This is a genomic window from Escherichia sp. KTE52, assembly GCF_000408325.1.
Taxonomy (GTDB): Bacteria; Pseudomonadota; Gammaproteobacteria; order Enterobacterales; family Enterobacteriaceae; genus Escherichia; species Escherichia marmotae.
In genome coordinates, this window is the sequence record NZ_KE138680.1 from 965,384 (window position 1) to 1,080,726 (window position 115,343).

Genomic DNA, 115,343 nt, shown 5'->3' on the forward strand with positions numbered 1-115,343 from the left:
GATACCAGCCAGAGTATCCATCTTGTCAGCGATCGCCAGCGCACAGGCTACCGGGTTAGACGGCAGAGAATCACCAGCAAAGCGCGGCTGATACTGCTCGTTCAGCGCGACAGCCACATCTTCCGCTTCGCCATCGTGGCGCGCGTAGTGCATACCCATCACGCCCTGAGTGTCAGTGAACTCGAAGACCATATTGGTCATCAGGTCACACTTGGACAGCAGCCCCGCACGGGTCGCGTGGTTGACGTCAGCACCAATCTGTTCAGCAATCCAGCCAGCCAGCGCCTGAATGCGGTCAGTCTTGTCGCGCAGCGTACCTAATTGTTGCTGGAACAGCACGGTTTGCAGACGCGGCAGGTTATCTTCCAGACGTTTTTTACGGTCGGTATTAAAGAAGAACTCCGCATCCGCCAGACGCGGGCGAACGACTTTTTCATTACCGGAGATAATTTGCTGCGGATCTTTTGATTCGATGTTGGCAACGAAGATAAAGTTCGGCAGCAATTTGCCGTCGTTCGCATACACCGGGAAGTATTTCTGGTCACCTTTCATGGTGTAAACCAGTGCTTCAGACGGCACCGCGAGGAATTTCTCTTCAAATTTCGCAGTCAGAACGACAGGCCATTCCACCAGCGAAGCCACTTCTTCCAGCAGGCTTTCGCTTAAGTCAGCGTTACCGCCAATCTTACGCGCGGCTTCTTCGGCATCGGCTTTAATCTTCGCCTTACGTTCTTCGTAATCAGCGATGACTTTACCGCGCTCACGCAGAATTTCCGGATATTGATCGGCATTATCGATAGTAATTTCCGGCTCGCCCATAAAGCGGTGGCCGCGAATCACGCGATCGGACTGAATACCCAGAATGGTTGCCGGAATGACTTTATCGCCCAGCAGCAAAGTCACAGTATGAACTGGACGCACGAAGTGTACGTCGCTTGCGCCCCAGCGCATCAGTTTCGGAATCGGCAATTTCGCAAGCGAAGTAGCTACCATGTTCGGTATCAGCGCTTCGGTGCTTTCGCCCTTCACGTGAGCGCGATACAGCAACCATTCACCTTTGTCAGTAGTCAGACGCTCAGCCTGGTCAACGGAGATCCCGCAACCACGCGCCCAACCTTCTGCAGCTTTGCTCGGTTTGCCTTCGGCGTCAAATGCCTGGGCAATTGCCGGGCCACGTTTTTCGATTTCACGATCAGGTTGTGCTTCCGCAAGGTTAGCCACTTTCAGCGCCAGACGACGCGGAGCAGCAAACCATTCAACAGTACCGTGTGCGAGACCGGCGTTATCCAGCTCCGCAGTAAAGTTCGCAGCAAAGGACTCTGCCAGGCTGCGCAGTGCTTTTGGTGGCAGCTCTTCAGTGCCAATTTCCACCAGAAAAGTTTTCTCAGACATGGCCGCCTCTTACTTGTCTTTGTTGCACATCGGGAAGCCGAGGGCTTCACGGGAAGCATAGTATGCTTCTGCCACTGCTTTGGTCAGGGTGCGAATGCGCAGAATGTAACGCTGACGCTCGGTGACAGAGATGGCTTTACGCGCATCCAGCAGGTTGAAGCTGTGGGCGGCTTTCAGAATACGTTCGTAGGCTGGCAACGGCAGCGGATTTTCCAGCGCCAGCAATTGCTGTGCTTCTTTCTCGTACTGCTCGAAGCAGGTGAACAGGAAGTCCACATCCGCGTATTCGAAGTTGTAGGTGGATTGCTCCACTTCGTTCTGATGGAAGACGTCACCGTAGGTGGTTTTACCCAGCGGGCCGTCGCACCAGACCAGGTCATAAACGCTATCTACGCCCTGAATATACATCGCCAGACGTTCCAGACCGTAGGTGATCTCACCGGTAACCGGTTTACACTCCAGACCACCAACCTGCTGGAAGTAAGTGAACTGCGTTACTTCCATGCCGTTCAGCCACACTTCCCAGCCCAGTCCCCAGGCACCCAGCGTCGGGTTTTCCCAGTTGTCTTCCACGAAACGGATATCGTGGATAGTCGGATCCATGCCCAGCTCTTTCAGAGAACCGAGGTACAGCTCCTGGATATTGTCCGGTGATGGCTTAATCACCACCTGGAACTGATAGTAGTGCTGTAAACGGTTGGGGTTTTCGCCGTAACGACCATCGGTCGGGCGACGAGAAGGCTGAACATAAGCAGCCGCCATCGGTTCTGGCCCCAGCGCGCGCAGACAGGTCATTGGGTGAGAGGTTCCCGCGCCGACTTCCATGTCCAATGGTTGAACAATGGTGCAGCCCTGGCGAGCCCAGTAATCCTGTAAGGTCAGGATCAAGCCCTGGAAGGTCCTGGTATCAAACTTTTGCATATTATTTCGTGCTGGATACGTGTGGATTTAAAGGAAGGGATCAGTATACCCGCTGGATGGAAGATATACAGTACGAAACGGGAAAAAGGCTGCGCTTAACGCATGGAAAGATGCAAAAAATGGCCATCCGCGTCAAAAGAACAGACAAACTGTTCTTTCCTGAAGGTATAACCACGCATTTCATAGCTCCCCTGGAACTGTTCAAACGCGATGATGTCGTTTTTTTGCTCGCCAGTGTTATAACGTTTTGCCACCTGATCCTTGCACAAGATTTCCATATTCAACGAACGCAGCGGTTCAACCTTTACCCGTTGCGCTTTCTGTTCGGGTGGTGGTGCCGAACATCCCACTAACACAATGAGCGTCATTGCCGGAAAGAAATAGTTCATCATCGTTAAATTACCGTCTGGTTTGCAGGTGAGTCTTATTATTAATATCGGTATAGTGGCTGGATCTTATAAATTTTCTCAAGCATCTCTAAGATGTAGTGATCAAACTCAGATTATTCCAGTGCATCAGCCGAATGATTTATCGGTCAGACTTTTTTTAACCAGATACAGAGACACAGATGCAGCCCAAAATTTATTGGATTGATAACCTGCGAGGGATAGCTTGTTTAATGGTGGTGATGATTCATACCACTACCTGGTATGTGACCAATGCCCATAATGTTAGCCCTGTAACCTGGGATATCGCGAATGTTCTAAATTCGGCCTCTCGTGTCAGCGTGCCGCTATTTTTCATGATTTCCGGCTATCTCTTTTTTGGCGAACGTAGCGCCCAACCGCGTCATTTCTTGCGTATCGGCTTGTGTCTGCTGTTTTATAGCGTCGTCGCACTGCTCTACATTGCGCTGTTTACCTCCATCAATGTGGAGTTATCGCTAAAAAAACTGCTGCAAAAACCGGTGTTTTATCACTTATGGTTTTTCTTCGCGATTGCGGTGATTTATCTGGTTTCGCCACTGGTTCAGGTAAAAAACATCAGCGGTAAAATGTTGCTGGTGCTAATGGTGGTGATTGGCATCATCGCCAACCCAAACACAGTGCCCCAGAAGATCGACGGTTTTGAATGGTTACCAATTAACTTATATATCAATGGCGATACTTTTTACTACATCCTGTATGGCATGCTGGGCCGCGCCATTGGGATGATGAACACACAACATAAATCTCTATCGTGGATGAGCGCCGCACTGTTTATAGCGGGAGTATTTATTATCTCTCGTGGGACATTATATGAATTACAGTGGCGCGGAAACTTTGCCGATACCTGGTATCTTTACTGTGGACCGATGGTTTTTATCTGCGCAATCGCGTTACTGACTCTGGTAAAAAATACTCTGGATACGCACACTATTCGCGGGCTTGGGCTGATATCCCGTCATTCTTTAGGTATATACGGATTCCACGCGTTGATTATCCATGCGCTGCGTACCGGTGGTATTGAGCTTAAAAACTGGCCAATACTGGATATTATTTGGATCTTTTGCGCGACGCTGGCAGCAAGTTTGTTACTTTCTGTGCTGGTGCAACGAATCGACAAAAACAGATTAGTGAGTTAAGTAAAAACCCGGTCAGTGTGACCGGGCTTACGTGGGTTATTCGCTATATTCTTCCTGCACAGTCATCGTTTCTTTTGATGCGTTGATTCCGGCATCACGGATATTCTTCTGCACCGCTACCGTACCAAACAAGCTTAAAAAGAAGGCCAATCCATAAAAACCTTTTTCACTAAGTAATAACGTTGCATTCCACAGACCTACCATCAGTAAAGCGACAGAGATGATAAAGACCACCAGGCAGGTCATATAATAAATAGACGTAGTAGGAATGCCTTCATATTTATCCCGAACGGTCTTTTGATAGGAAGCTGCCGAAAACAGCCCTAACACCAACACGGCAAAATAATACCCTTTTTCATTTAACTGCATCTCTGCATTCCATAGCCCTAACAGATAGGTAACGATACCGCCTGCGAGAGCTATCCATGACACAATACCGAATGCTGGAGAATAGGTTGATATTTTGTTTTCCATCACAGATTTCCTTTCATTCCTGAATCATTAAGAGCTTTATGCCGATCATACCGTGCGGAACAAGCGCATTTGACCAAACAAGCAGACGAAAAAGGCGAGCGGATAGATCACCATCTCATACGCGTTAATGGGCGCATTTAAAACACCGATAAACAAAAGACCGATAGTGATTAACGCAACTAACTGGCAGACACGAATAAAGAATTCATCCAGTTGCCCAAGTTTTTCTGCGCGCAGATAGGCATAGTTGCCAAAAGTCCCCGTCATTAACACGCCAAGAAAATAGCCTTTGCCGCTTAACAATGGGCATGAGATCCATAGTCCTATCAGATAAACCAGCGCCCCGATAACAAATAATAGTTTTGCCACAGTCTTTGAGGTTTTCATAACGATCTCCATATCTACCTGCGATACATTACGAGTAACCAACAAAAGACAAAACTGAAAAACACCATTAACAAATGATTTTCAGAATAAATTCATATAAAAAATTAATAAATTATAAATATACATAGTTGTGAATTATCCCCCGTCACATAAGACAGGGGAAAATATTATGTCATCAGCGGCAGAAGTTGCTGATAGAGACGACGGAAAGTTTCTCGTCGTGGCTGATAAGCAGCATAATGTTGTGCATCCGGCTGATGCGACTGTTCCAACGGCAGTTGTGGTAACAGTTCAGCGAGTGATTTATCTGGATTCATCGCAATCTGAGCCAGCCTCGCTGCGCCCAATGCAGGCCCCACATCGCCGCCTGTGCGGTAATCTAGTTGCTGACCACTGATATCCGCCAGCATCTGGCGCCAGTACTCGCTACGTGCGCCACCACCAATCAATGTAATACTTTGCGGTTGAATGCCGCAGGCATGTACGACATCCATACCATCGGCTAACGCATACCCCACGCCTTCCAGTACGGCACGCGCCAGTTCCGCGGGGCCGTGCTGATGGGTCAGACCGAAGAAAACGCCCTTTGCCTGTGGGTTATTGTGCGGCGTACGCTCGCCGGAAAGATAAGGTAAAAACCAGACAGGATCGACACTCTCATTAGCCTGCTGCGCTGCAGTAATTAAAGCGGGAACATCACCCATGCCGGTTAATTTCACCGCCCAGTCCAGACACGATGCCGCACTCAACATTACAGACATTAAATGCCAACGCTCCGGTAAAGCATGACAAAAGCTGTGTACGGCACTTTCCGGCTTGCTTAAGAACCCTTCGCTTACTGCAAAATAAACCCCCGAAGTTCCCAACGACAGCATTGCCTGGTTGGCATCCACCATACCCACACCAATCGCACCTGCCGCATTATCACCGCCGCCCGCGACAACTGGCACCGCCGCCATTCCCCACGCTTTTGCAACCTCGGGTAGCAAAGTGCCAGTAATATCGCTGCCTTCGTATAATGCTGGCATCTGATCACGAGATAGCTGGCAAGCCTCCAGCATGACATCACTCCAATCTCGCTTTGCGACATCCAACCACATGGTGCCAGCCGCATCAGACATATCACTAACAAACTCCCCCGTCATACGCAGACGCAAATAATCTTTCGGTAATAATACTTTGTCGATTTGATGGAATATCTCCGGCTCATGCCGCTGAACCCACAGCAATTTAGGCGCAGTAAATCCGGGCATCATAAGGTTGCCGGTAATCGTCCGCGATTGCGGAACTCGCGATTCCAGCAAAACGCACTCCTCTGCACAGCGCCCGTCGTTCCACAAAATGGCAGGACGTAGCACCCGCTGTTGAGCATCAAGTAAAGTTGCACCGTGCATTTGCCCGGCAATACCCAATGCTTTAACGTCTCGCAGAGAATGCTGCTCACCCAGGGTTCTCATCGCGCGATCAGTCACCTGCCACCACTGTTCCGGATCTTGCTCCGACCAGAGTGGATGCGGACGCGAAACGGTCAGTTTTTCCGTTTGCGAAGCGACCACCTCACCTTGCTCGTTGAGCAAAATAACTTTTACGCCCGATGTGCCAAGATCTATCCCGATATACATAGCGATCGTTCCTTAAAAAAATGCCCGGTATCGCTACCGATAACCGGGCTTGAGACTGCGCAATTAGCCGTTATCTGTCGAACAGATAATGATTTACCAGGTTTTCCAACTGCTCCTGGCGTCCACTCTGATGCACCGGAGCCAGATTATGTTCCTGAGCATATTTTGCTAAATCCACCAGTGACATTTGGCCTTGCAGGATTTGCTGACCCAGTTCGCTATTCCAACCGGAATAACGTTGCGCTACGCGTTTATCCAATTCGCCGTCTTCAATCATGCGTGCTGCAATTTTCAATGCCAACGCCATCGTATCCATCGCCCCAATATGACCGTAGAACAGATCATACTTATCAGTACTCTGACGACGTACTTTGGCATCAAAGTTCAGACCGCCGGTCGTGAAACCGCCTGCTTTAAGGATTTCATACATTACCAGCGCGTTCTCTTCCACACTGTTCGGGAACTGGTCAGTATCCCAGCCAAGCTGCGCGTCGCCGCGGTTAGCATCGACTGAGCCGAACAGACCAAGCGCAATGGCGGTGGCAATTTCATGGTGGAAAGAGTGACCCGCCAGCGTCGCGTGGTTAGCTTCAATATTCAGTTTAATTTCTTTTTCGAGACCAAACTGTTTCAGGAAGCCATAGACCGTCGCGGCATCGTAGTCATATTGATGTTTAGTCGGCTCTTGCGGTTTCGGTTCGATAAGTAATGTGCCCTGGAAGCCTATTTTATGTTTATGTTCAACAACCATCTGCATAAAGCGACCAAGCTGTTCACGTTCCTGACGCAGGTCAGTATTCAGTAAAGTTTCATAACCTTCACGACCGCCCCACAATACATAGTTTTCACCGCCCAACTTATGCGTCGCTTCCATCGCGGTAACAACCTGAGTTGCCGCCCAGCTAAAGACTTCGGGATCTGGATTCGTCGCCGCGCCCGCGCCATAGCGAGGATGAGTAAAGCAGTTAGCGGTTCCCCACAACAATTTCACACCGCTCTCTTCTTGTTTGCCAGCCAGCACATCAACCATTTGCGCAAAGTTATTGATGTACTCTTTTAACGACGCGCCTTCCGGAGAAACATCCACGTCATGGAAGCAATAAAATGGCACATGTAATTTGTGGAAGAACTCGAATGCGACATCAGCTTTACGCTTCGCCAGTGCCAATGCCTCGCCAGGTTGCTGCCACGGACGGTTAAACGCGCCTACACCAAACATATCCGCTCCGTTCCAGCAGAAGGTATGCCAGTAGCAGGCGGCAAAACGCAAGTGGTCTTCCATACGCTTGCCCAGCACCAGTTCGTCGGGGTTGTAATGACGGAATGCTAACGGGTTAGAGGATTTTGGACCTTCGTAACGAACGCGATCGAGCTGGTCAAAATAGGCTTGCATAATGAACTCCATAATCAGGTAATGCCGCGTGTGATGGTTGATGTCGTAATATTGGGCACTCCCTTTCAGTTGCTCAATTATGTTATTTCACACTGCTATTGAGATAATTCACAAGTGTGCGCTAGCTCGCAAAATAATATGGAATTATGAAACTGGGTAATTCCTCGAAGAGAAAAATGCAACAAGTACAATTAAGCAACAAAAGTAAGATCTCTGTCATAAATCAAGAAATAAACCAAAAATCGTAATCGAAAGATAAAAATCTGTAATTGTTTTCCCCTGTTTAGTTGCTAAAAATTGATTACGTTTATCGCGGTGATTGTTACTTATTAAAGCTGTCCTCTAACAAAAGAAGGCCTCTACACCATGAAAATAAAGAATATTTTACTCACCCTTTGCACCTCACTCCTGCTTACAAACGTCGCGGCGCACGCCAAAGAAGTCAAAATAGGAATGGCAATTGATGATCTCCGTCTTGAGCGCTGGCAAAAAGATCGTGATATCTTTGTGAAAAAAGCGGAATCTCTCGGTGCGAAAGTATTCGTGCAATCTGCAAATGGCAATGAAGAAACCCAAATGTCGCAGATTGAAAACATGATTAACCGGGGCGTCGATGTTCTCGTCATTATTCCATATAACGGTCAGGTATTAAGTAACGTTGTAAAAGAAGCCAAACAAGAAGGTATTAAAGTATTAGCTTACGATCGCATGATTAACGACGCGGATATCGATTTTTATATTTCTTTCGATAACGAAAAAGTCGGTGAACTGCAAGCAAAAGCCCTGGTCGATATCGTCCCGCAAGGAAATTATTTCCTGATGGGCGGCTCCCCGGTCGATAACAACGCCAAACTGTTCCGCGCCGGGCAAATGAAAGTATTAAAACCTTATGTTGATTCAGGAAAAATTAAAGTCGTTGGCGACCAATGGGTTGATGGCTGGTTACCAGAAAATGCGCTAAAAATTATGGAAAACGCGCTGACAGCTAACAATAACAAAATTGATGCAGTTGTCGCTTCAAACGATGCTACCGCCGGTGGGGCAATTCAGGCATTAAGCGCGCAAGGTTTATCAGGGAAAGTGGCTATTTCCGGCCAGGATGCGGATCTCGCGGGAGTTAAACGTATTGCCGCGGGAACGCAAACCATGACGGTGTATAAACCTATTACTTTGTTGGCAAATACCGCGGCAGAAATTGCCGTTGAGTTGGGCAATGGTCAGGAACCGAAAGCAGATACTACGTTAAATAATGGCTTGAAAGATGTTCCATCCCGCCTGCTGACACCTATCGATGTGAATAAAAACAACATCAAGGATACGGTAATTAAAGACGGATTCCACAAAGAGAGCGAGCTTTAAGCGTTACCTCCCCGGCGCTGGCCGGGGGTGTGATTTCTCTCCATGCCGCGTGAATTGATTGGCTTAGGTGGAGTCGTTATGTCTTATCTACTTGAAATGAAGAACATTACCAAAACCTTTGGCACGGTGAAGGCAATTGATAACGTCAGTTTGCGGTTGAGCGTTGGCGAAATCGTCTCACTCTGTGGTGAGAACGGTTCGGGTAAATCAACATTAATGAAAGTGCTGTGCGGAATTTATCCTTTTGGTAGTTATGAAGGTGAAATTATTTTTGCAGGTGAAGTAATCCAGGCGAGCCATATTCGCGATACCGAACAAAAAGGTATCGCCATCATTCACCAGGAATTAGCGCTGGTGAAAGAATTGACCGTGCTGGAAAATATCTTTCTGGGCAATGAAATAACCCATAATGGTATTATGGATTATGACCTGATGACGCTACGCTGCCAGAAGCTATTAGCACAAGTCAGTTTATCCATTTCACCAGATACCCGCGTTGGCGACTTAGGGCTTGGGCAACAACAACTGGTTGAAATTGCCAAGGCGCTAAATAAACAGGTACGTTTGTTAATTCTCGATGAACCGACAGCCTCATTAACCGAGCTGGAAACTACGGTTTTACTGGATATTATTCGCGATCTGCAACAACACGGCATAGCCTGCATCTATATCTCGCACAAACTCAACGAAGTCAAAGCAATTTCCGACACGATTTGCGTTATTCGCGATGGTCAGCATATAGGAACCCGCGATGCAACCGGAATGAGCGAAGACGATATTATCACTATGATGGTAGGGCGAGAATTAACAGCACTTTACCCTAACGAACCACATACCACTGGTGATGAAATATTACGCATTGAGCACTTGACGGCATGGCATCCGGTTAATCGTCATATTAAACGGGTTAACGATGTTTCTTTTTCTCTGAAACGCGGTGAAATACTGGGTATTGCAGGGTTAGTCGGCGCCGGGCGCACCGAGACCATCCAATGTCTGTTTGGCGTCTGGCCCGGACAGTGGGAAGGGAAAATATTTATCGATGGTGAACAGGTAGATATTCGTAATTGCCAACAAGCCATCGCTCAGGGTATTGCGATGGTGCCAGAAGACAGAAAGCGCGATGGCATCGTTCCGGTAATGGCAGTTGGCAAAAATATTACCCTCGCCGCGCTCAACAAATTTACCAGTGGTATTAGCCAACTTGATGATGCTGCAGAACAAAAATGCATTCTGGAATCAATCCAGCAACTCAAAGTGAAAACGTCGTCACCGGAACTTGCTATTGGACGTTTGAGCGGCGGCAATCAACAAAAAGCGATCCTCGCACGCTGTCTGTTGCTCAACCCGCGTATTCTCATTCTTGATGAACCCACCAGGGGTATCGATATTGGCGCGAAATACGAGATCTACAAATTAATTAACCAACTCGTCCAGCAAGGCATCGCCGTTATTGTCATCTCTTCTGAATTACCTGAAGTGCTTGGTCTTAGCGATCGTGTACTGGTGATGCATGAAGGAAAACTAAAAGCCAACCTGATAAATCATAACCTGACTCAGGAACAGGTGATGGAAGCCGCATTGAGGAGCGAACATCATGTCGAAAAGCAATCCGTCTGAAGTGAAATTAGCCGTACCGACATCCGGTGGCTTCTCTGTGCTGAAATCACTGAATTTACAAGTCTTCGTGATGATTGCTGCAATCATCGCCATCATGCTGTTCTTTACCTGGACTACTGACGGTGCCTATTTAAGCGCCCGTAACGTATCCAACTTGCTCCGTCAGACCGCGATTACTGGCATCCTCGCAGTAGGGATGGTGTTCGTCATTATTTCCGCTGAAATCGACCTCTCGGTCGGTTCCATGATGGGGTTGCTAGGTGGCGTCGCCGCTATCTGTGACGTCTGGTTAGGCTGGCCGCTGCCACTCACCATCATTGTTACGTTAGTACTGGGGCTGCTTCTCGGTGCCTGGAATGGTTGGTGGGTAGCTTATCGCAAAGTACCTTCTTTTATTGTCACCCTGGCGGGCATGTTGGCATTTCGCGGCATCCTTATTGGCATCACCAATGGTACGACCGTTTCACCCACCAGCGCCGCGATGTCACAAATTGGGCAAAGCTATCTACCAGCCAGCACCGGTTTCATCATCGGCGCGCTTGGCTTAATGGCTTTTGTCGGCTGGCAGTGGCGCGGAAGAATGCGCCGTCAGGCTTTGGGTTTGCAGTCCCCGGCATCTACAGCAGTAGTCGGTCGCCAGGCATTAACCGCCATTATCGTTTTAGGTGCAATCTGGCTGCTGAATGATTACCGTGGCGTTCCCACACCTGTTCTGCTGCTGACGTTGCTGTTGCTCGGAGGAATGTTTATGGCAACACGAACAGCTTTTGGGAGACGCATTTACGCTATCGGTGGCAATCTGGAAGCCGCGCGACTCTCTGGAATTAACGTTGAACGCACCAAACTTGCCGTATTTGCTATCAACGGTTTGATGGTGGCCATCGCCGGGTTAATTCTTAGTTCGCGGCTTGGCGCTGGTTCACCTTCTGCGGGTAATATCGCTGAGCTGGACGCGATTGCAGCCTGCGTGATTGGCGGTACTAGTCTGGCAGGTGGTGTGGGGAGTGTTGCCGGAGCAGTAATGGGGGCATTCATCATGGCTTCACTGGATAACGGCATGAGTATGATGGATGTACCAACCTTCTGGCAGTATATCGTCAAAGGTGCGATTCTGTTGCTGGCAGTATGGATGGACTCCGCAACCAAACGCCGTTCCTGATTTTGATAAAAATTTTCTCAAAGCCGGTAACTTATTGCCGGTTTTGAGTTTTTTGCATGATTCAGCAGGAAAAGAACCATGTTTACTAAACGTCACCGCATCACATTACTGTTCAATGCTAATAAAGCCTATGATCGTCAGGTAGTAGAAGGCGTAGGGGAATATTTACAGGCGTCACAATCGGAATGGGATATTTTCATTGAAGAAGATTTCCGCGCCCGCATTGACAAAATCAAGGACTGGTTAGGAGATGGCGTCATAGCCGACTTCGATGATACACAAATCGAGCAGGCGCTGGCTGATGTCGACGTCCCTATTGTCGGAGTTGGTGGTTCGTATCACCTGGCAGAAAGTTACCCACCCGTACATTACATTGCCACCGATAACTATGCGCTGGTTGAAAGCGCATTTTTGCATTTAAAAGAGAAAGGCGTTAACCGCTTTGCTTTTTACGGTTTGCCGGAATCTAGCGGCAAACGTTGGGCAGCCGAACGCGAATATGCGTTTCGCCAGCTTGTTGCTGAGGAAAAGTACCGCGGAGTCGTTTATCAGGGGCTGGAAACCGCGCCAGAGAACTGGCAGCACGCGCAAAACCGACTGGCCGACTGGCTACAAACGCTACCACCGCAAACAGGGATTATTGCCGTCACTGACGCCAGAGCGCGGCATATTCTGCAAGTATGCGAGCATTTGCATATTCCCGTACCGGAAAAATTATGCGTGATTGGCATCGATAACGAAGAACTGACCCGTTATCTTTCGCGTGTCGCCCTCTCTTCTGTCGCCCAGGGCGCGCGGCAAATGGGCTATCAGGCGGCAAAACTTCTGCATCGGTTATTAGATAAAGAAAAGATGCCGTTGCAGCGGATTCTGGTTCCGCCTGTACGCGTTATTGAACGGCGCTCTACGGATTACCGTTCGCTGACCGACCCCGCTGTTATTCAGGCCATGCATTACATCCGCAATCACGCCTGCAAAGGCATAAAAGTGGATCAGGTACTCGATGCAGTTGGCATATCGCGCTCCAATCTTGAGAAGCGTTTTAAAGAAGAGGTGGGTGAAACCATTCACGCCATGATTCATGCCGAGAAGCTGGAGAAAGCGCGCAGCCTGCTGATTTCTACTACCTTGTCGATCAACGAGATATCGCAAATGTGCGGTTATCCATCGCTGCAATATTTCTACTCTGTATTTAAAAAAGCGTATGACACGACGCCTAAAGAGTATCGCGATGTAAATAGCGAGGTAATGCTGTAGCGAGAGTGAAAAAGCGGTCAGGCATCATGAGAAGCGTTAACGTCGCATCAGGCAATGTTGCACAGCCACCTGACGCAGAGCAAAAGCCTTATCCGACCAACAAGTCGGATAAGGCTGAAAGGAATGCAATTACATATGTGCGGCGATTAACCGCTGGTTATCCTGGTACATCGCGAACAGGTAGTTGTTATAACTCTGCCCTTTCGTTGAATAACCTTTCAGCTTATGAATCATCGCTGTAGCGGTAACTTCCTGATCCGCTTTACGCAACTGCGCGCGCGATTTACGGAACGAAGCGTAAGCCGGGTGCGTATTCAGGTTAGTGACATAGGCGCTCACCGATTCTTTGACAGAACTAAATTGTGAGTATCCCTTCACTTTACCCGGTGCATTGGTGCAACGCCCTTTCATGCATTTCATGCCGAACAGGTTGTTGTTGCTACGCGCCAGTTTTGACGTACCCCAACCGCTTTCTGCCGCAGCCATCGTCGCCACCATGCTGGTAGGAATAATATCTACACGTTCAAGCAGCGTATTCCACGGGATTTTTCGCGTATTACCAGACCACTTCACCTTGTAGCGTTTGGCGATATCTTGCAAACGCGCACGCTCTGCAGGTGACCATTGTCCCTGGTATTGTTTTGAAATCAGCCAGTTACGTTCCGCCGTAATGGCAGCATTTTGGCTGGTAATATAGGGCATCACGGTCCGGAGAAACGCTTTTTTTCTTGGTGTTCCGGAAGGGTATTTTCGCAAATCAGGAAGTGAACTGCTCTTTGCACTATTGCGAGAATACTCTTGTTTACTGCTTACCTGTTTATTACTAGCTTTAGTTAAATGGGACTTCTGACTCGCTGTTGTTGTATGCGTCTTCGCTAACACCTCACTCGAAAACACCAGAGTGAGTAACATAAGAATCATCGCCCCATATCGTCGTATGGGAGTCAAAATCATCAGGTCTCCTGATCGGATTTAATCATTCAAACACCTTATACTCGTCATAGTTCAAGTTGCATGTACTGCGCAAACGCTGTTCAAAACACCATCGGTGTTTTGTCCTGCAACTCGAATTATTTAGAGCAATATTTTTCCCAAATTTGAGAGTTGAATCTCAAATCATATCAAAAATAGCGGCCAAGAGCACCCCAAGGAATAGTCCAAATCTGAAACTATGTCACGCGGTAATGGTTCAGATTGGTGCTAAATCGCAGAAAATGTGGGGGTTATCGCAAAAAATAAGCTTAAATCTCAGGTGAAATACTCCCCCTTTCGTCTCATCCTGGCGCAATCCTCATCAGGGAGGAGTTTTACCAGTATTATCACTGGCAAACTGGTGAAATTCGCAGCAACAAGGACTCATCCGTTATGAAACTTGCCGTCTGTTTTCTGACACTCATTCCCGGCTTTGCCGTTGCCGCTGGCTGGACTTCTCAGGGATTTCCCACCTTTACTGAAGAGAGCACAGGAACATTCGTCAGCCACGCACCGCTGACCAAAGGTACGCGTTCGTTGACGCTGAATTTTAATCAACAATGCTGGCAGCCTGCGAATACAATAAAACTCAATCAGATGCTTTCTCTGCAACCTTGTAACAACACACCGCCACAATGGCGATTGTTCAGAGATGGTGAATATAAGCTGCAAATAGACACCCGCTCCGGCACGCCAACATTGATGATTTCGATCCAAAACACTGCCGAACCAATAGCAAACCAGATCCATGAATGCCCAAAATGGGATGGACAGCCATTGACGCTTAATGTCAGCGCTACCTTCCCGGAAGGTACGGTAATCCGTGATTATTACAGCCAACAAATCGCGACGGTGAAGAACGGTCAAATAACGTTACAACCTGCCGCCACCAGTAATGGCTTGCTGCTGCTGGAACGGGCAGAAACCGACACGTCCGCCCCCTTCAACTGGCATAACGCCACGGTTTACTTTGTGCTGACAGACCGTTTCGAAAACGGTGATCCCAGCAACGACCAGAGCTATGGTCGTCATAAAGATGGCATGGAGGAAATTGGTACTTTTCACGGCGGAGATTTACGTGGCCTGACCAACAGACTGGATTATCTCCAGCAACTGGGCGTCAATGCCCTGTGGATCAGCGCCCCCTTTGAGCAAATTCATGGCTGGGTTGGCGGCGGTACAAAAGGCGATTTCCCGCATTATGCCTACCACGGTTACTACACCCAGGACTGGACGAATCTTGATGCCAATATGGGCAACGAAGCCGATCTGCAAGCATTGGTTGATGGCGCGCACCAGCGAGGTATCCGTATTCTCTTTGATGTGGTGATGAACCATACCGGCTATGCCACGCTGGCGGATATGCAGGAGTATCAGTTTGGCGCATTGTATCTTTCCGGCGACGAGTTACAAAAAACGCTGGGCAACCGCTGGAGCGACTGGAAACCCGCAGCCGGGCAAACCTGGCATAGCTTCAACGATTACATTAATTTCAGCGACAAAGCTGGCTGGGATAAATGGTGGGGAAAAAACTGGATCAGAACGGATATCGGTGATTACGACAATCCAGGATTCGACGATCTCACCATGTCGTTGGCCTTTTTGCCGGATATCAAAACAGAATCTACCACTGCTTCTGGTCTGCCGGTGTTCTATAAAAACAAACCGGATACTCACGCAAAATCTGTCGACGGCTTTACCCCTCGCGATTATTTAACCCACTGGTTAAGCCAATGGGTTCACGACTACGGTATTGATGGTTTTCGGGTCGATACCGCCAAACATGTTGAGTTGCCAGCCTGGCAGCAACTGAAAACCCAGGCCAGCGCCGCCCTGAAAGAGTGGAAGAGCGCTAACCCTGGAAAAGCGTTAGATGACAATCCTTTCTGGATGACTGGCGAAGCCTGGGGTCACGGCGTGATGAAAAGTGACTACTATCACCACGGCTTCGACGCGATGATCAATTTCGATTATCAGGAGCAGGCAGCGAAAGCGGTCGGTTGCCTGGCGCAGATGGATACGACCTGGCAGCAAATGGCAGAGAAACTACAGGATTTCAACGTGCTGAGCTACCTCTCCTCACACGATACCCGCTTGTTCCGCGAAGGGGGCGATAAAGCCGCAGAGTTATTGTTACTGGCGCCAGGTGCGGTACAAATCTTTTATGGCGATGAGTCCTCGCGTCCATTCGGTGCCACTGGTTCTGATCCGCTGCAAGGCACACGTTCGGATATGAACTGGCAGGATGTTAGCGGTAAATCTGCCGCCAGCGTTGCGCACTGGCAACGCATCGGCCAGTTCCGCGCACGGCATCCAGCCATTGGTGCGGGTAAACACACCGCATTGTCACTGAAACAAGGTTATGGATTCGTCCGTCAATACGGCGACGATAAAGTGATGGTCGTCTGGGCGGGGCAACCGTAACTTTTCCGGCTTCCCGCTTGCAGTATGCCGGGAAGCCACATTTTAGTATAAAATGCCAGCATAAATAAAAAACTCAGCATAACACGCCAACCTCTTGCAGAAGCCCGATTTGCACCCTGGCAAATGTAGCGTTATTGTTACTTTCCTTGCTTCAGAGTTCGAATGATATCCCGCTATGACATTCTCCCTTTTTGGTGACAAATTTACCCGCCACTCCGGCATTACACTGCTGATGGAAGATCTAAACGACGGTTTACGCACACCCGGCGCAATTATGCTCGGCGGCGGAAACCCGGCGCAGATCCCGGAAATGCAGGACTACTTCCAGACACTGCTGTCCGACATGCTGGAAAGCGGTAAAGCAACGGATGCGCTATGCAATTACGACGGCCCACAAGGAAAGACGGAGCTACTGTCGCTACTTGCCGGGATGCTACGTGAGAAACTAAGTTGGGATATCGAACCACAGAATATTGCACTAACAAATGGCAGCCAGAGCGCGTTTTTCTACTTATTTAATCTGTTTGCCGGACGCCGTGCCGATGGACGGATCAAAAAAGTGCTGTTCCCGCTGGCTCCGGAATACATTGGCTACGCGGACGCCGGACTGGAAGAAGATCTGTTCGTTTCTGCGCGCCCAAATATTGAACTGCTGCCAGAAGGTCAGTTTAAATATCACGTCGATTTTGAGCATCTGCACATTGGCGAAGAAACGGGGATGATTTGCGTCTCCCGACCGACGAACCCAACAGGTAATGTAATAACCGATGAAGAGTTGCTGAAACTAGATGCGCTGGCAAATCAGCACGGCATTCCGCTGGTGATTGATAACGCTTATGGCGTCCCGTTCCCTGGCATCATCTTCAGCGAAGCGCGCCCGCTGTGGAATCCGAATATCGTGCTGTGCATGAGCCTTTCCAAGCTGGGTCTGCCGGGTTCGCGCTGCGGCATTATCATCGCCAATGAAAAAATCATTACCGCCATCACCAATATGAACGGCATTATCAGCCTCGCACCTGGCGGTATTGGCCCGGCAATGATGTGTGAAATGATTAAGCGTAACGACCTGCTGCGCCTGTCAGAAACGGTGATTAAACCGTTTTACTACCAGCGTGTTCAGGAAACTATCGCCATCATTCGCCGCTATTTACCGGAAGATCGCTGCCTGATTCATAAACCTGAAGGGGCAATCTTCCTCTGGCTATGGTTTAAGGATTTGCCGATTACCACCGAGCAGCTTTATCAGCGCCTGAAAGCGCGCGGTGTACTGATGGTGCCGGGGCATAATTTCTTCCCCGGACTGGATAAACCGTGGCCACACACGCATCAATGTATGCGCATGAATTACGTGCCGGAACCGGAAAAAATTGAGGCGGGTGTGAAGATTCTGGCGGAAGAGATTGAACGCGCCTGGGTTGAAAGCCATTAATGAGACTGATGGCAAACGCAAAATAGCCTGATTCGCTACGCTTATCAGACCCACACGAATTATACAACATATTGAATTTGTGTGATTTTGTAGGCCGAATAAGGTGTTCAGGCTGTATCCGGCATAAACAAAGCGCGCTTTGCCAACCCTCTGATTAATACGTTATTCCGGCGTTGAGAAGCGCCGGAATAACGTCTCAAACAGGTTGCTGCTGTAGTCGTTGACGCTGGATTTTCTCGACATCCATACATTGCAACGCCTGTGTCGGGCAGGCTTCAACACAAGCCGGTCCCGTCGCCCGATGCCAGCAGAGATCGCACTTAATCGCCCTCGCCTTTGCGCGCGATGAAACGACTTCCATCGCACCAAACGGACATGCCAGCATACAGCTTTTACAGCCAATACAACGTGATTGTTCCACGAAGATATGTCCATGTTCGCGGCGAATCGCGTCCACAGGGCAGACATTCGCGCACGGCGCATCTTCACACTGATGACAGGCTACTGCCGTGGTACAGGTATGGTCTTTGATGACACGAATACGCGAAATAAACTCGCCTGGTGACAACGCAGCGCAATCCTGATTCTCCTGATGCGACACTGCGCAGGCCACTTCACAGGTACGGCAACCGATACATTTCGTCGCATCCGCAATAATAAACCGGTTCATGATCACTCCTTTGCACTAAAACCGCAGCGTGCCAGAAAGCGCGCCATTATTGCTTTGATCCAACAAAGGGATTGTTACAGTTTTGTCACTTATCCCGGATATTATGTGATCACGCCCTGCTCCCGGACGGTAAATCCCAGCTCATTGGAGATAGCTTGGGCAGTTTCACGCAGTGGTTTCAGGAGATTCTTCTCCCCCACCTGTTTCAGACGCGACGTAGAAAGAGAGATAGATACGGCATACGGCACCCGTCCGTGAATATCAAATACTGGTGCAGCAACACAGGAAACACCGAGTTCATTCTCTTCTCTGTCCATCGCCACTCCACTTTCACGAATCTGCGCCAGTTCGTCAAACATCGCGGGCAAATCGGTAATGGTATTGCGGGTTAGCGGCTGGATCTCATTCAGATGGCTTTCCCAATACGATTTCACGTAATCCTGGTGACCAAATGCCATATAGATCTTACCCATCGCAGAGCAGTAGAGCGGCATATGCTGACCGATATAGGCGCGGGTTCGCAGCATACCGGTGGTAGGTTCGAGTTTATAAATCAAGATCGCGTGATCATCTTCGCGGCTGGAGAAGTTAATCGTTTCACCGGTGGCGATGTTCAGCGTCTCAAGATGCGGCGCAGCAATATGAATGATATTTAGCGATGACAGCGCCTTTTGCCCGACAGCAATAAATTTGGTCGTCAGGCGATAGCTGCCTGCTGCGGGCGCGGTGGTCACATAGCCACAGGACTGTAACCCCTGCAATAAGCGATGGACGGTGCTTTTATTCAGTCCAGCCAATTCCGAGAGATGCGCCAGCGGACAACCGTTTGGGTAGTTGCTCAGGATCTCAATCAACATCAACCCCCGAAACAAGCTCTGACTTCCGGCAGGCCGCTCTTTATCCTGCGCTATCTCGTGCTCTTTTTTTCCCATCGCTTACCTCCCCTTTTTGGCGCGCCCTGATGGTAGCGCAAAGTGTGTCGCAGTTCACGATCTCAACAGATAAATTATAACTTTTTGATTTTTATGATTTTTGAAAATCATCAATCAGATTGCTTTGTTAAAAAGTGATCGATATATTTGAAATCAAATTTCGCATAGTGGAATTTTAAGCTAAAAAAGCGTTCAAAAAAACAAGGAAACCAGGGATGAAAGTGACATTTGAGCAGTTAAAAGCAGCCTTTAACCGGGTATTAGTTTCACGCGGCGTTGACAGCGAAACCGCCGATGCCTGTGCAGAAATGTTTGCCCGCACCACCGAATCCGGCGTTTATTCTCACGGCGTTAACCGTTTCCCGCGTTTTATCCAACAACTGGATAATGGCGATATCATCCCTGACGCCGGGGCCAAACGTATCACCAGCCTTGGGGCAATTGAGCAGTGGGATGCCCAGCGCTCAATCGGTAACCTGACGGCGAAAAAGATGATGGATCGCGCCATTGAACTGGCTGCACATCATGGGATTGGTCTGGTAGCGTTACGCAATGCCAACCACTGGATGCGCGGAGGCAGCTACGGCTGGCAGGCAGCGGAAAAAGGCTATATCGGCATCTGCTGGACCAACTCTATCGCGGTGATGCCACCGTGGGGTGCGAAAGAGTGTCGTATTGGCACCAACCCATTAATCGTCGCCATTCCTTCCACGCCGATCACCATGGTCGATATGTCGATGTCGATGTTCTCCTACGGCATGTTAGAGGTTAACCGTCTGGCGGGTCGTCAGTTACCGGTTGATGGTGGCTTTGACGATGAAGGCAATCTGACTAAAGAACCTGGCATAATCGAGAAAAATCGCCGCATTTTACCGATGGGTTACTGGAAAGGGTCCGGTATGTCGATTGTGCTGGATATGATCGCCACTCTGCTTTCCGACGGTGCCTCCGTTGCCGAAGTAACCGAAGATAACAGCGACGAATACGGTATCTCACAAATCTTCATCGCCATCGAAGTGGACAAACTGATCGACGGCACCACCCGCGACGCCAAATTGCAACGCATCATGGATTACGTTACCACCGCCGAGCGTGCTGACGAAAACCAGGCAATTCGTTTACCAGGCCACGAATTTACCACCCTGCTGGCAGAAAACCGCCGTAACGGCATCACGGTTGATGACAGCGTGTGGGCAAAAATCCAGGCGTTATAAGGAGACAGACCATGATATTTGGACATATCACGCAGCCTAATCCGTGCCTTTTACCCGCTGCCATCGAAAAGGCACTCGGTTTTCTGCGCACCACCAATTTCAATGCTCTGGAACCGGGCGTTGTTGAAATCGACGGTAAAAATATTTATGCGCAGATTATCGATTTAACCACTCGCGAAGCAGTAGAAAACCGCCCTGAAGTTCATCGTCGCTATTTGGACATTCAGTTCCTGGCGCGGGGCGAAGAGAAAATAGGTGTAGCCATTGATACCGGAAATAATAAAGTCAGCGAATATCTATTAGAACAGCGCGATATTATTTTTTATCACGACAGTGAGCATGAGTCATTTATCGAAATGATACCGGGTAGTTACGCTATTTTCTTCCCGCAGGATGTTCACCGCCCGGCATGTAATAAAAATGCCCCAGCGGCAATACGGAAAATCGTGGTTAAAGTAGCCCTCTCTGCTTTATAAAAAAGTTATTACTGGAGCACAAAATGAAAGCGAATAATGCCGGTTATATTATCGGCGCGTATCCCTGTGCACCTTCTTTTCACCAAAGAAGTGAAGAGGAAGAGAAGGAATTCTGGCGACAATTATCAGAGACCCCTGATATTCGCGGTCTGGAACAACCCTGCCTGGAAAATTTCCATCCTCTTGGCGATCAATGGTTACTCCGTCATACGCCAGAGAGTTGGCAATTTGTCGTCACCGCAGTAATGGAAACCATGCGTCGCCGCAGCGAAAACAACGGTTTTGGTCTCGCCTCCAGCGACGAAGAACAACGCAAGGCGTGCGTGGCGTACTACCGCCACCTGTTCAATAAAATCAACTCATTACCGGCTAATAAAGTGCTCGCACTTGAGATCCAGGCTGCACCATTAGCAACCAATCCCAATGTTATGCAAGCGACAGACGCTTTTGCCCGCTCGTTGAAAGAAATCGCCAACTGGGACTGGCCGTGCAAACTGGTGCTGGAACACTGCGACGCCATGACCTCCCCCGCTCCGCGTAAAGGTTTTTTGCCGTTAGAAAATGTTCTGGATGTCATTGCTGATTATGACATCAGCGTCTGTATCAACTGGGCACGTTCGGCCATTGAAGGACGCAATACCACATTACCGCTTACCCATGCCCTGATGGCAAAACAGGCCGGGAAACTCGGTGCGCTGATGTTCTCAGGAACCACACTCAACGGAGAATATGGTGAATGGCAAGACTTACACGCGCCATTCGCTCCTTTCTGCCCGCAAAGCCTGATGACCACAAAACATGTTAGCGAGTTATTTAATGTGGCAGAACCATCAACATTGCAATTTTCTGGCATCAAGTTATTAGAAATCCATGCTACTGCTGATGTTCATCACCGTATCGAAATATTACGTAACGGCATTCACTCTATGAATGAATGTCGTTAAATCGTTTCACTCATATATCGCATTAAATCTCTAATTAGTCGTTTCCAATAATTATTACGAATACCTACAACATTAATTAATGAAAACATATGACATAACAAGAAGGACTCGTTATGAAACGGATACTCGAAGGCATTCTTGCGGTCATCATCGCAATACTGTCTTGTATTATTTTTATTAATATAATTCTTCGATATGGATTTCACACAAGCATATTATCGATTGATGAATTATCCCGACTTTTATTTGTCTGGTTAACATTTATTGGCGCTATCGTGGCGTTTATGGACAACAGCCATGTACAGGTTACTTTCTTAGTCGAAAAACTCTCACCCACTAATCAACAACGTGTTTCGCTGCTAACCCATACGCTTATTTTATTGCTTTGCCTGGGCCTGGCCTGGGGGGCAATAGAAAAAACAGCGCAAGACTGGAGTAACTTATCGCCCATTCTCGGCGTACCTGTTGGCTTAATGTATGCCGCCGCAATCCCCACTAGCCTGATTATCGCATTGCTGGAATTGCGCCATTTATACCGGCAGTTAACAAGTGCCCCCAGCCGAAACCAACAAGGAGCCTGACGATGACAATCCTTATATTTATTGTCAGTTTGTTAGGGGCTATCGCCATTGGTATTCCCATCGCCTGGGCATTATTACTGTGTGGCATTTCATTGATGTTCTGGATGGATATCTTTGATGTGCAAATTCTGGCGCAAACACTGGTCAATGGTGCAGACAGCTTCTCCCTGTTAGCCATCCCCTTCTTTGTACTGGCGGGTGAGATCATGAACGCGGGCGGCCTGTCGCAACGTATTGTCGACTTGCCGATGAAACTGGTAGGCCACAGACCGGGAGGTCTGGGTTACGTCGGCGTTCTTGCTGCGATGATCATGGCAAGCCTTTCTGGTTCTGCGGTTGCCGATACCGCTGCCGTCGCGGCACTGTTGGTGCCGATGATGCGTCAGGCCAACTATCCGGTAAACCGCGCCGCCGGGCTTATCGGATCGGGCGGTATTATCGCGGCCATTATTCCGCCATCTATTCCACTCATTATCTTCGGTGTCTCCAGTGGGTTATCCATCAGCAAACTGTTTATGGCTGGCATTGCGCCGGGCATCATGATAGGCATCACGCTGATGATTACCTGGTGGTGGCAGGCAAAACGGCTAAACCTGCCTTGCCAGCCGAAAGCCTCGCTGCGGGAAGTCTGGCAATCTTTAGTTTCCGGTATTTGGGCGCTCTTTTTGCCAATAATTATTATTGGCGGTTTCCGTTCGGGATTATTCACACCAACAGAAGCTGGCGCGGTTGCGGCATTCTACGCCTTGTTTGTCTCGGTGGTGGTCTATCGCGAAATGACGTTCGCCACGCTTTACCATGTTTTGGTTAACGCGGCGAAAACCACTTCCGTGGTGATGTTCCTGGTGGCTTCCGCTGCGGTATCCGCATGGCTAATCACCATTGCTGAACTGCCGATGATGGTATCGGAGTTATTACAACCGTTGGTTGACTCGCCTCGCTTATTATTCATCGTAATTATGCTCGCCATTATGGTGATCAGTACAGTCATGGATTTAACTCCTACCGTATTAATTCTTACGCCGGTATTAATGCCATTAGTAAAAGAAGCGGGAATAGATCCTGTCTATTTTGGCATTATGTTTATTATTAACTGCTCAATTTCGCTAATTACGCCCCCGGTTGGTAACGTACTTAACGTCATATGCGGTGTTGCGAAGCTTAAATTTGACGATGCTGTAAAAGGCGTTGCGCCTTACGTCATGGTTTTATTCATGTTGTTAGCATTATTTATTTTTATCCCAGAATTAATTACCGCCCCACTAAAATGGATGAGCTAAAAGGAAAATATTATGAAATTACGTTCTGTAACCTACGCTTTATTAATTGCTGGAGTGGCTACATTCAGTACATCTTCTCTGGCGGCACAATCATTACGTTTCGGTTATGAAACATCACAAACCGATTCGCAACATATTGCGGCAAAAAAATTCAATGAATTATTGCAAGAGAAAACCAAAGGTGAGCTGAAATTAAAACTGTTCCCGGACAGTACCCTCGGCAATGCACAGGCGATGATCAGTGGTGTGCGCGGTGGCACCATTGATATGGAGATGTCCGGCTCGAATAACTTTGCGGGACTCTCACCCGTGATAAACCTGCTGGATGTACCTTTCCTGTTCCGCGATACCGCCCACGCGCATAAAACCCTCGATGGCAAAGTGGGCGACGAGTTGAAAGCCTCCCTCGAAGGCAAAGGACTGAAAGTACTGGCGTACTGGGAAAACGGCTGGCGTGATGTGACTAACTCTCGCGCGCCGGTAAAAACCCCTGCAGACCTGAAAGGACTGAAGATTCGCACCAACAACAGCCCGATGAATATCGCCGCATTTAAAGTGTTCGGTGCCAACCCAATCCCGATGCCATTTGCTGAAGTCTATACCGGCCTGGAAACTCGCACCATCGATGCGCAAGAGCATCCGATCAACGTCGTCTGGTCAGCAAAATTTTACGAAGTACAAAAGCACCTTTCCCTGACACATCACGCTTATTCACCGCTTCTGGTGGTGATCAACAAAGCGAAGTTTGATGGCTTAAGCCCGCAGATGCAGGAAGCTCTGGTCTCCTCCGCGCAAGAAGCGGGTAGCTACCAGCGCAAACTGGTTGCTGAAGATCAGCAAAAAATCATCGACGGTATGAAAGACGCCGGTGTAGAAGTCATCACCGATCTTGACCGCAAAGCCTTTAGCGACGCCCTGGGTACTCAGATCCGCGACATGTTTGTTAAAGATGTTCCGCAGGGTGCTGATCTGCTGAAAGCCGTGGATGAGGTGCAATAAACCATGACGCAATACTGGCTGGGGTTAGATTGTGGCGGTAGCTGGCTAAAAGCCGGACTGTATGACCGCGAAGGCCGGGAGGCGGGCGTGCAGCGCCTGCCGCTGTGCGCATTAAGCCCGCAGCCAGGTTGGGTAGAGCGCGATATGGCAGAACTGTGGCAATGCTGCACTTCCGTCATTCGCGATCTGCTTGCAAATACCGGTGTCAGTGGTGCTCAAATTGTCGGCATCGGCATTTCGGCACAAGGTAAGGGATTGTTTCTACTAGATAAAAATAACAACCCGCTCGGTAACGCCATTTTATCCTCTGACCGCCGGGCGATGGCAATCGTTCGTCGCTGGCAGGAAGAAGACGTACCGGAAAAGCTCTACCCACTGACCCGACAAACGCTGTGGACCGGGCATCCTGTGTCGCTGCTACGTTGGCTGAAAGAGCACGAACCAGAACGCTATGCACAAATTGGCTGCGTGATGATGACACATGACTACCTGCGCTGGTGTTTAACCGGCGTAAAAGGCTGCGAAGAGAGCAATATTTCGGAGTCCAATCTCTACAACATGAGCAGCGGGCAATATGACCCACGCCTCACCGACTGGCTGGGGATCAGTGAAATCAATCACGCCCTGCCGCCTGTTGTCGGTTCAGCCGAAATTTGCGGGGAAATCACCGCTCAGACAGCCGAATTGACCGGTCTGGAAGCGGGTACGCCCGTTGTCGGCGGTCTGTTTGATGTGGTTTCCACCGCACTCTGCGCCGGAATCGAAGACGAATTCACCCTCAATACGGTGATGGGGACCTGGGCGGTGACCAGCGGTATTACATCAGGTCTGCGTGACGGCGAAGCGCATCCGTATGTCTATGGCCGCTACGTCAACGACGGTGAGTTCATCGTTCACGAAGCCAGCCCGACCTCCTCCGGCAATCTCGAATGGTTTACCGCGCAGTGGGGAGGAATCTCATTTGATGAAATCAACCAGGCCGTTGCCAGCTTGCCAAAAGCCGATGGCACTCTCTTTTTTCTGCCATTCCTGTACGGCAGCAACGCCGGACTCGAGATGACCAGCGGTTTCTACGGTATGCAGGCGATACACACCCGCGCACATCTGTTACAGGCCATTTATGAAGGTGTGGTGTTCAGTCACATGACGCATCTCAACCGGATGCGTGAACGTTTTACCGATGTGCATACCCTTCGCGTCACTGGTGGCCCTGCGCATTCTGATGTCTGGATGCAAATGCTGGCAGATGTCAGCGGCTTACGCATTGAACTGCCGCAGGTAGAAGAAACCGGATGTTTTGGCGCGGCGCTTGCCGCCCGCGTCGGTACGGGGGTTTATCGCAATTTCAATGAAGCCCAGCGCAGCTTGCAGCATCCGGTACGCACACTGCTACCGGACATGACCGCACATCAGCATTACCAACAAAAATATCAACGCTATCAACATTTAATTGCCGCAATTCAGGGCTATCACGTCCGTATCAAGGAGCATCATTTATGAGCCAACCTTTTCTACAACTGGCCCTCGACCACTCATCGCTTGAAGCCGCACAGCGCGACGTGACGCTGTTAAAAGACAGCGTCGATATCGTCGAAGCGGGCACCATTCTCTGCTTAAACGAAGGGCTTGGCGCGGTGAGAGCCTTGCGTGAACAGTGCCCGAACAAAATCATCGTCGCTGACTGGAAAGTTGCCGACGCCGGTGAAACGCTCGCTCAACAGGCGTTTAGCGCGGGAGCCAACTGGATGACCATTATCTGCGCCGCACCGCTCGCCACGGTAGAAAAAGGCCACGCCATGGCGCAGAACTACGGCGGTGAAATTCAGATAGAGCTGTTTGGTAACTGGACGCTGGACGACGCCCGCGACTGGCATCGTATTGGCGTGCGACAGGCGATTTATCATCGTGGTCGTGACGCGCAGGCCAGCGGGCAACAGTGGGGCGAGGCCGATCTGGCACGCATGAAAGCGCTTTCTGATATCGGCCTCGAACTTTCTATTACCGGCGGAATTACCCCTGCCGACCTGCCGCTATTTAAAGATATCCGCGTGAAGGCGTTTATTGCCGGGCGAGCGCTGACGGGCGCAGCAAATCCGACACAGGTTGCTGCCGATTTCCATGCGCAAATCGATGCCATCTGGGGAGGCGCGCGTGCGTAATCATCCGTTAGGGATTTATGAAAAAGCGCTGGCGAAAGATCTCTCCTGGCCGGAGCGGCTGGTGCTGGCAAAAAGCTGCGGTTTTGATTTTGTCGAAATGTCGGTGGATGAAACCGACGAACGGCTGTCACGCCTTGACTGGAGCACCGCGCAAAGGGCTTCGCTGGTCACCGCGATGATCGAAACGGGCGTTGCCATTCCATCAATGTGCCTTTCTGCCCATCGCCGTTTTCCTTTTGGCAGCCGTGACGAGGCGGTACGCCAGCGAGCACGGGAGATCATGAGCAAAGCGATTCGTCTGGCACGCGATCTCGGTATTCGTACCATTCAACTGGCGGGCTACGACGTCTATTACGAAGACCATGACGAAGGCACACAGCAACGGTTTGCTGAAGGGCTGGCGTGGGCGGTTGAACAGGCGGCAGCATCGCAAGTGATGCTGGCGGTGGAGATTATGGACACCGCGTTTATGAACTCCATCAGCAAGTGGAAAAAATGGGATGAAATGCTCGCCTCGCCGTGGTTCACCGTCTACCCGGACGTCGGCAACCTTAGCGCCTGGGGCAATGATGTTCCCGCTGAACTGAAATTGGGGATTGACCGTATCGCGGCTATTCACCTGAAAGACACTCAACCAGTCACAGAGCAAAGCCCTGGTCAGTTTCGTGATGTGCCGTTTGGCGAAGGCTGCGTTGATTTCGTTGGCATCTTTAAAACGCTGCATGAACTGAATTATCGCGGTTCATTCCTGATTGAGATGTGGACAGAAAAAGCCAATGAGCCGGTGCTGGAAATTATTCAGGCGCGGCGCTGGATTGAAGCGCGGATGCAGGAGGCCGGATTTATATGTTAGAGCAACTAAAAGCCGAAGTGTTGGCGGCGAACCTGGCGCTTCCCGCTCATCATCTGGTGACGTTCACCTGGGGCAATGTCAGCGCGGTAGACGAAACGCGACAATGGATGGTGATCAAGCCTTCCGGTGTCGAGTACGACGTGATGACCGCCGATGATATGGTGGTGATTGAAATAGCCAGCGGTAAGGTGGTGGAAGGCAGCAAAAAGCCCTCTTCCGACACGCCAACGCATCTGGCACTCTACCGTCGCTATGCAGAAATCAGCGGTATTGTGCATACCCACTCGCGCCACGCCACTATCTGGTCGCAGGCCGGGCTGGATCTCCCCGCCTGGGGCACCACGCACGCCGATTACTTCTATGGTGCCATCCCCTGCACGCGCCTGATGACCGCAGAGGAGATCAACGGCGAGTATGAATACCAGACCGGCGAAGTGATCATTGAAACTTTCGAAGAACGCGGCAGGAGTCCAGCGCAAATTCCGGCGGTGCTGGTGCATTCTCACGGCCCGTTCGCCTGGGGAAAAAATGCCGCCGATGCGGTGCATAATGCCGTAGTACTGGAAGAATGCGCCTATATGGGCCTGTTCTCACGCCAACTCGCGCCGCAGCTTCCTGCCATGCAAAACGAACTGCTGGATAAACATTACCTGCGTAAACACGGGGCCAATGCCTATTACGGACAATAATCTCTCACGCCGGGGCTTCATCGCCCCGGTACTATGAATTGATATGCTCCCGATTACATTGCGCACAAAAATCAGAAACGTTTAACGCAGGCGATTATAGTTACCGACCAGTTCATTATAAGCTTGTAATGATTTCGGATATGAGTCCTCGACCATCCAGCTTGTGTTTGCGTCCTGAAGTTTCTTTTTATCCCAGTCAGAATACGGGACTTTATCTCTGATACGACGAACATATTTTTTAGATGCAATTTGATATCGGTCTGCTGCCCCTGTGAAGAGAGAATTCATACTGTCTTTACTCACTTCTTTGGCTTGCGCCACCAGCGTTTCAAGTTCAGCCACTTTCTTCATTGCCGCTTCTGCATCAAACTTCTCTTGCGATATCAGGTTATTAATTTGTTTCGCTGAAATCATGGCAGCCAGAGAGTAGTAGTGGAATGTTTTCCCTTCTCTTTGTTCAATATTTTTCAGTTCTACAAGCTGACGCTTATCATTAATTTCCTGAATTGCCGCATGATAAGATTCTGCTACAGGTTCAAAGGCTTCAAGATTTTTTAAGAATGTCTGGTGCAGCGTTTTCCCTTTGGCAAACGCATCGTCTTTATAATTTTCCTGGGTGTAATATTTATCCATTTCATTAATAGTATTCCCCAGCGCGACTGCGGTATTAATATAATTCAACGCTACGCCATCAATAGGTTGCAGCGCAGGCGTTAACGCCACAACACTTTTCACGCCTTTTTCGCACTCAGAAAGACTGGATTCACTAATGCCGTAGATGCCATAAACATGACTCTCTTTGCCCGTTGGTCCCTGTTTAAAATCTTTCAGCCAGTCGGCATAACGCGCCAGACTGCGCTGTACCGGGATCTGTAACTTGTTGTAGCACTTGATATAGATATCCATTTTTTCGTCGAAAACCGCTTGTTCATCGACCACCGGTTGCGCAGGTGTTTCAGGTTTAGCTTCTGCTTTTGCAACGGGGGCTTCTGTAGGTTTCGCTTCAGGAGCAGGTGCGGCAGGTTGACTATTGGCGGGCGGGGGAGTTTCTGTTTCGGCTTTTTTATCATCACAGCCAGTGATACCGAGGGCCATTATGGCGGCTATAATAGCGGAAGATAATAAATTCCTTTTCATTTAATTGCCTTATAAATAGATAAATAAGAGAGTAAATATAATAAATGAAAAAATAAAATGTCACTACACGCGTTTTGTTTATAAATAAATAGATACAATTCACTGAATGAATAAGTCCTGTAATTTCATATATAAATTACAGGACTTAATTCAATTAACAGTTTAACCGCTGCGGGAGAGAAGTTTCTGCCCCCCGTTATTTAAATCTGCATTACATCCCATAACGTTCAGAAATAGCAGCATGTTTCTCTTCATTTGCTCCGGCTTCTTTGGCAAGACGCCACCAGCACAACGGATGTTCCCAGTCAGCGGTCAATTCACTCAGGCTCTTATCGATATCACCTTTAGAAACTGAACGCGGTGCACTGATGACAAAGTAGAACGCAGACAGCGGCTGTGCATCTTCTCCCTGATGACTGTCCGTTAACGTATAGTCATCATTACTGTTGCTCCAGTAGTACCAGTTTCGTTCACGGAGCGCCTCACGGAAGGTATTAAACTGTTCTTCACCAGGCATAACACCTTCGCAGAACCAGGACTCGCCGTACCCGGTCGGGATAATGGTTTGCAGGCACCCATAGAGCGGAGTGAAATTCTTCTGCTCTTCTTCGTCTTCTGGTCGGGTATTCAACATTTCCGCATCGAAAACGACAATTTCATCAACATGTTGCGGGAAATCGGTCCGGTAAGTCGGCTCTATAATCCTTGCCGTTACCGGCCCAATCCGCTGGGCATAGTAATAGCGGTATTCGAAGTTTTCCCGGAAACGGATGTTCAATAACCCCCATTTTTCGTCGATAAAACCTTCGCCTTCCGTAAGTTCTATTTCCAGCTCGGCTGCAATAGCACGCACCAGATCCCATTGTTGTAAGATGCTGGCGGTCGCCATGATATCCCACTGGAGATTGCGAATATCTTCTTCACGGCTGATCAAAAGCTGCTGTAATTGCTGTAAATAATCCAGTTGCCGATCCCAGGCATCCTGTTTTTGCGCCGCCCAGGAGCACATACGATAAACGCCTGGCCACTCGCGCCCTTTTGCGTTTTCCAGCAATTGTTGACCAATTGTCTCCAGTTCACTCCAGTCTTCCTGTTGGTTGATCACTCGCGCGCGGAACCACAGCGCCATATGTAGCAGCCCCGCCTGTTCATACAGCTTCGCCAGGTGCTCAATGGTTTGCTGATCGCCACGGTTAAGCAACAAATCCAGCAGGTCGAAACAGAGACCGTTATCTTCCTCAATATGACTTTCAACGTAACATTGCAAAAGTTCGATCGACTCATTGATCGCATTACAGGCGTTTAATGCATTGACCAGTTTGCCCAGCAATTCCGCATCATCTGGCGTGTTCAGGTAAGCACGACGGAATACCTCTACGTCTTTTTCTGGATCTGGCTGCGTTTCTTCATCGCTATTTTCAGATGCTTCCACTATCGGGCGAGCAAGCAACTCCGCCTCTTTGGCGGCGATTTTTTCGCTGAGTTCGAGAAATTCACGATCGACACCCAATAACGCGCGTAATTTCGGCATGTGCCGCTGGGCCAGTTTCATCGCCATTTTAGCAACCCAGACAGATTCACGTTCCAGCGCGAGGGTGATTTGCAGTTTTGCCAGATCAACCACTTTGCGGTGCGCCCCAGCCTGCGAACGATGCTCCAGCATTTGTTGGATAATGCGCGCCAGTTGCCAGTGGTTTCTCTGCGGATGGCGAGGAAGCAGTACGGTAATAATCTTTACCCACATGCCCCATGAATAGGGAGTCAGATCTGACCAACGCGGCAATTCCTTCCAGACTTCTTCGTCCTGTCCGCATAACGCCATGATGTACAGTTTTTTCAACTGATAACTGATACGGTCGCGTCCCCAGTAATCATTTTCTTCTGCCAGTTCATCAATCAATTTGCGTGCTTCATCGTAACGCTGAAGGGCAACCAAAATATCGGCACGGGTCGCCAGCAGCGCTTCTAAATATTCACTCCCCACTGCGTTTACCGCGTCGATTTGCCTGTCGATATAAACCAACGCCTCTTCTGTTTTGTTGGAGTCCACCAGTGCGCTGGCATATTCGCAGGATAAACACATAAAACAGCTCCAGGTCGGATCAATGCGCGCGATGGTCTCTTCACATACCGCCATGCGTTCATTAGCCCAGCCTGGGGCATCTATATTCTCGTAGCAGGCGGATAAATCCTGCGTAACGCAGATAGATTGCGGGCAATCTTTCGCCTCTTCCCGATGTGCTTTTTCAAACAGCGCCACCACATCAGGCAGCACTTTTTCGCCTTCTTCGTGGTTAGTCAGACGATGGCGCATTTCCCAGTGTCCGATAAATATTTCCAGCCACGGATTTTTTGCCACCTGATTAAGTGCTTTCATTTCCGGTAATAATGAATCGCACTTTTCCATTTGCAGATGCAAAACACCTTCTGAAAAATCATCAATAAGTTGCGGAATATATTCTTGCCCGGCATCGCGCAACTCCTGACTATATTTATTGTACCACTCCCATGTATCCATTTTATTTTCCTTGATTAATTAAAACAGGAATAACCTGAGTGAAATCTTCCAGTGCCTGGTGTAAATTCCACTGCTGCTCTTTATTACCGCTGGAACACAAAATCACTTTTAGCGATTTTAATAACCGTAATGCCGCCGCTGGTTGCTGTTGATGTTGTAATGCTGTCACCAGTTGCATGACGCAGGGATTATTAAGGTTGATATACAGACTTGATGTTTTGGTCTTTTGGATTTGCGAAGTAAATTGCCGCGCCAGCATTAACGCCGCGGTGCTGATGCGCTTATCGGCATCATCCTGCTCAAGAATTTGTTTTAATTCCGCTTCCCGGTCTGGCGTGACGACTAACGGTAAAACGGCCGGTTCGAAGCGGGAAATAATTAATTGCTCACCATCGCAGAGCTGCTCTTCCAGATACGCAACCTGCTCTTCGGGCAACTCCGCCAGGCTGAACAACTGCTCATTACCCGTTTGCGTACCGACTTCGATAATCCGGCAGTGATATAACAGCGCCCAACGGCGTAAAAATGGCACCACGGCATAGCGATCGCCACGCGCAACGGGTCGTTGCAGAATGTGGAACAACATCTCTTCAAAACCACCATCGCGGCTTAACAGAATATGAATGCTGTTATTGATGCGTAAATCTTTCGCCAGCAACGCTCCTTTTGAGGTTGGCACCTGCAAACGGTCTTTCAGCAAATCAAACAGACGATCATCACACAATGCCGCACCCAGTAACGCCTCGTTATGGCGCATTAATACCCGTCGCCATATTTCTGGCTGGTTTTGTGCGAGATCGGACAAACCAGAGATCAGCGACTCTTTTAACGCCTCCTGCACCGCAACCCAGGTTTCATCTCGCTGAAGATCTTCCCGGCTCGCCGTCGGCGTCAGTTTCGATGATTCAATCACACCGCCAATAAAACCGGCCCAGGGCGGTAACAGCTCACGCGCTTCGTCATCGAGTAACATGCCGCGCAAAAACAACGACAGGTTGCGGTTATCGCTGGTGCCGTAAGTTGCACCATCCTGAATCCATAAAATCCCGACGGCATCGCTCATCCCCGCCGGTACTACCGGAATGGTACAAATCGGTTCGAAGGAGGATTCAAACTGGGCGGCAAAGGCGAGATTTTTACGCTGCACCAACGCGCGGTGCATGGTTACGCCTTCGGGGGCGACTTCACGCCACGGCGGCTGGAGTTTATTCACCGGCTCGCTGGCATCGCCCACATAGACCGGCTCGTGCAGCAATATGCAGTAGCGGGAAAGAACGCGGTTCAGCAAATTGTTACTCGCCAGATGGCTGTACTCTTCTTTGAGCGTCAGAATGACCTGCGTACCCGGAGCCGAGTTTTGATGCGGGGTAACGGTGTATTTTTGCCCGTCGGTAGAGTGGTATTTCCAGCTCTGATCCGGCGTTTGCCAGGATGTGGTCAACACCGTGACCTCTTTTGCCAGCACAAAGGCCGACAAAAAGCCGAGGCCGAACATGCCAATGAGTCCCGTATCGTCATCCTGCTGGCGTAACATTCGGGTATAACCCACACCAACCGTTGCCAGAAAGCCATGAATTTCACTTTCCGTCAGGCCTGCGCCGGTATCGCTAATGGTGATGGTGGACTTCGCCACGTCAGCTACCACACGGATTAGATTGTCCTTTGGTGCATCAGGTTGCTCAATCCTGCGACGCACAATTGCATCATGCCCGTTCTGCACCAGTTCGCGCACGGCAACCACAGGTGTGGAGTAAAGATGCTTGCTGAGCACCTCAATTAAGCCGTTTAAATTAACTTCTGTTGAATATGAACTGCCTGGTAACTGTAATGTACTCATTTTTCAATACTCATAATCCATCACCCACTATTGAAAATACATTGAGGTTGACAACAAACACGAAATTGCCTGATGCGCTGCGCTTATCCGGCCTACGGAATTCATTAAGTCTGTACGATTTACAGGTCGGATGAGGCGTTTTCGCCGCATCCGACAAAAATATTTTGCATTTTGTCAGTAATACTTATTGCTGTTTTTAATGCTGGAATAAAATTGTTGTTTCCCTTTACTCATTAGTTACACGTTTTTATTTATTGATACGATGATTAGTTCAAAACGTCCATATAAATAAAATCATTAATTCATCACGTAACGTGAGAGAAGTATATCTTTAACCGCCGGAGTTAACGAGTATATTTACTACAAATAAACAGTAATTATATTTAAATGCTGAATAATATGTTGAGGATTATTTAATAAAAAAATAAAACCGCAACCCGTAATCAGAATTGCGGTATTTTTTAATGATGAATTAAACGCTGAGGATGGGTATAAACCGTTGCCCTGCCTGGCTTACAAAAGCCCACTAATGTCAGGTTACAACGCTCAGCAACTTCCACCGCCAACGTTGTCGCGGCAGACACCGCAAACAAAATCTCTACGCCGCACATCGCTGACTTTTGTACCATTTCATAACTGGCACGACTGGAAACCAGCACCGCACCTTGCAGCCAGCTTTCGCCTTCCCGCGCCCGGCGACCCAGCAGTTTATCCAACGCTACATGGCGACCCACGTCTTCATGTCCGCCCACCAGTTCACCAGAAGGCAGCATCCAGGCGGCGGCGTGCGTACAACCGGTCAATTGCCCCACGGGCTGGAAGTCATTGAGATGACGTAATGCGTCATCCAGTTTGTTGAGATCAAAGGTCTGGGTGAACGGCAGTGGCTGCACCGGTTTACCAATGTCATTAAGTTGCTCTACGCCACAGACACCACAGCCCGTGCGCCCGGCCAGCGCCCGGCGGCGCTCTTTCAGCCCCATAAAGCGGCGGCTGGAAAGCTCGATTTGCACTTCAAGACCGTTACAGGAAGGAACAACGTCCATACCGAAGATATCACGCGGGTTTTCGATAATTCCTTCTGAAAGCGAAAAACCGAGCGCAAAGAGCTCAAGGTCTTTTGGCGAGGCCATCATCACCACATGCGAAATACCGTTGTAGACCAACGCAACGGGAACTTCTTCCGCGACTTCATCAAGCCGGGAATGTTGTAAATCATCACGCCGCCATAACTCAATTTGACGCATCCCTGTGATATTTGTCACATTTTCGATTTCTTTTTGCTGTGTTTTTTTCACTTTCTCTTAACCAGATAAGAACACACACACCAAGATTATGGTATTCTGTTACAAACCCTTCCTGGATGGAGGGAAATTGAGCCAATTCTGGACCTTTGCGGCCTCTTCCGCAAAGAAAAATAACTCCCACTCCCTGCACGCGCAGCAAGCGAATGTAAATGGGACGTGACAATGTCGAAACAAGGAGCAATCCATGCAGGTCAGCAGAAGGCAGTTCTTTAAGATCTGCGCTGGCGGTATGGCAGGCACCACGGCAGCGGCACTGGGTTTTGCACCCAGCGTAGCACTCGCGGAGACAAGGCAGTATAAACTGCTGCGCACCCGCGAAACCCGTAATACCTGCACCTATTGTTCTGTTGGTTGTGGGCTGCTGATGTACAGCCTCGGTGACGGAGCAAAAAACGCCAAAGCATCTATCTTCCATATCGAAGGTGACCCGGATCACCCGGTCAACCGCGGTGCGCTTTGTCCGAAAGGCGCTGGCCTGGTGGATTTCATCCACTCCGAAAGCCGTCTGAAGTTCCCGGAATACCGTGCACCTGGTTCTGATAAATGGCAGCAAATCAGTTGGGAAGAGGCGTTTGATCGCATCGCCAAACTGATGAAAGAAGACCGCGATGCTAACTACATTGCGCAAAACGCCGAAGGCGTGACTGTTAACCGCTGGCTCTCCACCGGGATGCTGTGTGCTTCCGCGTCGAGTAACGAAACCGGCTATTTAACGCAAAAATTCTCGCGCGCGCTGGGTATGCTCGCGGTCGACAACCAGGCGCGTGTCTGACACGGACCAACGGTAGCAAGTCTTGCTCCAACATTTGGTCGCGGTGCGATGACCAACCACTGGGTCGACATCAAGAACGCCAACCTTGTTGTGGTGATGGGCGGTAATGCCGCTGAAGCTCACCCGGTCGGATTCCGCTGGGCGATGGAAGCCAAAATTCACAACGGCGCGAAGCTGATTGTGATCGATCCTCGCTTTACGCGTACGGCAGCGGTGGCTGACTACTATGCCCCTATTCGTTCCGGTACTGACATTGCTTTCCTGTCAGGCGTATTGCTGTACCTGCTGAACAATGAAAAATTCAACCGCGAATACACCGAAGCCTATACCAACGCCAGCCTGATCGTGCGTGAGGATTACGGCTTTGAAGATGGCCTGTTCACCGGCTACGACGCGGAAAAACGCAAGTACGATAAGTCTAGCTGGACTTATGAACTGGACGAAAACGGCTTTGCCAAACGCGATACCACGTTGCAACACCCACGTTGCGTATGGAACCTGCTGAAACAGCACGTTTCCCGTTATACGCCAGATGTGGTTGAAAACATTTGTGGTACGCCAAAAGACGCGTTCCTGAAAGTCTGCGAATACATCGCAGAAACCAGTGCTCACGATAAAACCGCCTCGTTCCTCTACGCGCTCGGCTGGACGCAACACTCCGTTGGTGCACAGAACATCCGCACGATGGCGATGATCCAGTTGCTGCTCGGCAATATGGGGATGGCAGGCGGTGGCGTTAACGCCCTGCGCGGTCACTCCAACATTCAGGGGCTGACGGATCTGGGGCTGCTGTCGCAGAGCCTGCCGGGTTACATGACGCTACCGAGCGAGAAGCAAACCGATTTGCAAACCTACCTCGCCGCCAGCACGCCGAAACCGCTGCTGGAAGGTCAGGTCAACTACTGGAGCAACTACCCGAAATTCTTCGTCTCGATGATGAAAGCATTCTTTGGCGATAAAGCAACGGCGGAAAATAGCTGGGGCTTTGACTGGTTGCCGAAGTGGGATAAAGGCTACGACGTCCTGCAATACTTCGAGATGATGAAAGAGGGCAAGGTCAATGGCTATATCTGCCAGGGCTTTAACCCGGTTGCCTCATTCCCGAACAAAAACAAAGTGATCGGTTGTCTGTCGAAACTGAAGTTCCTCGTGACCATCGACCCGCTGAACACTGAAACCTCTAACTTCTGGCAGAACCACGGTGAGCTGAACGAAGTCGATTCTTCGAAGATCCAGACCGAAGTGTTCCGTCTGCCATCGACCTGCTTCGCGGAAGAAAACGGTTCTATCGTTAACTCCGGTCGCTGGTTGCAGTGGCACTGGAAAGGCGCGGACGCCCCGGGGATTGCGCTGACTGATGGCGAAATCCTTTCCGGTATCTTCCTGCGCTTGCGCAAGATGTATGCCGAACAGGGCGGCGCTAATCCGGATCAGGTGCTGAACATGACCTGGAACTACGCCATTCCGCATGAGCCATCTTCAGAAGAAGTGGCGATGGAGAGCAACGGTAAGGCGCTGGCCGATATTACCGACCCGGCAACCGGAGCGGTCATTGTTAAAAAAGGCCAACAACTTAGCTCGTTTGCCCAACTGCGTGATGACGGAACAACCTCCTGTGGCTGCTGGATTTTCGCCGGTAGCTGGACGCCGGAAGGCAACCAGATGGCGCGTCGTGATAACGCCGATCCGTCTGGCCTCGGTAACACGTTGGGCTGGGCATGGGCATGGCCGCTTAACCGCCGCATTCTGTATAACCGCGCCTCCGCAGACCCGCAGGGTAACCCGTGGGATCCGAAGCGTCAGTTGCTGAAATGGGACGGCACCAAGTGGACCGGCTGGGATATTCCAGACTACAGCGCAGCGCCTCCGGGCAGCGGCGTCGGGCCGTTTATCATGCAGCAGGAAGGCATGGGCCGTCTGTTTGCCCTCGATAAAATGGCGGAGGGTCCGTTCCCGGAACACTACGAGCCGTTTGAAACGCCGCTGGGGACTAACCCGCTGCATCCAAACGTTATCTCAAACCCGGCTGCGCGTATCTTTAAAGATGACGCTGAAGCATTAGGTAAAGCCGATAAGTTCCCGTATGTCGGAACCACCTATCGTCTGACCGAGCATTTCCACTACTGGACTAAACACGCGCTGTTGAACGCGATTTTGCAGCCAGAGCAGTTTGTGGAAATCGGTGAGTCGCTGGCGAACAAACTTGGCATTGCCCAGGGCGATACCGTGAAAGTCTCCTCCAACCGCGGCTATATCAAAGCCAAAGCAGTGGTGACCAAACGTATTCGCACGCTGAAAGCGAACGGCAAAGATATCGATACCATCGGTATTCCGATTCACTGGGGCTATGAAGGCGTAGCGAAAAAAGGCTTTATTGCCAATACGTTGACGCCATTCGTCGGTGATGCGAACACGCAGACGCCGGAGTTTAAATCCTTCCTCGTGAATGTGGAAAAGGTGGATACCTAATAGATTTCAGATTGCAGGGAGCTGGCAACGCCATGAAGACCGGGAGCAGAAACACTATGTGACCGGGATGAATAAGGAAGCCAGCGAACCTGCAAGCTGAAAGATGAAGGGTACGGAGACGAAATATGGCTTACCAATCTCAAGATATCATTCGTCGTTCCGCGACTAACGGTCTGACCCCCGCCCCTCAGGCGCGGGATTTCCAGGAAGAAGTGGCGAAACTCATCGACGTCACCACCTGTATCGGCTGTAAAGCCTGTCAGGTGGCGTGTTCAGAGTGGAACGACATTCGCGATACCGTCGGCAATAACATTGGGGTGTATGACAACCCTAATGATTTAAGCGCCAAATCGTGGACGGTGATGCGCTTCTCGGAAGTGGAGCAAAACGACAAACTGGAATGGCTGATCCGCAAAGACGGCTGTATGCACTGTTCCGATCCAGGCTGCCTGAAAGCGTGCCCGGCGGAAGGGGCAATTATTCAGTATGCCAACGGTATCGTCGACTTCCAGTCCGAGCAGTGCATTGGCTGCGGTTATTGTATCGCGGGCTGTCCGTTCGATATTCCTCGCCTCAATCCGGAAGACAACCGCGTCTACAAATGTACGCTGTGCGTAGACCGTGTAGTGGTTGGGCAAGAACCGGCCTGCGTGAAGACCTGCCCGACAGGCGCGATTCACTTCGGTACGAAAGAGTCGATGAAAACGCTGGCGAGCGAGCGCGTGGCTGAGCTGAAAACCCGCGGTTACGACAATGCAGGTCTGTACGATCCGGCTGGCGTCGGTGGTACACACGTGATGTATGTGTTGCACCATGCTGACAAGCCGAATCTGTATCATGGCTTGCCGGAAAATCCGGAAATCAGCCAAACCGTAAAATTCTGGAAAGGCATCTGGAAACCGCTCGCGGCTGTTGGCTTTGCGGCTACCTTTGCGGCCAGTATCTTCCACTACGTGGGTGTCGGTCCGAACCGTGCGGATGAGGAAGAGAATAATCTGCACGAAGAGAAAGACGAGGAGCGCAAATGAAACGACGTGACACCATCGTGCGCTACACCGCACCGGAACGTATCAACCACTGGATCACCGCCTTCTGCTTCATCCTGGCGGCGGTAAGCGGGATGGGATTTTTGTTCCCCTCTTTCAACTGGTTGATGCAAATCATGGGCACGCCGCAACTGGCGCGAATTCTGCACCCGTTTGTTGGCGTGGTTATGTTTGCCTCGTTCATCATCATGTTTTTCCGTTACTGGCATCACAACCTAATCAATCGGGATGATATCTTTTGGGCGAAGAATATTCGTAAGATCGTCGTCAACGAGGAAGTAGGTGACACCGGGCGTTATAACTTCGGTCAGAAATGCGTTTTCTGGGCGGCAATTATTTTCTTGGTCCTGCTGCTGGTGAGCGGTGTGATTATCTGGCGTCCTTATTTTGCGCCTGCTTTCTCAATCCCGGTGATCCGATTCGCGTTAATGCTGCATTCATTTGCCGCAGTGGCGTTAATTGTGGTTATCATGGTGCATATCTACGCCGCCCTTTGGGTGAAAGGCACGATTACCGCCATGGTGGAAGGATGGGTTACCAGCGCATGGGCGAAGAAACACCATCCACGCTGGTATCGTGAAGTCCGCAAGACAACGGAAAAGAAAGCTGAATGAGTATTCGCATAATCCCGCAAGATGAGCTGGGTTCGAGCGAGAAACGTACGGCGGATATGATTCCGCCGTTATTGTTCCCTCGGCTCAAAAATTTATACAACCGCCGCGCCGAGCGTCTGCGCGAGCTGGCAGAAAATAATCCGCTGGGTGATTACCTGCGCTTTGCTGCGCTTATCGCCCACGCCCAGGAAGTGGTGCTGTACGACCATCCGCTGGAGATGGATCTGACCACACGCATTAAAGAAGCAAGCGCACAGGGCAAGCCACCGCTGGATATTCACGTACTGCCGCGTGATAAGCACTGGCAAAAACTGCTGATGGCGCTGATTGCTGAACTGAAACCTGAAATGAGCGGTCCGGCGCTGGCTGTGATTGAGAATCTGGAGAAGGCATCGACCCAGGAACTGGAAGATATGGCCAACGCGCTGTTTACCTCTGATTTCTCGTCAGTCAGCAGTGATAAAGCGCCGTTTATCTGGGCCGCGTTGTCGCTCTATTGGGCACAGATGGCTAATCTGATCCCTGGCAAAGCCCGTGCAGAATATGGCGAACAACGTCAGTACTGCCCGGTTTGTGGTTCGATGCCGGTTTCCAGCATGGTGCAAATCGGCACGACTCAGGGCCTGCGTTATCTGCACTGCAACCTGTGCGAAACCGAATGGCACGTGGTGCGCGTAAAATGCAGCAACTGCGAACAGAGCGGCAAACTGCACTACTGGTCGCTGGATGACGAACAGGCTGCAATTAAAGCCGAAAGCTGTGATGACTGCGGCACTTACCTGAAGATTCTTTATCAGGAAAAAGATCCAAAAGTTGAAGCTGTGGCGGATGACCTCGCCTCTCTGGTACTGGACGCGCGAATGGAGCAAGAAGGCTACGCCCGCAGCTCCATCAACCCGTTCCTGTTCCCGGGTGAAGGGGAGTAATCTCTGACGTTTTCCGGGGGGCACAGGTCGCCCGGATTACAGTTCATAGGGTGTGACAACACCTGCTATTCCCGCAAAATCTCTCGTATTTCGCGTTACCAGTTCGCAGCCATAAATCTGTGCCGTTGCCAGAATAATGGCATCTGGCTTTTTGATTTTATATTCAAGAATGAAAAAGTCTTTTTGTCATTCCTCATGCACCTTACACGGATTCTTCAACACCTGGCGCCTCCCCCTTTTGCCTGCCTCCCTTTGCCTTACGTACCGGAAATTGCTGCCGCTCCAGATATTGCTCCACCGCTTCGCGTAAAATTGCAGATCGTGAAACTTTACGCCAGCCCCTGAGTTTGTTCAGTCTTTTAATTGCCTCTTCTGACAAATGAAGAAAAACCGTATTCATCGCCATCGTTACCACCTAACATATACTGTTAATTAATGTATGAAACTTACACTGGAAAATTAATTAACGAAAGCTGGTTTCCGCATGTGGTTTTGTTTTTGCGAGACACTTTCCAGAAACAATGCAACAGTTACAGTTATTTTAATTATTATTAAAAAATCGTTTAGCATCGCCCATGATTGTTTATTACTCTTAATTAGGTCGGATCGCATCCACAGAAAAGCGACAACAAATAATAAGGCCGAGTTATGGTGCTATGAATATATTATATTCAAGGATATTTGTTTTTTGACTGGGTCTTCATTTACATCATCAGGATAGTGTACCCGAAAAAGTCAGCGTATTTACCGCATCAGGCTTAAGATAAAATTTATCGCCCATCGCAGACCGGTCAGTGCCGCCACCAACCGGTATTTAATTAAAACGGCCGCCCTACTCTTCTTCGTTCCCGCCCTCTTCATACGGGCCAAATGGCTTCGCGGGCAGAACGATATATGTGCCTTCAAACACCGCGCCTGGCGTATCGTCGCCAAAGATTTCGACCTGCATTTGCACCCGCGCTTTACGCCCGCGCGCCAGACGGTCGAGATCGCCGCTTAACGCACCGAGGTCGGCCACCGCATGAGGTTTGCCGCTAATCGGCTTGCTGTAGCGGATATGCGCATCGGCAAGAATAATCGTTCCGCCGAGGTGGCGTTCGCGCAGCATCAGCCAGATAAGCCCCCAACCGGTGAGCGTTGCCAGAGAGAATAAACTCCCGGCAAACAACGTGTGGTGCGGATTCTGATTGCCGGTTTCCGGCATGGTGGTGATAAATTTTTGCCCGGTATATTGCTGAATGCGCACGCCCATTTTTTCGCTTAACGGGATGTGTTCATACCACGCCTGCTGGAGCTGGGCGCACCAGTCGCCGCGATGCAAAATGTCATCCAGAGTAGCGACGGGTTTAATCATCAGAAAATGGCGAATCGGCGTGGTGGTTGGGGTGGTGATCTCCCCCTGATTCACAAACCCCAGCTTAGCGAAAAACTCCACCGCGTCTTCACGGGCGCTACAGGTCACGCGCTTAACGCCTTCCTGACGCGCTACCGACTCCAGGGTCATCGCCATCAGCGTGCCCAGGCCTTTGTCCTGCACGTCGGGATGAACGGCCATAAAGCGAATGGAGGCTTCGTTATCGGCATTGATATACAGCCGCCCTACTGCCACCAGATTACCCTGCTCGTCGACGACCATCTGGTGATGCGCCATCGCATCCCAGGCGTCGCGTTCAGAACCTTTCGGTTGATGCAGGGGTTTACGCAACATCTCCCAGCGGAATTGATAGTAGCGCTCTAATTCTTCTTCTGTTTGTGGAACCCGAAGGTGATACATAGCGATACTCTCTCTTGTTTCCCGTGACACACCTGGAAGCTGGCTCATACCTGCAACCAGAATGTCACGGGACCATCATTGACCAGCGATACCTGCATATCGGCAGCGAAGCGTCCTGTTTGCGTGTTCATTTCCTGCTGACGGCAGCGTTCGACGAAATAGTCATATAACGCCTCTGCGCGATCCGGTGAAGCGCCTTTGGAGAAGCTGGGGCGCATCCCCCGTTCGGTATCTGCGGCAAGGGTAAACTGGGAAACAACCAGCACACTGCCGCCCGCCTGTTGCACGTTGAGATTCATCTTGCCTTCAGCATCGCTAAAAATGCGATAGCCGAGCACACGCTCACACAGACGGTTTGCTTTCTGTTCGTCATCATCCTTTTCGACACCCAATAACACCAAAAGTCCCGCGCCAATTTCGCCCGTCACTTCTCCCTCCACGGTGACGCTGGCTCGGGTTACGCGTTGAATTAATGCAATCATGGTTCGTCGTCTTCTTCTTGTTCAGCAGCTTGTTTAAGTTTGCGGTATTCCCCGAGAGTGACAGTAATTTCTGCACCAAGCAAGACGATACACCATGTCCAGTAGACCCAGACAAAGAGGATGGGGATCACCGCCAGCACACCGTAAATGAGCTGATATGACGGGAACATGGTGATATAAAGCGCGAAACCTTTCTTTCCTGCTTCGAACAGGAGTGCGGCGACAAACGCGCCGACAATCGCGTCGCGGTTAGGTACGCGAATGGTAGGAACAATGCTGTACAGCAGCCAGAAGGAGATCCACGACAACAACAGCGGAAAAATACGCAGCACATTGTCGATGACAGTATTGAGATCGCTCGCCCAGCGCAGGGAGAGTAGATAGGAGCTGATCGCCAGACTGGCCCCCGCCAGCAGCGGCCCCAGCGTCAGGATCATCCAGTACACAGCAAACGAATAAATTTTGGGGCGAACCCGTTTACTGCGCCAGATGGCATTCAGCGCGCTATCGATGGAGTACATCAACAATAATGCCGTGACGATCAGACCACACGCCCCGACGGCGGTCATCTTGTTGGAGTTGGCAACAAACTGTTCGATATATTGCTGGATAACATCGCCTGTGGCAGGAAGAAAGTTGGCGAAGATAAAATGACGCAACTGAATGCTGACGTCAGAAAACATGGGAAACGCGGCGAAAAGTGCAAAAACAACGGCAACCAGCGGCACTAATGAGAGCAATGACACGTAGGCAAGGTTACCTGCCAGGGTTGTCATGTTGTCCTCATTAATGCGTTGCCAGAGTAGTTTCAGCCAGGCCCATAGCGGACGGGTACGATGCCTGGCTTTTTCATGGATGGTTTTTAGCATAACACCTTCGCGAAATAGTCCGGGATGGTGGTTTTATCTTTCACCAGAATGCTGGTAATACCTAGCTGATTAGCTCCTTCTATATTATCGGCGTTATCGTCGAAAAAGACCGTCTCGTCTGGTGAAAAACCTTCTGCCCGCAAAACATGCTGGTAAATTCGCGCTTCCGGTTTGCGCATACCTAAATCTTGCGACAAGTAGATATGGTCGGCAGCGCTACGGATTTCCGGGTATTCCTTTGGCCAAAAGGTAGTATGCAGGCGGTTAGTATTGGAAAGCACCACCACGCGATGCCCCTGCTCACGCAGTTTATGCATAATGGCGATCACTTCCGGGCGTAGCGCGACAAACACCGCCTGCCAGCCGTGGGAGAACTGTTCGTAACTTAACGGTAAGGCCATCTCATGACACAGCGCCTCAGCGAACTCTTCATCACTAATTTCCCCACGCTCATGCTGATGAAACGCCTCACCCATATGAAAACTCTTCTTAAGCGACGCCAGCGGAATACGCGTTAAATCGCTCCAGGTTCCCAGCACACGGTTAAAGTCGATATCGACAATCACATTACCTAAATCAAAGATATAGAGCATTTTTGCCTCCTTTCACACCACAGGAAATTAACTGTAGCGGGAAAGGATGGGTTTGGCTATGTGGCAATAAGGGTAATCTTGTGACGCTGATTGCGAAAAAGCAGAGTAATTTCACTGACTTTTTCGCATTAGATGAATGGTTAAGATTCAGGCGTAAATTGCCAACGGGTTTCGATGACCAGCGGCTTATCTGGTGTCACAAATTCCGGCGTTAGATTTATTGCGTTAGGTGCCTGAGTAAGCGGGTTAACACAGGTGGCATCAGGCTGTTTATCAAATACAACCAGACTGTTTGCTGAAGAAGTCATGGTCATCGCGAGTTTACCTGGCCACAGTAACTTAACCTTTAACCCGTCATAAAAACCAAAACAGTCATCCCAGGGGCCGACTTGAGGAGAGATGCGATTTCCTGTTGGCAGTTCATCACTACCCGCTTCTTCTTGCCAGTCCGCATCAAAAAGCACCTGCAACGACGCTGTACTTTGCGGAGCCAGCTTTTTCGCAAACCACGGATGCCAGCCCGCAGAGGCCGGGAATGTATCGGCATGTGAATGGATTTCCAGTTGTAAAACCAGCGCATCGTTCTCCAGCAAAAAAGTCTGAATCACTTCCCCTTGCCATGGCCACGGTGAAGCCAGAGGCATACGTAAAGTCAGGGAATCTGTTGTTTTGGCGATAATTTCCCATGTTGAATAGCACGCCATACCATGTAACGCATGTGGTGGTTTATTGGCGGGTAAAGAATAACATTGCCCACCAGCATTCAGCGTCGCGTTCCCCAATCGCCCTGCCCACGGCACCATTGGGAAACAGCCGTACTGAAAAGCTCTGCGTTGCGGCTGCCATTGGCGTAATACTTCACAACCAAATGCCTGTAATGAGGTGATCCTGGCACCATCATGCGGATAAATCTGCAGGCGAATACTGCCTTTTTCCAGCGTCACAGACTCTCCCACAGGCCCAGGCCAGGGCGCGTCAAACGCCTGTTGTAGCGCCAGATAATGCTCGTTATTCCGTTCAGTTTTCATGAGATTGTTCCCTGATGTAGCGGTAAGAAGCGGTTTCTTGTTCATCGGTCGGCTCAATCAGCCAGACGCAAACAAAGGAAAGAACTGAGACAGCAAATAAAAACAGAGCGACATACCACGGTTTTCCCCCTCCCAGCGCCAGCAAACTTGAGGCGATAAGGGGGCTTAGTCCGCCAAGTATTGCGGAAAATTGATAGGCAAAAGAAAGACCGGTATATCGTACTTTGGTGCCGAACATGCGGGTGAAAAGTGTCGGCTGCACGGCAAACATCATCGTCGGGCCTAAGTTATAGCCGAGGATCATACTGCACCAGATGATGAGCGTACTTTTACTATCCAGTAATAAGAAGAAAGGAAACGCGAACAGGACACAAAATCCCGCACCTGACAAATACAGACATTTTTGACCTATACGGTCTGATAACCACCCGACCAACGGACAACTGAAAATACCGATCGCCGAGGCAATCAACATGCCCGTCAGAGGAATATCTCGCGATAATGCTAATTGGCTGGAAATATAAACGATACCAAAGGCGTTAATAATATTGGAGGAGACACTCTCTGCCAGCCTCGCGCCCAGCGCTAATAAAATATTTCGCGGATGTTTTTTGAATAATTCAATCAACGGAGGAACGGACTTTTCTTTATTATTCGTCGTTTTTTGCTTTTGAAAATCCAGTGTTTCCTCAGTATGCAGGCGGATAAATAACCCAACGATCAACATCACCGCAGAAAGCCAGAACGGAATACGCCATCCCCAGGAGAGAAACTGTTCCTGAGTCAGTAAATGGTTACAGAGCGCAAAAATACCGGTTGCCAGCATAATCCCCACTGATGCAGCCGTTTGTGGGAGCGAACCTAAAAAACCGCGCCGGGATTCGGGCGCAGATTCAATGGTCATCAATGCCGCTCCGCCATACTCGCCACCAAGACCAAAGCCCTGAATTAAGCGCAGCGCCATTAATATGAGCGGTGCCCAGATCCCAATTTCCTGATACGTCGGAATAAAACCAATCAAAAATGTGGAACAACCGACAATAGCCAGTGTCCAGATAAGCGTTATTTTTCGCCCAATTTTATCGCCAAAATGGCCAAAGACGATGCCACCTAAGGGACGAGTCAAAAAACCGACACCAAAGGTAGCAAAGGCGGCTATAAGACCTATAAAAGGATCGCTGTTCGGGAAAAAAAGCGGAGCAAATACCAGCCCTGCTGCCGTGCCAAAAATAAAGAAGTCATACCATTCCATCAACGCGCCCGCGAAACTGCCCATTACGACACGTCTCATGGCTTTACCGGAAAGTCCTTCTTGCGGTGTAGGTAACGTTTCAGACATCATTTTCCTCTCCTGGTCGGCGAGAAATTGGGAAATAACCCACTACAAAGTGGGCAGTCTGATAAATACGCGCATCGACCTGATGCCGATACGCGTTATGTTTATTTGTTCAATTCCGCCAGAACTTCCGCGTCTTCGGCATCCACATTCGCCCCCAACGGTTCCCAATTAATCAATACGCAGGTCAGGAATCCCAGGAATGGCACAATTGCCAACCAGTAAAACGCTTCAGTTTTCAACGCACCCCACAGCATCGGCCAGAAAATAAGCCCGGCAATCGCACCGGTGCGCATAATCGCACGGGCAAATCCCACCCCAGTAGGGCGAATAGCAGGAGGATATGAGAGTGTGGCAATGGTCATGCCCAACCCACCAGGCCCCGCTGAATGGAAGAAAATAATTGATCCCAACAACCCTAAAGACAGCCAGGGATTAGTCGTCGCCAGTGCGCCTAACGACAGCAATGCTAAGGTCACAACGGCAAATCCATACATGGACTGTCGGCGGGTGCCTAATCGTTGGAGAATAAACGAGCCGATCATCCCGCCGGTTACCCCACAAAGGGCATTCACGACGGCAGAACCCGTCAACGCGCCAGTAAGCCCGCCACTTATTATTCCCGCCAGGGTAAGAGGAAGATAAACACCTACAGCGTTATATTGCCACGCCTGCATGGTTGCCACGACACAGCCGAGGATGGTGCGTTTGCGGTAACGATCATTAAATAAGATGCCATATCCACCTCTGTATTTATTCTCTACCTTTTCCGCGGATCTGGCTTCTGCTGTACCCGGTGTCGCAACGCGAGCCTGAACACCGTAACGTTTTCCCAGGATGTCGCATGCTTCCTGGTAACGCCCGACGCGTGCGGCCCACATTGCGGATTCACCGATAAAGACGTAACGCAAAATCATGAAGATGACTGCGAAAATAGCCCCGATGAATATTCCGTAACGCCACAACTGTTCTTCAGCAATACCAGACAGAAGCAGAGGCAAAAGCACCAGATAGACAACGGTAGTTGAAACATACCAGGCCATTTGCCAGAGATTGACCGACGTTCCGGTTTTCTTCGACGTTGAACCACGAAGCTCTGCCACGGCATTGGTTGCCAAAGGGAAGTCGATGCCTAAGCCAAAGCCCATAATGACGCGACACACCAGCACCCACCAGATACTGGGCGCAATAGCCACCGCAGCAGCACCGATGGTGCATAACCCCATGCCAATAATAAATGCTCGCTTTTGCCCAAAGCGGTTGATGACCCGATTCGCTAATAAACCACCTATTAATGCGGCGATTAATACTGAAGCATTAACGGTTGCGGCAAGCCCAGGAGAAATACCAAATTGAGCGGCAATATATTTATTACCAAACCCCACCATCGCCGCCTGATAGGCATCAATCAATATGCCGCCCAAAGCAATAAAAATAACGCCGATACTGGTGTTGATCGCAGAGTTCTTATTAACAATATCAATTACATCCTGTGGACGACTAATTGAATAAATTGCAGGACTGGTGATTTGACTCATCGCAGTGTCCTTTTTAATTGTTGTAGGGTGGCGCTGACGTAGCGCAGCGCCAGACAGAGATTTAGAAAATCATTCCGGCGCAAATTGCAGCATGACTTTTATGGAGTCATTTTGCTGCGCGCGTTCGAATGCTGCCGCTGCGTCATCAATGGCAAATAAATCGGTAACCAGCTCACTGGTATCAAACCGCCCATCCGCCAGCCATTCGATAACGGCATCGAAATCTTCAGGGATGTACATGCCAGAGTTGAGCAAGTCACGCTCGAAACGTTGCATCATCGGTAGTGGTATTTCACGCGGCCCACCCGGTACGCCCATACACACAACGGTGCCTCCGGCATACACACGGGTACAGGCATCATTAAGCGTGGCCTGCGCTGCAACGACATCAATCGCTCCCGTAAATCGCACATCTGCGGCCAGTTCTCCCGGTGCCCAAACCTCTGCAGCACCCAATTTTAACGCCAGTGCACGTTTGGCCGCGTCAGGTTCAATCACGGTAATCTTTCCTGCCCCCATAATGCGCAGTGCCTGCACAATGGATAAGCCAATTGTTCCAGCACCAATCACCAGTACGCTCTCCAGAGAAGCCTTCGGCATTCGGTTAACACAGTGACGAGCACACGCTGCCGGTTCGGCAAAGGCCAACACTTTTAGCGGTAAAGAGGCTGGTGCGACATGGCAATTACGCGCAGGAACAATGTGCTGTGAGCGAGCAAATCCCGGCGCGCGAAAACCGGCAACCTGCGGTGGTTCACAAAGATTAAAACGCCCTGCTTTGCAGGCCCGGCATTCCATGCAAGCCATGATGGGATCGACAACCACATGATCGCCCGGCTGTACATGTTTGACGTCGCTACCCACTTCCGTAACACGCGCTGCAATTTCATGACCGGGAACGACTGGCGGTTTGGCAAACGGATGACCGCCTTTCAAAACATGCAGATCCGATCCGCATATCCCGTAGAACACAGGCGCAATCCGTACTTCGTGCGGTTTAAGTTGCTGGTGTGGTACTTCAACATATTGAGTGGTGACTTTCCCAATATCTGAAAATAAAACCTGGGTAATTTTATCCATCATTATTCTCCAGAATCGTTATCCATAGGGAATTAGCGTTGCGCGATACCTTCATCGACAATTTCAGCCAATCGTTGTAAGCGTGGAACGGAGACATCGCGCAGCATAGTTTGTGGATCTTGTGCACCAACAACCGACGCCCAAACCGCTCGTCCTGCCAGGAAGCCAGACGCGCCGCTTTTCATCGCAATACTTACCGCGCGTCCAAAAATATCGGCATCGACGCCAGAAGAAAGAATTACCCACGGCATCTTCATCTGATCGTTAAGTTTCTGGCAGGCGGAAAGTAAGGTTTTTTCATCGCCTTTGCCTCCTAATGGCATCTCGGCTTTGTAAAGATCAGCCTCTGTTCCACCAAGCTCTGCGGCGGCGGCAACAATGGCGCTTTCACGATCAAAGTCCCAACCACGACGAGGTGGACGCACCACAGGCTCAATAATGCTGACCAGCCCGGCACTACGGCAGCGACGAACAAACTTATCGACCATTGCCAGACGTTCCTCTGCAGGTTCATCTTCACGCCAGAGCACAAGTAATTTCATCGCCTTCGCCCCCATTTCACGGGCTTTATGCGGGTCGACGGACATATCTATTTCAACGCTATCAACCGGGATGCCATTACCTGGGATAAAAAGATCGGCAGCGACAATCAGACCGCAAGAATTAGCAACAGCGCCCTGCTCGACAATTTGATCAAGACAAAATTGTTTATCCGCCAGAACGGCAGAAGCATAAGGAGAAAGGATGCGGGTCGCGGCGACTTTAAAATCGGTGAGTACACTGTCGGAGACGGGTTTTGGCTGTCCTGCTGCCGCAAACATCAGACGCATAGCTTCACGCTGATCGACAGCTAACATGGCAAATCCACCACCTGGGCGGGAGATATCTTTCAGCGTAAATGGGGTGAAGTGGGATGACATAGAAACTCCTGTTAATAGATAAAATTAAAGACCAGCCTGCTGACGAACCTGATTTAGCAGGGCGCTCCAGTCCTGCCGCCCTTTACCGTCTTGACTTGCTGCGGCGTAATAACTTTCTGCTGCAATCCCCATATTGAGCGGCGCCCCCGTCTCCTGAGCGACATCAACAGCAATACGCAGATCTTTCAACGCCAGATCCACCATGAAGGCGGGAGAAAGATCGCCTTTCAGCACTTTGCCAGGCCAGGTGGTCGTAAAATGCCCTTTCCCTGCTGCCGTACCACTCATCACCTTAATTGCGATATCAAGATTTAATCCCAGTGACTCACATAACACAGCGGCTTCGGAGGACAGCGCATTAAGCGCAATGCTCATATAGTTGTTAATTAGCTTCACGCGGATCCCCATTCCCGGGCCGCCAGCTTCGACCAGCTCATTACCCATGCACATGAGAATCGGGCGTGCGCGCACAATCTGCTCATCAGTGCCACCCGCTAAAATCAGCAATGTGCCATCAATCGCATTCACAGACGTTCTGCCCACGGGGGCGTCCATCATACTGATGCCTTTTTCTTGTAATTCCCGTATTAATGCATCGGTCTGTAAGGGATGAATAGTCGACATATCAATCACTAACGCGTCAGATGAAACAGTTTCACAGACACCTTTTTCCCCCAACAACACCTGCCGAACAATGTCACCATTGGGAAGCATAGTGATGATAAATTCAGCACCTACTGCCGCTTCCGCTGGGGTTTGTGCCGCAGTAGCCCCCTGCGTGACTAGCGCATCGACAGCCTGTGTATTGACATCAAATACCTGCAATAAATGCCCTTTTTGCAATAGATTGTTAGCCATTGGGCTACCCATCTGCCCCAGCCCGAGAAATGCAATGGTTGCCATGAACGCTCTCCTGTCTGACATTGACAAAATAATGACAATTGAAAATTCGTTTTCGTCTGTTTTTGAGCATATTTGTAATTTATGTTCAAAAACACGACACGCATCACTAATTTGATCATTTGTGTCATTTAAATTGACCAAAGACGACAAAATTAAACAGGACAAGACAAATATGACCAGAATTGCATGTGTGGGTATCACTGTTCAGGACAGGATTTATTCTTTGCCCTGTCTGCCAGAGGGCGGCGGGAAATATCAGGCAAATCATTATCTTGAGATTGGTGGTGGCCCGGCGGCAACAGCCGCTGTTGCAATAGCAAAACTCGGCGTGGAGGTTGATTTCATCGGTCGCGTCGGCGATGACAGTTGTGGAAATACCTTACTTGCAGAACTTGAGAGTTGGGGCGTCAATACGGCATTTTGCCGCCGATATCTTAATGCCCGTTCGTCGCAATCAGCGATCCTCGTTGATCAGCATGGCGAACGGATTATCGTTAATTATCCAAGCCCCGATCTCGATACTGATGCCGAATGGTTAGAAGCGATCGATTTCTCTCGTTATGATCTGGTTCTGGCCGATGTTCGCTGGCATAGCGGCACTGAAAAAGCATTCTCGCAAGCGCGCCTTGCGGGCGTGACAACGCTTTTAGACGCCGATATGACACCGCAGGATATTTCTCCACTTGTCGCGCTTGCCGACCATGCTGTGTTCTCAACGCCAGGGCTGAAACGTATGACCGGCCTTCAGTCACCTGAAGAAGGCTTGTACCAGGCAGCCACACAAACAGCAGGTAAAGTGTATGTCACGCTGGGTTCTGAAGGATCGTTGTGGATTGAAGATGATCATTTGTGTCAACAGGAGGCATTTTCTGTCAATGTGGTTGATACCACTGGAGCAGGCGATGTTTTTCACGGCGCACTCGCGGTAGCGTTAGCAGAAAAAATGCCCACAAAAGAGGCTATTCGTTTTGCCAGTGCGGTTGCCGCGATGAAATGTACCCAGGCTGGCGGTCGGGCTGGCATTCCTAATCGTGAGCAAACCGAATCATTTTTGTCACTTTATGCGTAAAATGGTAAACATCTACCGAGGAGGGGCAAGGGAGTATTCATGAGTATCATCGAAGTGACAGGTAATCCACGCCATGACCAACTCGTTCATCTAATCGCAGAACGCGGTTATATGAATATTGAAGAACTGGCACAACTGCTGGATGTTTCAACGCAAACCGTGCGCCGGGATATCCGAAAACTAAGCGAGCAGGGGTTGATCACCCGTCATCATGGAGGGGCTGGGCGCGTCTCCAGCGTCATGAATACCGCTTTTGAGCAACGGGAACTTTCGCTCACCGCCGAGAAACGGGCGATCGCTGAGGCGGTCGCTGATTACCTTCCCGAACGCTGTACCGTCTTTATCACCATCGGTACTACGGTCGAAGCCGTTGCCAGGGCATTACTCAACCGCCGTGATTTACGCATTATCACTAACAGCCTACGTGTAGCACAGATTCTTTATAAGAATCAGGATATTGAAGTGATGGTGCCGGGAGGCACTTTACGCGCCCATAACGGCGGGATCATCGGCCCCGGAGCTGTGGATTTTATTGAAGGTTTCCGCGCAGACTATTTAATCACCAGTATTGGTGCCATTGAGCATGATGGCACCCTGCTGGAATTTGATGTCAATGAAGCGTTAGTCGCGAGAACGATGATTAAACATGCGCGGAATACATTGCTAGTGGCAGATCATACTAAGTTTGCCGCGTCTGCTGCCGTTTCAATTGGCAATGCACGAAATGTCAGAGCATTTTTTACTGATGCTCCACCGCCCAATTCTTTCTGCCAGTTATTAAGCGAAGAGAATGTCGAACTGGTGGTTGCCGAGCAAGAAGTATTCTGAAATTGAAATTTCGAAAAATCCGCTGGAGATTTCAGCGGATTTTGTTTTGCCGGATGCGATGGTTGATACGGTTTTCATTGGCCGGATTAAACACATCCGGCCATTAATTAAGCTTCAGCCGCCAGCATCTCTTTCTTACGTTGGCTAATACGCTTAACCAGCATTACGGAAACCACCGCACCGCAGAATGCGAAGCAGGCCATAATGCCAAACACGATTTTGTAGCCAATAATCCCCGGATTTAAATCCAGAATGTAGCCATACAGACTGAAGCAGAACATCGCCGGGGCGTAACCAATAAAGCTACCCAACGCCATCGCCGCGCCTGTTTTATTTTCAGCAATTTTTGCTTCGCCGATAGGTGCAAAAAATACGGCTCGCTGTGTAAAGACTATCGCACCAAAGCCCAGCGTACATGCCATCCCTAAATATACCGACATACTTTCGTGCGGCAGCATAATCAACATTATGAGTGCCGCGGTGCTGATGATAAAGGTGTAGCACAGATATTTACTCGGTGATTTCAGGATCTTATCTGAAATCATGCCGCCAATAGGCCCACCGATCATCTTCAGACAATATTGATTTATGATGCCGTAAGCCCCCACCAGCGCAACGGGCAGCAGATAGATGTTTTTCAGGAATGGGATGAAGAACGTCAGGCCACAGTAAACCGCGTAAACGAAGAAGACGTTGAAAGCGATAAGCCAGATTGTTTTGTCTTTCAGCACCGAGCTCATACTGGTATTTTGCGATGCTTCGTCTTCTTTTTTCACCTCAACGGAAGGTGCCTCTTCTTTGTCATTCAGTACAAAGAAAATGATAATGCCCACGGCAATCACAATAAGGGAATAAAACCAGATACCCGCTTTAAAGCCCAATAAGCCACTACCAAACCAGGTAAATACTGCCAGCGCAGAAAATGCCACCACGGTATCGACAATGCCACGTCCTGTTTCGAAGAAACCAAACAACCGGCCTTGTTGTTCGCTATTGCCCAGCCGACTTACCGACTTGAGCAAAACAGGCCAGTTCATCATGTCGCAAGTAACGCCAAATAGCGCCCAGACAAAGAGGATGCCCCAATACCCCGGCATTGTCGTCAAATAAACTCCCAGTAATCCCGTAGCAATGAGTGAGAATGACATGGTGTATCTGCGCGGTAGTTTATCGGCAAAATAAATAGACAGAAAAAAACCCACTGTCGTGACAAATGAGTTTACTGACATGGCATTACCAATTTGGCCATTGGTCAAATTGAAATACTCCTGCATCGGGATATAAAACGCATCTTTTAACGACGGTAATTTATAAATTGTACCGCCACACAGTGTTAATAGACTAAATAACGCCCATTTCTTTTTTGTGAGCATAACATCCCCTAAGCGATTTTTAAAATCACTGTTTTAAAGGCAATAAGATACCGACCATTCTTATAGAATGGTTTTTATTAACTGCGGATGAGTTAAAACTTATTAGTGGTTCAGAAGATGGCTTGCCTCTTGCTTGATTTGTTGTAGTACGTTACGCACATGATATATCTGATTAATTGCATCTTCTTTTTCTTTACGTAACCGCGCATCCAGCAAATGCTTTTCTGGCAATGGTGTTTCACTCATCTGGCGATATGGGATCCACGGATTATCATCTTCGTCTTCAAAGCGGAACGCCGGAGCATAATAATCAACCTCTTCTTCCAGGCCATATGCCGTCACCTGCGGTTCATCATCACCCAGGCAGATAAGGTGCGTTAATAACTCTTTGAACGGCATATCTCCCTGACCTGAAATACAGGCTTTATGCCCCAGACCACTCTGTTCTTTAACGATCAATGCATCTTTGATATGCACCTGAGTAATATGCGGTGCCATCGTTTTTAAGGCGTCCATGGGATGCTCATTTGCATTGATCATGTTCGCAAAATCAAACAGTAAGGAAAGAGACTCCATCTCACTTTCTTTGACCAACGATACCAGCTCATGGCTTTTCAAATCTTCATGCTGTTCGATCGTAAAGGTCAGGCCGCTGTCCTGATACGCTTCCCGCACATAAGCAATATCGTTAGCGATGATCGATAATACATCGCGCAAATTACCTTCATAACGCGGATAAAAACGCACGGACGATGCCCCGGTTTTCAGTGCGATGGCGACGGCTTCGTCAATAGATGCTTTATCTGAGGCACTGGTTTCAATATGAATATCAAGGTTCAGACGGCGAGCTTTATCGCCAAAGGCAGAGAGTTCTTTATCTGCCATATTACCCAGAGAAAAACGTTCTCCATCCAGAACATGAATTTTGACGCCTCGCAGATTATTTTCACTCGCTATATCAAGTAAATCAGTCGGCAATACTCTTTCCAGCCGCATATTTAAATGAAAAGCATAGGCATGTAAATAAAGAGGAAGAGTATCGACACGTTGTAGAATCTTTCTTGCGTTATTTATTGTCACCATAAAACACCTACAGATTAATGATGAGGTCTACAGCCTCAAATCGCCAATATTCAATATCTATCTGGACAATATTCCCTTGCTGGTCGGCACGATGTTTTTCAATTAAGATCGCTGGCATACCCGCAGAACCGCCAAGATATTTGCTGATATCGCCAGGCATTCTGATGGGTTTGAAAATCAATTTTTTTACTACCGTCTCTTTTTGGTAGCATTTTTCCCAGACTGAAGAAAATGAATGGTTTTCAAGTTGCTCAATAAAACCAGGGGCAACTTCAGGATTAATATACGTCTCGTGATAGAAAACTTTATGCCCTTCCAGCGCCCCCCAACCGGTAATGCGATAGAGTTCGGTTGACGGCGTTACTGTAATCAGTGGCATGAGCGTCTCGGGAATATCGCTGATACGACTTTTCTCGGTAAATCCCCAGGAAGGTTCCCGCCCTTGTTCAATTGCAGCCCGTTGAAAGCTAGCCGACAGTTCCGGGCTGTAATTAAAACGCGGCTGAGTAACGAACCAACCTTTACGATCCTTACGGAAGATTTTGGATTCTGCCTCGAGGTTCAGCAACGCCTGGCGCAGCGTCATACGTTTAATACCCAGCAACTCTCCCAACTCTCTTTCTGAAGGGAGTTTTCCACCCGGCGTGGTGATGCCATCTTTTAACCACCGATCCAGTTTCTCTTTTGCATTTTCTACGGTGGATTGGTTTCCGGCCATTGTTTAATCCTTTTGGTTTAAACCAGATGAAGCATCTTACGCTTACGCCAAAAAAGAAAGCAATTAACGGCGTGTGACTTTGCAGATAATTGTGACAAAGCTCTCTATTGCTGTAGTCACAGACTTACAAGGGAGATACTCGCACTGGTGAGAACTTACAACAGGCAAAAAAAAAACCTGCCATCGCTGGCAGGTTTTTCACGACTAAAAAGAGAAATTAATCTTCTTTCGGACCACGGTTAGCGCGGCGACGATCGTTTTCCGTCAGGTGACGTTTACGAATACGGATAGAGGTCGGAGTGACTTCTACCAGTTCGTCATCATCGATGAACTCCAGTGCTTGTTCCAGAGTCATGCGGATAGGCGGAACCAGAACAACGGCTTCATCAGTACCGGAAGCACGCATGTTGGTCAGTTTCTTACCGGTCAGGCAGTTTACAGTCAGGTCGTTAGAGCGGCTGTGAATACCGATAATCTGACCTTCATAAACTTCTGCACCGTGACCGAGGAACAGCTTACCGCGATCCTGCAGACCGAACAGCGCGAACGCTACCGCTTTACCCTGACCGTTAGAGATCAGTACGCCGTTCTGACGCTGACCCACTTCACCCGGACGCACATCGTCGTAGTGGCTGAAGGTGGAGTACAGCAGACCAGTACCGGAAGTCATGGTCATGAACTCTGAACGGAAGCCAATCAGACCACGGCTTGGGATCACGTAGTCGAGACGTACGCGGCCTTTACCGTCTGGATTCATGTTTTTCAGCTCGCCTTTACGTTCGCCCAGCGCCTGCATTACAGAACCCTGATGCTGTTCTTCAACGTCCAGAGTCACGTTTTCGAACGGCTCTTGTTTACGACCGTCGATTTCACGGAAGATGACTTTCGGACGGGATACCGCCAGTTCGAAACCTTCACGACGCATGTTTTCGATAAGAACAGACAGGTGCAGTTCGCCACGACCAGAAACGCGGAACGCATCGGCGTCTTCGGTTTCTTCTACGCGCAGCGCAACGTTGTGTACCAGTTCTTTGTTCAGACGATCCAGAATCTGACGAGACGTTACGAACTTACCTTCTTTACCGCAGAACGGAGAGGTGTTAACGCAGAAGAACATAGAAACGGTCGGCTCATCAACGGAGAGTGCCGGCAGCGCTTCAACGTTTTGCGTGTCGCAAACGGTGTCAGAAATGTTCAGTTCACCAAGGCCAGTGATTGCCACGATATCGCCAGCTTCCGCCAGATCGGTTTCGATACGTTCCAGACCAAGGTGGCCCAGCACTTTACCAACTTTCGCGTTACGGGTTTTGCCTTCACTATCGATGATAGTAACCTGCTGGTTCGGCTTCACTTTACCGCGCTTGATGCGACCAATGCCGATAACACCAACATAGCTGTTGTAATCGAGCTGAGAAATCTGCATCTGGAACGGACCGTCAAGGTCTACGTCCGGTGCAGGAACGTGGTCGATAATCGCCTGATACAGCGGGGTCATATCTTCCGCCATATTTTCGTGGTCCAGACCCGCGATACCGTTCAGCGCAGAAGCATAAACGATCGGGAAGTCCAGTTGCTCGTCGGTCGCATCGAGGTTAACGAACAGGTCGAATACCTGATCAACAACCCAGTCAGGACGCGCGCCAGGGCGGTCAACTTTGTTGATTACCACAATCGGCTTCAGGCCGTAAGCAAACGCTTTTTTGGTTACGAAGCGCGTTTGCGGCATCGGGCCGTCAAATGCGTCAACCACCAGCAGCACTGAATCTACCATGGACATTACACGTTCAACTTCACCACCGAAGTCGGCGTGCCCCGGGGTATCAACGATGTTGATACGGTAATCATTCCATTTGATAGCGGTGTTTTTCGCGAGGATGGTAATCCCACGCTCTTTCTCCAAATCGTTGGAGTCCATCACGCGCTCTTGGGTTTCGGCACGAGAGTCGAACGTACCGGATTGTTGGAGCAGCTTATCTACCAGGGTGGTTTTACCATGGTCGACGTGCGCGATGATGGCGATGTTACGCAATTTTTCGATCACAACTTTGCCTCAGGCATTAGAAATAGCGCGTTATTGTACACGGATTAATCGCACTACAAAACAGGATCACAAACATCCTCCGCAAACAAGTATTGCAGAGTCCCTTTGTGATCGCTTTCACGGAGCATAAAAAGGGTTATCCAAAGGTCATTGCACCAACATGGTGCTTAATGTTTCCATTGAAGCACTATATTGGTGCAACATTCGCATCATGGTGCAGCCCTTTTGCACGATGGTAAGCATGATAACGCCTTTTAGGGGCAATTTAAAAGTTGGCACAGATTTCGCTTTATCTTTTTTACGGCGACACGGCCCAATTAATTGCAGATTTCGTTACCACGACGACAATGACCAATCCAGGAGAGTTAAAGTATGTCCGCTGAACACGTACTGACGATGCTGAACGAGCACGAAGTGAAGTTTGTTGATTTGCGCTTCACCGACACCAAAGGTAAAGAACAGCACGTCACTATCCCTGCTCATCAGGTGAATGCTGAATTCTTCGAAGAAGGCAAAATGTTTGACGGCTCCTCGATTGGCGGCTGGAAAGGCATTAACGAATCCGACATGGTGCTGATGCCAGACGCATCCACCGCAGTGATTGACCCGTTCTTCGCGGACTCTACCCTGATTATCCGTTGCGATATCCTCGAACCAGGCACTCTGCAAGGCTATGACCGTGACCCACGCTCTATTGCTAAGCGCGCTGAAGATTACCTGCGTTCCACTGGCATTGCCGACACTGTACTGTTCGGGCCAGAGCCAGAATTCTTCCTGTTCGATGATATTCGTTTCGGCTCTTCTATCTCCGGTTCTCACGTCGCTATCGACGATATCGAAGGCGCATGGAACTCTTCCACCCAATATGAAGGTGGTAACAAAGGTCACCGTCCTGCAGTGAAAGGCGGTTACTTCCCGGTTCCGCCGGTAGACTCTGCTCAGGACATCCGTTCTGAAATGTGTCTGGTAATGGAACAGATGGGCCTGGTGGTTGAAGCACATCACCACGAAGTGGCAACCGCAGGTCAGAACGAAGTGGCAACCCGCTTCAATACCATGACCAAAAAAGCCGACGAAATTCAGATCTACAAATATGTCGTCCACAACGTGGCGCATCGTTTCGGTAAAACGGCGACCTTTATGCCGAAACCGATGTTCGGTGATAACGGCTCCGGTATGCACTGCCACATGTCACTGTCTAAAAACGGCGTCAACCTGTTCGCAGGCGACAAATACGCTGGTCTGTCTGAGCAGGCGTTGTACTACATTGGCGGTGTAATCAAACACGCGAAAGCGATTAACGCGCTGGCAAACCCGACCACCAACTCTTACAAGCGACTGGTTCCGGGCTACGAAGCACCGGTAATGCTGGCTTACTCTGCGCGTAACCGGTCTGCATCTATCCGTATTCCGGTGGTATCTTCTCCGAAAGCGCGTCGTATCGAAGTGCGTTTCCCGGACCCGGCAGCTAACCCGTACCTGTGCTTTGCTGCCCTGCTGATGGCGGGTCTGGATGGCATCAAGAACAAGATCCACCCGGGCGAAGCAATGGACAAAAACCTGTATGACCTGCCGCCAGAAGAAGCGAAAGAGATCCCGCAGGTTGCAGGCTCTCTGGAAGAAGCACTGAACGAGCTGGATCTGGACCGCGAATTCCTGAAAGCCGGTGGCGTGTTCACTGATGAAGCGATCGATGCGTACATCGCTCTGCGTCGCGAAGAAGATGACCGCGTACGTATGACTCCGCACCCGGTAGAGTTTGAGCTGTACTACAGCGTCTAATAGTTGAAGTAGTCATACCCGGCGCACAAACGCCGGGGTTTTAGTTGCCGTGGAAATTTCAGCCCATCTCTGCATGGGCTTTTTTCTCCGAAACTTCTCTGATGCTTCGCGCTTTTTATCCGTAAAAAGCTATAATGCACTAAAATGGTGCAACCTGTTCAGGAGACTGCTTTATGGCAACAGGCACGCAGCCCGATGCTGGGCAGATCCTCAACTCTCTGATTAACAGTATTTTGTTAATTGACGACAACCTGGCGATCCATTACGCCAACCCCGCCGCGCAACAACTGCTCGCCCAAAGTTCCCGTAAATTGTTTGGTACGCCGTTACCGGAACTGTTGAGCTACTTCTCGCTAAATATCGGTCTGATGCAAGAAAGTCTGGAGGCGGGGCAAGGTTTTACCGATAACGAAGTGACGCTGGTGATTGACGGGCGCTCGCATATTCTTTCTGTGACGGCCCAGCGTATGCCGGACGGCATGATCCTGCTGGAGATGACACCGATGGATAACCAGCGTCGCTTAAGCCAGGAGCAGCTACAGCACGCCCAGCAAGTTGCTGCCCGCGATTTGGTCCGCGGCCTGGCACATGAGATCAAAAATCCACTTGGCGGCTTACGAGGTGCGGCGCAGTTACTCAGCAAAGCGTTGCCCGATCCGTCTCTGCTGGAATATACCAAAGTGATTATCGAGCAGGCGGACAGACTGCGAAATCTGGTCGACCGTCTGTTGGGGCCGCAACTACCAGGCACACACGTCACCGAAAGCATTCACAAAGTGGCAGAGCGCGTGGTGACGCTGGTGTCGATGGAATTACCGAACAATGTACGGTTGATTCGTGATTACGACCCCAGCCTGCCAGAACTGGCGCACGATCCGGATCAGATTGAGCAAGTACTGCTGAATATTGTGCGCAATGCGTTACAAGCGCTGGGGCCGGAGGGCGGTGAAATTATTCTGCGTACCCGCACCGCGTTTCAACTGACCTTGCATGGCGAACGCTATCGGCTGGCAGCACGAATTGATGTGGAAGATAACGGGCCTGGTATTCCGCCCCATTTGCAGGATACGCTGTTTTATCCGATGGTCAGCGGTCGCGAAGGCGGCACCGGGCTTGGTTTATCCATTGCCCGTAACTTGATTGATCAGCATTCAGGCAAAATTGAATTTACCAGTTGGCCGGGTCATACCGAGTTCTCGGTTTACCTGCCTATCAGGAAATAAAGGTGACGTTTATGCAACGAGGGATAGTCTGGGTAGTCGATGACGATAGTTCCATCCGTTGGGTGCTTGAACGTGCGCTCGCTGGAGCGGGTTTAACCTGCACGGCATTTGAGAACGGTGCCGAGGTGCTGGAGGCGCTGGCAAGCAAAACGCCGGATGTACTGCTTTCAGATATCCGTATGCCCGGAATGGACGGGCTGGCGTTGCTCAAGCAAATTAAACAGCGTCATCCGATGCTTCCGGTCATCATTATGACCGCACATTCCGATCTGGATGCCGCCGTTAGCGCCTATCAACAAGGGGCGTTTGATTATCTGCCCAAACCGTTTGATATCGACGAAGCCGTGGCGCTGGTTGAGCGAGCCATCAGCCATTACCAGGAACAGCAGCAACCGCGCAATATTCAGCTTAACGGACCAACAACCGATATTATTGGCGAAGCGCCTGCCATGCAGGATGTGTTCCGTATTATTGGCCGTCTCTCACGTTCTTCTATTAGCGTGTTGATCAATGGCGAATCCGGCACAGGTAAAGAGCTGGTCGCTCATGCCCTGCATCGCCATAGCCCGCGCGCCAAAGCGCCGTTTATCGCGCTGAATATGGCGGCTATCCCGAAAGATTTGATCGAATCAGAACTGTTTGGTCACGAGAAAGGCGCGTTTACCGGTGCCAATACCGTTCGTCAGGGCCGTTTTGAACAGGCCGATGGGGGCACGTTATTCCTTGATGAAATTGGCGATATGCCGCTGGATGTGCAGACACGGTTACTGCGCGTGCTGGCAGACGGTCAGTTTTACCGCGTTGGCGGCTATGCGCCGGTGAAAGTGGATGTGCGTATTATCGCTGCGACTCACCAGAACCTGGAACTGCGTGTGCAGGAAGGCAAGTTCCGTGAGGATCTGTTCCACCGCCTGAACGTTATCCGTGTTCATCTGCCGCCACTGCGCGAGCGTCGGGAGGATATTCCCCGTCTGGCACGTCATTTTCTGCAAGTTGCCGCGCGTGAGCTGGGTGTAGAAGCGAAGTTACTGCACCCGGAGACAGAAGCCGCCCTGACGCGTCTTGCATGGCCGGGGAACGTGCGTCAGCTAGAAAATACCTGCCGCTGGCTAACGGTGATGGCCGCCGGACAGGAAGTGTTGATTCAGGATTTGCCTGGCGAACTGTTTGAATCAACCGTAGCGGAAAGCCCTTCCACAATGCAGCCGGACAGTTGGGCAACGCTGTTAGCGCAATGGGCCGATCGGGCGCTGCGTTCCGGTCATCAAAACTTACTTTCTGAAGCGCAACCTGAGCTGGAGCGGACATTGCTGACCACCGCATTGCGACATACGCAGGGGCATAAACAAGAAGCGGCGAGACTGCTTGGTTGGGGACGTAACACACTGACACGTAAGTTAAAAGAGTTGGGAATGGAGTGACTCAGGCTTGCTGTGTAAAGATTGATTATTGAGCGCAAATTGCTGTTATTTTGCGCTTTACTGTTCCGATAAGTTCAGTATGATCTTGCCCGGAAAACGGGGAGAGTCATTATGTTAGAATCAATAATTAATCTGCTATCGAGTGGCGCAGTTAGCAGCCACGCGCCGCAAACTGCCGTTGCTGCCGTGCTGTGTGCCGCGATGATTGGGCTGTTTAGCTGAAACTCGTTGTTCATGCCGGATGCGGCGTGAACGCTTTATCCGGCATACAAAAACAGGTTTTGTTGGCCTGATAAGCGTAGCGCATCAGGCAGTTTTGTTCTCAGTCAATTGATGGCGCTTTCGTTTATCACCGTTGTAAACGAAGCGCCATTCAACTAAATCACCCGCGAGAACTGCTGCATTCGCGCTTTCTGGCGCAAATAAGTATCAAAGCACATGCAAATGTTGCGGATCAGCAAACGACCTTTCGCTGTCACCTGAATTCCCTTCTCATCGACATCCACCAGCCCGTCTTTTGCTAATGGGGCGAGCAGCTTGAGGTCTTCCGCAAAATAATCAGCGAAGTTTAAATCCCACTGCTGTTCAACGGGGGCGTAATCCAGACGGAAGTTGCAGATCAGCGACTTAATTACATCACGGCGAATACAGTCATCGCGCGTTAACGCAATACCGCGCCACAGCACATTGCCTTGCTCATCTACCTGCTGATAGTAACGCTTCAGCTCTTTCTGGTTCTGCGCATAGCAATCGCCAATCATACTGATGGCAGAGACGCCCATTCCCAGCAGATCGGTATCGCCCTGGGTGGTGTAACCCTGGAAGTTGCGATGCAGCACGCCTTCACGCTGGGCCTCCGCCAGCTCATCATCCGGGCGGGCAAAGTGATCCATACCAATGAACTGATAACCCGATTGCGTCAGGAAGGCGATGGTTTCCTGCAGGATATCCAGTTTTTGCTGCGGACTCGGCAGGTCAGCATCTTTGATTTTACGTTGAGCAGCAAAAATGGTCGGCAGATGCGCGTAGTTAAAGACGCTCAGACGATCAGGGTTCAGTTCCGCCACGCGTTTCAGGGTAAAAGCGAAACTCTCCGGCGTCTGTTTCGGCAGGCCGTAAATGAGGTCAATGTTGGTGGAGGTAAAGCCGATCTCACGCGCATGGTTAAGCAGGGCAAAGATGAACTCTTCATCCTGCTCACGGTTGACCAGACGTTGCACTTCTTTGTTGAAGTCCTGCACACCCATGCTCAGGCGGTTAAAGCCTTCGGCACGTAAATGATCGAGGACATCCAGTTCAATTTCACGCGGATCAACTTCGATCGAGATTTCCGCATCAGTATTAAACTGGAAGTTTTCCCGCAACAGATTCATCAGACGGCTAATTTGCTCTTTGTTCAGGTACGTCGGCGTACCGCCACCCCAGTGCAACTGGCTGACTTTACGTCCGGCAAACAGTGGCGCACGATGAACGATTTCTTGCTCCAGCGCGTCCAGGTATTGGTCGGCTTTATGCTGCTGGCGAGTCACAATTTTATTGCAGCCACAGAAATAGCAAAGCTTGTGGCAGAACGGGATATGCACGTAGAGAGATAAGGGACGCTCAGGGTAGCGCGCCACGGCTTGTAAAAACGCCTGTTCACCGAAGTCTTCTGAAAACTCCAGCGCGGTCGGGTACGAGGTGTATCGTGGCCCGGAATAGTTATATTTCTGGATCAGGGCCAGGTCCCAGTCGATTTGCTGTACAGACATGCTCACTCCTTCCGATGGCGTCTCTGGCGGCTACGGCGTACCGGCTGATGTCCGTTTTGGGTCATCAACCGGTTGCGCAGCCACTTTTGTCGCCGCGACAACCGCTGTAGTTTAACGAATAACCACACCAGATAACATATAACCGGAAGGGTTATCAGCAGAACGGGAAGGCCCACAGTGGCAACCCGTTAGTTGCCTCGCAACAGACGCATCATGTCTTCTTGCTTCTCGTCTTCTTCCTCTTCTTCATCGTCGTCATAAGAGAGTCCGAGTTTCTGCATCAGCTCATCAATTCGATCCAGTTTAGCATCAACCCAGGATTGCTCTTCGGCACTCAGGGTTTCGCCCGCTTCCAGACGTTCCAGCAGCGCATCCAGACGCTCATCCGTTTCCAGTAACTCCAACTCCGCCTGCGGTGAAAGCATAGGTTTCTCACTCTTCGGTTTGTGCTGTTTGGTGACTTTTTCAGTCACACCCAATGGAATAGGGGTTTTACTGCCAATGCGTGGATCTTTCGGTGCGTTCTGGCCTTTACTGCCCGATGTAGCGCTACCGCCCGCTGCACGACTGCCTGGCGCATGACCACGACGTTTTTTCTGACGCTTGCGGTCACGAGCTTCCTGATCCAGCTCTTCGCGTGTTTTTCGACGCGCTTTTGCGTGACCTTTGCTGCGTGAGTTTGAAGATGATGGTTTCATAATAGTTCGTCTTTTAGCCGTTTTATTCAGTATAGATTTGCGGCGGAATCTAACAGAAAGCAAGCAAAGAAAAAAGGCGACAGATTACTCTGTCGCCTTTTTTCCTGACTCATAACCCTTAACGGGTCTTACAATCCTTGCAGGCCGCCAACACACCCTGTTTTTCCATTAGCCAGAACATTCCGTGTTGATTCCATTTCCGTTTAATTACGTCTCCGGACGTTTGTCTTCCTGACAATCCTCTGTCTTCGCCTCCTGGCGCTCCTGACCCTCATCCTGAGTCATCTTCCTGTTAGCGTCCTCGCTCTATGGGTGCTACTTTACGCTTCTGCACCAAACAAACAATAAACTATCATCAGTATTTACTCATTTTCAGATTATTGTATAAAACTAATCACCTGATTTCTTTGACCTATTTGACATGCATCGCAGAATTTTCTCTACGATTTCGCATAAAAATGATCGGCAATATCTCACAAAGCATATGGTTTTTACTTACACCACTCCCCCGAAAAATCCGTCTTTTATTGTGGTTCAGGTATAATCGCCGCAACGCTTTGACTGATGGAGACGACCGCTTTGACTAATTTGAATTACCAACAGACGCATTTTGTGATGAGTGCGCCTGATATTCGCCACTTACCTTCCGATACCGGAATCGAAGTGGCTTTTGCAGGCCGTTCCAACGCAGGGAAATCCAGCGCGCTGAACACGCTGACTAACCAGAAAAGCCTGGCGCGTACCTCGAAAACGCCAGGACGCACCCAGCTTATCAACCTGTTTGAAGTGGCTGACGGCAAACGTCTGGTCGATTTGCCGGGCTATGGCTACGCAGAAGTTCCGGAAGAGATGAAGCGTAAATGGCAGCGCGCATTAGGGGAATACCTGGAAAAACGTCAGAGCCTGCAAGGCCTGGTGGTACTGATGGATATTCGCCATCCGCTGAAAGATCTGGATCAGCAGATGATTGAGTGGGCGGTAGACAGCAATATCGCCGTGTTGGTGCTACTGACCAAAGCGGACAAACTGGCAAGCGGTGCACGTAAAGCGCAATTGAATATGGTGCGTGAAGCGGTGCTGGCGTTTAACGGTGATGTGCAGGTAGAGACATTCTCTTCTCTGAAGAAGCAAGGTGTGGATAAGCTGCGTCAGAAGCTGGATACCTGGTTTAGCGAGATGCAGCCTGTCGAAGAGGCGCAGAGCGGCGAATAATTTTCTTGCCCTTGTGCTGGTGCCGGATGCGGTATAAACGCCTTATCCGGCCTTTAAAGTGAAGAAAATTCAATAAGTTGTTATTCACAATAAACCTGATAAGCGTAGCGAATCAGACAATACAGATATTTTCTTTCGTGCAATAAAAAACGCCCCAGTCATTACTGACTGGGGCGGCTAAAAAATTCAGCCAAATCCGATTACGTGAAGTAAAAGGTCTGAAAGATAGAACATCTTACCTCTGTACCCTACGCGAGTAACTTTACTCTTTTTTGTTCAGTTCAGAAAGCACTTTTTGTAATTTTTTTTCAGTTGTTGCATAGGAATTTCTAATAGTCATCACAAAATGTGGCGAGTTATGTTGCTTACTTACGAAAAAAAGGCTTGCTCAGGCGAATCTTAGTGCGCCTGATCCCAGTTTTCGCCACTTCCCACTTCCACCAGCAACGGCACATCCAGACGGGTACAGTTTTCCATCAACTGATGTATTTTCTTCGCTACCACATCGAGATCATCTTTATGAACTTCAAACACCAGTTCATCGTGTACCTGCATAATCATACGCACACGCGGTTGCTCGGCCTGGAGCCACGCATCAACGGCAATCATCGCCCGCTTGATGATATCGGCCGCGGTGCCCTGCATTGGCGCGTTAATTGCTGCACGTTCTGCCGCGGCACGGCGCGCACCATTGCTGGACTTAATATCCGGCAAATAGAGGCGGCGTCCGTCCAGCGTTTCAACGTAACCCTGTTCTTTCGCCTGGGCGCGGGTGCGTTCCATATACTCCAACACGCCTGGATAGCGTTCAAAGTAGAGATCCATGTACTTCTGCGCTTCTTTACGCGGAATGTTCAATTGCCGCGCCAGACCGAAAGCACTCATGCCATAAATCAGACCAAAGTTGATCGCTTTCGCGCTACGACGTTGCTCGCTGGTGACGGTTTCCAGTGGCAAACCAAACACTTCTGCCGCCGTTGCACGGTGGATATCTTTTCCTTCCGCGAATGCGGTCAGCAAGCCTTTGTCACGCGAGAGATGCGCCATAATGCGCAGTTCAATCTGCGAGTAGTCCGCTGAGACAATCACATAATCCTCTGGCGCAATAAACGCCTGGCGGATACGGCGACCTTCTTCGTTACGCACCGGAATGTTTTGCAGGTTAGGATCGGTTGACGATAAACGTCCCGTTGCGGTTACTGCCTGGTGATAAGAGGTATGTACACGCCCGGTTTTCGGGTTGATCATCAACGGCAGCTTGTCGGTGTAGGTCGATTTCAGCTTCGCCAGACCACGATACTCCAGAATCACTTTTGGCAACGGATAGTCCAGTGCCAGTTCTTCCAGTACCTCTTCCGACGTTGACGGCGCGCCACCCGGCGTTTTCTTCAGCGGTTTAATCCCCTGTTTTTCAAACAGAATGGTTTGTAACTGCTTGGTGGAAGAAAGGTTAAATTCTTCACCTGCAATTTCATGCGCTTTCTTTTCCAGCTCAGCCAGACGCAAGGTGAGCTCTTCAGAGTGATTGTGCAGCACTTTCGGATCGATCTTCACACCGTTACGTTCAATGCGTGAAAGCACCGGCACCAGCGGCATTTCGATATTCTCGAAGACGTTCAACGGCCCTTTGTGTTTTTGCAGATCCGGCCACATTTTCAGATGCAACTGCAAGGTGACATCTGCATCTTCGGCGGCGTAACGTCCGGCTTCTTCGAGGGCAATCTGGTTAAAGGTCAGTTGATTTTTGCCTTTACCCGCAATCTCTTCAAAAGTGATGGTTTTGTGCTTCAACCAACGTTCCGCGAGGCTGTCCATATCGTGACGCCCGGCAACGCTATTGAGAATGTAGGACTCCAGCATGGTATCAAACGCAATCCCACGTAGTTCAATGCCGTAGTTCGCCAGAATACCGCGATCGTATTTCAGGTTTTGCCCGACCTTCAGCGCCTTCTCATCTTCCAGCAGTGGTTTCAGCAGTTCGAGGGCGCGCTCGCGAGAGATCTGGTCGGGAGCATCGAGATAATCATGAGCAACCGGTACATACGCCGCCACACCTGGCTCGATGGCGAAAGATAGCCCCACCAGGTTGGCAGAGACGTTATCGAGGCTGTCGGTTTCGGTGTCAAAAGCAAATACCGGCGCTTTTTCCAGCTTCGTAATCCATTCTTTCAGCGTATTTTCATCAAGGATGGTGACGTAATTGTCGTAAGAAATCACCGTCGCAGTCACTTCCGGCATTTCGTCGACAACAATGGTTTCCTGCGACTTTGTGGCCGGTTTCGCCCCTTTGGCCTGTAACCACTTGCCTGCTTCAACATCGGCAACCCAGCGTTTGAATTCATACTTTTTAAACAGCCCTAACAACTCTTCAGCCGCCGGTTGCTGCACTTCCAGTTGTTCACAGGTCAGCTCCAGCTCAACATCAGTTTTAATCGTCGCTAACTGGTAAGAAAGATATGCTACCTCTTTATTTTGCTCGAGCTTCGCCGCCATTGTTTTCGCACCGCGGAAGCTTAGGCCAGCAATTTTTTCCGGCTCAGCATACAGCGTATCCAGCCCACCAAGACCTTGCAGCAGTGCCTGCGCGGTTTTTTCACCCACGCCCGGTACGCCAGGGATGTTATCTGAAGAGTCGCCCATCAGCGCGAGGAAGTCGATAATCAGTTCCGGCGGTACACCGTACTTATTCACGACCTCTTCCGGGCCAAGGATCGTATTCGTCATGGTATTGATGAGAGTGATATTTGGCGTTACCAGTTGCGCCATATCTTTATCACCGGTGCTGATCAGTACCGGGCGACCGGCTTTTTCTGCTTCGCGTGCCAGAGTGCCGATAACATCGTCTGCTTCTACGCCAGAAACGGCCAGCAGCGGCAAGCCCATCGCTTTAACCATTGCATGCAGAGGCTCGATTTGCACTCGTAGATCATCCGGCATTGGCGGGCGATGTGATTTGTAATGTTCAAACAGTTCATCACGAAAGGTTTTTCCCTTGGCGTCAAAGACCACCGCTGCATGCGTCGGTTTATATTGCAAGATCAGACTGCGCAGCATGTTGAGGACACCATACATCGCACCAGTCGGCTCGCCTGCGCTGTTGGTCAGCGGCGGAAACGCGTGATATGCGCGATAAAGATAAGATGAACCATCTACAAGGATAAGTGGGTTTTGGGGGATCTGAACCATAATGTCCGTGCCTGTTTATCAGATTATGGGTAAAGGATGCCACAGACGGGATAAAAACATGAGTTTTTCACCGCTTTTCGTGAAAATCTTTTGTAGATCTTCTGGATCGCTCGCTAATCCCCATGTGGATAACTTTGTGCATAAATTATTTACATCGCTTTTAATTTATTCTCATGCTTTTTACAGCATAATATTTATCGTTTACTTTCATGAAGTTAAAAATATCCCCTCAACGAACAATTGAGAAAAAGGGATTTTTTATAATGTGGATAGATATGATTTATTTTTCTATTTAAGGATCATCCGTTATTTGGATCGTTTTCTGCTAAAATCTGCGCCTTGCGCTTCTTTCGCGCACTGTCTATGGCTAACTTTTTGAATAAATTAATTATGACGAGAATACTCGCTACGATAACCCTTTTGCTGAGTATCGTATTGACCATTTTGGTCACCATTTTTTGTTCTATCCCGATCATCATTGCCGGGATCGTAAAACTGTTGTTACCTGTACCAGTAATTTGGCGAAAGGTTTCACGCTTTTGTGATTTTATGATGTATTGCTGGTGTGAAGGATTGGCGTGTTTGCTGCACCTTAACCCACACCTGCAATGGGAAGTTCACGGGCTGGAGGGGTTAAGTAAAAAGAACTGGTATCTACTTATTTGTAATCATCGTAGCTGGGCAGATATTGTCGTACTGTGCGTGCTGTTTCGTAAGCACATTCCGATGAATAAATATTTCCTCAAACAGCAACTTGCCTGGGTGCCTTTTCTTGGCCTGGCGTGTTGGGCACTGGATATGCCGTTTATGAAGCGTTATTCCCGCGCTTATTTATTACGTCATCCGGAGCGGCGTGGTAAAGATGTTGAAACCACTCGGCGCTCATGCGAGAAGTTTCGTCGGCATCCCACCACTATTGTGAATTTTGTTGAAGGCTCCCGTTTCACGCAAGAGAAACATCAAAAAACCCATTCGGCATTTCAAAATCTTCTGCCGCCAAAAGCTGCCGGTATTGCGATGGCACTGAATGTGCTGGGTAAACAATTCGATAAATTACTCAACGTTACGCTGTGTTATCCGGACAATAATCGCCAACCATTCTTCGATATGTTAAGTGGCAAACTGACACGAATTGTCGTGCATGTGGATTTACAGCCCATTGCTGAAGAGTTGCATGGCGACTATATCAATGACAAAGGTTTTAAACGCCATTTTCAGCAGTGGCTGAACTCACTGTGGCAGGAAAAAGACCGGCTTCTGACATCTCTGATGTCATCACAGCATCAGAATAAGTAAGTTTTACTCGCCTCTGTATTAGCAGAGGCGAGGCATCATTTTAATGAATAAAACGCCCTGCACGAGACATAAATTCTTCTTCACTCATCTCCTGCCCATTGAAAACAACTTTACCTGGCATATAACGCAGTTGCAGTGAGGCGATATTGTTATCAATGGTGATTAACTGAAACATCTTACCTAACGCCATCATTCCGCTAATTTGTTTATCAGCCCGCCTCTGGGCTTTTTCAGCATCCATTCCTTCAGATAAATTAATTTGCTTTGATATTTCAGTGACGACATTAAGCGGTAAAGTCACGTCAAAATTGAGTGATTTAATATCTTTATTTGTGGCCGATGATGATTTAGCAGGATCAGCAATACTGATATCCAGATTAGCGTTAAGTTCTCCGACTGTATTTTTCCAACTAATCGGTAATTTAATAACCGGTTCACTTTTTTGTAATAGCGGTAAAGACTCTTTGAACAACGCAGCATTCACTTCTTCTTGCGCATTTTTATCGTTAGCTAACTCAGGGTGTGCTGCATACTGCTTCTTCATCGCAATATTGTACTGAATGATAAATTGACGAACTGCCGTTGGGTCGATAGATTCAGCAATCAGCGACCATTGACCACTACCTAGCGCCTGATTTCCTTTGGTTAATTTCTCAATACCATAAGTCAGATTAGCATTGATAAAGTCTTTATCTTTAACACGCTCAAGCGTTGTCCTGGCTATGAATGCATCAATTTTGGCAACCTCTTCACCACGATTGATAATGCTGACCTGATTAAATTTTGACTCATTTTCACCAATCGGAAATTTATTTCCTTCCAGTCTTGTCAGGGAGTTCACAGTAAAGGTTTTTGCTATTACTTTATTCATCGGCGATAAGTTCAGAGTGATATCTTCGACTTTTCCTTCAATATTCAGGTTAGACAATGAACTATTATCGCCGCTAAAAGTAAACTGGCCTTCACCAAAGGATACCTGACCATACTCTGCAGGAGCAACATCTAATATCGTAGAGAATGAGCCACCAAATGCGAATCGCAATGATGCTTCGACGGGCGATTTATCTTTCGCAGCGATAAATAGCGACTGTGTCAGTTCATTATTCACTAATTTCACTTTTGCAGCCGCCAGAGCAGGGATGACATTACCATGCATTAACATCGTGATGGGAAACGGGCCGTGCTCAACATCCACATCAAATGCAACTTTCTGGCCTGGTTTGATATTGAGATCTGGAGCTCCGTTATCAAATGTAATTAGCATTTGAAAATGGGAATTAAAAAAACCTTTTTCAAAGTTTTCATAGCTTGCCGTCATCTCGTAGGCATGTTCACCTTTCTTTTTCCCATCGTTAAAATCTTTAATAAATTTTTCGACACCCGGCTGAATTTGCGTGCCAGTGTACCATGTACCACCACTCCAGATAACGGCTAACGCAATAATTACACCCGTAGCTGACTTACGTATCATATAGATATTCCCTGATAAAACAGCAAAAGTTTGAATATCCACTTATGATGAAATAATGTCCAGCAACTGGACGCATTATCAGAAAGTATTTATATTTATTTAAAAATAAAAAAGCCCGCGAGTATTCACGGGCCTTATGTAATTCACAATGAATTATTTTTTCTCAGACAGATATTTCACTGTGTCAGCATATTGCTGAACGAAAACATCCATATTGCTGGTATCCATACCCTGCGGGTTCAACTGATATTTACCGTTAACAAACATCGCCGGAACGCCACGCAATTGCACATCTGCGGCCGCTTTTTCTTGCTGTGCGACCAGAGATTTAACGACAAAACTGTTCCACGCCGCGTCGTACTCTTCACCTTTAATACCTGCGTTGATAAATACATCGCGGATATCAGATGCAGAGCGAATGGTCTGAGTTTTCTGTACGCCTTCAAACAGCGGAACAGTAACTTTGTCTTCTACACCCAGCGCCATCGCCACTGCCCAGGCCTGAGTCAGATCTTTGCCCAGGTCTCCACCCATGAAGTTGACGTGGTATTTGGTCATCTTCACGCCTTCCGGCAGTTTTTTCTTCACGTTATCAGAAATATGCAGAACTTCTTCAAACTGATAGCAGTGCGGGCAGAAGAAAGAGAAAAACTCCAGCACTTGCGGCGCGCCAGCAACCGGTTTTTCCAAGGTGGTGTACTGTTTACCATCTTCATACTGCGCCGCCGATGCGCTAAACGCTAAAACCAAACCAGCCAGCGCCAGCCAAATCTTTTTCATTGTCTACTCTCTCCGATTAATACATAGGTGTTAATTGTAAAGGGGGTTCTTGTAGAACTTTTACCTGTTCTATAAAAGTCGCCGTCTGTCGCAGCCAGTAATCTTCCCCGGTTAACCACGGGAAATTTTTCGGGAACGCGGGATCAGCCCAACGCCGCATCAGCCAGGCAAGATAATAAACCAAACGCATGGCGCGTAAAGGTTCAATCAGTCCGATTTCAGCGGTGTCGAACTCGCTAAATTCTTCATAAGCTTCAATAATAGTTTCCAATTGCATCCGCTGCTCGGCTTTATCGCCATTGAGTAACATCCACAGATCCTGTACCGCTGGGCCATTGCGCGCATCATCCAGATCGACAAACATCGGACCATCGCGCCAAAGAATATTTCCAGCGTGGCAGTCTCCATGTAGCCGCAGAACGGTGAAATCTTCCCGCCAATGCGCTGTAACAGCGGCAATCAGTTGATCTGTCGCTTTCAGGAATGCGGTCTTCAACCCGGAAGGTATTAGTGTGGCGTCCTCAAACAGCTTACGTGGCTCAGTAAGATATTCATTCAGGCCAATAGTCGGACGATGGATAAAAAGCTGTTTATGCCCCGTCTGGTGCATCCGCCCCAGATAGCGCCCCACCGCTTCCATCTGATCAATATTGTCGGCTTCGAATTGACGACCACCGACGCTTGGAAAAACAGCGTAATAAAATCCCTGATGATTCAATAAAGTTTGACCGTTATAGGCTAACGGCGCGGCGACTGGAGCTTCGTCGTTTACCAGTTGTAACGCAAATTGATGTTCTTCGAGGATTTGGTCGGCTGTCCAACGTTCAGGACGATAAAATTTAACGACGAAGCGTCGACGCTCTTCGTCCTGAAATTGATAGACTCGGTTTTCATAGCTGTTAAGTGGGGTAAGACCGGAATCCACCCGGATCCCTTGCTCAAACAGAGCGTCCATGATGGTGTCCGGGTGTAGTGTCTGGAAAGTAAAAGCGCTGTTGTTCATCCCATCATCCGGAAAACATTACGAATGATGAAGGATATCATTTCACGATGATTTTGTTGGTGCTGCTTACAAGCTTTTACTCTTTAATTACGCCACGTGCGCGTAACAGCGCCGTTTTGAAATCTTCTTCATAATCTTTCTGCAAACCCGGGATCACCGCATCTTTTGCGGAATCGCGCATTTTCAGGTGGTAGATTAGAATGTCATCCGTCAAATCCGCCAGTTCGCCGTCAAAACCTGACTCTTTCGCCAATTTCTGCAAAAATTGCAGCAGGTTAAGGTCTGGCTCTTTTTGCCAGGCTGGCTGGAGGAGTTCAATAACTTCATTCAGACGTTTACATTTCATAGTGATGCTCCTTACTCTTGAGACAGACACGTTAGCAGGGTCAATCCCACAATAAAAGAGGCGATATCGGTGAATCTGATGACGACGATAACAGGCGTGGTGCTGGCAGGCGGTAAAGCCCGACGCATGGGCGGCGTAGATAAAGGATTACTTGAATTAAACGGCAAACCGCTGTGGCGGCATGTCGCTGACGCGCTAATGACGCAGTTATCTCACGTTGTGGTTAATGCCAATCGCCATCAGGAAATCTACCGATTAAGCGGTCTGAAAGTAATTGAGGATTCACTGGCAGATTACCCAGGCCCTCTGGCGGGAATGCTTTCAGTAATGCAGCAAGAAGCTGATGAGTGGTTTCTGTTTTGTCCGTGTGATACGCCTTATATCCCCCAGGATTTAGCCTCCCGACTTTATCATCAGCGAAAAGATGCATCTGTAGTGTGGGTCCATGACGGCGAGCGGGATCATCCAACTATTGCCCTGGTAAATCGCACTATTGAGCCATTATTGCAGGAATATCTGCATTCCGGAGAGCGCCGGGTGATGGCCTTTATGAATCTTGCTGGCGGTCATGCTGTTGATTTCAGCGATCGTAAAGAGGCATTTGTTAACGTGAATACGCCAGAGGAGCTTGCCCGATGGCAGGAAAGACAATAATCCCTTTACTCGCCTTTGCCGCATGGAGTGGCACCGGCAAAACCACACTGTTAAAAAAACTTATTCCGGTATTGTGCGCACGAGGGATCCGTCCGGGTCTTATTAAGCATACGCATCATGATATGGATGTTGATAAGCCGGGCAAAGATAGCTATGAGCTACGCAAGGCCGGAGCGGCACAAACCATCGTTGCCAGCCAGCAGCGTTGGGCTTTGATGACAGAAACCCCAAACGCAGAAGAACTGGATTTGCATTTTCTCGCAAGCCGGATGGATGACTCAAAGCTGGATTTGATTCTGGTTGAAGGGTTCAAACATGAAGAGATCGCGAAGATTGTGCTGTTTCGCGATGGGGCCGGACATCGACCGGAAGAGTTGGTGATAGACAGGCATGTCATTGCTGTGGCCAGCGATATACCGCTTAATGTTGATGTCGCGTTACTGGACATTAATGATATTGAGGGGCTGGCTGATTTTGTTGTTGGGTGGATGAGTCAGCAGGCTGAATAAGCAGGAGTAGGTCGGATAAGACGTGGCAAACGTTGCATCCGGCATTTTTTCCGCACCAGCGCAAAAAGGCCATCCTTACGGATGGCCTTTCGCTTTATTTGATGCCTGGCAGTTCCCTACTCTCGCATGGGGAGACCCCACACTACCATCGGCGCTACGGCGTTTCACTTCTGAGTTCGGCATGGGGTCAGGTGGGACCACCGCGCTATCTCCGCCAGGCAAATTCTGTTATCAACCCGCTTATCGCCGGTTAATCTAATCTGTATCAGGCTGAAAATCTTCTCTCATCCGCCAAAACATCTTCGGCGTTGTAAGGTTAAGCCTCACGGTTCATTAGTACCGGTTAGCTCAACGCATCGCTGCGCTTACACACCCGGCCTATCAACGTCGTCGTCTTCAACGTTCCTTCAGGAGACTTAAAGTCTCAGGGAGAACTCATCTCGGGGCAAGTTTCGTGCTTAGATGCTTTCAGCACTTATCTCTTCCGCATTTAGCTACCGGGCAGTGCCATTGGCATGACAACCCGAACACCAGTGATGCGTCCACTCCGGTCCTCTCGTACTAGGAGCAGCCCCCCTCAGTTCTCCAGCGCCCACGGCAGATAGGGACCGAACTGTCTCACGACGTTCTAAACCCAGCTCGCGTACCACTTTAAATGGCGAACAGCCATACCCTTGGGACCTACTTCAGCCCCAGGATGTGATGAGCCGACATCGAGGTGCCAAACACCGCCGTCGATATGAACTCTTGGGCGGTATCAGCCTGTTATCCCCGGAGTACCTTTTATCCGTTGAGCGATGGCCCTTCCATTCAGAACCACCGGATCACTATGACCTGCTTTCGCACCTGCTCGCGCCGTCACGCTCGCAGTCAAGCTGGCTTATGCCATTGCACTAACCTCCTGATGTCCGACCAGGATTAGCCAACCTTCGTGCTCCTCCGTTACTCTTTAGGAGGAGACCGCCCCAGTCAAACTACCCACCAGACACTGTCCGCAACCCGGATCACGGGTCCACGTTAGAACATCAAACATTAAAGGGTGGTATTTCAAGGTCGGCTCCATGCAGACTGGCGTCCACACTTCAAAGCCTCCCACCTATCCTACACATCAAGGCTCAATGTTCAGTGTCAAGCTATAGTAAAGGTTCACGGGGTCTTTCCGTCTTGCCGCGGGTACACTGCATCTTCACAGCGAGTTCAATTTCACTGAGTCTCGGGTGGAGACAGCCTGGCCATCATTACGCCATTCGTGCAGGTCGGAACTTACCCGACAAGGAATTTCGCTACCTTAGGACCGTTATAGTTACGGCCGCCGTTTACCGGGGCTTCGATCAAGAGCTTCGCCTTGCGGCTGACCCCATCAATTAACCTTCCGGCACCGGGCAGGCGTCACACCGTATACGTCCACTTTCGTGTTTGCACAGTGCTGTGTTTTTAATAAACAGTTGCAGCCAGCTGGTATCTTCGACTGATTTCAGCTCCACGAGCAAGTCGCTTCACCTACATATCAGCGTGCCTTCTCCCGAAGTTACGGCACCATTTTGCCTAGTTCCTTCACCCGAGTTCTCTCAAGCGCCTTGGTATTCTCTACCTGACCACCTGTGTCGGTTTGGGGTACGATTTGATGTTACCTGATGCTTAGAGGCTTTTCCTGGAAGCAGGGCATTTGTTGCTTCAGCACCGTAGTGCCTCGTCATCACGCCTCAGCCTTGATTCTCCGGATTTGCCTGGAAAATCAGCCTACACGCTTAAACCGGGACAACCGTCGCCCGGCCAACATAGCCTTCTCCGTCCCCCCTTCGCAGTAACACCAAGTACAGGAATATTAACCTGTTTCCCATCGACTACGCCTTTCGGCCTCGCCTTAGGGGTCGACTCACCCTGCCCCGATTAACGTTGGACAGGAACCCTTGGTCTTCCGGCGAGCGGGCTTTTCACCCGCTTTATCGTTACTTATGTCAGCATTCGCACTTCTGATACCTCCAGCATGCCTCACAGCACACCTTCAACGGCTTACAGAACGCTCCCCTACCCAACAACACATAGTGTCGCTGCCGCAGCTTCGGTGCATGGTTTAGCCCCGTTACATCTTCCGCGCAGGCCGACTCGACCAGTGAGCTATTACGCTTTCTTTAAATGATGGCTGCTTCTAAGCCAACATCCTGGCTGTCTGGGCCTTCCCACATCGTTTCCCACTTAACCATGACTTTGGGACCTTAGCTGGCGGTCTGGGTTGTTTCCCTCTTCACGACGGACGTTAGCACCCGCCGTGTGTCTCCCGTGATAACATTCTCCGGTATTCGCAGTTTGCATCGGGTTGGTAAGTCGGGATGACCCCCTTGCCGAAACAGTGCTCTACCCCCGGAGATGAATTCACGAGGCGCTACCTAAATAGCTTTCGGGGAGAACCAGCTATCTCCCGGTTTGATTGGCCTTTCACCCCCAGCCACAAGTCATCCGCTAATTTTTCAACATTAGTCGGTTCGGTCCTCCAGTTAGTGTTACCCAACCTTCAACCTGCCCATGGCTAGATCACCGGGTTTCGGGTCTATACCCTGCAACTTAACGCCCAGTTAAGACTCGGTTTCCCTTCGGCTCCCCTATTCGGTTAACCTTGCTACAGAATATAAGTCGCTGACCCATTATACAAAAGGTACGCAGTCACCCCATTAAAGAGGCTCCCACTGCTTGTACGTACACGGTTTCAGGTTCTTTTTCACTCCCCTCGCCGGGGTTCTTTTCGCCTTTCCCTCACGGTACTGGTTCACTATCGGTCAGTCAGGAGTATTTAGCCTTGGAGGATGGTCCCCCCATATTCAGACAGGATACCACGTGTCCCGCCCTACTCATCGAGCTCACAGCATGTGCATTTTTGTGTACGGGGCTGTCACCCTGTATCGCACGCCTTTCCAGACGCTTCCACTAACACACATACTGATTCAGGCTCTGGGCTCCTCCCCGTTCGCTCGCCGCTACTGGGGGAATCTCGGTTGATTTCTTTTCCTCGGGGTACTTAGATGTTTCAGTTCCCCCGGTTCGCCTCATTAACCTATGGATTCAGTTAATGATAGTGTGACGGATCACACTGGGTTTCCCCATTCGGAAATCGCCGGTTATAACGGTTCATATCACCTTACCGACGCTTATCGCAGATTAGCACGTCCTTCATCGCCTCTGACTGCCAGGGCATCCACCGTGTACGCTTAGTCGCTTAACCTCACAACCCGAAGATGTTTCTTACGAACCATCATCGTGTTGCGAAAATTTGAGAGACTCACGAACAACTTTCGTTGTTCAGTGTTTCAATTTTCAGCTTGATCCAGATTTTTAAAGAGCAAATATCTCAAACATCACTCGTAAGTGAGTTTTGAGATACAGTGGCCGGCGACTTTCACTCACAAACCAGCAAGTGGCGTCCCCTAGGGGATTCGAACCCCTGTTACCGCCGTGAAAGGGCGGTGTCCTGGGCCTCTAGACGAAGGGGACGTATCAGTCTGCTTCGCAAGACGCCTTGCTTTTCACTTTCTATCAGACAATCTGTGTGAGCACTACAAAGAACGCTTCTTTAAGGTAAGGAGGTGATCCAACCGCAGGTTCCCCTACGGTTACCTTGTTACGACTTCACCCCAGTCATGAATCACAAAGTGGTAAGCGCCCTCCCGAAGGTTAAGCTACCTACTTCTTTTGCAACCCACTCCCATGGTGTGACGGGCGGTGTGTACAAGGCCCGGGAACGTATTCACCGTGGCATTCTGATCCACGATTACTAGCGATTCCGACTTCATGGAGTCGAGTTGCAGACTCCAATCCGGACTACGACGCACTTTATGAGGTCCGCTTGCTCTCGCGAGGTCGCTTCTCTTTGTATGCGCCATTGTAGCACGTGTGTAGCCCTGGTCGTAAGGGCCATGATGACTTGACGTCATCCCCACCTTCCTCCAGTTTATCACTGGCAGTCTCCTTTGAGTTCCCGGCCGGACCGCTGGCAACAAAGGATAAGGGTTGCGCTCGTTGCGGGACTTAACCCAACATTTCACAACACGAGCTGACGACAGCCATGCAGCACCTGTCTCACAGTTCCCGAAGGCACCATCCCATCTCTGGAATGTTCTGTGGATGTCAAGACCAGGTAAGGTTCTTCGCGTTGCATCGAATTAAACCACATGCTCCACCGCTTGTGCGGGCCCCCGTCAATTCATTTGAGTTTTAACCTTGCGGCCGTACTCCCCAGGCGGTCGACTTAACGCGTTAGCTCCGGAAGCCACGCCTCAAGGGCACAACCTCCAAGTCGACATCGTTTACGGCGTGGACTACCAGGGTATCTAATCCTGTTTGCTCCCCACGCTTTCGCACCTGAGCGTCAGTCTTCGTCCAGGGGGCCGCCTTCGCCACCGGTATTCCTCCAGATCTCTACGCATTTCACCGCTACACCTGGAATTCTACCCCCCTCTACGAGACTCAAGCTTGCCAGTATCAGATGCAGTTCCCAGGTTGAGCCCGGGGATTTCACATCTGACTTAACAAACCGCCTGCGTGCGCTTTACGCCCAGTAATTCCGATTAACGCTTGCACCCTCCGTATTACCGCGGCTGCTGGCACGGAGTTAGCCGGTGCTTCTTCTGCGGGTAACGTCAATGAGCAAAGGTATTAACTTTACTCCCTTCCTCCCCGCTGAAAGTACTTTACAACCCGAAGGCCTTCTTCATACACGCGGCATGGCTGCATCAGGCTTGCGCCCATTGTGCAATATTCCCCACTGCTGCCTCCCGTAGGAGTCTGGACCGTGTCTCAGTTCCAGTGTGGCTGGTCATCCTCTCAGACCAGCTAGAGATCGTCGCCTAGGTGGGCCGTTACCCCGCCTACTAGCTAATCCCATCTGGGCACATCCGATGGCAAGAGGCCCGAAGGTCCCCCTCTTTGGTCTTGCGACATTATGCGGTATTAGCTACCGTTTCCAGTAGTTATCCCCCTCCATCGGGCAGTTTCCCAGACATTACTCACCCGTCCGCCACTCGTCAGCAAAGAAGCAAGCTTCTTTCTGTTACCGTTCGACTTGCATGTGTTAGGCCTGCCGCCAGCGTTCAATCTGAGCCATGATCAAACTCTTCAATTTAAAAGTTTGATGCTCAAAGAATTAAACTTCGTAATGAATTACGTGTTCACTCTTGAGACTTGGTATTCATTTAGCGTCTTGCGACGTTAAGAATCCGTATCTTCGAGTGCCCACACAGATTGTCTGATAAATTGTTAAAGAGCAGTGCCGCTTCGCTTTTTCTCAGCGGCGCGGGGTGTGCATAATACGCTTTCCCGCTACAGAGTCAAGCATTTTTTCGCTTTTCTCTGTCGAAGTTCTCAGGAGAACCCCGCTGACCCGGCGGCTTATTTGCCGTTGTTCCGTGTCAGTGGTGGCGCATTATAGGGAGTTATTCCGGCCTGACAAGAGGAAATTTAAAATAATTTTCCGAATGCGTGTTTTTTATTCTTTATGCTTATTTCATCATCGGTTTGTTGGTTAAATGGGCGATTTCTCGGGCAAAATTCGCTACCTGTTCCCAATCGGTATAGACAACTTCTTTGCGCGTATCCGTTTCTCCGCCAGACATCTTCATAATCAGCTTGATCATAAAGCGGTCGTACCAACGGTAGCGTGGATAACGCAGCGCCCCAGCGATAACCGCGCAGCGATCGGGACGCCATTGTGAGTTCATCAAAAACTTCCGCGCGTAGCTGTTGGTCTGCACAGTACGCTTCTCCGGTTTGCGCGCCACCAGGTTCACCGAGTAAAAGGCGCTCGGCATGGAGTTCAGGCGTGTGGCATGCGTTTTGACAAACTCCTGGAACGCAGAATGGTAATGACCGTAGCGAATAGATGCACCAATTACCACGCAGTCGTAGTTTTCCCATTCTGGTTCTTCGGTGCGATGCAAGTTGACAACATCCGCCTGGCTCCCCAGTTCTTTCAATTCCGAAGCCAGATACGAGGCAATCTCGCGCGTTTGTCCATCCCTTGTTGAGAAAAGAATTAATGTTTTCACGTATTACTCCATCATTCACGCCAGAAAGTCGGGGTAAAGAGCACCAGCAATGTAAAGACCTCGAGACGACCAAATAGCATATTGGCAATCAGGATCCATTTAGCCACCGGATTCATGCTGGTAAAGTTATCAGCAACCACACCAAGCCCTGGCCCCAGGTTATTCAATGTCGCAACAACCGACGCAAAGGCAGAAAAGTCATCCACGCCAGTGGCGATAATCGCCAGCATACTGACAATAAAAACTAACGCATAAGCAGAGAAGAATCCCCACACGGCTTCAAGGATGCGTTCCGGCAATGCGCGGTTCCCTAGCTTAATGCTATAAACAGCATTCGGATGCACCAGACGTTTCAGCTCACGGTTCCCCTGTTTGAACAACAGCAGAATGCGGATCACTTTCAGGCCACCGCCCGTTGACCCGGCGCAACCACCGATAAATGCAGAGCACAACAGTAGTACCGGCAAAAAGAGCGGCCAGCGGGCAATGCTGTCGGTCGTAAACCCGGCGGTCGTCGCCATCGACACTACCTGGAAAAATGCCTGGTTAATCGTCATCAGCGCCGAACTGTAGACATTATGAAACCACAGTACGAGTGTACAAATAACCACCAGCGTAAACTGTACGCCGATAAACATGCGAAATTCCGGATCGCGCCAGTAAACCTTCAGACTACGCCCACTTAACAGCGAGAAGTGCAGACCGTAGTTACAGCCGGAGATCAGCAAGAAAATAGCAATAATAGTGTTAATGGTCGGGCTATCGAAATAGCCAACACTAGCATCATGTGTCGAGAAACCACCAATAGCGATTGTCGCAAAGCTATGACCGATGGCATCAAAGGCATCCATTCCAGCAAACCACAGCGCCAGCGCACAGGCGACGGTCAACAGAACATAAATCAACCACAAAGTTTTTGCCGTTTCCGCAATACGCGGGCGCATTTTGTTATCTTTCAGCGGGCCGGGCATTTCCGCGCGATAGAGCTGCATTCCACCTACACCGAGAATAGGCAGTATCGCGACTGCTAACACGATGATCCCCATCCCGCCAAACCATTGCAGCATCTGGCGATAAAAGAGGATGGCATGAGGGAGTGAGTCCAACCCCACCAGCGTCGTTGCGCCTGTGGTGGTCAGACCGGAGAAGGATTCAAAAAACGCATCTGTAATGGTGAGGTTCGGGCTTTCCGAGAAGATAAAAGGGAGCGCACCGACACTACCCAGCACGGTCCAGAACAGCACCACAATCAGAAACCCTTCGCGGGATTTCAGCTCGCCCTTCTCTTTACGGTTCGGCCACCACAGCATGGAGCCAATCGCGAGGGCGACAAAAAAGGTCTGGGTAAATGCGCGGCCCGCCCCATCCCGGTAGATGAGCGCTACCAGCCCAGGGATAATCATGGTCCCTGAAAATAAGATGACCAGTAGTCCAACGATTCGGGTTATGGCGCGAAAATGCATCTCTGCCGCTTCCTTAGTTCTGCAAAATGAAGTGGGGATTATTCTTCAATCGCTAACAATTGCAATGAACCACGGCTAAAATCCGCCAGCTTTGCGGAAAATTCAGCCACTTTCGCCGCCGGAAGCGCCACCCGCAGCAGAACGAATGCCTGATAATCGCTGGTAATAACTTTGCCGTCACACTGCCCCAGCAACGCTTCAATACCGGTTAACTGACTATATTCACATTGCAAAGTATATTCGGTTAATGGCGTCTTGCGTTGGGTCGTTAGCTGGCGCAGTGCCTGATTCACTCCGCCGCCATAAGCTTTCACTAACCCACCGGTGCCCAGCAATATGCCGCCGTAGTAGCGCACCACCACGGCGGTAATTTCCCCGACGCCGCTGCCCATCAGTTGGGCGAGCATCGGTTTACCTGCCGTTCCCGCCGGTTCACCGTCATCGGAGAAGCCCAGTTGTTGTGAATCGTCAGGCGCCCCCGCCACCCACGCCACGCAATGGTGGCGAGCATCGGGGTGTTCTGCCCGTACTGATTCAACAAACGCTTTCGCCGCCTCGACGCCATCGGTATGTGCCAACAGCGTAATGAAGCGGCTTTTTTTGATCTCTTCAACGACCGTGACCGGTGCCGCAGGAATTAACCAGCTTTCCATCACGCCAGCTTCAAATCCCGGGTCATGTTTTCCACGTTATTTTCGTGGATCACCACGTTGTCTTCGATACGAATGCCGCCGAACGGTTTCAGTGCTTCAATTTTCTGCCAGTTGAAGTGTTTGCTGAACTGCCCTTCACGCCACGGAGCCAGCAACGATTCGATGAAGTAGATACCCGGTTCGATGGTTAACACCATCCCCGGCTGGAGAATACGAGTGCAGCGCAGGTACGGATATTTTGCCGGTGCCGCGAGATGCGTACCACTATCATCCTGCATAAAACCGGCTACGTCATGCACCTGCAGGCCAAGCGGATGCCCGATACCGTGCGGCATAAACGGCCCGGTAAGATCGTTTTCGACCATCGCTTCTTCACTCATATCAGTGATGATTTGGTGTTTACGCAACAGTTTAGCGATGCGCTGATGGAACTGGATGTGGTAATCCACATAGCTGACACCCGCCTTCATGGTGGCGATCAGCGCCAGTTGTTCATCATTAACGTCTTTCACCAGTTGCGCATAGTCATTGTCGCTTTTTGCCGACCAGGTACGAGTCAGGTCAGCCGCATAGCCGTTATATTCGGCCCCGGCGTCCAGCAGGAAGCTGCGCATCTCTTCCGGCGCCTGATGATCCAGTTTGGTGTAATGCAACACCGCAGCATGTTCGTTAAGCGCCACAATGTTGCTGTAAGGTACGTCGGTATCACGATGGCCGGTCGCGGTCAGGTAGGCGATGTTGATATCGAACTCGCTCATACCGGAACGGAAGGCTTCTTCTGCCGCGCGATGACCATTGACCGCCATTTTCTGCGCTTCACGCATACAGGTCAGTTCGTACTCGGTTTTGAAAGAACGGTAGTAATGCAGGTAGTCAATGACCCCTTTCGGGTTGATGTTGCTGGCCTCAATGCCCAGTTGCAGCGCACGTTCCGGCACCGGACCAATATAACCGATATTGCCGCGCGCGGCAGGCAGTTGGCTACCAATACCATCAGCTTTCGGCAGCGCGATCACTTCCACATCTTCAGTCCAGAAGGAGGTCGGCAGCGGTTCGACGTTGTGCCAGTAATCAACCGGCAGATAAAACCACAGTTTCGGTTTGTTCACGCCATCCACCAGCAACCAGCAGTTTGGCACCTGAGTTACCGGCACCCATGCTTTGAATTGCGGGTTCACTTTAAACGGATAGGGATGATCGTCGAGAAAAACGTTGAACAGCTCGCCAGAGTGAATAAGTAATGCATCCAGCTTGAAGCGCGCCAGCGCATCGCGAGTCCGTTCTTGCAAGGTAGCTATATGATTTTTATAAAGCGAGGCCAGTGATTCCATTTTTTACCCTTCTGTTTTTTGACCTTAAGTCTCCGCATCTTAGCACAACGTTCATACAGAGCGTGATTTCTGCCGAGCGTGATCAGAACGGCATTTCTTTAATCTTTTATTTGCATATTTTTAACATAAAACACACACTTCAAGCCATCTGGTACGACCAGATCACCTTGCGGATTCAGGAGACTGACATGCTTTACAAAGGCGACACCCTGTACCTTGACTGGCTGGAAGATGGCATTGCCGAACTGGTGTTCGATGCCCCAGGCTCAGTTAATAAACTCGACACTGCAACCGTCGCCAGCCTCGGTGAGGCCATCGGCGTGCTGGAACAACAATCAGATTTAAAAGGGCTGCTGCTGCGTTCGAACAAAGCAGCCTTTATCGTCGGTGCTGATATCACCGAATTTTTATCGCTGTTTCTCGTTCCGGAAGAACAATTAAGCCAGTGGCTGCATTTTGCCAATAGCGTGTTTAATCGACTGGAAGACCTGCCGGTGCCGACCATTGCCGCGGTCAACGGCTACGCGCTGGGCGGTGGCTGCGAATGCGTGCTGGCGACCGATTATCGTCTGGCGACGCCGGATCTGCGTATCGGGTTGCCGGAAACCAAACTTGGCATCATGCCGGGCTTTGGCGGCTCCGTGCGTATGCCACGAATGCTGGGCGCTGACAGTGCGCTGGAAATCATTGCCGCCGGTAAAGATGTCGGGGCCGAACAGGCGCTGAAAATCGGTCTGGTTGATGGCGTAGTCAAAGCAGAAAAACTACTTGAAGGCGCGATGGCAATTTTACGCCAGGCCATTAACGGCGACCTCGACTGGAAAGCGAAACGTCAGCCGAAGCTGGAACCGCTGAAACTTAGCAAGATTGAAGCCACCATGAGCTTCACCATCGCTAAAGGGATGGTCGCACAAACAGCGGGGAAACATTACCCGGCCCCCATCACCGCAGTAAAAACCATTGAAGCCGCCGCCCGTTTTGGTCGTGAAGAAGCCTTAAACCTGGAAAACAAAAGCTTTGTTCCGCTGGCGCACACCAAAGAAGCCCGCGCACTGGTCGGCATTTTCCTTAACGATCAATATGTAAAAGGCAAAGCGAAAAAACTTACCCAAGACGTTGAAACACCGAAACAGGCCGCTGTACTGGGTGCGGGCATTATGGGGGGCGGCATTGCTTACCAGTCCGCGTGGAAAGGCGTGCCGGTTGTCATGAAAGATATCAACGACAAGTCGTTAACCCTCGGCATGACCGAAGCCGCGAAACTGCTGAACAAGCAGCTTGAGCGCGGCAAGATCGATGGTCTGAAACTGGCTGGCGTGATCTCCACGATTCACCCAACGCTCGACTACGCCGGGTTTGACCGCGTGGATATTGTGGTAGAAGCGGTTGTTGAAAACCCGAAAGTGAAAAAAGCCGTGCTGGCAGAAACTGAGCAGAAAGTACGTCCGGATACCGTGCTGGCTTCTAACACTTCAACCATTCCTATCAGCGAACTGGCCAACGCGCTGGAACGCCCGGAAAATTTCTGCGGGATGCACTTCTTTAACCCGGTGCACCGGATGCCGTTGGTAGAAATTATTCGCGGTGAGAAAAGCTCCGACGAAACCATCGCAAAAGTTGTCGCCTGGGCAAGCAAGATGGGCAAGACGCCGATCGTAGTTAACGACTGCCCGGGCTTCTTCGTTAACCGCGTGCTGTTCCCGTACTTCGCTGGTTTCAGCCAGTTACTACGTGACGGTGCGGATTTCCGCAAGATCGACAAGGTGATGGAAAAACAGTTTGGCTGGCCGATGGGTCCGGCATACCTGCTGGATGTCGTGGGGATTGATACCGCGCATCACGCCCAGGCAGTGATGGCAGCGGGCTTCCCGCAGCGGATGCAAAAAGATTATCGCGACGCCATCGATTCATTGTTTGATGCCAACCGCTTTGGTCAGAAGAATTGCCTCGGTTTCTGGCGCTATAAAGAAGACAGCAAAGGCAAGCCGAAGAAAGAAGAAGATTCCGCCGTTGACGGCCTGCTGGCAGAAGTCAGCCAGCCAAAGCGTGATTTCAGCGAGGAAGAGATTATCGCCCGCATGATGATCCCGATGGTCAACGAAGTGGTGCGCTGCCTGGAAGAAGGCATTATCGCCACTCCGGCAGAAGCGGATATGGCGCTGGTCTACGGCCTGGGCTTCCCTCCGTTCCACGGCGGCGCGTTCCGCTGGCTGGACACCCTCGGCAGCGCGAAATATCTCGATATGGCGCAGCAATATCAGCACCTCGGCCCACTGTATGAAGTGCCGGAAGGTCTGCGTAATAAAGCGCGCCATAACGAACCATACTATCCCCCGGTTGAGCCAGCCCGTCCGGTTGGCGACCTGAAAACGGCTTAAGGAGTCACAATGGAACAGGTTGTCATTGTCGATGCAATTCGCACCCCGATGGGCCGTTCGAAGGGCGGTGCTTTTCGTCACGTGCGCGCGGAAGACCTCTCCGCTCATTTAATGCGTAGTCTACTGGCGCGTAATCCGGCGCTGGAAGCAGCGGCTCTCGACGATATTTACTGGGGTTGTGTGCAGCAAACGCTGGAGCAGGGTTTCAACATCGCCCGTAACGCGGCGCTGTTGGCAGAAGTGCCGCATTCCGTCCCGGCGGTTACCGTCAATCGCTTGTGTGGTTCATCCATGCAGGCATTGCACGACGCGGCACGAATGATCATGACTGGCGATGCGCAGGCATGTCTGGTCGGCGGTGTGGAACATATGGGTCATGTACCAATGAGCCACGGTGTCGATTTTCACCCAGGTCTTAGCCGCAATGTTGCCAAAGCGGCGGGCCTGATGGGCTTAACGGCAGAAATGCTGGCGCGTATGCACGGTATCAGCCGTGAAATGCAGGATGCCTTTGCCGCACGGTCACACGCTCGTGCCTGGGCCGCCACGCAGTCGGGCGCATTTAAAAATGAAATCATCCCGACAGGTGGTCACGATGCCGACGGTGTACTGAAGCAGTTTAATTACGACGAAGTGATTCGCCCGGAAACCACCGTGGAAGCCCTCGCCACGCTACGTCCGGCGTTCGATCCGGTCAGCGGTACGGTAACGGCGGGCACGTCTTCTGCGCTTTCCGATGGTGCTGCAGCCATGCTGGTGATGAGTGAAAGCCGCGCCCGTGAATTAGGTCTTAAGCCACGCGCCCGCGTGCGTTCGATGGCGGTTGTCGGTTGTGACCCGTCGATTATGGGTTACGGCCCGGTTCCGGCCTCGAAGCTGGCGCTGAAAAAAGCGGGGCTTTCTGCCAGCGATATCGGCGTGTTTGAAATGAATGAAGCCTTTGCCGCGCAGATCCTGCCGTGTATTAAAGATCTGGGGCTGATGGAGCAGATTGACGAGAAGATCAACCTCAACGGTGGCGCGATCGCACTGGGTCATCCGCTGGGCTGTTCCGGTGCGCGTATCAGCACCACGCTGCTGAATCTGATGGAACGCAAAGATGCCCAGTTTGGTCTGGCGACGATGTGTATCGGTCTGGGTCAGGGCATTGCGACGGTGTTTGAGCGGGTTTAAACACTTGCCGGATGCGGCGTGAACGCCTTATCCGGCCTACGGTTCAGGACTCTTTGTAGGCCGGATAAGACGCGACATAGAGTAATGCCACTGAATAAAGCTTTAGTTGCCGTTTTTCCCGCCTGTCAGGGGCGGGTTTTTTAACCCTTAGATAAACGCAAACGCATCGCCAAACAGGCGATCTTCCCGCGCATTACGCTCATTGCAGAACAGGTCTCGGGCGATTTTCGCCATCTCAAAACGTCCAGCGATATAGATATCATGCTCTGCTAACGTACCGTGATCCTGCAACACCGCCGTTAATACCGTACCGGTACGCCCTCGCCAACCCGCTTCCGGCTGTTCAACCACCGGCACCACTTGTAAACCAGGATGCTTAAGCGAAAGCGCCTCAAGCTCAGAAAGATCGTACAGATGTTGCTGCTCACGCCCGCCCCAGTAAATAGTGATATTACGATTGGGATTACGCGCCAGCGCCGTCAGCAAAATAGAACGGGCATAAGAGAAGCCCGTGCCGCCGGCAATAAGAATCATTGGACGCTCTTCATCATCGCGCAGCCAGGCTTCACCGTGGGGGATATCGACTACGATTTGATGATCTTTAAGGATGCGGTCCATGACAGCTTTCGCGTAAAGATTGATTTCAGAAGCACCGATATGCAACTCGATAAATCCTTTTTCATCAGGCGTTGAGGCCATTGAAAATGGGCGTTTATCGCGCTCGTCCATCACTACCATCAAATACTGACCTGCACGGAATGAAAAGGCCGCATCTGGCACGATTCGAACACGGTATACGGTATCCGTGATAGCTTCTACCGAGGTCACTTTACAGCTTAAGGTTGTCATGCGCTTTCTCTGTCGGATCAATAAATAGGGCAAAACAAACGCGCATCAGGCGCTTTTACCGTTGTTAAAGATGGCCAGTTCATCCCAGATTGCGTCAATATGCGCAACAACATCCGGATCTTTTTTGATAGGACGCCCCCACTCACGCTGGGTTTCCCCTGGCCATTTATTCGTGGCATCCAGCCCCATTTTTGAACCCAGCCCGGAAACAGGCGAGGCAAAGTCCAGATAATCAATAGGCGTATTTTCAACCAGCACCGTATCCCGCGCCGGGTCCATGCGGGTAGTAATCGCCCAAATCACATCGTTCCAGTCGCGTGCGTTGACATCATCATCGCAGACGATCACAAATTTAGTGTACATAAACTGACGTAAGAACGACCAGACGCCCATCATGACGCGCTTTGCGTGTCCAGCGTACTGTTTTTTGATCGTCACTACCGCCAGTCGATAAGAGCAGCCCTCCGGCGGCAGATAAAAATCAACAATTTCCGGGAACTGTTTTTGCAGAATCGGCACGAACACTTCGTTCAGCGCCACGCCCAACACCGCAGGTTCATCTGGCGGACGACCGGTATAGGTGGAGTGGTAAATCGCATCTTCACGCTGGGTAATGTGCGTTACGGTAAAGACAGGGAAGCTATCAACTTCATTATAGTAACCCGTGTGGTCACCATATGGGCCTTCTGCAGCCATCTCACCCGGGTCGATATACCCTTCCAGCACGATTTCTGCACTGGCAGGTACTTCGAGGTCATTAGAAATGCACTTCACCACTTCGGTTTTGGTGCCACGTAACAATCCGGCAAAGGCGTATTCCGACAACGTATCCGGCACTGGCGTCACCGCGCCGAGAATCGTCGCAGGATCAGCCCCCAGAGCAACAGAGATCGGAAAACGTTCACCCGGATGCGCCGCGCACCACTCCTGATAATCCAGCGCACCGCCGCGGTGCGACAGCCAGCGCATAATCAGCTTGTTTTTACCAATCAACTGCTGGCGATAAATGCCAAGATTTTGCCGCTCTTTGTGCGGCCCCCGCGTCACCGTCAACCCCCAGGTAATCAACGGAGCAGCATCTTCCGGCCAGCAGGTCATAATGGGAATGCGGTTGAGATCGACATCATCACCAGAAACAATTTTTTGCTGACAGGGCGCACCACGTAACCGTTTCGTCGGCATGTTCAACACCTGCTTAAACTGCGGCAGCTTATCAAACAGATCGCGAAAGCCTTTTGGCGGCTCCGGTTCTTTCAGAAACGCTAATAATTTACCGACTTCTCGCAACGCCGAAACATCCTCTTGCCCCATACCCATAGCGACACGTTTCGGCGTACCAAACAGGTTGCACAGCACCGGCATTGAATAACCTTTAGGATTTTCAAACAACAGCGCAGGTCCACCGGCACGCAATGTGCGGTCGGCTATTTCAGTCATTTCCAGATGCGGATCCACCGGGAGCGTGATACGTTTTAGCTCACCCTGCTGTTCAAGCAAGGTCAGGAAGTCGCGTAAATCGTTATATTTCATGGCGTCCATTGTAGCCTCTTAATCTGCGCACATTATACGGCGTTCATCTTTACGATGCTGTAAATTTGTTAAATTAGCGTGAACTCAGGCGGTATAACGCAAACCCGGGAATATAATTAACTTAACGCATCGCTTTTGCTATTCTTGCGCCCCGATTAAACGGATAAGAGTCATTATGCAATCCTGGTATTTACTGTACTGCAAGCGCGGGCAACTCCAACGTGCCCAGGAACACCTCGAAAGACAGGCGGTTAATTGCCTGGCGCCGATGATCACCCTGGAAAAAATCGTACGAGGCAAACGTACTGCAGTCAGTGAGCCATTGTTCCCCAACTACCTGTTTGTGGAATTTGATCCAGAAGTGATTCATACCACCACCATCAACGCCACTCGGGGTGTCAGCCACTTTGTCCGTTTTGGCGCATCGCCAGCGATAGTCCCATCGGCGGTGATTCATCAGTTATCGGTGTATAAACCGAAAGACATTGTCGATCCGGCAACGCCATATCCAGGTGATAAGGTGATTATTACCGAAGGTGCTTTCGAAGGTTTTCAGGCCATTTTCACCGAACCCGACGGTGAGGCACGCTCTATGCTCTTGCTTAATCTTATCAATAAAGAGATTAAGCACAGTGTGAAGAACACCGAGTTCCGCAAACTCTAGAACGCAATCCCAAATAACTTTTTGACATTGGCATCCGTGGTGGCAGCCAGCCATGCGGCATCTTCCCCACGCCAGTGCGCAATACGTTGCAAAATATGGGGCAAACAGGCTGGCTCGTTGCGCCGGGAGGATGGCTTCGGCGTGAGATCGCGCGGGAGCAAATACGGTGCATCAGTTTCAATCAGTAGTTTATCTGCCGGAATCAACGGCAACAGTTCTCGCAGTTCCAGTCCGCGTCGTTCATCGCAAACCCAACCAGTAATGCCAATATAAATGCCTCGCGCCACACATGCCTGCATCTCTTCGCGTGTGCCAGTAAAACAGTGCAACACCGCGCCAGGTAGTTTATCCAGCCACGGCTCCAGCAATGTAATAAACCGCTCATGGGCATCGCGACAGTGCATAAACACCGGCATGTTTAATTCTGCGGCAATACGCAACTGGGCAACAAAGGCACGTTCCTGTTCTTCTGGCGTAGAAAAGTTGCGGTTAAAGTCGAGGCCACACTCACCCATCGCCACCACTTCTGGCTGCGAGGCCAGCCCCACAAGCACTTCTTCTGTTGCATCTTGCCACTGGCTGCTGTCGTGAGGATGCACGCCTGCCGTTGACCAACAGTGCAGATACTGACGCGCCAGTTTTTGCGCCTGTTGGCTTTCGTGCAGGTTAGTGCCGGTGATGAGTAGCCCATCAACACCCGCAGCAAAAGCGCGTGCCACAACATCATCGCGGTCTTTCGCAAATTGCGAACTGGTCAAATTAACGCCGATATCAAACATCCTGCTCTCCATATGACAACCGCCCTGACGGGCGGTTGAATTTATTCTTCAGTTTTTTCGCTTTCTGCTTCAGCGTCGTTTTCTTCTTCCCGGTTTCGGCCTTTACCAACGTAAAAGCGTGAGAAGAAGACACCGATTTCAAACAGGCAGTACATCGGGATCGCCAGCAGCGTTTGCGAGAAGACATCCGGCGGCGTCAGTAGCATCCCGACAACAAATGCGCCAACCAGCACATACGGGCGTTTTTTGCGTAAGTCTTCTGGAGAGGTAATCCCCATCCAGCACAGCAGCACAATTGCCACCGGTACTTCGAAGGAGACGCCAAACGCCATAAACAACGCCATAACGAAGCTTAAGTAGCTGGCGATGTCGGTGGACACCTGTACCCCTTCTGGCGCGGTATTGGCAAGGAAGCCAAATGCCAGCGGGAAGACCACAAAATAGGCAAACGCCATACCGATATAAAACAGCAGAGAGCTGGAAACCAGCAACGGCACCACCAGACGACGTTCGTGCTTATACAGCGCGGGAGCGATAAACGCCCACACCTGATAGAGAATCACCGGCGCTGACAGAATCAGCGACACCATAAAGGTCAACTTGATCGGCGTAAAGAACGGCGAGGCCACGTCGGTGGCGATCATCGTTGAACCTTGCGGCAACTGCTTGATCAACGGCGCGGATACCAGATGATAGATATCATTGGCGAAATAGACCAGGCACAGAAATATCACGATCACCGCGATAATGCAGTTCAGCAGACGCTTACGCAGCTCAATCAGATGCGTGATAAGCGGTTGAGTATCTTCTACAGACATGTTTACGGTTTATCACTCGATGAAGGGGAAGATGCAGCGGTTTTCGGTTCAGCATCCGCAGCAGGTTTTACCACCGACTCTGGCGTGGCTTCTGGCTTCTGTTCCGGCGAGCTGGCCTGAGTTTCCGCAGCGGCAGGCGTGACGCCTTCATGCGCAGCCTCATTGTCTTTCACCACCGGGTTATGGATGGTGTGCGCTTCATCACTCACCTTTTCAGGATCGTTTGCGACGTAGGAACGTTTCATCGACTCCGCGGCCTGGCGCAGTTCATCCATCGACGCTTTCAGTTCGGGCGTCAGGTTAGTGAGACTCGCCTTTTCAACCTTTTTCAGGCTGTCCTGAAACTCCTGGAGTTTTAACTCCTGGGTCAGTTCGTTCTGCACCGTTGTCGCCAGTGAACGCAACGCACGAATCCAGCCCGCTACCGTTTTTACCGCCACAGGCAATCGTTGCGGCCCCAGAACGACGAGGCCGATGATGAATACCAATAGCAGTTCGCTAAAACCGATATCAAACACGGATTACACCTGCTCTTTATCGTGGCGCTTCGCGTCTTCTGTTTTAGCCTGTTCCTGGTTCGTATCCGCCTGCTTATCGACGATAGTTTTCGCAGTAAAATCAGCATCCTGACTGGTTTTATCCTGCTTTGGTTCATCATCGCTCATTGCTTTTTTAAAGCCTTTGATCGACGCACCAAGATCGGAACCGATGGAGCCGAGCTTTTTGGTGCCAAAAAGCAGTACAACGATGACGGCAATAATCAATAACTGCCAAATACTGATACCACCCATACATGTTCCTCTGTGGTAGATGATGATTAAACAAGGCCGCATTATACGTTACACGGCCCGCCTTGAGCGATGAAAAAATCAGCGTGTTTTGCGCCAACCGACAAACCAGGCGCTCAGCCCCCCCGCCATTAACCAGGCGGGCATCAACCCAAATTCAGGTCGGCTGACCAACAAGAATGTGCCACTTAATACTAATGTCGCACCAATTCCGAGAAAATAACGGGATTGTCCCTGACGCACATGATTCGACTGTAACTCGCGCGCAATCTTATCAACACTGTGCTGTAAATACTTGCCCTGGCGCAAACTGTCATAAACCAATTCAGGCAGTTCTGGCATTTTTTCGATCCAGAACGGCGCTTTTTCCTTAAAGGCTCTCACCAGCGCAGGAATACCAACCTGATCTTTAATCCACGATTCAAGGAAGGGTTTTGCAGTTTTCCATAAATCGAGCTGTGGATAAAGTTGCCGTCCAACGCCTTCGATATAGAGCAACGTTTTCTGAAGTAACACCAGTTGCGGCTGCACTTCCATGTTGAATCGACGCGCCGTATTAAACAGATTTAACAGCACATGTCCAAACGAAATTTCCGCCAGCGGTTTTTCAAAGATAGGCTCGCACACGGTACGAATGGCAAATTCAAAATCTTCCACGTTGGTATCTGGCGGCACCCAGCCTGAATCAACGTGCAACTCCGCCACTTTGCGATAGTCACGGTTAAAGAAGGCGATAAAGTTTTCCGCCAGATAGCGTTTATCTTCTTTGTTTAGCGAGCCAACAATCCCGCAATCAATACCGATATACTTCGGGTTTTCCGGGTGTTCGAAGCTTACGAAGATGTTGCCTGGGTGCATGTCGGCATGGAAAAAACTGTCACGGAAGACCTGAGTAAAAAACACCTGCACGCCGCGTTCCGCCAGCAATTTCATGTTGGTGCCGTTTTTCTCCAGCGCCGCGACATCAGAAACCGGAATGCCGTAGATGCGCTCCATCACCATCATCCCTTCGCTGCAATAGTCAGGGTAAACTTCCGGAATGTAGAGCATCGGGCTGTTTTCAAAATTGCGCCGCAACTGGATTGCGTTAGCGGACTCCCGCAACAAATTCAGTTCGTCGATCAACGTTTTCTCGTACTCGCGTACCACTTCAGTTGGGCGCAGACGACGTCCATCCGGCAGTAAGCGCGGCACCCAGCGGGCGAGACGATAAATAAGTTTCAGGTCCGCTTTAATAACCGGCAAAATATCCGGGCGGATAACTTTAATCACCACCTCTTTGCCATTCGATTTCAGCCGCGCAGTATGTACCTGCGCAACGGAAGCCGATGCCAGGGGCGTAATGTCAAAATCATCAAACCACGCTTCCACCGGCAAGCCGCCCATCGCCGCTTCAATTTGTGCTTTCGCCAGTTTGCCATCAAACGGTGCGACTTTGTCCTGCAATAACGCCAGTTGGTCGGCAATATTCGGCGGGAAAAGATCGCGGCGGGTCGATAACATCTGCCCAAACTTGATCCATACAGGACCCAGTTCTTGCAGCGCCAGTCGTAGCCGCTCGCCTAATGGTTTATCTTTATGCCGATTCGGCATCCAGAACAATGAGTATCGCCATAACCGCAGCGGCAAAGTGATACGCATTTTAGGAATCAGTTCATCAAGTCCGTAGCTTAAAAAAGTGCGAATGATGAAATACAGGCGCCGTACTTCACCTGGCGTCATTAAACTGCCTCCAGTTTTTCCAGCCGTTTGGTTAGCGCATCAACGGCACGTTCAACGGCGGCTGTCTCTTCCGCAAACCAGGCCACTTCAAGCGGACCTGGCGCCATACGCCACTCTTCGGTAATTGCTTCAGCCACATAACGTTGCTGGCGTTTAATACCGTGATGCAGGAACTTCGCGCCACCACGCAGGGCTTTGCTGATGCCTTCGGCAGCGATATCACCAGTATAAGGAGCCAGCAGCTCCGCTGGGTCAAACTCCGCGAGATCTGCCAGTGCAACGAAGTTCTGTACTACCTGAATATCGCCCTGCACTTCCAGCTCGCCGCTGCGGATTAACGCGGCAAGCTGCTGGCGATCGCGGAGTTTCGGTAACACGCTGGCATAAGCAATGACGGTGCAATCAGCATCACCCGCCCATTCTCCCAGAACATCGACCTGACGTTCGCTAAATACCAAAATCAGCGAGGTCGAAAAGCCTTTTACCTCTATGCGCAATACTTTGCCCAACAGACGCGAGCGGGCAGTTTTCAGCGCGGGTGAGCGATACAGGAAGGTGTTGAGCAGACTTTCTATTCCTGCCGTCACTAAAGGTTTAAAAGGCATAGTCGTACTCCTGTCAGAACTTATAACCACGGTGCAGCGCCACAACGCCAGCCGTCAGGTTGTAATAATCGACACTTTCGAATCCGGCATCTTGCATCATGGCTTTCAGGGTATCCTGATCGGGATGCATACGGATGGATTCTGCCAGATAACGGTAGCTGTCGGCGTCATTCGCCACCAGCGAGCCAATACGCGGCAACACATGGAAGGAGTAAGCGTCATAAGCTTTGCTTAGCGGCTCGATAATCGGCTTCGAGAACTCAAGCACCAGCAGACGACCGCCGGGTTTCAGCACGCGATACATCGAACGCAGCGCTTTATCTTTGTCAGTGACGTTACGCAGACCAAACGAAATGGTGATGCAATCAAAGGTGTTATCCGGGAACGGTAGAGCCTCGGCATTTGCCTGAACATACTCAACGTTGCCAATCACGCCGATATTACGCAGCTTCTCGCGCCCCATTTTGAGCATGGATTCATTGATATCAGCGAGGACCACTTTGCCAGTTTCACCGACCAGGCGGGAGAATTTCGCCGTCAGATCGCCAGTGCCGCCAGCCAGATCCAGCACGGTCTGCCCACGGCGTACGCCGCTACAATCGATCGTGAATCGCTTCCACAAACGATGAATACCAAAGGACATCAAATCGTTCATGACATCGTATTTCGATGCCACGGAATGGAAAACGTGGGCGACCATGTCCGCTTTTTGTTCCTTCGCGACGGTCTGAAAACCAAAGTGCGTCGTTTCTTGTGACTTATCCACCATCTCAATGCCTGCTCATCAAAAAATTGTTCCAGAAGTGTAACAGATTGGGCGTCGTTGCCCTAGATTTCTACCCGGCTTAGCTACCCCTAATGGGCTAACGCGATTGCTGATTATATTCATCATCACGTTGATAAGCTTCACCATTCGGCTGCTCCGGAACCGACCGCAATCGGTACTCTTCGTCCTGGCTTACCGCCTGATCGGCCAAATCCGGATTAATCTCGCGTTTAATTTCTACCCCTAAACCACGAAACGCTTCTGCCTGCGCCAGCACATTTCCGCGACCTGAAGAAAGTTTTTTCATCGCCTGGCGATAGTTATCCTGCGCTTTATCCAGACTTTGACCAATCGCAGACATATCATCAACAAACAGGCGCATTTTGTCGTACAGCTTGCTGGCACGATCAGCGATTTGCTGAGCGTTACGGCTTTGATGCTCATAACGCCACAGGTTGGCGATAGTACGCAACGCCACCAGCAGCGTGGTGGGGCTAACCAGCATAATATTGTTTTTCAACGCTTCGGTGATTAGCTCCGGCTGCCTGTCCAGCGCCAGTAAGAATGCCGGTTCGACGGGGATAAACATCAGCACGTAATCCAGGGTTCTTAGCCCCGGAAGCTGCTGATAATCTTTACGCCCCAACAAGCGGATATGGTTACGCACCGACGCGATATGTTCCTGCAATGCGCTTTCGCGGGTGTAGTCGTCTTCCGCATTGAAGTAGCGTTCATACGCGACCAGCGTCATTTTGGCGTCGATAACCACATCTTTCCCCTGTGGTAAGCGCACGATGACATCTGGTTGCATCCGCGAGCGGGCGTCATTCTCGATGCTGACCTGGGTTTCATATTCATACCCCTCACGCAACCCGGAAGCCTCCAGTACTCGCGTTAATACCACTTCGCCCCAGTTACCCTGGGTTTTATTGTCGCCTTTTAGCGCCCGTGTCAGGTTGATTGCTTCCTGGGCCATTTGGGCGTTGAGTTGTTGGAGATTGCGAATTTCGTGGGTCAGGGTATGGCGTTCTTGTGCTTCTTTACCAAAACTGTCCTGAACCTGACGGCGAAAACCATCCAGTTGTTCACGCAGCGGCGACAAAAGGCTGTTCAGACTCTGGCGATTTTGTTCATCAACCCGGCGATTGCTGTGTTCAAAAATACGGTTAGCGAGGTTTTCAAACTGCTCGCTTAAACGCTGTTCGCTGTTGATCATCTGGCGAATTTTATCGTCAGCATGTTGCTGTGCGGCTTCCATCCGCGTGGTCACTTCACGCAGATCGGCCTCCAGCGAGGTGTTAATACTTTGCAGGCTGCGCACTTCGTTATTGAGTAGTTCACACTCTTCACGCCAGTGCTCACTTTGGGTAATTTGTTGTTTTGCCGCACTTAACTCCGCAACCATCTCTTCACGTTCGGCTAGTTGCTCGGCTTTTTGCTGTGCATGTTGATAACTGGCAAACAGCCAGCCGATGGCCACACTGACCAGTGCAATAATGGCATAAACAATGATTGAGAAATCCACAAAGCCTCCTGACGCAACAACTTACCCGCACAAAATAGAATTGTGCTGTACAAACGTCCAGTTGGAAAGGCATTTCCTGCGAGGCGCTACGCAAAAATACAAAAGGCCGAACGTATCGGCCTTCAGACAGGAGAAGAGAATTACAGCAGACGACGCGCCGCTTCCACCACGATTTTCACCGCATGGCTTTCGGTTTGTTTCATCGTCTCAGCATTCGGGATCTCTTGCTGGGTGCGGTTAACAATAACGCCAGCTACCATACCGGCACGCAGGCCCTGGCTTGCACACATGGTCAGCAGAGTTGCAGATTCCATCTCATAATTCATTACGCCCATCGCCTGCCACTCTTCCATAGAGCCTTTAAAGTGACGGACTACACGGCCAGAATAAGTGTCGTAACGTTCCTGGCCCGGGTAGAAAGTGTCAGAAGAGGCAGTCACACCCACGTGAGTGGTTGCACCAATAGACTTCGCTGCTTCAACCAGCGCGGTAGTACATTCGAAATCAGCCACTGCCGGGAATTCCAGCGGTGCGAAATGCAGGCTCGCGCCATCCAGACGAACAGACGCCGTAGTAACCAGTACATCACCAACATTAATATGCGGCTGAATAGCGCCAGTCGTACCGATACGCAGGAAAGTGCGAATGCCAAGCTGTGCCAGTTCTTCAACGGCAATAGAAGTCGACGGACCACCGATACCGGTAGAACAAACGATAACAGGTTTACCATCCAGCTCTGCACGCCAGGTGGTGAATTCGCGGTGAGATGCCAGTTTAACCGGCTTATCCATTAGCGCGGCGATCTTTTCCACACGATCCGGGTCGCCAGGAACGATGGCTAGCGTAGCCCCTTGTAAATCGTTTTTAGTGAGGCCGAGATGAAAAACATCAGACTTGGACATATACAACTCCTCTGTGAATCGGTTTAGTCAGAAGAAGCAAAAAGATACTTTACCGAAGGGATTAACATTTTTTCGTGATAATCATCACTATGATGCAAATGTGTTGCATACATTTACTCATCAAAAGTGACTTAAATCACATAATTTGCTCTTAAGTCAGTAAGGCTGCTTAAAAGATGAGCCATTTGAGGCAATGTGAATTGTTGCACGCTGACTATAGTTAACATTGCGCAAAATTTTCATAAGGGTACGGAGAATCCCATGACAACAACACAACAATCCGGATTTGCACCTGCTGCATCACCCCTCGCCTCAACAATTGTTCATACCCCGGACGATACGATTGTGGCAGGGTTCACCTCTATCCCTTCACAAGGGGATAACATGCCTGCTTATCATGCTCGTCCAAAGCAGAGCGATGGCCCACTACCTGTGGTCATTGTAGTGCAGGAAATTTTTGGTGTGCATGAACATATCCGCGACATTTGTCGCCGTCTGGCGCTGGAGGGGTATCTGGCTATCGCACCAGAACTTTACTTCCGCGAAGGCGATCCGAATGATTTCACCGACATCCCGACGCTGTTAAGTGGTCTGGTAGAAAAAGTACCTGACTCACAGGTGCTTGCCGATCTCGATCACGTCGCCAGTTGGGCGTCACGCAATGGCGGTGATGTGCATCGCTTAATGATCACTGGATTTTGCTGGGGTGGGCGAATCGCCTGGCTGTATGCCGCGCATAACCCGCAACTGAAAGCGGCAGTAGCGTGGTATGGCAAACTGACGGGCGACAAAACATTAAATTCACCGAAACAGCCTGTTGATATCGCGACTGACCTTAATGCCCCGGTTCTCGGGTTGTACGGCGGTCAGGATAACAGCATTCCGCAGGAGAGCGTTGAAACCATGCGCCAGGCGCTGCGGGCAGCGAACGCGAAAGCGGAGATTATCGTTTACCCGGATGCCGGACATGCATTCAACGCCGATTATCGCCCGAGCTATCATGCCGAGTCTGCGCAAGACGGCTGGCAGCGAATGCTGGAATGGTTTACGCAGTATGGTGTTAAAAAGTAACGCCATTGCCGCTAAATCTGATGATTAAGCTCACACAATTTCAACGATTTTTTTAATCTCAAAAACATACAGCATCAAAAAATTTGTTGCTGTATGCCACTATTTGACCCCCTTCACATTCGTCATCACACCACCTGCTGAATGCAAAAATTTCGTTGCTGTGCGGCAAACTTTTTTCCTGTTTTATACCGCTTTTCTCCTGAATACTCGCTCTCAGAACAACCGGATCGTTTAAACATCAGACAGGAGATTTACCATGACGCAATCCATTTTTCAGGCCCAACCCTTTGAATTACCTTTTGATCCGTGTACGACTGCACTGGTCATGATCGACATGCAGCGTGACTTTGTCGAGGCAGGAGGCTTCGGTGAGGCATTGGGTAATGATGTTTCGCTGGTTCGCACGGCTATCGCGCCATGTACAGAGGTGCTGGCAGCCGCACGTCAAAAAGGAATTATGGTTATTCATACCCGTGAAGGCCATCGCGCTGACTTAAGCGACTGCCCACCAGCCAAACTGACACGCGGTGGTAAAACCTTTATTGGTGAACCAGGACCGATGGGACGCATTCTGGTCAGAGGTGAAGCAGGTCATGACATCATTCCTGAACTGTACCCGGTAGCAGGCGAACCGGTGATTGATAAACCTGGCAAAGGCGCTTTTTATCAAACCGACTTACATCTGATTTTGCAAAACCACGGTATCAAGACGCTGATTGTTTGTGGTGTGACTACCGAAGTTTGCGTAACCACCACCGTGCGCGAAGCAAATGACCGTGGCTATGAATGCATCATCCCGGAAGATTGTGTTGGCTCCTATTTCCCGGAATTCCAGAAATACGCCCTGGAAATGATCAAAGCACAAGGTGCCATTTTCGGTTGGGTGACTGATTCCAAAGCCATTATTGCAGGTCTGGAAGGCTAACACCGATGGTACAGGTTACGCTTTGCGCATCGTCGTTGGGGTATCTTTTTCCGCGGAATGAAACGCAAAATTTACGTCTGCATAGTGCTTTTAAGCATGCGGTAAATCTGTCTTCAGAAGCGGGAACATTCATCACCCTGCTGTGTGCGCAAACGTATCTGAATCTCCCTGATGCCGCCAGAGTCATCCTGCCTGAGCGTTGGGACTGGCGAAGAGAGATCGCCCGTTCAGATCCTGTTCAGTTAACCCCTGGCTTGCTACAAACACCTCGCTTTTACGTGGTGCTTCATAACACAACACTCTGGCAGCCGCCATTTGTGGGGGGAATGTTGACACTTGAGGCGTTCCCTTTGGTTTTACAGCACTACCCAACAATGGCATCGCAACGGCTTTTATTTTGTCTGGAGCATAACGTTCAAAGCACATTGCACCTGCCGGATAGCCTCATGCACGAGGGATTAGAGATTATGGAACATCCAGATGCGCTGGAACGCCAGGTGCCACAACTGATCGGCTTTGGCAAAGGCTTAACGCCCGATGGTGATGACTATTTGCTGGGCTATCTGGCGGCGCTCTGGTTATGGCAACTACCTGCACCACTTGCCGATCATCAATACCGGTTGCAGCAGGCAATTAACCAACATGCACACAACACCACGGATATTAGTCGTCATTATCTGGAGCGTGCACTTCAGGGACATTTTTCAGAACCGATTTGCCAGTTACTCGCACAACTGGTTGGGGGCGCATCGGCAATGACCATCGCATCTTGTGCTGAACGGGTCATGCAATTTGGCGCAACGTCAGGAGTGGACTGCCTTGCAGGAATGCTGCATGGCTTTAGAACCCTGAACACCATGAATTGATTTCAACCTTTTCTCCCGTAGCCCGTTTATGGCGCTACACGGGGATGCTTTGCCCGAATTTTGCTATCGGGCGGAATGAAACAGGCATAACAGCATGAAAGTTAAATATAAAGTTTTCAGCAATCTTTATCAGGACTCAGTGTCTCTGATGCAGATTTCCGCGCAAATCAGCAAGTTGCCCGGTATTCAACAGGCCTCGGTCGTCATGGGAACGCCCAATAATCTCGAACAATTGCGCGATGCGGGTCTGGGCGACGAAATCAACGCCAGCCCCAATGATTTAGTGATCGCGGTTATGGGTGAAGAAGAGATTTGCAATGAAGCACTGGTGCTGGCCCAACAACGTCTGACCAGCAAGCCTGATGATGAAACGGATAGTGGCATTAAAACACCGGAAAAGGTCAGTCTGGAAATGGCACTGGAAGCCGAACCCGAAGCCAACCTGGCTCTCATTTCTGTACCGGGAGACTACGCCGCCGCCGAAGCGATTAAAGCGTTAAACCTCGGAATGAACGTGATGATGTTCAGCGATAACGTCAGTATCGAGCAGGAAAAATCCATCAAAACTCTAGCCCGGGAACGTCAGCGCATCGTAATGGGGCCGGACTGTGGAACCGCCATTGTTAACGGAATTCCGTTAGGCTTCGCCAATGTGGTGAAACGCGGAGCAATTGGTGTTATCGGTGCATCCGGCACCGGGTTACAGGAAGTGACTTGCCGAATCGACCGACTCGGAGCAGGCATTTCTCAGGCTCTGGGAACAGGTGGGCATGATCTCCGTGAAGAGATTGGTGGAATATCGATGCTCTTTGCTTTAGATGCACTGGCGCAAGATGATGAAACGCGCGTGATTGTGCTGATTTCAAAACCGCCGTCACCCATCGTTGCCCAAAATATTCTGGAGCGTGCCGAGGCTTGTGGAAAACCCGTGGTAGTGAATTTCCTCGGTGCAAATCCGCACGATCTGGCACGCCCCAATATCACCGCTGCCACCACGCTGGCCAGCGCTGCGGATATCGCCGTGGCGTTGCTAAATGCTCAGCCTCTTCCGGCTGTTGATACAGAGGTTTCCTCTGCCGATCTCGCAATGTTAGAACACGCCAGCCAACATCTGTCAGCCCATCGCCAGGCGATACGCGGAGTTTTCGCCGGAGGAACCTTCTGTTACGAAGCGCAACTTATCTGCCAACAAAAGGGATTCAGCGCAGCCTCCAATACGCCAGTTGCGGGTAATCGCACACTGGCAAATATCTGGCAAAGCGAAGATCACACGCTGATCGATATGGGCGACGATGATTTCACCCGTGGCAAACCGCATCCAATGATCGACCCGACTCTGCGCAATCAACGTCTGCTCAACGAACTCAACGACTCACACACTGCCGTCGTGTTATTCGACCTGGTACTTGGTTATGGCGCTTCCGCTATGCCTGCCAGCGAATTACTGGAGCAACTTTCACACATCAACATGAATAACGCACCGTTGCTGATTGCGCACGTTTGCGGAACAGAAGCTGATCCACAAGTACGCAGCCAACAGATAAGTGCGCTGCAAAACGCAGGCGTCATCATCGCCGGCAGTAATGCACAGGCGGCGCTATGGGCCAGCACCGTTGCGCAGACTCAGTTGCAGAAAAAGGGGCTAAACGCATGAACACCTTATTTAATCAGCCTTTGAAGGTCGTGAACGCGGGACTACACAGTTTTGCTGACAATATTCAACACGCCGGGGGAAACGCAATTGCCCTCAACTGGCAGCCACCAGCACAAGGCGATATTGACGCTGGATTGGATCTGGCATCGTTGCTACGTCATCCACTGGTAGAAAATGCCAACCAAATCGCCATGACACGTTATCTCGAAGCACAACCCGTGCTGGTGGATGTCATGCTCGCTAAAGAGGCCATTCCAGCAATGGCTGAACAAAAACGTATTTTGCACTCTGGTCCGCCGATTGCCTGGGAAGAGATGTGTGGTCCGGTAAAAGGAGCGATTATTGGTGCCATGCTGTACGAAGGTTGGGCCACCAACCAGCAAGATGCAGAAAACCAGATAACCGCAGGCGATATCGACCTTGCCCCTTGTCATCATTATCACGCGGTTGGCCCAATGGCAGGCATCATCAGCCCGTCAATGCCGTTATGGGTGGTAGAAAACAAAACCAACGGCCACCGTACTTTTAGCAATTTCAATGAAGGTCTGGGTAAGGTTCTCCGTTTTGGTGCCAATAACGACGAAGTTCTCAATCGTCTAGCCTGGATGCGCGATGAGCTGGCTCCGGCAATGAAAGCAGCAATCGCACAACACGGCGAGCTGGAACTCAAGCCATTAATGGCGCAGGCGCTGCATATGGGGGATGAAGTTCATAATCGCAATGCCGCTGCTACCGGTTTGCTGATTAAGCGTCTTCTTCCGGCATTGCTGGCCAGCTCTCTTCCACAAGAACATATCCAGCGCGCCGTGGCATTTATCACCAGTAACGATCACTTCTTCCTTAATCTGTCGATGGCTGCCTGCAAAGCGATGATGGATGCCGCCGCCAATGTACCGTTCAGTTCAATGGTTACGGTAATGGCGCGTAACGGGGTGAATTTTGGTATTCGGCTTTCCGGTACTGGCGATCGCTGGTTCCAGGCTCCCGCCAATGCAGTTGAAGGTCTGTTCTTCCCCGGATTTGGCGTTGACGACGCCGCTGCTGACCTGGGCGATAGCGCAATTACCGAAACCGCAGGTGTGGGTGGCTTCGCGATGGCGTCATCTCCGGCGATCGTCAAATTTGTGGGAGGCACCCCTGCCGATGCCACCAATAACAGCCGCCGGATGCAGGCAATCACCCTCGGCGGCAATCCCGCATTTACACTTCCGGCTCTCAATTTTGCCCCCACCGCAGCAGGGATTGATGCGCGTAAAGTGACCGACCGCGGCATTTTACCGGTCATCAATACGGGTATCGCCCACAAACAAGCGGGGGTCGGGCAAATTGGTGCCGGGATCACCACTGCGCCAATGGCCTGTTTTGTCGCCGCTGTACGTGCACTGGCTGAGATCGTCGCAAAGGAGAATCATCATGGTTAAGCCTCTGGCTGTTGTCGCGGTTGGCGGCAATGCGCTCATCCAAGACGATCAGCACAATAGTATCCCCGATCAATATGTTGCAGTGATGGAAAGCGTGCAGCATATCGTTGATATGGTTGAAGCCGGATGGGATCTGGTGCTAACCCACGGTAATGGGCCGCAGGTGGGCTTTATTCTGCGCCGCTCAGAACTTGCCAGTAACGAAGTTTCTCCGGTTCCGCTTGATTACGCCGTGGGTGATACACAAGGTGCTATTGGCTACATGTTCCAGAAGGCACTGCATAACGAACTGGCTCGCCGTGGCATAAACAAACCGGTAATTGCGCTGGTGACACAAACGCGAGTCAACCCACATGACGATGCTTTCACCAGCCCCAGTAAACCGATTGGCGCATTTCTCGATGAAGTAACGGCTCAACAACGCCAACAACAACTCGGCTGGACTCTGATGGAGGATGCCGGGCGCGGATGGCGGCGTACGGTTCCCTCTCCTGCGCCACTGGAAATTATTGAACATGGCACCATCGCTCATCTGGTGCGCCATGGATATCTGGTCATTGCCTGCGGCGGTGGTGGTATTCCGGTGGTGCGAGACGGGCAACAACTGAAAGGTGTGGAAGCTGTGATCGATAAAGATCTGGCCTCCGCGCTGCTCGCCAGTCAGTTGGCCGCGGATCTACTGGTGATCCCCACCGGTGTAGAAAAAGTGGCGATTAACTTTGGTACACCACAACAACAGTGGCTCGATGCTATCAGCGTTGCCGAAGCACAAACGCTGTTGCGGGAAGGTCAATTTGGTATCGGCAGTATGCAACCAAAAGTGGAAGCCATTGTTGATTTCATCAATACCAGCCTGCAACAAGGCAAACAGGCCAGCGGCCTGATTACTTCACCGCAAACCATAAAAGCAGCCCTTTCGCATCAGAGCGGCACATGGATAACCCTTTAATTCTCTGGAGAACTCAATGACTACAACACTTTTAGCCGTTAACGGAACGCTGATGCGCGGCCTGGAACTCAACCCAAATATGCAAAAAGCGGGCGGCATTTTTGTCCGTGAAGACCGAACTGACGCCCATTACCGGTTGTGGAGTATTAACGATCGCCATCCGGGAATGATTCGCGTGAATGAAGGGGGAACACACGTCGACGTAGAAATTTGGCAACTGCCACTGGCCAGTTTTGCCGCTCTATTAATGAGCGAACCTGCCGGACTGGCAATTGGCAAAATCAAACTTGCCGATGGTAGCGAAGTGCTGGGCGTACTGGCAGAAAACTGGCTGACGGAAGGCCAACGGGAAATTACAGAACTGGGTAGCTGGCGCAAATACACCGGGCATTTTCATACTGTGTAACGCGCATTTATAAAGGGAACATACTATGCGTAAAAAAGAAGAGAATCTGAATACGGCATCAGGATTGCGTATTGCCATGATTTTGCTGGGTATTGCCGTCACACCTGTGCTGTTGTCATCCTCAAGCCTCGGCAATCAACTTTCCAGCGGCAGTTTAATTAGCGTCGTATTGTTAGGCGGCGTCATTCTGACCTTACTTTCTACCATCACCATTAGCGTTGGAGAAAAAGCCCGCCTGCCAACGTATGGCATTGTGAAATATTCGTTTGGCGAAAAAGGGGCCATTGCCATTAACATTTTGATGGCGATAAGTCTGTTCGGCTGGATTGCCGTTACCGCCAATATGTTTGGTCATTCGGTACATGACTTACTGGCCCAGCATGGGCTGGAAGTTCCACTGGCACTGTTAGTGGCGCTTGGTTGTGTCATTTTTGTCGCCTCTACGGCATTTGGTTTTGCCGTTCTGGGAAAAATTGCCCAGATTGCCGTGCCGGTTATCGCGCTGGTGCTGTGTTACATCCTCTATGTGGCAACCCATACCGAAGTAGAAGCACCAGCAGCGATAGTGGAGATGAATACGGGTGTCGCCGTTTCCACCGTTGTTGGTACGATTATTGTACTGGTTGCCACACTGCCTGATTTCGGTAGCTTTGTGCATAACCGCAAACATGCGCTGATTGCCGCAGGCGTGACGTTTCTGGTTGCCTACCCTCTGCTCTACTGGGCGGGTGCAACGCCGAGCGCCATTAGCGGTCAGGGATCTTTACTGGGTGCAATGGCGGTATTCGGTGCGGTTCTGCCCGCGGCGCTGTTATTGATTTTCGCCTGCGTCACCGGTAACGCGGGCAATATGTTCCAGGGCACGCTGGTGGTTTCCACGCTGCTTACCCGCTTTCCAAAATGGCAGATTACCGTGGCGCTGGGTATCCTTTCCGCCATCGTAGGCAGTCTGGATATTATGGCGTGGTTTATTCCGTTTCTACTGTTCCTCGGTATCGCCACGCCACCCGTTGCCGGAATTTATATCGCTGACTTTTTCCTTTATCGCCGTAATGGCTATCAAGAGTCAGTATTAGCCCAGGAGTCACAGATTAAAGTGCTGACATTCGCAGCCTGGATCATAGGCGCTGCGGTTGGCTTTATGACGGTAAAAGGCTTATTCACCCTGACGACGATCCCTTCGGTGGACTCTATTCTGGTGGCATGCATCGCGTATGCGATTCTCAGTCGGGTAAGTCAACACCGCTAATTCCTGGGTATACTCAAGCAATGATTACGGCTGAATCTGGAGTGATTCAGCCACTTTACCACTGACCAGGGAGCCTTATGTTCATCTCAGACGAAACGCTTCGTGTTATTCATCTGGTCGCCAGACACCAGAGCATTACCACCGCAGCCGAGCAGTTAAATAAAGTTCCTTCCGCCATCAGCTACACCATTAAGAAAGCAGAAGAGAGTCTGAGCGTTGAACTGTTCATTCGTAAGGGACGCTATATTGAATTATCTCCGGCCGGGAGTTACTTCATCGAACATAGCAAAACTATTCTGGGCGACCTGGAAGCATTAAAGCGCAACACAGTGCTGATTCACGATGGTATTGAACGTGAACTGACAATTGCGGTGAACAATATTATTCCTGGTGATTTGCTGGTGGCATTCATTCGAGATTTTGAACGGCAATTCACATCAACAACACTGACAGTAGATCTTGAGGTATACAACGGCTGCTGGGATGCGCTGTACAGTAAGCGTGCCGATCTGGTCTACGGTGCTCCTCATGCAGTGCCAAGCAGTGAAGGCATCATTAGCGAACCGGTCGGACAAATGGAATGGGATTTTGTCGTCAGCCCACTCCACCCACTGGCAGCGAAGCGGCATCCATTAGAAAACAGTGAATTGCGTCATTATCCGGCGGTTTGTATCCGCGATACCTCCGTTAATTTCCCCCCGATGCAAGCCTGGCTACTGGAAGGACAAAAACCCATTTTTGTTCCTGACTTCACTACGGCAATCGCCTTAATAGAACAAAACGTCGGTATTGGTTATATTCCACATCATCTGGCATTGCCGTTATTAAATAGCGGTAAATTACTGAAAAAGCCGATGCGCGAACATAAACACGCCACCAAGTTATTTCTTGCCGCTCGTTCCGATGGTATGGGCAAAGCCTGTCAGTGGTGCATTGAGTATTTAAGAAATCCGCAATTAATTTTCTGCTCCTGAAGATCCACTTAATACCAGGCACACATAGCAAAATGGCTTCCAGTGCTGGAAGCCATCATCGTACTGCAATTTACAGTGACTCGTTAATACTCATCACCCCCGACGCAAGTTCTGCGCCGCCTGCACCATGTTCGCCAGTGCCGCGCGGGTTTCTGGCCAACCACGCGTTTTCAGGCCGCAGTCCGGGTTGACCCACAGGCGCTCTGCCGGAATACGTTGTGCCGCTTTCTTCAGCAGGGATTCAATCCATTCCACGCTCGGTACGTTTGGCGAGTGAATGTCATAGACGCCAGGACCGATTTCATTCGGATAATCAAACTCTTCAAACGACTCCAGCAACTCCATGTCGGAGCGCGAAGTTTCAATGGTAATGACGTCTGCGTCCAGCGCCGCAATCGAATCCATGATGTCGTTGAACTCGCAATAACACATGTGGGTGTGAATTTGCGTTTCATCCTTCGCCACGGCGGCGTTGATACGGAAGGCCTCTACGCCCCACTGGAGATAGGCATCCCAGTCGCTGCGACGCAGCGGTAAACCTTCGCGCAGTGCCGGTTCGTCAATCTGGATGATGCCAATTCCAGCGGCTTCCAGATCCGCCACTTCATCACGCAGCGCCAAAGCGATCTGTTTAGCGATGGTTTCACGGCTGACATCTTCACGCGGGAACGACCAGCAGAGAATCGTCACCGGCCCCGTCAGCATCCCTTTCACCGGTTTGTCAGTCAGCGATTGCGCATACTTTGCCCACTCAACGGTAATCGGCGCCGGACGGCTAACGTCACCAATGACAATCGGCGGCTTAACGCAGCGGGAACCGTAGCTCTGTACCCAACCGTTTTGTGTGAAGACAAAACCGTCGAGATGCTCGCCAAAGTATTCCACCATGTCGTTACGTTCAGCTTCGCCGTGCACCAGCACATCCAATCCCAAACGTTCCTGCTCAACAATGGCCTGCTTGATATGTTCCGCAATACCCGTGCGGTAGTTGTTGGCGTCAAGATTGCCCTTTTTGAAATCCAGACGCAGGGTACGAATTTCCGTGGTTTGCGGGAAGGAACCAATCGTGGTGGTCGGCCATGCGGGCAGTTTAAAACGCGCACGCTGGGCTTCAGCACGCACTTCATAGACATTCGCACGCTGACTGTCCTGGGCGGTAATGGCTGCCAGACGTTTTTCTACCGCCGGATTATGTACGCGGGTTGAGTGACGGCGCGCCTGAATTGGTGCGCTCCACTCTGCCAGAGCTGCCGTGTCACCACTGTTCAACGCATCGCGTAGCAGTGCCAGTTCATGACATTTTTGCAGGGCGAAGGCAAACCAGCTTTTCACTTCTGCATCAAGGCGCGTTTCCACGCTCAGGTCGATAGGGCTATGAAGCAGTGAGCAGGAAGATGCCACCCATAAATCACGTTTACCGACAATGTCCTTAATTTGCGCATATTTCTCGGTGAGATCGGCGCGCCAGACGTTACGACCATTGACCAGTCCGGCAGACAGCAGCCAGTCAGAAGGCAGGCGCTTGTGTAGTTCTGCTATATCATCTTTGCCATGTACGAGGTCGACATGCAGACCCTGAACAGGCAGCGCAGTAATCGTGTCGAGGTTCGGTGTTACGCCTTCAAAATAGGTGGTCAACAGCAGTTTCACCTGCCCCTGCAGTGCATCGTAAGCAGGTTTATACGCGTCCAGCCACGCCTGCGGCAGTTCCAGTACCAGCGCCGGTTCGTCGATCTGTACCCACTCAATGCCACGTTTTGCCAGTTCCGCCAGAACTTGTTGATAAACCGGCAGAATGTCATTCAGCAGACTCAGGCGATCAAACTGTTCACCTTTCACTTTACCCAGCCACAGGTAGGTGACCGGTCCCAGTAGCACAGGTTTCACCTTGTGACCCAGCGCCTGCGCCTCATCCACTTCATCCAGCAACTGCGTCCAGGTCAGTTTGAATTGCTGCCCTTTAACGAACTCCGGCACCATGTAGTGATAGTTGGTGTTAAACCATTTGGTCATTTCCGCCGCCGCCGCAGGTTCGCCAGTTGGCGCACGTCCACGACCAATACGGAAAAGGGTGTCGATATCTACAGAACCATCTTTGTTCTGATGACGCGCCGGAACGTTACCCAGCAACAGGCTGGTGGTCAGAACATGATCGTACCAGGCAAAGTCGCCCACCGGCAGCAAGTCGATACCGGCCTGCTTTTGTTGATCCCAGTGACGGGCACGCAATTCACGCCCCACCGTCAGTAATTCTTCACGCGTGGAGTTCCCCGCCCAATAACTTTCTTGTGCTTTTTTCAGCTCGCGACGCAGGCCAACGCGAGGAAAACCGAGGGTGTGATTAAGAATTGTCATTATATGCCCCTTATGGAATTTTTAGTATTTAGACGTCCAGATGTTTACACATCCATAATTGGCGGTTACTGTATATTCCTCAAGCGCAAATTATTCATGCCGAAGTGAAGGACTTTCATGATCGAAGTAAAACACCTGAAAACGCTACAAGCGTTGCGGAACTGCGGCTCGCTCGCAGCCGCTGCGGCGACGTTGCATCAGACGCAATCCGCCCTGTCTCACCAGTTTAGCGATCTGGAACAACGTCTTGGCTTCCGGCTATTTGTGCGTAAAAGCCAGCCGCTACGCTTTACGCCGCAGGGAGAAATCCTGTTACAACTGGCAAACCAGGTACTGCCGCAAATCAGTCAGGCACTGCAAGCCTGCAATGAACCGCAGCAGACTCGCCTGCGTATCGCCATCGAATGTCATAGCTGTATTCAGTGGCTGACGCCCGCGTTAGAAAACTTTCATAAGAGCTGGCCGCAGGTCGAGACGGATTTTAAATCGGGCGTAACCTTTGACCCGCAGCCCGCGTTGCAACAGGGCGAGCTGGATCTGGTGATGACATCCGATATTCTGCCGCGCAGTGGCCTGCATTACTCGCCAATGTTCGATTATGAAGTGCGTCTGGTGTTAGCACCTGACCATCCACTGGCTGCGAAAACGCGGATCACGCCGGAAGATCTCGCCAGCGAGACGCTGTTAATTTATCCGGTGCAGCGTAGCCGACTGGATGTCTGGCGGCATTTTCTTCAGCCCGCAGGCGTCAGTCCGTCACTGAAAAGCGTCGATAACACCTTATTGTTGATTCAGATGGTTGCCGCGCGGATGGGTATTGCCGCCCTGCCGCATTGGGTGGTGGAGAGCTTTGAACGCCAGGGTTTGGTAGTGACTAAAACCCTTGGCGAAGGATTGTGGAGCCGACTGTACGCCGCCGTTCGCGATGGCGAGCAGCGTCAGCCGGTTACGGAAGCGTTTATTCGCTCAACGCGCAATCACGCCTGCGATCATCTGCCGTTTGTGAAGAGCGCGGAGCGACCCACTTACGATGCACCCACAGTGAGGCCAGGATCACCAGCGCGCCTGTAATAAACGTTGGCCAGTGCGGCTGTTGGTGCCAGATTGCCAGGTTAACCAGCAGCCCTGCCGGAACATGCATATTATTCATAATACCCAGCGTTCCGGCGTCCACCTGAGTCGCGCCGTAGTTCCACATAAAGTAACCAATCCCGGAGGCCACCACGCCAAGAAACACCAGAATGCTCCATTGCAGCGTAGTTTCCGGCATTTTCTGCGTATTGCCCAGCAAGAACCATGCAATCACCGCCACCAGGAACGCGCCGAGATAGAACCACGCAAAGGCGTTATGCTGCGGCATCGGGCGGGTTTCCATCAGGCGTTTATAGCCCACCATACCAATCGCGAAAGTGATATTGGAGAGTTGCACCAGCAGCAGGCCAGTCCAGAAATGGTCAGTGACCTGATCGTAACGAATAATACCGGCACCAATAACTGCCAGCAAGGCGCTAAAAGCGTAGCCCCAGCGCAGACGGCGCTTACTCATGATGTCATAAATCAGCGTGATGTAGAGCGGCGTCAGGACGGTAAATAACAGCAGTTCAGAGACAGTCAGGTAAAGATAGGCACGGAAACTAAGCATATACATAATGCCAAGCTGCATCGCGCCCACCAGCATATACAGGCCAATGGTTTTCAGGCTATTGCCTCGGGTACGCAGGAACGGCAGGAAAACGAGCGCCGCCAGGCCAACGCGTACCAGCACCGAAAAATAGCTGTCGACGTGCCCCGCAAGGTACTCGCCGTAAAAGCTAAAGGAGAAGGCCCACAGAATAGTGGTGATGATTAGTAGCGCCACAATGGAAAACTCTTTGATTAACGAGTATCCATTGTAGCGAAGTATCAGGTTGACAACTGAACAAATAAAGAACGATTACGATAAATAGAGCTTACGCAGATAATGCGGCACCGCGTCTTCGGCATTAGTCCCAATGACTTCCAGTTCCGGATGCAGATCTTTCAGACGCTGGTGCGCGCTGCCCATAATGCAACCTTTCCCCGCCATCGACAGCATTTCGGCGTCGTTCATCCCGTCGCCAAAGGCAATGCAATCCTTCAGACTGTAACCCAGTTTCTTCGCCACCGCTTCCAGCGCATGGCCTTTAGAAACACCGCCAGCCATCACTTCCAGACAGGTTAAGGTAGAGAAGCTGACGTTGACGCGATCGCCCCAGCGAGCATTGATTGCTTGCTCAAGTGGTAACAATTTTTCATGAGAATCGCAGGTGAAGAATACTTTGCTGACGCCTTCCGGCTCCAGCAATCCCGGCTCATACAGAGCATATTTGAATACCGCTTCTTTAAAAAAGCGCATCTCTTCCGGGCGGTGGCGGTTCATAAACCATTCATCATCACGATAAACGTTAGTAATGATGTCCGGGTTGTCGTTGACCACGCCAAACAGATCGCTGGCAATGTCATGATCCAGGTTATGAGCAAAAATCAGATTGCCATCGAGGTCGTGAACGCGCGCGCCATTGGAGGTGATCATGTACGACTTAATCTCCAGATTATCGCGAATTTGCCCCACATCGACGTGGTGGCGACCGGTCGCAAACACAAAGTTGATACCGCGCGCAGTGAGCAATTTCAGCGTTTCTTTGGCGTAAAGGGACAACGTATGGTCGGGGGAAAGTAACGTACCATCTAAATCAGACGCAACAACCTGATACATAAGAAATTTAAACCTCTATAACGAGCGACTTCCGCTGGATGTGTTATGCCGGTCGAAAAATTCGACGATGGCGTGGAGCGCGACTGAGCGCATTGCGTCCTTTTCAAAAAGGATCTCGTGGTACGCACCTTTAATTACCAGCGGTCGCCCTCCTTCTACAGGATGACCCGCTGCGGCGCGGAGTTCACAAAAACGGTCGTGCATACGGTTATCTACCACACGTTCTTCTTCGGCCTGCAAGAGAAGCGTTGGTGTGGCGTCATCACCCGCACCGGCTAACACCTGTTCGCCAGCCAGAATACTTTCGCGTACCCAATGGTAGGTCGGCCCACCGACGCGAATCGTTGGATCATCAGCATAGAAGCGTAAATTACGTCGATATCGCTGTCTGCTGT

Annotated in this window: 98 protein-coding genes, 1 tRNA gene, 3 rRNA genes and 3 pseudogenes (2 of these 105 running past the window's edge); 44 read left to right on the plus strand and 61 right to left on the minus strand. The window is 50.3% G+C overall.

The window, feature by feature from the left end; translation table 11 throughout:
• The 3 genes from glyS to A1SC_RS07030 all read right to left on the minus strand — a co-directional run.
• Nucleotides 1-1,392, minus strand: partial view of a glycine--tRNA ligase subunit beta gene (gene glyS, locus A1SC_RS07040; protein ID WP_001291753.1) — the 5' portion only. Its footprint begins 678 nt before the window's first position; only the first 1,392 of its 2,070 coding nucleotides appear in the window; its start codon is at nucleotides 1,390-1,392; its stop codon lies beyond the left edge, outside the window.
• Nucleotides 1,393-1,401: 9 nt separating this feature from the next.
• A complete protein-coding gene (glyQ, locus tag A1SC_RS07035) occupies nucleotides 1,402-2,313 on the minus strand; it encodes a glycine--tRNA ligase subunit alpha (RefSeq protein ID WP_001168542.1) in 912 nt (303 codons plus the stop codon).
• A gap of 95 nt (nucleotides 2,314-2,408) precedes the next feature.
• The gene (locus A1SC_RS07030; RefSeq protein ID WP_016262658.1) at nucleotides 2,409-2,705 is read right to left on the minus strand and encodes a YsaB family lipoprotein; all 297 of its coding nucleotides are present in this window, start codon (nucleotides 2,703-2,705) and stop codon (nucleotides 2,409-2,411) included.
• A 176-nt stretch (nucleotides 2,706-2,881) separates the two neighbouring features.
• Here A1SC_RS07030 and A1SC_RS07025 point away from each other — a divergent pair, with 176 nt between their 5' ends.
• The gene (locus A1SC_RS07025) at nucleotides 2,882-3,877 is read left to right on the plus strand and encodes an acyltransferase (protein ID WP_001182628.1); all 996 of its coding nucleotides are present in this window, start codon (nucleotides 2,882-2,884) and stop codon (nucleotides 3,875-3,877) included.
• A 36-nt stretch (nucleotides 3,878-3,913) separates the two neighbouring features.
• Here A1SC_RS07025 and yiaA read toward each other — a convergent pair whose 3' ends face one another.
• The 4 genes from yiaA to xylA form a co-directional block, all read right to left on the minus strand.
• The gene (yiaA, locus tag A1SC_RS07020; protein WP_001517324.1) at nucleotides 3,914-4,351 is read right to left on the minus strand and encodes an inner membrane protein YiaA; all 438 of its coding nucleotides are present in this window, start codon (nucleotides 4,349-4,351) and stop codon (nucleotides 3,914-3,916) included.
• Nucleotides 4,352-4,396: 45 nt separating this feature from the next.
• Nucleotides 4,397-4,738, minus strand: coding sequence for an inner membrane protein YiaB (yiaB, locus tag A1SC_RS07015; RefSeq protein ID WP_001517325.1), 342 nt, complete (start codon nucleotides 4,736-4,738; stop codon nucleotides 4,397-4,399).
• A 167-nt stretch (nucleotides 4,739-4,905) separates the two neighbouring features.
• Nucleotides 4,906-6,360: a xylulokinase gene (gene xylB, locus A1SC_RS07010; protein ID WP_016262659.1), complete on the minus strand. Its 1,455-nt coding sequence runs from the start codon at nucleotides 6,358-6,360 to the stop codon at nucleotides 4,906-4,908.
• A 70-nt stretch (nucleotides 6,361-6,430) separates the two neighbouring features.
• A complete protein-coding gene (xylA, locus tag A1SC_RS07005; RefSeq protein WP_016262660.1) occupies nucleotides 6,431-7,753 on the minus strand; it encodes a xylose isomerase in 1,323 nt (440 codons plus the stop codon).
• 366 nt (nucleotides 7,754-8,119) lie between these two features.
• On the opposite strand from xylA, the gene xylF reads away from it, so the two are divergent.
• The 4 genes from xylF (at nucleotide 8,120) to xylR (ending at nucleotide 13,148) form a co-directional block, all read left to right on the plus strand.
• Complete coding sequence (gene xylF / locus A1SC_RS07000) at nucleotides 8,120-9,112, plus strand: D-xylose ABC transporter substrate-binding protein (RefSeq protein WP_000694882.1); 993 nt, start codon at nucleotides 8,120-8,122, stop codon at nucleotides 9,110-9,112.
• A 78-nt stretch (nucleotides 9,113-9,190) separates the two neighbouring features.
• Nucleotides 9,191-10,732, plus strand: a complete 1,542-nt coding sequence (xylG, locus tag A1SC_RS06995) for a D-xylose ABC transporter ATP-binding protein (RefSeq protein WP_000120891.1) — start codon at nucleotides 9,191-9,193, stop codon at nucleotides 10,730-10,732.
• Complete coding sequence (gene xylH, locus A1SC_RS06990; RefSeq protein WP_000045999.1) at nucleotides 10,710-11,891, plus strand: xylose ABC transporter permease XylH; 1,182 nt, start codon at nucleotides 10,710-10,712, stop codon at nucleotides 11,889-11,891. The genes xylG and xylH overlap by 23 nt, the downstream gene beginning before the upstream one ends.
• A 78-nt stretch (nucleotides 11,892-11,969) precedes the next feature.
• The gene (gene xylR / locus A1SC_RS06985; RefSeq protein ID WP_001517328.1) at nucleotides 11,970-13,148 is read left to right on the plus strand and encodes a D-xylose utilization transcriptional activator XylR; all 1,179 of its coding nucleotides are present in this window, start codon (nucleotides 11,970-11,972) and stop codon (nucleotides 13,146-13,148) included.
• Nucleotides 13,149-13,277: 129 nt separating this feature from the next.
• Here xylR and A1SC_RS06980 read toward each other — a convergent pair whose 3' ends face one another.
• Nucleotides 13,278-14,102: a protein bax gene (locus A1SC_RS06980; protein ID WP_001517329.1), complete on the minus strand. Its 825-nt coding sequence runs from the start codon at nucleotides 14,100-14,102 to the stop codon at nucleotides 13,278-13,280.
• A gap of 411 nt (nucleotides 14,103-14,513) precedes the next feature.
• Here A1SC_RS06980 and malS point away from each other — a divergent pair, with 411 nt between their 5' ends.
• Nucleotides 14,514-16,544, plus strand: a complete 2,031-nt coding sequence (gene malS / locus A1SC_RS06975) for an alpha-amylase (protein WP_016262661.1) — start codon at nucleotides 14,514-14,516, stop codon at nucleotides 16,542-16,544.
• Nucleotides 16,545-16,719: 175 nt separating this feature from the next.
• The gene (gene avtA, locus A1SC_RS06970) at nucleotides 16,720-17,973 is read left to right on the plus strand and encodes a valine--pyruvate transaminase (protein WP_000144329.1); all 1,254 of its coding nucleotides are present in this window, start codon (nucleotides 16,720-16,722) and stop codon (nucleotides 17,971-17,973) included.
• A 196-nt stretch (nucleotides 17,974-18,169) separates the two neighbouring features.
• Here avtA and A1SC_RS06965 read toward each other — a convergent pair whose 3' ends face one another.
• Together A1SC_RS06965 and yiaJ are read right to left on the minus strand one after the other, a co-directional pair.
• The gene (locus tag A1SC_RS06965) at nucleotides 18,170-18,643 is read right to left on the minus strand and encodes a 4Fe-4S dicluster domain-containing protein (protein ID WP_001517331.1); all 474 of its coding nucleotides are present in this window, start codon (nucleotides 18,641-18,643) and stop codon (nucleotides 18,170-18,172) included.
• A 101-nt stretch (nucleotides 18,644-18,744) separates the two neighbouring features.
• On the minus strand, nucleotides 18,745-19,575 hold the full coding sequence (yiaJ, locus tag A1SC_RS06960; protein ID WP_000516596.1) for an IclR family transcriptional regulator YiaJ: 831 nt from the start codon (nucleotides 19,573-19,575) through the stop codon (nucleotides 18,745-18,747).
• A gap of 215 nt (nucleotides 19,576-19,790) precedes the next feature.
• Here yiaJ and yiaK point away from each other — a divergent pair, with 215 nt between their 5' ends.
• The 10 genes from yiaK (at nucleotide 19,791) to araD (ending at nucleotide 28,770) form a co-directional block, all read left to right on the plus strand.
• Entirely contained in the window at nucleotides 19,791-20,789 is a 999-nt protein-coding gene (gene yiaK / locus A1SC_RS06955; RefSeq protein ID WP_000869057.1) for a 3-dehydro-L-gulonate 2-dehydrogenase, read from the plus strand.
• 11 nt (nucleotides 20,790-20,800) lie between these two features.
• Entirely contained in the window at nucleotides 20,801-21,265 is a 465-nt protein-coding gene (locus A1SC_RS06950; protein WP_000576113.1) for a NanQ anomerase/TabA/YiaL family protein, read from the plus strand.
• 23 nt (nucleotides 21,266-21,288) lie between these two features.
• Entirely contained in the window at nucleotides 21,289-22,209 is a 921-nt protein-coding gene (locus A1SC_RS06945) for a DUF4862 family protein (protein WP_001517332.1), read from the plus strand.
• Nucleotides 22,210-22,322: 113 nt separating this feature from the next.
• Entirely contained in the window at nucleotides 22,323-22,790 is a 468-nt protein-coding gene (yiaM, locus tag A1SC_RS06940; RefSeq protein WP_016262662.1) for a 2,3-diketo-L-gulonate TRAP transporter small permease YiaM, read from the plus strand.
• Nucleotides 22,791-22,792: 2 nt separating this feature from the next.
• On the plus strand, nucleotides 22,793-24,070 hold the full coding sequence (gene yiaN / locus A1SC_RS06935) for a 2,3-diketo-L-gulonate TRAP transporter large permease YiaN (RefSeq protein ID WP_016262663.1): 1,278 nt from the start codon (nucleotides 22,793-22,795) through the stop codon (nucleotides 24,068-24,070).
• Nucleotides 24,071-24,082: 12 nt separating this feature from the next.
• On the plus strand, nucleotides 24,083-25,069 hold the full coding sequence (gene yiaO / locus A1SC_RS06930) for a 2,3-diketo-L-gulonate TRAP transporter substrate-binding protein YiaO (protein WP_000776924.1): 987 nt from the start codon (nucleotides 24,083-24,085) through the stop codon (nucleotides 25,067-25,069).
• A gap of 3 nt (nucleotides 25,070-25,072) precedes the next feature.
• The gene (locus A1SC_RS06925; RefSeq protein ID WP_016262664.1) at nucleotides 25,073-26,569 is read left to right on the plus strand and encodes an FGGY-family carbohydrate kinase; all 1,497 of its coding nucleotides are present in this window, start codon (nucleotides 25,073-25,075) and stop codon (nucleotides 26,567-26,569) included.
• On the plus strand, nucleotides 26,566-27,228 hold the full coding sequence (gene ulaD, locus A1SC_RS06920) for a 3-keto-L-gulonate-6-phosphate decarboxylase UlaD (RefSeq protein ID WP_016262665.1): 663 nt from the start codon (nucleotides 26,566-26,568) through the stop codon (nucleotides 27,226-27,228). Before A1SC_RS06925 ends, ulaD begins: the two co-directional genes overlap by 4 nt.
• Complete coding sequence (locus A1SC_RS06915) at nucleotides 27,221-28,081, plus strand: L-ribulose-5-phosphate 3-epimerase (RefSeq protein ID WP_016262666.1); 861 nt, start codon at nucleotides 27,221-27,223, stop codon at nucleotides 28,079-28,081. The genes ulaD and A1SC_RS06915 overlap by 8 nt, the downstream gene beginning before the upstream one ends.
• Nucleotides 28,075-28,770 (plus strand): L-ribulose-5-phosphate 4-epimerase, encoded by a 696-nt coding sequence (gene araD, locus A1SC_RS06910; RefSeq protein ID WP_000893178.1) that lies wholly within the window; start codon nucleotides 28,075-28,077, stop codon nucleotides 28,768-28,770. Before A1SC_RS06915 ends, araD begins: the two co-directional genes overlap by 7 nt.
• Nucleotides 28,771-28,851: 81 nt before the next feature.
• Here the strand turns inward: araD and A1SC_RS06905 are convergent, their stop codons facing one another.
• From A1SC_RS06905 to fdhD, 4 genes are all read right to left on the minus strand, one after another.
• Nucleotides 28,852-29,907, minus strand: coding sequence for a YiiG family protein (locus tag A1SC_RS06905; protein WP_016262667.1), 1,056 nt, complete (start codon nucleotides 29,905-29,907; stop codon nucleotides 28,852-28,854).
• A 211-nt stretch (nucleotides 29,908-30,118) separates the two neighbouring features.
• The gene (locus A1SC_RS06900) at nucleotides 30,119-32,425 is read right to left on the minus strand and encodes a hypothetical protein (RefSeq protein WP_016262668.1); all 2,307 of its coding nucleotides are present in this window, start codon (nucleotides 32,423-32,425) and stop codon (nucleotides 30,119-30,121) included.
• Nucleotide 32,426: 1 nt separating this feature from the next.
• Entirely contained in the window at nucleotides 32,427-34,262 is a 1,836-nt protein-coding gene (locus A1SC_RS06895) for an ATP-binding protein (RefSeq protein ID WP_016262669.1), read from the minus strand.
• A 461-nt stretch (nucleotides 34,263-34,723) separates the two neighbouring features.
• Nucleotides 34,724-35,560: a formate dehydrogenase accessory sulfurtransferase FdhD gene (gene fdhD / locus A1SC_RS06890; protein ID WP_000753581.1), complete on the minus strand. Its 837-nt coding sequence runs from the start codon at nucleotides 35,558-35,560 to the stop codon at nucleotides 34,724-34,726.
• A gap of 193 nt (nucleotides 35,561-35,753) precedes the next feature.
• On the opposite strand from fdhD, the gene fdnG reads away from it, so the two are divergent.
• From fdnG to fdhE, 4 genes are all read left to right on the plus strand, one after another.
• Nucleotides 35,754-38,810, plus strand: coding sequence for a formate dehydrogenase-N subunit alpha (fdnG, locus tag A1SC_RS06880; protein WP_077688246.1), 3,057 nt, complete (start codon nucleotides 35,754-35,756; stop codon nucleotides 38,808-38,810).
• 125 nt (nucleotides 38,811-38,935) lie between these two features.
• Complete coding sequence (fdoH, locus tag A1SC_RS06875; protein WP_000331381.1) at nucleotides 38,936-39,838, plus strand: formate dehydrogenase O subunit beta; 903 nt, start codon at nucleotides 38,936-38,938, stop codon at nucleotides 39,836-39,838.
• Entirely contained in the window at nucleotides 39,835-40,470 is a 636-nt protein-coding gene (gene fdoI, locus A1SC_RS06870; protein WP_000829020.1) for a formate dehydrogenase cytochrome b556 subunit, read from the plus strand. The genes fdoH and fdoI overlap by 4 nt, the downstream gene beginning before the upstream one ends.
• A complete protein-coding gene (fdhE, locus tag A1SC_RS06865) occupies nucleotides 40,467-41,396 on the plus strand; it encodes a formate dehydrogenase accessory protein FdhE (protein WP_000027717.1) in 930 nt (309 codons plus the stop codon). Before fdoI ends, fdhE begins: the two co-directional genes overlap by 4 nt.
• A gap of 36 nt (nucleotides 41,397-41,432) precedes the next feature.
• On the opposite strand, the pseudogene A1SC_RS23920 reads toward fdhE, so the two are convergent.
• From A1SC_RS23920 to yihU, 12 genes and pseudogenes are all read right to left on the minus strand, one after another.
• A pseudogene (locus A1SC_RS23920) lies at nucleotides 41,433-41,561 on the minus strand (PIN domain-containing protein); the annotation flags it as partial.
• A 21-nt stretch (nucleotides 41,562-41,582) separates the two neighbouring features.
• Nucleotides 41,583-41,802, minus strand: a pseudogene (locus tag A1SC_RS06860) (CopG family transcriptional regulator).
• 426 nt (nucleotides 41,803-42,228) lie between these two features.
• Nucleotides 42,229-43,170 carry a fatty acid biosynthesis protein FabY gene (fabY, locus tag A1SC_RS06855; RefSeq protein ID WP_001517342.1) on the minus strand — a complete coding sequence of 314 codons (942 nt, stop codon included), beginning with the start codon at nucleotides 43,168-43,170 and terminating at the stop codon, nucleotides 42,229-42,231.
• A gap of 44 nt (nucleotides 43,171-43,214) precedes the next feature.
• Nucleotides 43,215-43,652, minus strand: a complete 438-nt coding sequence (gene dtd / locus A1SC_RS06850; protein WP_000560983.1) for a D-aminoacyl-tRNA deacylase — start codon at nucleotides 43,650-43,652, stop codon at nucleotides 43,215-43,217.
• On the minus strand, nucleotides 43,649-44,521 hold the full coding sequence (locus A1SC_RS06845; RefSeq protein WP_000920721.1) for a virulence factor BrkB family protein: 873 nt from the start codon (nucleotides 44,519-44,521) through the stop codon (nucleotides 43,649-43,651). Before A1SC_RS06845 ends, dtd begins: the two co-directional genes overlap by 4 nt.
• On the minus strand, nucleotides 44,515-45,114 hold the full coding sequence (gene yihX, locus A1SC_RS06840; protein WP_016262670.1) for a glucose-1-phosphatase: 600 nt from the start codon (nucleotides 45,112-45,114) through the stop codon (nucleotides 44,515-44,517). Before yihX ends, A1SC_RS06845 begins: the two co-directional genes overlap by 7 nt.
• 140 nt (nucleotides 45,115-45,254) lie before the next feature.
• Nucleotides 45,255-46,142, minus strand: a complete 888-nt coding sequence (locus tag A1SC_RS06835; protein ID WP_001517343.1) for an aldose 1-epimerase — start codon at nucleotides 46,140-46,142, stop codon at nucleotides 45,255-45,257.
• Complete coding sequence (locus tag A1SC_RS06830) at nucleotides 46,132-47,481, minus strand: MFS transporter (protein WP_010376781.1); 1,350 nt, start codon at nucleotides 47,479-47,481, stop codon at nucleotides 46,132-46,134. The genes A1SC_RS06835 and A1SC_RS06830 overlap by 11 nt, the downstream gene beginning before the upstream one ends.
• A 101-nt stretch (nucleotides 47,482-47,582) precedes the next feature.
• Complete coding sequence (locus A1SC_RS06825; protein WP_000078427.1) at nucleotides 47,583-49,016, minus strand: MFS transporter; 1,434 nt, start codon at nucleotides 49,014-49,016, stop codon at nucleotides 47,583-47,585.
• 69 nt (nucleotides 49,017-49,085) lie between these two features.
• A complete protein-coding gene (locus tag A1SC_RS06820; RefSeq protein WP_016262671.1) occupies nucleotides 49,086-50,096 on the minus strand; it encodes a zinc-dependent alcohol dehydrogenase in 1,011 nt (336 codons plus the stop codon).
• A 32-nt stretch (nucleotides 50,097-50,128) separates the two neighbouring features.
• Nucleotides 50,129-51,016: an aldolase gene (locus A1SC_RS06815; protein ID WP_000094553.1), complete on the minus strand. Its 888-nt coding sequence runs from the start codon at nucleotides 51,014-51,016 to the stop codon at nucleotides 50,129-50,131.
• A 24-nt stretch (nucleotides 51,017-51,040) separates the two neighbouring features.
• On the minus strand, nucleotides 51,041-51,919 hold the full coding sequence (gene yihU / locus A1SC_RS06810; RefSeq protein WP_016249351.1) for a sulfolactaldehyde 3-reductase: 879 nt from the start codon (nucleotides 51,917-51,919) through the stop codon (nucleotides 51,041-51,043).
• A 172-nt stretch (nucleotides 51,920-52,091) separates the two neighbouring features.
• Between yihU and A1SC_RS06805 the strand changes: the two genes are divergently transcribed.
• The gene (locus A1SC_RS06805) at nucleotides 52,092-52,988 is read left to right on the plus strand and encodes a sugar kinase (protein ID WP_001517346.1); all 897 of its coding nucleotides are present in this window, start codon (nucleotides 52,092-52,094) and stop codon (nucleotides 52,986-52,988) included.
• Nucleotides 52,989-53,027: 39 nt separating this feature from the next.
• On the plus strand, nucleotides 53,028-53,816 hold the full coding sequence (locus tag A1SC_RS06800; protein ID WP_016249352.1) for a DeoR/GlpR family DNA-binding transcription regulator: 789 nt from the start codon (nucleotides 53,028-53,030) through the stop codon (nucleotides 53,814-53,816).
• 107 nt (nucleotides 53,817-53,923) lie between these two features.
• On the opposite strand, the gene A1SC_RS06795 is transcribed toward A1SC_RS06800, so the two are convergent.
• The 4 genes from A1SC_RS06795 to typA all read right to left on the minus strand — a co-directional run bounded on the left by A1SC_RS06795 (nucleotide 53,924) and on the right by typA (nucleotide 59,031).
• Nucleotides 53,924-55,189 carry an MFS transporter gene (locus A1SC_RS06795; protein ID WP_016262672.1) on the minus strand — a complete coding sequence of 422 codons (1,266 nt, stop codon included), beginning with the start codon at nucleotides 55,187-55,189 and terminating at the stop codon, nucleotides 53,924-53,926.
• 102 nt (nucleotides 55,190-55,291) lie between these two features.
• Entirely contained in the window at nucleotides 55,292-56,272 is a 981-nt protein-coding gene (locus A1SC_RS06790) for a sugar phosphate isomerase/epimerase family protein (protein ID WP_000256415.1), read from the minus strand.
• 7 nt (nucleotides 56,273-56,279) lie between these two features.
• Entirely contained in the window at nucleotides 56,280-56,990 is a 711-nt protein-coding gene (locus A1SC_RS06785; RefSeq protein WP_016262673.1) for a GntR family transcriptional regulator, read from the minus strand.
• A 217-nt stretch (nucleotides 56,991-57,207) separates the two neighbouring features.
• Nucleotides 57,208-59,031, minus strand: coding sequence for a ribosome-dependent GTPase TypA (gene typA / locus A1SC_RS06780; protein ID WP_000570678.1), 1,824 nt, complete (start codon nucleotides 59,029-59,031; stop codon nucleotides 57,208-57,210).
• Nucleotides 59,032-59,403: 372 nt separating this feature from the next.
• Between typA and glnA the strand changes: the two genes are divergently transcribed.
• The 4 genes from glnA (at nucleotide 59,404) to A1SC_RS06760 (ending at nucleotide 63,679) form a co-directional block, all read left to right on the plus strand.
• Entirely contained in the window at nucleotides 59,404-60,813 is a 1,410-nt protein-coding gene (gene glnA, locus A1SC_RS06775) for a glutamate--ammonia ligase (protein WP_001271717.1), read from the plus strand.
• A 173-nt stretch (nucleotides 60,814-60,986) separates the two neighbouring features.
• Nucleotides 60,987-62,036 (plus strand): nitrogen regulation protein NR(II), encoded by a 1,050-nt coding sequence (glnL, locus tag A1SC_RS06770; protein ID WP_001517349.1) that lies wholly within the window; start codon nucleotides 60,987-60,989, stop codon nucleotides 62,034-62,036.
• Between the two features lie 11 nt (nucleotides 62,037-62,047).
• Complete coding sequence (gene glnG, locus A1SC_RS06765; RefSeq protein ID WP_001517350.1) at nucleotides 62,048-63,457, plus strand: nitrogen regulation protein NR(I); 1,410 nt, start codon at nucleotides 62,048-62,050, stop codon at nucleotides 63,455-63,457.
• Nucleotides 63,458-63,568: 111 nt separating this feature from the next.
• Nucleotides 63,569-63,679: a YshB family small membrane protein gene (locus A1SC_RS06760; protein ID WP_001517351.1), complete on the plus strand. Its 111-nt coding sequence runs from the start codon at nucleotides 63,569-63,571 to the stop codon at nucleotides 63,677-63,679.
• Nucleotides 63,680-63,834: 155 nt separating this feature from the next.
• Here the strand turns inward: A1SC_RS06760 and hemN are convergent, their stop codons facing one another.
• The 3 genes and pseudogenes from hemN to A1SC_RS24755 form a co-directional block, all read right to left on the minus strand.
• A complete protein-coding gene (hemN, locus tag A1SC_RS06755) occupies nucleotides 63,835-65,208 on the minus strand; it encodes an oxygen-independent coproporphyrinogen III oxidase (protein WP_016262674.1) in 1,374 nt (457 codons plus the stop codon).
• A gap of 188 nt (nucleotides 65,209-65,396) precedes the next feature.
• Nucleotides 65,397-65,906, minus strand: coding sequence for a Der GTPase-activating protein YihI (gene yihI / locus A1SC_RS06750; RefSeq protein WP_001517353.1), 510 nt, complete (start codon nucleotides 65,904-65,906; stop codon nucleotides 65,397-65,399).
• A 118-nt stretch (nucleotides 65,907-66,024) separates the two neighbouring features.
• Nucleotides 66,025-66,252 (minus strand): annotated as a pseudogene (locus A1SC_RS24755) (hypothetical protein).
• Nucleotides 66,253-66,485: 233 nt separating this feature from the next.
• Between A1SC_RS24755 and yihA the strand changes: the two are divergent.
• Nucleotides 66,486-67,118, plus strand: coding sequence for a ribosome biogenesis GTP-binding protein YihA/YsxC (yihA, locus tag A1SC_RS06745; RefSeq protein WP_001517354.1), 633 nt, complete (start codon nucleotides 66,486-66,488; stop codon nucleotides 67,116-67,118).
• Nucleotides 67,119-67,517: 399 nt separating this feature from the next.
• Here the strand turns inward: yihA and polA are convergent, their stop codons facing one another.
• Complete coding sequence (gene polA, locus A1SC_RS06740; RefSeq protein ID WP_016262675.1) at nucleotides 67,518-70,304, minus strand: DNA polymerase I; 2,787 nt, start codon at nucleotides 70,302-70,304, stop codon at nucleotides 67,518-67,520.
• A 363-nt stretch (nucleotides 70,305-70,667) separates the two neighbouring features.
• On the opposite strand from polA, the gene A1SC_RS06735 reads away from it, so the two are divergent.
• Nucleotides 70,668-71,600 (plus strand): acyltransferase, encoded by a 933-nt coding sequence (locus tag A1SC_RS06735; RefSeq protein ID WP_016262676.1) that lies wholly within the window; start codon nucleotides 70,668-70,670, stop codon nucleotides 71,598-71,600.
• Nucleotides 71,601-71,640: 40 nt separating this feature from the next.
• On the opposite strand, the gene A1SC_RS06730 is transcribed toward A1SC_RS06735, so the two are convergent.
• The 4 genes from A1SC_RS06730 to A1SC_RS06715 all read right to left on the minus strand — a co-directional run bounded on the left by A1SC_RS06730 (nucleotide 71,641) and on the right by A1SC_RS06715 (nucleotide 75,200).
• Complete coding sequence (locus A1SC_RS06730) at nucleotides 71,641-73,071, minus strand: DUF945 family protein (protein WP_016262677.1); 1,431 nt, start codon at nucleotides 73,069-73,071, stop codon at nucleotides 71,641-71,643.
• Between the two features lie 153 nt (nucleotides 73,072-73,224).
• Nucleotides 73,225-73,851 carry a thiol:disulfide interchange protein DsbA gene (gene dsbA / locus A1SC_RS06725; RefSeq protein WP_000725337.1) on the minus strand — a complete coding sequence of 209 codons (627 nt, stop codon included), beginning with the start codon at nucleotides 73,849-73,851 and terminating at the stop codon, nucleotides 73,225-73,227.
• A 16-nt stretch (nucleotides 73,852-73,867) separates the two neighbouring features.
• Nucleotides 73,868-74,854 (minus strand): stress response kinase SrkA, encoded by a 987-nt coding sequence (gene srkA / locus A1SC_RS06720; protein WP_016262678.1) that lies wholly within the window; start codon nucleotides 74,852-74,854, stop codon nucleotides 73,868-73,870.
• A gap of 76 nt (nucleotides 74,855-74,930) precedes the next feature.
• Nucleotides 74,931-75,200, minus strand: coding sequence for a YihD family protein (locus tag A1SC_RS06715; RefSeq protein WP_001295263.1), 270 nt, complete (start codon nucleotides 75,198-75,200; stop codon nucleotides 74,931-74,933).
• A 69-nt stretch (nucleotides 75,201-75,269) separates the two neighbouring features.
• Between A1SC_RS06715 and mobA the strand changes: the two genes are divergently transcribed.
• Both mobA and mobB read left to right on the plus strand, forming a co-directional pair.
• Complete coding sequence (mobA, locus tag A1SC_RS06710) at nucleotides 75,270-75,854, plus strand: molybdenum cofactor guanylyltransferase MobA (RefSeq protein WP_016262679.1); 585 nt, start codon at nucleotides 75,270-75,272, stop codon at nucleotides 75,852-75,854.
• On the plus strand, nucleotides 75,836-76,363 hold the full coding sequence (mobB, locus tag A1SC_RS06705) for a molybdopterin-guanine dinucleotide biosynthesis protein MobB (RefSeq protein ID WP_000907596.1): 528 nt from the start codon (nucleotides 75,836-75,838) through the stop codon (nucleotides 76,361-76,363). Before mobA ends, mobB begins: the two co-directional genes overlap by 19 nt.
• 103 nt (nucleotides 76,364-76,466) lie before the next feature.
• On the opposite strand, the gene rrf is transcribed toward mobB, so the two are convergent.
• The 8 genes from rrf to pepQ form a co-directional block, all read right to left on the minus strand.
• Nucleotides 76,467-76,582 (minus strand): 5S ribosomal RNA (rrf, locus tag A1SC_RS06700).
• Between the two features lie 93 nt (nucleotides 76,583-76,675).
• Nucleotides 76,676-79,580, minus strand: a 23S ribosomal RNA gene (locus A1SC_RS06695).
• A gap of 193 nt (nucleotides 79,581-79,773) precedes the next feature.
• Nucleotides 79,774-79,849 (minus strand) — tRNA-Glu (locus tag A1SC_RS06690).
• An 85-nt stretch (nucleotides 79,850-79,934) separates the two neighbouring features.
• Nucleotides 79,935-81,476 (minus strand): 16S ribosomal RNA (locus A1SC_RS06685).
• The 16S, 23S and 5S rRNA genes sit together here with 1 tRNA gene alongside, the layout of an rRNA operon.
• 376 nt (nucleotides 81,477-81,852) lie before the next feature.
• Nucleotides 81,853-82,398: a menaquinone-dependent protoporphyrinogen IX dehydrogenase gene (gene hemG / locus A1SC_RS06680; protein ID WP_000853977.1), complete on the minus strand. Its 546-nt coding sequence runs from the start codon at nucleotides 82,396-82,398 to the stop codon at nucleotides 81,853-81,855.
• An 11-nt stretch (nucleotides 82,399-82,409) separates the two neighbouring features.
• The gene (trkH, locus tag A1SC_RS06675; protein ID WP_000545680.1) at nucleotides 82,410-83,861 is read right to left on the minus strand and encodes a Trk system potassium transporter TrkH; all 1,452 of its coding nucleotides are present in this window, start codon (nucleotides 83,859-83,861) and stop codon (nucleotides 82,410-82,412) included.
• A 38-nt stretch (nucleotides 83,862-83,899) separates the two neighbouring features.
• A complete protein-coding gene (locus A1SC_RS06670; RefSeq protein WP_001517360.1) occupies nucleotides 83,900-84,514 on the minus strand; it encodes an IMPACT family protein in 615 nt (204 codons plus the stop codon).
• Entirely contained in the window at nucleotides 84,514-85,845 is a 1,332-nt protein-coding gene (gene pepQ / locus A1SC_RS06665) for a Xaa-Pro dipeptidase (protein ID WP_001517361.1), read from the minus strand. The genes A1SC_RS06670 and pepQ overlap by 1 nt, the downstream gene beginning before the upstream one ends.
• Nucleotides 85,846-86,033: 188 nt before the next feature.
• Here pepQ and fadB point away from each other — a divergent pair, with 188 nt between their 5' ends.
• Together fadB and fadA are read left to right on the plus strand one after the other, a co-directional pair.
• A complete protein-coding gene (gene fadB, locus A1SC_RS06660) occupies nucleotides 86,034-88,223 on the plus strand; it encodes a fatty acid oxidation complex subunit alpha FadB (protein WP_016249457.1) in 2,190 nt (729 codons plus the stop codon).
• 9 nt (nucleotides 88,224-88,232) lie between these two features.
• On the plus strand, nucleotides 88,233-89,396 hold the full coding sequence (gene fadA / locus A1SC_RS06655) for an acetyl-CoA C-acyltransferase FadA (RefSeq protein WP_000438693.1): 1,164 nt from the start codon (nucleotides 88,233-88,235) through the stop codon (nucleotides 89,394-89,396).
• A 147-nt stretch (nucleotides 89,397-89,543) separates the two neighbouring features.
• Here the strand turns inward: fadA and fre are convergent, their stop codons facing one another.
• Both fre and ubiD read right to left on the minus strand, forming a co-directional pair.
• Nucleotides 89,544-90,245, minus strand: coding sequence for an NAD(P)H-flavin reductase (gene fre, locus A1SC_RS06650; RefSeq protein WP_001517365.1), 702 nt, complete (start codon nucleotides 90,243-90,245; stop codon nucleotides 89,544-89,546).
• Nucleotides 90,246-90,290: 45 nt separating this feature from the next.
• Entirely contained in the window at nucleotides 90,291-91,784 is a 1,494-nt protein-coding gene (gene ubiD, locus A1SC_RS06645) for a 4-hydroxy-3-polyprenylbenzoate decarboxylase (protein WP_000339824.1), read from the minus strand.
• Nucleotides 91,785-91,950: 166 nt separating this feature from the next.
• On the opposite strand from ubiD, the gene rfaH reads away from it, so the two are divergent.
• Nucleotides 91,951-92,439: a transcription/translation regulatory transformer protein RfaH gene (rfaH, locus tag A1SC_RS06640; protein WP_001192396.1), complete on the plus strand. Its 489-nt coding sequence runs from the start codon at nucleotides 91,951-91,953 to the stop codon at nucleotides 92,437-92,439.
• On the opposite strand, the gene tatD is transcribed toward rfaH, so the two are convergent.
• The 9 genes from tatD to udp form a co-directional block, all read right to left on the minus strand.
• A complete protein-coding gene (gene tatD / locus A1SC_RS06635) occupies nucleotides 92,436-93,218 on the minus strand; it encodes a 3'-5' ssDNA/RNA exonuclease TatD (protein ID WP_016262680.1) in 783 nt (260 codons plus the stop codon). The two genes, rfaH and tatD, sit on opposite strands and share 4 nt — an antisense overlap.
• Before the next feature lie 41 nt (nucleotides 93,219-93,259).
• Nucleotides 93,260-94,036 (minus strand): Sec-independent protein translocase subunit TatC, encoded by a 777-nt coding sequence (tatC, locus tag A1SC_RS06630; RefSeq protein WP_000109943.1) that lies wholly within the window; start codon nucleotides 94,034-94,036, stop codon nucleotides 93,260-93,262.
• 2 nt (nucleotides 94,037-94,038) lie between these two features.
• Nucleotides 94,039-94,554: a Sec-independent protein translocase protein TatB gene (tatB, locus tag A1SC_RS06625; protein WP_016262681.1), complete on the minus strand. Its 516-nt coding sequence runs from the start codon at nucleotides 94,552-94,554 to the stop codon at nucleotides 94,039-94,041.
• Between the two features lie 3 nt (nucleotides 94,555-94,557).
• Nucleotides 94,558-94,827, minus strand: a complete 270-nt coding sequence (tatA, locus tag A1SC_RS06620; protein ID WP_001517367.1) for a Sec-independent protein translocase subunit TatA — start codon at nucleotides 94,825-94,827, stop codon at nucleotides 94,558-94,560.
• Nucleotides 94,828-94,905: 78 nt separating this feature from the next.
• Entirely contained in the window at nucleotides 94,906-96,546 is a 1,641-nt protein-coding gene (gene ubiB / locus A1SC_RS06615) for a ubiquinone biosynthesis regulatory protein kinase UbiB (RefSeq protein ID WP_000187550.1), read from the minus strand.
• Nucleotides 96,546-97,151, minus strand: coding sequence for a ubiquinone biosynthesis protein UbiJ (gene ubiJ, locus A1SC_RS06610; protein ID WP_001116105.1), 606 nt, complete (start codon nucleotides 97,149-97,151; stop codon nucleotides 96,546-96,548). The genes ubiB and ubiJ overlap by 1 nt, the downstream gene beginning before the upstream one ends.
• Nucleotides 97,152-97,164: 13 nt before the next feature.
• A complete protein-coding gene (ubiE, locus tag A1SC_RS06605) occupies nucleotides 97,165-97,920 on the minus strand; it encodes a bifunctional demethylmenaquinone methyltransferase/2-methoxy-6-polyprenyl-1,4-benzoquinol methylase UbiE (protein ID WP_000227958.1) in 756 nt (251 codons plus the stop codon).
• Nucleotides 97,921-98,014: 94 nt separating this feature from the next.
• Entirely contained in the window at nucleotides 98,015-99,442 is a 1,428-nt protein-coding gene (rmuC, locus tag A1SC_RS06600) for a DNA recombination protein RmuC (RefSeq protein ID WP_000347690.1), read from the minus strand.
• A gap of 140 nt (nucleotides 99,443-99,582) precedes the next feature.
• A complete protein-coding gene (gene udp / locus A1SC_RS06595) occupies nucleotides 99,583-100,344 on the minus strand; it encodes a uridine phosphorylase (RefSeq protein WP_000045177.1) in 762 nt (253 codons plus the stop codon).
• 261 nt (nucleotides 100,345-100,605) lie between these two features.
• Here udp and A1SC_RS06590 point away from each other — a divergent pair, with 261 nt between their 5' ends.
• From A1SC_RS06590 to A1SC_RS06550, 9 genes are all read left to right on the plus strand, one after another.
• Nucleotides 100,606-101,415 (plus strand): dienelactone hydrolase family protein, encoded by an 810-nt coding sequence (locus tag A1SC_RS06590; protein ID WP_010377425.1) that lies wholly within the window; start codon nucleotides 100,606-100,608, stop codon nucleotides 101,413-101,415.
• A gap of 256 nt (nucleotides 101,416-101,671) precedes the next feature.
• Nucleotides 101,672-102,340, plus strand: coding sequence for a cysteine hydrolase family protein (locus A1SC_RS06585; protein WP_001517370.1), 669 nt, complete (start codon nucleotides 101,672-101,674; stop codon nucleotides 102,338-102,340).
• A 5-nt stretch (nucleotides 102,341-102,345) separates the two neighbouring features.
• On the plus strand, nucleotides 102,346-103,206 hold the full coding sequence (locus A1SC_RS06580) for an oxamate carbamoyltransferase subunit AllH family protein (RefSeq protein ID WP_016249452.1): 861 nt from the start codon (nucleotides 102,346-102,348) through the stop codon (nucleotides 103,204-103,206).
• Between the two features lie 94 nt (nucleotides 103,207-103,300).
• Nucleotides 103,301-104,860: an acyl-CoA synthetase FdrA gene (gene fdrA / locus A1SC_RS06575; RefSeq protein ID WP_016262682.1), complete on the plus strand. Its 1,560-nt coding sequence runs from the start codon at nucleotides 103,301-103,303 to the stop codon at nucleotides 104,858-104,860.
• The gene (locus A1SC_RS06570) at nucleotides 104,857-106,281 is read left to right on the plus strand and encodes a YlbE family protein (protein ID WP_024214639.1); all 1,425 of its coding nucleotides are present in this window, start codon (nucleotides 104,857-104,859) and stop codon (nucleotides 106,279-106,281) included. The genes fdrA and A1SC_RS06570 overlap by 4 nt, the downstream gene beginning before the upstream one ends.
• On the plus strand, nucleotides 106,274-107,230 hold the full coding sequence (gene arcC, locus A1SC_RS06565; protein ID WP_016262684.1) for a carbamate kinase: 957 nt from the start codon (nucleotides 106,274-106,276) through the stop codon (nucleotides 107,228-107,230). Before A1SC_RS06570 ends, arcC begins: the two co-directional genes overlap by 8 nt.
• Before the next feature lie 16 nt (nucleotides 107,231-107,246).
• Complete coding sequence (locus A1SC_RS06560) at nucleotides 107,247-107,636, plus strand: allophanate hydrolase-related protein (protein ID WP_000214035.1); 390 nt, start codon at nucleotides 107,247-107,249, stop codon at nucleotides 107,634-107,636.
• A 25-nt stretch (nucleotides 107,637-107,661) separates the two neighbouring features.
• Entirely contained in the window at nucleotides 107,662-108,885 is a 1,224-nt protein-coding gene (locus A1SC_RS06555) for a cytosine permease (protein ID WP_016262685.1), read from the plus strand.
• Nucleotides 108,886-108,962: 77 nt separating this feature from the next.
• Nucleotides 108,963-109,859: a LysR substrate-binding domain-containing protein gene (locus A1SC_RS06550; RefSeq protein ID WP_016262686.1), complete on the plus strand. Its 897-nt coding sequence runs from the start codon at nucleotides 108,963-108,965 to the stop codon at nucleotides 109,857-109,859.
• A 93-nt stretch (nucleotides 109,860-109,952) separates the two neighbouring features.
• Here A1SC_RS06550 and metE read toward each other — a convergent pair whose 3' ends face one another.
• Nucleotides 109,953-112,214 (minus strand): 5-methyltetrahydropteroyltriglutamate--homocysteine S-methyltransferase, encoded by a 2,262-nt coding sequence (metE, locus tag A1SC_RS06545; RefSeq protein ID WP_016262687.1) that lies wholly within the window; start codon nucleotides 112,212-112,214, stop codon nucleotides 109,953-109,955.
• Between the two features lie 117 nt (nucleotides 112,215-112,331).
• On the opposite strand from metE, the gene metR reads away from it, so the two are divergent.
• Nucleotides 112,332-113,285, plus strand: coding sequence for an HTH-type transcriptional regulator MetR (gene metR / locus A1SC_RS06540; protein ID WP_016262688.1), 954 nt, complete (start codon nucleotides 112,332-112,334; stop codon nucleotides 113,283-113,285).
• Here the strand turns inward: metR and bioP are convergent.
• From bioP to pldB, 3 genes are all read right to left on the minus strand, one after another.
• Nucleotides 113,173-114,072 (minus strand): biotin transporter, encoded by a 900-nt coding sequence (gene bioP, locus A1SC_RS06535; RefSeq protein WP_001196250.1) that lies wholly within the window; start codon nucleotides 114,070-114,072, stop codon nucleotides 113,173-113,175. The two genes, metR and bioP, sit on opposite strands and share 113 nt — an antisense overlap.
• A 75-nt stretch (nucleotides 114,073-114,147) precedes the next feature.
• The gene (gene yigL / locus A1SC_RS06530; protein ID WP_016262689.1) at nucleotides 114,148-114,948 is read right to left on the minus strand and encodes a sugar/pyridoxal phosphate phosphatase YigL; all 801 of its coding nucleotides are present in this window, start codon (nucleotides 114,946-114,948) and stop codon (nucleotides 114,148-114,150) included.
• Nucleotides 114,949-114,963: 15 nt separating this feature from the next.
• Nucleotides 114,964-115,343: the end of a lysophospholipase L2 gene (pldB, locus tag A1SC_RS06525; protein WP_016262690.1), read on the minus strand. The gene runs 637 nt beyond the window's last position; only the last 380 of its 1,017 coding nucleotides appear in the window; its start codon lies beyond the right edge, outside the window — the gene reads right to left on this strand; its stop codon occupies nucleotides 114,964-114,966.

Coding starts and splice junctions, on each gene's coding strand:
- glyQ (WP_001168542.1), bottom strand. CDS start 2,313: ATGCAAAAGTTTGATACCAGGACCTTCCAGGGCTTGATCCTGACCTTA.
- A1SC_RS07030 (WP_016262658.1), bottom strand. CDS start 2,705: ATGATGAACTATTTCTTTCCGGCAATGACGCTCATTGTGTTAGTGGGA.
- A1SC_RS07025 (WP_001182628.1), top strand. CDS start 2,882: ATGCAGCCCAAAATTTATTGGATTGATAACCTGCGAGGGATAGCTTGT.
- yiaA (WP_001517324.1), bottom strand. CDS start 4,351: ATGGAAAACAAAATATCAACCTATTCTCCAGCATTCGGTATTGTGTCA.
- yiaB (WP_001517325.1), bottom strand. CDS start 4,738: ATGAAAACCTCAAAGACTGTGGCAAAACTATTATTTGTTATCGGGGCG.
- xylB (WP_016262659.1), bottom strand. CDS start 6,360: ATGTATATCGGGATAGATCTTGGCACATCGGGCGTAAAAGTTATTTTG.
- xylA (WP_016262660.1), bottom strand. CDS start 7,753: ATGCAAGCCTATTTTGACCAGCTCGATCGCGTTCGTTACGAAGGTCCA.
- xylF (WP_000694882.1), top strand. CDS start 8,120: ATGAAAATAAAGAATATTTTACTCACCCTTTGCACCTCACTCCTGCTT.
- xylG (WP_000120891.1), top strand. CDS start 9,191: ATGTCTTATCTACTTGAAATGAAGAACATTACCAAAACCTTTGGCACG.
- xylH (WP_000045999.1), top strand. CDS start 10,710: ATGTCGAAAAGCAATCCGTCTGAAGTGAAATTAGCCGTACCGACATCC.
- xylR (WP_001517328.1), top strand. CDS start 11,970: ATGTTTACTAAACGTCACCGCATCACATTACTGTTCAATGCTAATAAA.
- A1SC_RS06980 (WP_001517329.1), bottom strand. CDS start 14,102: ATGATTTTGACTCCCATACGACGATATGGGGCGATGATTCTTATGTTA.
- malS (WP_016262661.1), top strand. CDS start 14,514: ATGAAACTTGCCGTCTGTTTTCTGACACTCATTCCCGGCTTTGCCGTT.
- avtA (WP_000144329.1), top strand. CDS start 16,720: ATGACATTCTCCCTTTTTGGTGACAAATTTACCCGCCACTCCGGCATT.
- A1SC_RS06965 (WP_001517331.1), bottom strand. CDS start 18,643: ATGAACCGGTTTATTATTGCGGATGCGACGAAATGTATCGGTTGCCGT.
- yiaJ (WP_000516596.1), bottom strand. CDS start 19,575: ATGGGAAAAAAAGAGCACGAGATAGCGCAGGATAAAGAGCGGCCTGCC.
- yiaK (WP_000869057.1), top strand. CDS start 19,791: ATGAAAGTGACATTTGAGCAGTTAAAAGCAGCCTTTAACCGGGTATTA.
- A1SC_RS06950 (WP_000576113.1), top strand. CDS start 20,801: ATGATATTTGGACATATCACGCAGCCTAATCCGTGCCTTTTACCCGCT.
- A1SC_RS06945 (WP_001517332.1), top strand. CDS start 21,289: ATGAAAGCGAATAATGCCGGTTATATTATCGGCGCGTATCCCTGTGCA.
- yiaM (WP_016262662.1), top strand. CDS start 22,323: ATGAAACGGATACTCGAAGGCATTCTTGCGGTCATCATCGCAATACTG.
- yiaN (WP_016262663.1), top strand. CDS start 22,793: ATGACAATCCTTATATTTATTGTCAGTTTGTTAGGGGCTATCGCCATT.
- yiaO (WP_000776924.1), top strand. CDS start 24,083: ATGAAATTACGTTCTGTAACCTACGCTTTATTAATTGCTGGAGTGGCT.
- A1SC_RS06925 (WP_016262664.1), top strand. CDS start 25,073: ATGACGCAATACTGGCTGGGGTTAGATTGTGGCGGTAGCTGGCTAAAA.
- ulaD (WP_016262665.1), top strand. CDS start 26,566: ATGAGCCAACCTTTTCTACAACTGGCCCTCGACCACTCATCGCTTGAA.
- araD (WP_000893178.1), top strand. CDS start 28,075: ATGTTAGAGCAACTAAAAGCCGAAGTGTTGGCGGCGAACCTGGCGCTT.
- A1SC_RS06905 (WP_016262667.1), bottom strand. CDS start 29,907: ATGAAAAGGAATTTATTATCTTCCGCTATTATAGCCGCCATAATGGCC.
- A1SC_RS06900 (WP_016262668.1), bottom strand. CDS start 32,425: ATGGATACATGGGAGTGGTACAATAAATATAGTCAGGAGTTGCGCGAT.
- A1SC_RS06895 (WP_016262669.1), bottom strand. CDS start 34,262: ATGAGTACATTACAGTTACCAGGCAGTTCATATTCAACAGAAGTTAAT.
- fdoH (WP_000331381.1), top strand. CDS start 38,936: ATGGCTTACCAATCTCAAGATATCATTCGTCGTTCCGCGACTAACGGT.
- fdoI (WP_000829020.1), top strand. CDS start 39,835: ATGAAACGACGTGACACCATCGTGCGCTACACCGCACCGGAACGTATC.
- fdhE (WP_000027717.1), top strand. CDS start 40,467: ATGAGTATTCGCATAATCCCGCAAGATGAGCTGGGTTCGAGCGAGAAA.
- fabY (WP_001517342.1), bottom strand. CDS start 43,170: ATGTATCACCTTCGGGTTCCACAAACAGAAGAAGAATTAGAGCGCTAC.
- dtd (WP_000560983.1), bottom strand. CDS start 43,652: ATGATTGCATTAATTCAACGCGTAACCCGAGCCAGCGTCACCGTGGAG.
- A1SC_RS06845 (WP_000920721.1), bottom strand. CDS start 44,521: ATGCTAAAAACCATCCATGAAAAAGCCAGGCATCGTACCCGTCCGCTA.
- yihX (WP_016262670.1), bottom strand. CDS start 45,114: ATGCTCTATATCTTTGATTTAGGTAATGTGATTGTCGATATCGACTTT.
- A1SC_RS06835 (WP_001517343.1), bottom strand. CDS start 46,142: ATGAAAACTGAACGGAATAACGAGCATTATCTGGCGCTACAACAGGCG.
- A1SC_RS06830 (WP_010376781.1), bottom strand. CDS start 47,481: ATGTCTGAAACGTTACCTACACCGCAAGAAGGACTTTCCGGTAAAGCC.
- A1SC_RS06825 (WP_000078427.1), bottom strand. CDS start 49,016: ATGAGTCAAATCACCAGTCCTGCAATTTATTCAATTAGTCGTCCACAG.
- A1SC_RS06820 (WP_016262671.1), bottom strand. CDS start 50,096: ATGGATAAAATTACCCAGGTTTTATTTTCAGATATTGGGAAAGTCACC.
- A1SC_RS06815 (WP_000094553.1), bottom strand. CDS start 51,016: ATGTCATCCCACTTCACCCCATTTACGCTGAAAGATATCTCCCGCCCA.
- yihU (WP_016249351.1), bottom strand. CDS start 51,919: ATGGCAACCATTGCATTTCTCGGGCTGGGGCAGATGGGTAGCCCAATG.
- A1SC_RS06805 (WP_001517346.1), top strand. CDS start 52,092: ATGACCAGAATTGCATGTGTGGGTATCACTGTTCAGGACAGGATTTAT.
- A1SC_RS06800 (WP_016249352.1), top strand. CDS start 53,028: ATGAGTATCATCGAAGTGACAGGTAATCCACGCCATGACCAACTCGTT.
- A1SC_RS06795 (WP_016262672.1), bottom strand. CDS start 55,189: ATGCTCACAAAAAAGAAATGGGCGTTATTTAGTCTATTAACACTGTGT.
- A1SC_RS06790 (WP_000256415.1), bottom strand. CDS start 56,272: ATGGTGACAATAAATAACGCAAGAAAGATTCTACAACGTGTCGATACT.
- A1SC_RS06785 (WP_016262673.1), bottom strand. CDS start 56,990: ATGGCCGGAAACCAATCCACCGTAGAAAATGCAAAAGAGAAACTGGAT.
- glnA (WP_001271717.1), top strand. CDS start 59,404: ATGTCCGCTGAACACGTACTGACGATGCTGAACGAGCACGAAGTGAAG.
- glnL (WP_001517349.1), top strand. CDS start 60,987: ATGGCAACAGGCACGCAGCCCGATGCTGGGCAGATCCTCAACTCTCTG.
- glnG (WP_001517350.1), top strand. CDS start 62,048: ATGCAACGAGGGATAGTCTGGGTAGTCGATGACGATAGTTCCATCCGT.
- A1SC_RS06760 (WP_001517351.1), top strand. CDS start 63,569: ATGTTAGAATCAATAATTAATCTGCTATCGAGTGGCGCAGTTAGCAGC.
- hemN (WP_016262674.1), bottom strand. CDS start 65,208: ATGTCTGTACAGCAAATCGACTGGGACCTGGCCCTGATCCAGAAATAT.
- yihI (WP_001517353.1), bottom strand. CDS start 65,906: ATGAAACCATCATCTTCAAACTCACGCAGCAAAGGTCACGCAAAAGCG.
- polA (WP_016262675.1), bottom strand. CDS start 70,304: ATGGTTCAGATCCCCCAAAACCCACTTATCCTTGTAGATGGTTCATCT.
- A1SC_RS06735 (WP_016262676.1), top strand. CDS start 70,668: ATGGCTAACTTTTTGAATAAATTAATTATGACGAGAATACTCGCTACG.
- A1SC_RS06730 (WP_016262677.1), bottom strand. CDS start 73,071: ATGATACGTAAGTCAGCTACGGGTGTAATTATTGCGTTAGCCGTTATC.
- dsbA (WP_000725337.1), bottom strand. CDS start 73,851: ATGAAAAAGATTTGGCTGGCGCTGGCTGGTTTGGTTTTAGCGTTTAGC.
- srkA (WP_016262678.1), bottom strand. CDS start 74,854: ATGAACAACAGCGCTTTTACTTTCCAGACACTACACCCGGACACCATC.
- A1SC_RS06715 (WP_001295263.1), bottom strand. CDS start 75,200: ATGAAATGTAAACGTCTGAATGAAGTTATTGAACTCCTCCAGCCAGCC.
- mobB (WP_000907596.1), top strand. CDS start 75,836: ATGGCAGGAAAGACAATAATCCCTTTACTCGCCTTTGCCGCATGGAGT.
- trkH (WP_000545680.1), bottom strand. CDS start 83,861: ATGCATTTTCGCGCCATAACCCGAATCGTTGGACTACTGGTCATCTTA.
- A1SC_RS06670 (WP_001517360.1), bottom strand. CDS start 84,514: ATGGAAAGCTGGTTAATTCCTGCGGCACCGGTCACGGTCGTTGAAGAG.
- pepQ (WP_001517361.1), bottom strand. CDS start 85,845: ATGGAATCACTGGCCTCGCTTTATAAAAATCATATAGCTACCTTGCAA.
- fadB (WP_016249457.1), top strand. CDS start 86,034: ATGCTTTACAAAGGCGACACCCTGTACCTTGACTGGCTGGAAGATGGC.
- fadA (WP_000438693.1), top strand. CDS start 88,233: ATGGAACAGGTTGTCATTGTCGATGCAATTCGCACCCCGATGGGCCGT.
- fre (WP_001517365.1), bottom strand. CDS start 90,245: ATGACAACCTTAAGCTGTAAAGTGACCTCGGTAGAAGCTATCACGGAT.
- ubiD (WP_000339824.1), bottom strand. CDS start 91,784: ATGGACGCCATGAAATATAACGATTTACGCGACTTCCTGACCTTGCTT.
- rfaH (WP_001192396.1), top strand. CDS start 91,951: ATGCAATCCTGGTATTTACTGTACTGCAAGCGCGGGCAACTCCAACGT.
- tatD (WP_016262680.1), bottom strand. CDS start 93,218: ATGTTTGATATCGGCGTTAATTTGACCAGTTCGCAATTTGCGAAAGAC.
- tatC (WP_000109943.1), bottom strand. CDS start 94,036: ATGTCTGTAGAAGATACTCAACCGCTTATCACGCATCTGATTGAGCTG.
- tatA (WP_001517367.1), bottom strand. CDS start 94,827: ATGGGTGGTATCAGTATTTGGCAGTTATTGATTATTGCCGTCATCGTT.
- ubiB (WP_000187550.1), bottom strand. CDS start 96,546: ATGACGCCAGGTGAAGTACGGCGCCTGTATTTCATCATTCGCACTTTT.
- ubiJ (WP_001116105.1), bottom strand. CDS start 97,151: ATGCCTTTTAAACCTTTAGTGACGGCAGGAATAGAAAGTCTGCTCAAC.
- ubiE (WP_000227958.1), bottom strand. CDS start 97,920: ATGGTGGATAAGTCACAAGAAACGACGCACTTTGGTTTTCAGACCGTC.
- udp (WP_000045177.1), bottom strand. CDS start 100,344: ATGTCCAAGTCTGATGTTTTTCATCTCGGCCTCACTAAAAACGATTTA.
- A1SC_RS06590 (WP_010377425.1), top strand. CDS start 100,606: ATGACAACAACACAACAATCCGGATTTGCACCTGCTGCATCACCCCTC.
- A1SC_RS06585 (WP_001517370.1), top strand. CDS start 101,672: ATGACGCAATCCATTTTTCAGGCCCAACCCTTTGAATTACCTTTTGAT.
- A1SC_RS06580 (WP_016249452.1), top strand. CDS start 102,346: ATGGTACAGGTTACGCTTTGCGCATCGTCGTTGGGGTATCTTTTTCCG.
- fdrA (WP_016262682.1), top strand. CDS start 103,301: ATGAAAGTTAAATATAAAGTTTTCAGCAATCTTTATCAGGACTCAGTG.
- A1SC_RS06570 (WP_024214639.1), top strand. CDS start 104,857: ATGAACACCTTATTTAATCAGCCTTTGAAGGTCGTGAACGCGGGACTA.
- arcC (WP_016262684.1), top strand. CDS start 106,274: ATGGTTAAGCCTCTGGCTGTTGTCGCGGTTGGCGGCAATGCGCTCATC.
- A1SC_RS06560 (WP_000214035.1), top strand. CDS start 107,247: ATGACTACAACACTTTTAGCCGTTAACGGAACGCTGATGCGCGGCCTG.
- A1SC_RS06555 (WP_016262685.1), top strand. CDS start 107,662: ATGCGTAAAAAAGAAGAGAATCTGAATACGGCATCAGGATTGCGTATT.
- A1SC_RS06550 (WP_016262686.1), top strand. CDS start 108,963: ATGTTCATCTCAGACGAAACGCTTCGTGTTATTCATCTGGTCGCCAGA.
- metE (WP_016262687.1), bottom strand. CDS start 112,214: ATGACAATTCTTAATCACACCCTCGGTTTTCCTCGCGTTGGCCTGCGT.
- metR (WP_016262688.1), top strand. CDS start 112,332: ATGATCGAAGTAAAACACCTGAAAACGCTACAAGCGTTGCGGAACTGC.
- yigL (WP_016262689.1), bottom strand. CDS start 114,948: ATGTATCAGGTTGTTGCGTCTGATTTAGATGGTACGTTACTTTCCCCC.